Source organism: Aeromonas sp. Y311-2 (assembly GCF_027706025.1).
In the GTDB taxonomy this organism is placed as follows: Bacteria; Pseudomonadota; Gammaproteobacteria; order Enterobacterales; family Aeromonadaceae; genus Aeromonas; species Aeromonas veronii.
In genome coordinates this window covers 202,827-314,132 of record NZ_JAPDCL010000003.1, presented here as the reverse complement: position 1 = coordinate 314,132, position 111,306 = coordinate 202,827, and the positions used below count along the sequence as shown (strand labels likewise).

108 protein-coding genes (2 of these 108 running past the window's edge) are annotated in these 111,306 nt (G+C 60.5%); 50 read left to right on the top strand and 58 right to left on the bottom strand.

Features of this window, described 5'->3' with window-relative positions; translation table 11 throughout:
• From OKC42_RS05210 to OKC42_RS05200, 3 genes are all read right to left on the bottom strand, one after another.
• Positions 1–890: the 5' portion of a DUF342 domain-containing protein gene (locus tag OKC42_RS05210; protein ID WP_333563368.1), read on the bottom strand. It extends 778 nt beyond the left edge of the window; only the first 890 of its 1,668 coding nucleotides appear in the window; its start codon is at positions 888–890; its stop codon lies beyond the left edge, outside the window.
• 250 nt (positions 891–1,140) lie between these two features.
• Entirely contained in the window at positions 1,141–2,289 is a 1,149-nt protein-coding gene (locus OKC42_RS05205) for a competence/damage-inducible protein A (RefSeq protein ID WP_270819187.1), read from the bottom strand.
• 53 nt (positions 2,290–2,342) lie between these two features.
• Positions 2,343–3,581, bottom strand: coding sequence for an HD-GYP domain-containing protein (locus OKC42_RS05200; RefSeq protein ID WP_005336014.1), 1,239 nt, complete (start codon positions 3,579–3,581; stop codon positions 2,343–2,345).
• Between the two features lie 144 nt (positions 3,582–3,725).
• On the opposite strand from OKC42_RS05200, the gene metA reads away from it, so the two are divergent.
• Positions 3,726–4,673 (top strand): homoserine O-acetyltransferase MetA, encoded by a 948-nt coding sequence (metA, locus tag OKC42_RS05195; protein WP_042053667.1) that lies wholly within the window; start codon positions 3,726–3,728, stop codon positions 4,671–4,673.
• Here the strand turns inward: metA and OKC42_RS05190 are convergent, their stop codons facing one another.
• Positions 4,674–5,192 (bottom strand): cyclin-dependent kinase inhibitor 3 family protein, encoded by a 519-nt coding sequence (locus tag OKC42_RS05190; protein WP_101531578.1) that lies wholly within the window; start codon positions 5,190–5,192, stop codon positions 4,674–4,676.
• Between the two features lie 143 nt (positions 5,193–5,335).
• On the opposite strand from OKC42_RS05190, the gene OKC42_RS05185 reads away from it, so the two are divergent.
• Positions 5,336–5,806 (top strand): Lrp/AsnC family transcriptional regulator, encoded by a 471-nt coding sequence (locus tag OKC42_RS05185; protein WP_005336001.1) that lies wholly within the window; start codon positions 5,336–5,338, stop codon positions 5,804–5,806.
• A gap of 89 nt (positions 5,807–5,895) precedes the next feature.
• On the opposite strand, the gene OKC42_RS05180 is transcribed toward OKC42_RS05185, so the two are convergent.
• A complete protein-coding gene (locus tag OKC42_RS05180; RefSeq protein WP_270819186.1) occupies positions 5,896–7,860 on the bottom strand; it encodes an LTA synthase family protein in 1,965 nt (654 codons plus the stop codon).
• Positions 7,861–8,119: 259 nt separating this feature from the next.
• On the opposite strand from OKC42_RS05180, the gene OKC42_RS05175 reads away from it, so the two are divergent.
• Complete coding sequence (locus OKC42_RS05175) at positions 8,120–8,377, top strand: DUF2442 domain-containing protein (RefSeq protein ID WP_270819191.1); 258 nt, start codon at positions 8,120–8,122, stop codon at positions 8,375–8,377.
• Here the strand turns inward: OKC42_RS05175 and OKC42_RS05170 are convergent.
• Positions 8,374–8,634, bottom strand: a complete 261-nt coding sequence (locus tag OKC42_RS05170) for a hypothetical protein (protein WP_124928440.1) — start codon at positions 8,632–8,634, stop codon at positions 8,374–8,376. The genes OKC42_RS05175 and OKC42_RS05170 overlap by 4 nt on opposite strands.
• Here OKC42_RS05170 and OKC42_RS05165 point away from each other — a divergent pair.
• Both OKC42_RS05165 and OKC42_RS05160 read left to right on the top strand, forming a co-directional pair.
• Positions 8,623–10,590 carry a TonB-dependent copper receptor gene (locus tag OKC42_RS05165; protein WP_270819185.1) on the top strand — a complete coding sequence of 656 codons (1,968 nt, stop codon included), beginning with the start codon at positions 8,623–8,625 and terminating at the stop codon, positions 10,588–10,590. The two genes, OKC42_RS05170 and OKC42_RS05165, sit on opposite strands and share 12 nt — an antisense overlap.
• Before the next feature lie 109 nt (positions 10,591–10,699).
• Positions 10,700–12,328 (top strand): alpha-amylase family protein, encoded by a 1,629-nt coding sequence (locus OKC42_RS05160; RefSeq protein ID WP_270819184.1) that lies wholly within the window; start codon positions 10,700–10,702, stop codon positions 12,326–12,328.
• Positions 12,329–12,412: 84 nt separating this feature from the next.
• Here the strand turns inward: OKC42_RS05160 and OKC42_RS05155 are convergent, their stop codons facing one another.
• Complete coding sequence (locus tag OKC42_RS05155; protein ID WP_201904301.1) at positions 12,413–13,852, bottom strand: RimK family protein; 1,440 nt, start codon at positions 13,850–13,852, stop codon at positions 12,413–12,415.
• A gap of 186 nt (positions 13,853–14,038) precedes the next feature.
• On the opposite strand from OKC42_RS05155, the gene OKC42_RS05150 reads away from it, so the two are divergent.
• The 3 genes from OKC42_RS05150 to OKC42_RS05140 are packed head-to-tail and all read left to right on the top strand — an operon-like array spanning position 14,039 to position 15,640.
• Positions 14,039–14,560, top strand: coding sequence for a GNAT family N-acetyltransferase (locus tag OKC42_RS05150; RefSeq protein ID WP_159144415.1), 522 nt, complete (start codon positions 14,039–14,041; stop codon positions 14,558–14,560).
• Positions 14,561–14,591: 31 nt separating this feature from the next.
• Entirely contained in the window at positions 14,592–14,837 is a 246-nt protein-coding gene (locus OKC42_RS05145; protein ID WP_236358194.1) for a DUF3624 domain-containing protein, read from the top strand.
• Positions 14,838–14,893: 56 nt separating this feature from the next.
• Entirely contained in the window at positions 14,894–15,640 is a 747-nt protein-coding gene (locus OKC42_RS05140) for an SDR family NAD(P)-dependent oxidoreductase (RefSeq protein ID WP_236358192.1), read from the top strand.
• Positions 15,641–15,700: 60 nt separating this feature from the next.
• On the opposite strand, the gene OKC42_RS05135 is transcribed toward OKC42_RS05140, so the two are convergent.
• Positions 15,701–17,173 carry a C69 family dipeptidase gene (locus tag OKC42_RS05135; protein WP_270819183.1) on the bottom strand — a complete coding sequence of 491 codons (1,473 nt, stop codon included), beginning with the start codon at positions 17,171–17,173 and terminating at the stop codon, positions 15,701–15,703.
• 475 nt (positions 17,174–17,648) lie between these two features.
• On the opposite strand from OKC42_RS05135, the gene OKC42_RS05130 reads away from it, so the two are divergent.
• Together OKC42_RS05130 and OKC42_RS05125 are read left to right on the top strand one after the other, a co-directional pair.
• Positions 17,649–18,104, top strand: coding sequence for a hypothetical protein (locus tag OKC42_RS05130; protein WP_005341510.1), 456 nt, complete (start codon positions 17,649–17,651; stop codon positions 18,102–18,104).
• 143 nt (positions 18,105–18,247) lie between these two features.
• A complete protein-coding gene (locus OKC42_RS05125) occupies positions 18,248–19,399 on the top strand; it encodes an iron-containing alcohol dehydrogenase (protein ID WP_270819182.1) in 1,152 nt (383 codons plus the stop codon).
• Between the two features lie 89 nt (positions 19,400–19,488).
• On the opposite strand, the gene OKC42_RS05120 is transcribed toward OKC42_RS05125, so the two are convergent.
• From OKC42_RS05120 to OKC42_RS05110, 3 genes are all read right to left on the bottom strand, one after another.
• A complete protein-coding gene (locus OKC42_RS05120) occupies positions 19,489–19,947 on the bottom strand; it encodes a methylglyoxal synthase (protein ID WP_005363178.1) in 459 nt (152 codons plus the stop codon).
• A gap of 171 nt (positions 19,948–20,118) precedes the next feature.
• On the bottom strand, positions 20,119–20,595 hold the full coding sequence (gene bfr, locus OKC42_RS05115) for a bacterioferritin (protein ID WP_005354959.1): 477 nt from the start codon (positions 20,593–20,595) through the stop codon (positions 20,119–20,121).
• A gap of 144 nt (positions 20,596–20,739) precedes the next feature.
• Positions 20,740–20,946 carry a bacterioferritin-associated ferredoxin gene (locus tag OKC42_RS05110; protein ID WP_005335965.1) on the bottom strand — a complete coding sequence of 69 codons (207 nt, stop codon included), beginning with the start codon at positions 20,944–20,946 and terminating at the stop codon, positions 20,740–20,742.
• A 136-nt stretch (positions 20,947–21,082) separates the two neighbouring features.
• Between OKC42_RS05110 and OKC42_RS05105 the strand changes: the two genes are divergently transcribed.
• Together OKC42_RS05105 and OKC42_RS05100 are read left to right on the top strand one after the other, a co-directional pair.
• A complete protein-coding gene (locus OKC42_RS05105) occupies positions 21,083–21,394 on the top strand; it encodes an HlyU family transcriptional regulator (RefSeq protein WP_139462332.1) in 312 nt (103 codons plus the stop codon).
• Positions 21,391–23,457: a tRNA(Met) cytidine acetyltransferase TmcA gene (locus OKC42_RS05100; RefSeq protein WP_270819181.1), complete on the top strand. Its 2,067-nt coding sequence runs from the start codon at positions 21,391–21,393 to the stop codon at positions 23,455–23,457. Before OKC42_RS05105 ends, OKC42_RS05100 begins: the two co-directional genes overlap by 4 nt.
• Here the strand turns inward: OKC42_RS05100 and OKC42_RS05095 are convergent.
• Entirely contained in the window at positions 23,444–24,163 is a 720-nt protein-coding gene (locus tag OKC42_RS05095) for an SDR family NAD(P)-dependent oxidoreductase (protein ID WP_270819180.1), read from the bottom strand. The two genes, OKC42_RS05100 and OKC42_RS05095, sit on opposite strands and share 14 nt — an antisense overlap.
• Before the next feature lie 201 nt (positions 24,164–24,364).
• Between OKC42_RS05095 and OKC42_RS05090 the strand changes: the two genes are divergently transcribed.
• The 3 genes from OKC42_RS05090 to OKC42_RS05080 all read left to right on the top strand — a co-directional run bounded on the left by OKC42_RS05090 (position 24,365) and on the right by OKC42_RS05080 (position 26,668).
• The gene (locus tag OKC42_RS05090) at positions 24,365–25,381 is read left to right on the top strand and encodes a chemotaxis protein (protein ID WP_005335957.1); all 1,017 of its coding nucleotides are present in this window, start codon (positions 24,365–24,367) and stop codon (positions 25,379–25,381) included.
• Positions 25,382–25,556: 175 nt separating this feature from the next.
• Positions 25,557–26,036, top strand: coding sequence for a hypothetical protein (locus OKC42_RS05085; protein ID WP_005354955.1), 480 nt, complete (start codon positions 25,557–25,559; stop codon positions 26,034–26,036).
• 17 nt (positions 26,037–26,053) lie between these two features.
• Positions 26,054–26,668: a superoxide dismutase gene (locus OKC42_RS05080; protein ID WP_270819179.1), complete on the top strand. Its 615-nt coding sequence runs from the start codon at positions 26,054–26,056 to the stop codon at positions 26,666–26,668.
• An 84-nt stretch (positions 26,669–26,752) separates the two neighbouring features.
• On the opposite strand, the gene OKC42_RS05075 is transcribed toward OKC42_RS05080, so the two are convergent.
• The 8 genes from OKC42_RS05075 to OKC42_RS05040 form a co-directional block, all read right to left on the bottom strand.
• Positions 26,753–27,700, bottom strand: a complete 948-nt coding sequence (locus OKC42_RS05075) for a SanA/YdcF family protein (protein ID WP_257686719.1) — start codon at positions 27,698–27,700, stop codon at positions 26,753–26,755.
• A 187-nt stretch (positions 27,701–27,887) separates the two neighbouring features.
• Positions 27,888–30,647, bottom strand: coding sequence for a collagenase (locus OKC42_RS05070; RefSeq protein WP_270819178.1), 2,760 nt, complete (start codon positions 30,645–30,647; stop codon positions 27,888–27,890).
• Positions 30,648–30,866: 219 nt separating this feature from the next.
• Positions 30,867–32,294 carry an o-succinylbenzoate--CoA ligase gene (menE, locus tag OKC42_RS05065; protein ID WP_270819177.1) on the bottom strand — a complete coding sequence of 476 codons (1,428 nt, stop codon included), beginning with the start codon at positions 32,292–32,294 and terminating at the stop codon, positions 30,867–30,869.
• Positions 32,287–33,216 (bottom strand): o-succinylbenzoate synthase, encoded by a 930-nt coding sequence (gene menC, locus OKC42_RS05060; protein WP_075116016.1) that lies wholly within the window; start codon positions 33,214–33,216, stop codon positions 32,287–32,289. The genes menE and menC overlap by 8 nt, the downstream gene beginning before the upstream one ends.
• Positions 33,216–34,076 carry a 1,4-dihydroxy-2-naphthoyl-CoA synthase gene (gene menB / locus OKC42_RS05055; RefSeq protein ID WP_042081860.1) on the bottom strand — a complete coding sequence of 287 codons (861 nt, stop codon included), beginning with the start codon at positions 34,074–34,076 and terminating at the stop codon, positions 33,216–33,218. Before menB ends, menC begins: the two co-directional genes overlap by 1 nt.
• A complete protein-coding gene (gene menH, locus OKC42_RS05050; RefSeq protein WP_139462339.1) occupies positions 34,069–34,866 on the bottom strand; it encodes a 2-succinyl-6-hydroxy-2,4-cyclohexadiene-1-carboxylate synthase in 798 nt (265 codons plus the stop codon). Before menH ends, menB begins: the two co-directional genes overlap by 8 nt.
• Entirely contained in the window at positions 34,826–36,571 is a 1,746-nt protein-coding gene (gene menD / locus OKC42_RS05045) for a 2-succinyl-5-enolpyruvyl-6-hydroxy-3-cyclohexene-1-carboxylic-acid synthase (protein ID WP_139462340.1), read from the bottom strand. The genes menH and menD overlap by 41 nt, the downstream gene beginning before the upstream one ends.
• 32 nt (positions 36,572–36,603) lie before the next feature.
• Complete coding sequence (locus tag OKC42_RS05040; protein ID WP_139462341.1) at positions 36,604–37,926, bottom strand: isochorismate synthase; 1,323 nt, start codon at positions 37,924–37,926, stop codon at positions 36,604–36,606.
• A 208-nt stretch (positions 37,927–38,134) separates the two neighbouring features.
• On the opposite strand from OKC42_RS05040, the gene OKC42_RS05035 reads away from it, so the two are divergent.
• Entirely contained in the window at positions 38,135–39,040 is a 906-nt protein-coding gene (locus OKC42_RS05035; protein ID WP_180343346.1) for a 1,4-dihydroxy-2-naphthoate polyprenyltransferase, read from the top strand.
• 75 nt (positions 39,041–39,115) lie between these two features.
• Here the strand turns inward: OKC42_RS05035 and OKC42_RS05030 are convergent, their stop codons facing one another.
• Entirely contained in the window at positions 39,116–40,510 is a 1,395-nt protein-coding gene (locus OKC42_RS05030; protein ID WP_139462343.1) for a PepSY-associated TM helix domain-containing protein, read from the bottom strand.
• A 268-nt stretch (positions 40,511–40,778) separates the two neighbouring features.
• On the opposite strand from OKC42_RS05030, the gene OKC42_RS05025 reads away from it, so the two are divergent.
• Positions 40,779–41,186, top strand: a complete 408-nt coding sequence (locus OKC42_RS05025) for a hypothetical protein (protein ID WP_139462344.1) — start codon at positions 40,779–40,781, stop codon at positions 41,184–41,186.
• A 27-nt stretch (positions 41,187–41,213) separates the two neighbouring features.
• Here the strand turns inward: OKC42_RS05025 and OKC42_RS05020 are convergent, their stop codons facing one another.
• Together OKC42_RS05020 and dbpA are read right to left on the bottom strand one after the other, a co-directional pair.
• Positions 41,214–41,504: a YkgJ family cysteine cluster protein gene (locus OKC42_RS05020; RefSeq protein ID WP_005335921.1), complete on the bottom strand. Its 291-nt coding sequence runs from the start codon at positions 41,502–41,504 to the stop codon at positions 41,214–41,216.
• A gap of 89 nt (positions 41,505–41,593) precedes the next feature.
• Positions 41,594–42,973, bottom strand: coding sequence for an ATP-dependent RNA helicase DbpA (gene dbpA, locus OKC42_RS05015; RefSeq protein WP_005335919.1), 1,380 nt, complete (start codon positions 42,971–42,973; stop codon positions 41,594–41,596).
• A 542-nt stretch (positions 42,974–43,515) separates the two neighbouring features.
• On the opposite strand from dbpA, the gene OKC42_RS05010 reads away from it, so the two are divergent.
• Complete coding sequence (locus OKC42_RS05010) at positions 43,516–44,721, top strand: NupC/NupG family nucleoside CNT transporter (protein WP_005363118.1); 1,206 nt, start codon at positions 43,516–43,518, stop codon at positions 44,719–44,721.
• Between the two features lie 64 nt (positions 44,722–44,785).
• On the opposite strand, the gene OKC42_RS05005 is transcribed toward OKC42_RS05010, so the two are convergent.
• Together OKC42_RS05005 and OKC42_RS05000 are read right to left on the bottom strand one after the other, a co-directional pair.
• Positions 44,786–45,286: a metal-dependent hydrolase gene (locus tag OKC42_RS05005; protein WP_139440972.1), complete on the bottom strand. Its 501-nt coding sequence runs from the start codon at positions 45,284–45,286 to the stop codon at positions 44,786–44,788.
• A gap of 125 nt (positions 45,287–45,411) precedes the next feature.
• On the bottom strand, positions 45,412–45,861 hold the full coding sequence (locus OKC42_RS05000) for a YaiI/YqxD family protein (RefSeq protein ID WP_005335916.1): 450 nt from the start codon (positions 45,859–45,861) through the stop codon (positions 45,412–45,414).
• Between the two features lie 140 nt (positions 45,862–46,001).
• Here OKC42_RS05000 and zntB point away from each other — a divergent pair, with 140 nt between their 5' ends.
• Both zntB and OKC42_RS04990 read left to right on the top strand, forming a co-directional pair.
• A complete protein-coding gene (gene zntB, locus OKC42_RS04995; RefSeq protein WP_005341467.1) occupies positions 46,002–46,967 on the top strand; it encodes a zinc transporter ZntB in 966 nt (321 codons plus the stop codon).
• 13 nt (positions 46,968–46,980) lie between these two features.
• The gene (locus OKC42_RS04990) at positions 46,981–47,493 is read left to right on the top strand and encodes a mechanosensitive ion channel domain-containing protein (protein WP_005354921.1); all 513 of its coding nucleotides are present in this window, start codon (positions 46,981–46,983) and stop codon (positions 47,491–47,493) included.
• A 61-nt stretch (positions 47,494–47,554) separates the two neighbouring features.
• Here the strand turns inward: OKC42_RS04990 and OKC42_RS04985 are convergent, their stop codons facing one another.
• The 7 genes from OKC42_RS04985 to lpxL form a co-directional block, all read right to left on the bottom strand.
• Positions 47,555–47,803 (bottom strand): hypothetical protein, encoded by a 249-nt coding sequence (locus OKC42_RS04985; protein WP_005363113.1) that lies wholly within the window; start codon positions 47,801–47,803, stop codon positions 47,555–47,557.
• A gap of 62 nt (positions 47,804–47,865) precedes the next feature.
• A complete protein-coding gene (locus tag OKC42_RS04980; protein WP_270819176.1) occupies positions 47,866–48,438 on the bottom strand; it encodes a DNA-J related domain-containing protein in 573 nt (190 codons plus the stop codon).
• Positions 48,435–50,222, bottom strand: coding sequence for a cation:proton antiporter (locus OKC42_RS04975; protein ID WP_270819175.1), 1,788 nt, complete (start codon positions 50,220–50,222; stop codon positions 48,435–48,437). The genes OKC42_RS04980 and OKC42_RS04975 overlap by 4 nt, the downstream gene beginning before the upstream one ends.
• Positions 50,223–50,412: 190 nt before the next feature.
• Positions 50,413–50,934, bottom strand: coding sequence for an MltR family transcriptional regulator (locus OKC42_RS04970; protein ID WP_005335907.1), 522 nt, complete (start codon positions 50,932–50,934; stop codon positions 50,413–50,415).
• Positions 50,935–51,068: 134 nt separating this feature from the next.
• Positions 51,069–52,214, bottom strand: a complete 1,146-nt coding sequence (locus tag OKC42_RS04965; RefSeq protein WP_270819174.1) for a mannitol-1-phosphate 5-dehydrogenase — start codon at positions 52,212–52,214, stop codon at positions 51,069–51,071.
• A gap of 37 nt (positions 52,215–52,251) precedes the next feature.
• Positions 52,252–54,174, bottom strand: a complete 1,923-nt coding sequence (locus tag OKC42_RS04960; protein ID WP_270819173.1) for a PTS mannitol transporter subunit IICBA — start codon at positions 54,172–54,174, stop codon at positions 52,252–52,254.
• 626 nt (positions 54,175–54,800) lie between these two features.
• A complete protein-coding gene (gene lpxL / locus OKC42_RS04955) occupies positions 54,801–55,724 on the bottom strand; it encodes an LpxL/LpxP family Kdo(2)-lipid IV(A) lauroyl/palmitoleoyl acyltransferase (RefSeq protein ID WP_270819172.1) in 924 nt (307 codons plus the stop codon).
• A gap of 204 nt (positions 55,725–55,928) precedes the next feature.
• On the opposite strand from lpxL, the gene hldE reads away from it, so the two are divergent.
• The gene (gene hldE, locus OKC42_RS04950) at positions 55,929–57,356 is read left to right on the top strand and encodes a bifunctional D-glycero-beta-D-manno-heptose-7-phosphate kinase/D-glycero-beta-D-manno-heptose 1-phosphate adenylyltransferase HldE (protein WP_088868418.1); all 1,428 of its coding nucleotides are present in this window, start codon (positions 55,929–55,931) and stop codon (positions 57,354–57,356) included.
• Between the two features lie 116 nt (positions 57,357–57,472).
• Here hldE and tolC read toward each other — a convergent pair whose 3' ends face one another.
• Positions 57,473–58,792 carry an outer membrane channel protein TolC gene (tolC, locus tag OKC42_RS04945; protein ID WP_005335902.1) on the bottom strand — a complete coding sequence of 440 codons (1,320 nt, stop codon included), beginning with the start codon at positions 58,790–58,792 and terminating at the stop codon, positions 57,473–57,475.
• Between the two features lie 304 nt (positions 58,793–59,096).
• On the opposite strand from tolC, the gene nudF reads away from it, so the two are divergent.
• The 6 genes from nudF (at position 59,097) to parC (ending at position 66,051) form a co-directional block, all read left to right on the top strand.
• On the top strand, positions 59,097–59,738 hold the full coding sequence (gene nudF / locus OKC42_RS04940; protein WP_005335901.1) for an ADP-ribose diphosphatase: 642 nt from the start codon (positions 59,097–59,099) through the stop codon (positions 59,736–59,738).
• Positions 59,701–60,189 (top strand): DUF1249 domain-containing protein, encoded by a 489-nt coding sequence (locus tag OKC42_RS04935; protein WP_196783449.1) that lies wholly within the window; start codon positions 59,701–59,703, stop codon positions 60,187–60,189. The genes nudF and OKC42_RS04935 overlap by 38 nt, the downstream gene beginning before the upstream one ends.
• A gap of 22 nt (positions 60,190–60,211) precedes the next feature.
• Positions 60,212–61,030, top strand: coding sequence for a 3',5'-cyclic-AMP phosphodiesterase (gene cpdA, locus OKC42_RS04930; protein ID WP_041202814.1), 819 nt, complete (start codon positions 60,212–60,214; stop codon positions 61,028–61,030).
• A 12-nt stretch (positions 61,031–61,042) separates the two neighbouring features.
• Positions 61,043–61,630: a YqiA/YcfP family alpha/beta fold hydrolase gene (locus OKC42_RS04925; protein ID WP_270819171.1), complete on the top strand. Its 588-nt coding sequence runs from the start codon at positions 61,043–61,045 to the stop codon at positions 61,628–61,630.
• 132 nt (positions 61,631–61,762) lie between these two features.
• Positions 61,763–63,673, top strand: a complete 1,911-nt coding sequence (parE, locus tag OKC42_RS04920; RefSeq protein ID WP_270819170.1) for a DNA topoisomerase IV subunit B — start codon at positions 61,763–61,765, stop codon at positions 63,671–63,673.
• Between the two features lie 83 nt (positions 63,674–63,756).
• Positions 63,757–66,051 carry a DNA topoisomerase IV subunit A gene (gene parC / locus OKC42_RS04915; protein WP_270819169.1) on the top strand — a complete coding sequence of 765 codons (2,295 nt, stop codon included), beginning with the start codon at positions 63,757–63,759 and terminating at the stop codon, positions 66,049–66,051.
• 117 nt (positions 66,052–66,168) lie between these two features.
• Here the strand turns inward: parC and OKC42_RS04910 are convergent, their stop codons facing one another.
• The 8 genes from OKC42_RS04910 to OKC42_RS04875 form a co-directional block, all read right to left on the bottom strand.
• Positions 66,169–67,281: a hypothetical protein gene (locus OKC42_RS04910; protein ID WP_270819168.1), complete on the bottom strand. Its 1,113-nt coding sequence runs from the start codon at positions 67,279–67,281 to the stop codon at positions 66,169–66,171.
• Between the two features lie 602 nt (positions 67,282–67,883).
• Positions 67,884–69,371 carry a peptide MFS transporter gene (locus OKC42_RS04905; RefSeq protein WP_270819167.1) on the bottom strand — a complete coding sequence of 496 codons (1,488 nt, stop codon included), beginning with the start codon at positions 69,369–69,371 and terminating at the stop codon, positions 67,884–67,886.
• A gap of 525 nt (positions 69,372–69,896) precedes the next feature.
• Positions 69,897–70,799 (bottom strand): cold adaptation protein AtcC, encoded by a 903-nt coding sequence (atcC, locus tag OKC42_RS04900; protein WP_270819166.1) that lies wholly within the window; start codon positions 70,797–70,799, stop codon positions 69,897–69,899.
• A gap of 11 nt (positions 70,800–70,810) precedes the next feature.
• Positions 70,811–71,578 (bottom strand): cold adaptation protein AtcB, encoded by a 768-nt coding sequence (atcB, locus tag OKC42_RS04895; protein ID WP_005335887.1) that lies wholly within the window; start codon positions 71,576–71,578, stop codon positions 70,811–70,813.
• Positions 71,579–71,590: 12 nt separating this feature from the next.
• On the bottom strand, positions 71,591–72,133 hold the full coding sequence (atcA, locus tag OKC42_RS04890) for a cold adaptation protein AtcA (RefSeq protein ID WP_270819165.1): 543 nt from the start codon (positions 72,131–72,133) through the stop codon (positions 71,591–71,593).
• A gap of 23 nt (positions 72,134–72,156) precedes the next feature.
• On the bottom strand, positions 72,157–72,441 hold the full coding sequence (atcJ, locus tag OKC42_RS04885; RefSeq protein ID WP_005343121.1) for a cold adaptation protein ActJcold adaptation protein ActJ: 285 nt from the start codon (positions 72,439–72,441) through the stop codon (positions 72,157–72,159).
• Between the two features lie 280 nt (positions 72,442–72,721).
• Positions 72,722–73,474 carry an SDR family NAD(P)-dependent oxidoreductase gene (locus OKC42_RS04880; RefSeq protein WP_270819164.1) on the bottom strand — a complete coding sequence of 251 codons (753 nt, stop codon included), beginning with the start codon at positions 73,472–73,474 and terminating at the stop codon, positions 72,722–72,724.
• Positions 73,471–74,349 (bottom strand): NAD(P)-dependent oxidoreductase, encoded by an 879-nt coding sequence (locus tag OKC42_RS04875; RefSeq protein WP_270819163.1) that lies wholly within the window; start codon positions 74,347–74,349, stop codon positions 73,471–73,473. The genes OKC42_RS04880 and OKC42_RS04875 overlap by 4 nt, the downstream gene beginning before the upstream one ends.
• Positions 74,350–74,479: 130 nt before the next feature.
• On the opposite strand from OKC42_RS04875, the gene OKC42_RS04870 reads away from it, so the two are divergent.
• Positions 74,480–75,304: a LysR family transcriptional regulator gene (locus OKC42_RS04870; protein ID WP_270819162.1), complete on the top strand. Its 825-nt coding sequence runs from the start codon at positions 74,480–74,482 to the stop codon at positions 75,302–75,304.
• Between the two features lie 76 nt (positions 75,305–75,380).
• On the opposite strand, the gene OKC42_RS04865 is transcribed toward OKC42_RS04870, so the two are convergent.
• From OKC42_RS04865 to OKC42_RS04850, 4 genes are read right to left on the bottom strand one after another with little or no spacing between them, the layout of a single operon-like run.
• Entirely contained in the window at positions 75,381–75,896 is a 516-nt protein-coding gene (locus OKC42_RS04865; protein ID WP_270819161.1) for a protein disulfide oxidoreductase, read from the bottom strand.
• Positions 75,897–75,899: 3 nt separating this feature from the next.
• A complete protein-coding gene (locus OKC42_RS04860) occupies positions 75,900–76,643 on the bottom strand; it encodes a DsbA family protein (RefSeq protein WP_270819160.1) in 744 nt (247 codons plus the stop codon).
• A 9-nt stretch (positions 76,644–76,652) separates the two neighbouring features.
• Positions 76,653–78,695: a protein-disulfide reductase DsbD family protein gene (locus OKC42_RS04855; RefSeq protein ID WP_270819159.1), complete on the bottom strand. Its 2,043-nt coding sequence runs from the start codon at positions 78,693–78,695 to the stop codon at positions 76,653–76,655.
• A 53-nt stretch (positions 78,696–78,748) separates the two neighbouring features.
• Complete coding sequence (locus OKC42_RS04850; protein WP_263084802.1) at positions 78,749–79,126, bottom strand: hypothetical protein; 378 nt, start codon at positions 79,124–79,126, stop codon at positions 78,749–78,751.
• Positions 79,127–79,310: 184 nt separating this feature from the next.
• On the opposite strand from OKC42_RS04850, the gene OKC42_RS04845 reads away from it, so the two are divergent.
• From OKC42_RS04845 to pspG, 4 genes are all read left to right on the top strand, one after another.
• Positions 79,311–80,039: a 1-acylglycerol-3-phosphate O-acyltransferase gene (locus OKC42_RS04845; protein WP_270819158.1), complete on the top strand. Its 729-nt coding sequence runs from the start codon at positions 79,311–79,313 to the stop codon at positions 80,037–80,039.
• A gap of 210 nt (positions 80,040–80,249) precedes the next feature.
• Complete coding sequence (pspA, locus tag OKC42_RS04840) at positions 80,250–80,912, top strand: phage shock protein PspA (RefSeq protein WP_270819157.1); 663 nt, start codon at positions 80,250–80,252, stop codon at positions 80,910–80,912.
• Between the two features lie 2 nt (positions 80,913–80,914).
• Positions 80,915–81,121 (top strand): PspC domain-containing protein, encoded by a 207-nt coding sequence (locus tag OKC42_RS04835; RefSeq protein ID WP_005335873.1) that lies wholly within the window; start codon positions 80,915–80,917, stop codon positions 81,119–81,121.
• A gap of 48 nt (positions 81,122–81,169) precedes the next feature.
• Complete coding sequence (gene pspG / locus OKC42_RS04830) at positions 81,170–81,388, top strand: envelope stress response protein PspG (RefSeq protein WP_005335871.1); 219 nt, start codon at positions 81,170–81,172, stop codon at positions 81,386–81,388.
• Positions 81,389–81,478: 90 nt separating this feature from the next.
• Here pspG and OKC42_RS04825 read toward each other — a convergent pair whose 3' ends face one another.
• Positions 81,479–81,823 carry a GIY-YIG nuclease family protein gene (locus OKC42_RS04825; RefSeq protein WP_270819156.1) on the bottom strand — a complete coding sequence of 115 codons (345 nt, stop codon included), beginning with the start codon at positions 81,821–81,823 and terminating at the stop codon, positions 81,479–81,481.
• Between the two features lie 44 nt (positions 81,824–81,867).
• Between OKC42_RS04825 and OKC42_RS04820 the strand changes: the two genes are divergently transcribed.
• On the top strand, positions 81,868–82,602 hold the full coding sequence (locus OKC42_RS04820) for a substrate-binding periplasmic protein (protein ID WP_270819155.1): 735 nt from the start codon (positions 81,868–81,870) through the stop codon (positions 82,600–82,602).
• Here OKC42_RS04820 and rarD read toward each other — a convergent pair.
• Positions 82,584–83,474: an EamA family transporter RarD gene (gene rarD, locus OKC42_RS04815; protein WP_270819154.1), complete on the bottom strand. Its 891-nt coding sequence runs from the start codon at positions 83,472–83,474 to the stop codon at positions 82,584–82,586. The genes OKC42_RS04820 and rarD overlap by 19 nt on opposite strands.
• A gap of 99 nt (positions 83,475–83,573) precedes the next feature.
• Between rarD and OKC42_RS04810 the strand changes: the two genes are divergently transcribed.
• A complete protein-coding gene (locus OKC42_RS04810) occupies positions 83,574–84,161 on the top strand; it encodes a uracil-DNA glycosylase family protein (protein WP_270819153.1) in 588 nt (195 codons plus the stop codon).
• Between the two features lie 4 nt (positions 84,162–84,165).
• On the opposite strand, the gene OKC42_RS04805 is transcribed toward OKC42_RS04810, so the two are convergent.
• Entirely contained in the window at positions 84,166–85,023 is an 858-nt protein-coding gene (locus OKC42_RS04805) for a DMT family transporter (RefSeq protein WP_040067030.1), read from the bottom strand.
• A gap of 91 nt (positions 85,024–85,114) precedes the next feature.
• On the opposite strand from OKC42_RS04805, the gene OKC42_RS04800 reads away from it, so the two are divergent.
• The gene (locus OKC42_RS04800) at positions 85,115–86,005 is read left to right on the top strand and encodes a LysR substrate-binding domain-containing protein (protein ID WP_270819152.1); all 891 of its coding nucleotides are present in this window, start codon (positions 85,115–85,117) and stop codon (positions 86,003–86,005) included.
• Between the two features lie 12 nt (positions 86,006–86,017).
• Here the strand turns inward: OKC42_RS04800 and znuB are convergent, their stop codons facing one another.
• Together znuB and znuC are read right to left on the bottom strand one after the other, a co-directional pair.
• On the bottom strand, positions 86,018–86,797 hold the full coding sequence (znuB, locus tag OKC42_RS04795; protein WP_257699713.1) for a zinc ABC transporter permease subunit ZnuB: 780 nt from the start codon (positions 86,795–86,797) through the stop codon (positions 86,018–86,020).
• Between the two features lie 21 nt (positions 86,798–86,818).
• The gene (znuC, locus tag OKC42_RS04790; protein ID WP_005354861.1) at positions 86,819–87,595 is read right to left on the bottom strand and encodes a zinc ABC transporter ATP-binding protein ZnuC; all 777 of its coding nucleotides are present in this window, start codon (positions 87,593–87,595) and stop codon (positions 86,819–86,821) included.
• A gap of 93 nt (positions 87,596–87,688) precedes the next feature.
• Here znuC and znuA point away from each other — a divergent pair, with 93 nt between their 5' ends.
• The gene (znuA, locus tag OKC42_RS04785; protein WP_270819151.1) at positions 87,689–88,582 is read left to right on the top strand and encodes a zinc ABC transporter substrate-binding protein ZnuA; all 894 of its coding nucleotides are present in this window, start codon (positions 87,689–87,691) and stop codon (positions 88,580–88,582) included.
• Between the two features lie 67 nt (positions 88,583–88,649).
• Positions 88,650–89,324 carry a transglutaminase-like cysteine peptidase gene (locus tag OKC42_RS04780; RefSeq protein WP_005335848.1) on the top strand — a complete coding sequence of 225 codons (675 nt, stop codon included), beginning with the start codon at positions 88,650–88,652 and terminating at the stop codon, positions 89,322–89,324.
• On the opposite strand, the gene OKC42_RS04775 is transcribed toward OKC42_RS04780, so the two are convergent.
• Together OKC42_RS04775 and OKC42_RS04770 are read right to left on the bottom strand one after the other, a co-directional pair.
• Positions 89,319–90,260 (bottom strand): TAXI family TRAP transporter solute-binding subunit, encoded by a 942-nt coding sequence (locus OKC42_RS04775; protein ID WP_270819150.1) that lies wholly within the window; start codon positions 90,258–90,260, stop codon positions 89,319–89,321. The two genes, OKC42_RS04780 and OKC42_RS04775, sit on opposite strands and share 6 nt — an antisense overlap.
• Positions 90,257–91,555 (bottom strand): LapD/MoxY N-terminal periplasmic domain-containing protein, encoded by a 1,299-nt coding sequence (locus tag OKC42_RS04770; RefSeq protein WP_270819149.1) that lies wholly within the window; start codon positions 91,553–91,555, stop codon positions 90,257–90,259. Before OKC42_RS04770 ends, OKC42_RS04775 begins: the two co-directional genes overlap by 4 nt.
• A 260-nt stretch (positions 91,556–91,815) precedes the next feature.
• On the opposite strand from OKC42_RS04770, the gene mepM reads away from it, so the two are divergent.
• The gene (gene mepM, locus OKC42_RS04765; RefSeq protein ID WP_005354854.1) at positions 91,816–93,153 is read left to right on the top strand and encodes a murein DD-endopeptidase MepM; all 1,338 of its coding nucleotides are present in this window, start codon (positions 91,816–91,818) and stop codon (positions 93,151–93,153) included.
• 71 nt (positions 93,154–93,224) lie between these two features.
• Here the strand turns inward: mepM and OKC42_RS04760 are convergent, their stop codons facing one another.
• Positions 93,225–94,169 (bottom strand): D-2-hydroxyacid dehydrogenase, encoded by a 945-nt coding sequence (locus tag OKC42_RS04760; RefSeq protein ID WP_047434489.1) that lies wholly within the window; start codon positions 94,167–94,169, stop codon positions 93,225–93,227.
• 162 nt (positions 94,170–94,331) lie between these two features.
• Here OKC42_RS04760 and OKC42_RS04755 point away from each other — a divergent pair, with 162 nt between their 5' ends.
• A complete protein-coding gene (locus OKC42_RS04755) occupies positions 94,332–94,913 on the top strand; it encodes a YjaG family protein (protein WP_005335839.1) in 582 nt (193 codons plus the stop codon).
• Between the two features lie 71 nt (positions 94,914–94,984).
• On the opposite strand, the gene OKC42_RS04750 is transcribed toward OKC42_RS04755, so the two are convergent.
• Positions 94,985–95,464 (bottom strand): MarR family winged helix-turn-helix transcriptional regulator, encoded by a 480-nt coding sequence (locus OKC42_RS04750; RefSeq protein WP_139735550.1) that lies wholly within the window; start codon positions 95,462–95,464, stop codon positions 94,985–94,987.
• A 163-nt stretch (positions 95,465–95,627) separates the two neighbouring features.
• On the opposite strand from OKC42_RS04750, the gene OKC42_RS04745 reads away from it, so the two are divergent.
• Positions 95,628–96,155: a hypothetical protein gene (locus OKC42_RS04745; protein ID WP_064339378.1), complete on the top strand. Its 528-nt coding sequence runs from the start codon at positions 95,628–95,630 to the stop codon at positions 96,153–96,155.
• Between the two features lie 9 nt (positions 96,156–96,164).
• Positions 96,165–97,763: a BCCT family transporter gene (locus OKC42_RS04740; RefSeq protein WP_270819148.1), complete on the top strand. Its 1,599-nt coding sequence runs from the start codon at positions 96,165–96,167 to the stop codon at positions 97,761–97,763.
• A 119-nt stretch (positions 97,764–97,882) separates the two neighbouring features.
• Here the strand turns inward: OKC42_RS04740 and OKC42_RS04735 are convergent, their stop codons facing one another.
• Positions 97,883–99,121, bottom strand: a complete 1,239-nt coding sequence (locus OKC42_RS04735; RefSeq protein WP_270819147.1) for a multifunctional CCA addition/repair protein — start codon at positions 99,119–99,121, stop codon at positions 97,883–97,885.
• Between the two features lie 237 nt (positions 99,122–99,358).
• Here OKC42_RS04735 and mutY point away from each other — a divergent pair, with 237 nt between their 5' ends.
• The 3 genes from mutY (at position 99,359) to mltC (ending at position 101,913) form a co-directional block, all read left to right on the top strand.
• On the top strand, positions 99,359–100,411 hold the full coding sequence (gene mutY / locus OKC42_RS04730; RefSeq protein WP_201943014.1) for an A/G-specific adenine glycosylase: 1,053 nt from the start codon (positions 99,359–99,361) through the stop codon (positions 100,409–100,411).
• An 8-nt stretch (positions 100,412–100,419) separates the two neighbouring features.
• Positions 100,420–100,692, top strand: a complete 273-nt coding sequence (locus tag OKC42_RS04725) for an oxidative damage protection protein (RefSeq protein ID WP_005335828.1) — start codon at positions 100,420–100,422, stop codon at positions 100,690–100,692.
• Between the two features lie 117 nt (positions 100,693–100,809).
• Positions 100,810–101,913, top strand: coding sequence for a membrane-bound lytic murein transglycosylase MltC (gene mltC, locus OKC42_RS04720; protein ID WP_042052484.1), 1,104 nt, complete (start codon positions 100,810–100,812; stop codon positions 101,911–101,913).
• An 85-nt stretch (positions 101,914–101,998) separates the two neighbouring features.
• Here mltC and OKC42_RS04715 read toward each other — a convergent pair whose 3' ends face one another.
• Positions 101,999–102,385, bottom strand: coding sequence for a YgiW/YdeI family stress tolerance OB fold protein (locus OKC42_RS04715; RefSeq protein ID WP_005335826.1), 387 nt, complete (start codon positions 102,383–102,385; stop codon positions 101,999–102,001).
• A 254-nt stretch (positions 102,386–102,639) separates the two neighbouring features.
• On the opposite strand from OKC42_RS04715, the gene OKC42_RS04710 reads away from it, so the two are divergent.
• A complete protein-coding gene (locus tag OKC42_RS04710; RefSeq protein ID WP_139410097.1) occupies positions 102,640–103,677 on the top strand; it encodes an SGNH/GDSL hydrolase family protein in 1,038 nt (345 codons plus the stop codon).
• Between the two features lie 265 nt (positions 103,678–103,942).
• Positions 103,943–104,980 carry a porin OmpA gene (gene ompA / locus OKC42_RS04705; protein WP_005335824.1) on the top strand — a complete coding sequence of 346 codons (1,038 nt, stop codon included), beginning with the start codon at positions 103,943–103,945 and terminating at the stop codon, positions 104,978–104,980.
• A 131-nt stretch (positions 104,981–105,111) separates the two neighbouring features.
• Here the strand turns inward: ompA and OKC42_RS04700 are convergent, their stop codons facing one another.
• A complete protein-coding gene (locus OKC42_RS04700; RefSeq protein ID WP_201943008.1) occupies positions 105,112–106,134 on the bottom strand; it encodes a GGDEF domain-containing protein in 1,023 nt (340 codons plus the stop codon).
• A 134-nt stretch (positions 106,135–106,268) separates the two neighbouring features.
• Between OKC42_RS04700 and rnr the strand changes: the two genes are divergently transcribed.
• The 4 genes from rnr to OKC42_RS04680 are packed head-to-tail and all read left to right on the top strand — an operon-like array spanning position 106,269 to position 110,495.
• Complete coding sequence (gene rnr / locus OKC42_RS04695; protein WP_005354835.1) at positions 106,269–108,662, top strand: ribonuclease R; 2,394 nt, start codon at positions 106,269–106,271, stop codon at positions 108,660–108,662.
• Entirely contained in the window at positions 108,659–109,408 is a 750-nt protein-coding gene (gene rlmB / locus OKC42_RS04690; RefSeq protein WP_201943004.1) for a 23S rRNA (guanosine(2251)-2'-O)-methyltransferase RlmB, read from the top strand. Before rnr ends, rlmB begins: the two co-directional genes overlap by 4 nt.
• A gap of 2 nt (positions 109,409–109,410) precedes the next feature.
• The gene (locus OKC42_RS04685) at positions 109,411–109,983 is read left to right on the top strand and encodes a Crp/Fnr family transcriptional regulator (protein ID WP_103250883.1); all 573 of its coding nucleotides are present in this window, start codon (positions 109,411–109,413) and stop codon (positions 109,981–109,983) included.
• 56 nt (positions 109,984–110,039) lie between these two features.
• Complete coding sequence (locus tag OKC42_RS04680; RefSeq protein ID WP_064335423.1) at positions 110,040–110,495, top strand: GNAT family N-acetyltransferase; 456 nt, start codon at positions 110,040–110,042, stop codon at positions 110,493–110,495.
• Between the two features lie 72 nt (positions 110,496–110,567).
• On the opposite strand, the gene srmB is transcribed toward OKC42_RS04680, so the two are convergent.
• A protein-coding gene (srmB, locus tag OKC42_RS04675) for an ATP-dependent RNA helicase SrmB (RefSeq protein ID WP_005343175.1) crosses the window boundary here: on the bottom strand, positions 110,568–111,306 show its 3' portion. Its footprint extends 485 nt past the window's final position; the window shows 739 of its 1,224 coding nt (coding positions 486–1,224); its start codon lies beyond the right edge, outside the window; its stop codon occupies positions 110,568–110,570.

The following is a 111,306-nucleotide window of genomic DNA, read 5'->3' as shown; positions in this document are numbered from 1 at the left end:
TTGACGTCGCCGCTGACGATTAAGCCCCCTTCAAAATCAATATGGCCGTGGCGGGCATCCACCTGTTTGACGCTGAGCACCTCGTCCACCTTCATGCCTGCTTTCTCCTGACAGGGCAGGCCAGCCCGACCGGCAATCAGCAGGTCGGGATCGTCGGGGGAGATAAAGGTGCCCTCACCAGCACTCATTGGGCTGTCTTTGCCATCCTTGGCGGGCAGATCCTGACCGGTCACGGTAAAACCGGGTACCCCGACGGTGGCCGGATGACGGCGCATCAGCGGAGCGCCGGCCTTGACGGTGACGATGGAGCCGAGATCCCGCAGGTCGACCTTGCCATGCCCCAGCTCCTGCGGTTTGAGGATCCGTTCGGCCGGGGTCTCCACCAGCCGCTCATAGCGAGTGTCCTGACCATTGACGGCTGGCTGGCCGTTGGCAATCACCAGCTTGAGCTGACTGCCGGGGGCGGCCTCCTTGGCTGATTGGATGGCAGCGGTGAGCAGTTGCTCACTCACCCCCTGTTTGATTTCGCTGATGGAGATCGCCTCTTTCAGCTGTTCCAGCGTCACATACTTGCCCCCCCAGTCGGCAGTGATCTGGGCGATGGCGCTCATGCGATCCTTCTCCACTATTACGGCGAGTCGGGCATCCTGACGCTTGCCGACAGGGATGGGGTTGGCGGGGACGGGGGCGGCAGGGTTGGTGAGCAGGGTATTAAGCAGGCTGATGGCCTGTTTGACCCCCTCGGGCAGCGGCTGATAGCGGCGACAGTTGGAAGCGAGCAGCAGCGCCTGCACATCCTGTTCCGTGACAGGTTTGGTGAGACCGGCGGCAATCCGCAGGCAGACCAGTTCCATATCGCTTGATAGCAGCAACCACTCTTTGCTTAACACCGCATCTCCTTGCTGGATGAGAACGGAGCGATCGGCTCGCTCCTCTACTGTCATTTAATCTCTCAATGATTAATAAAGCGAGTCACCAACCCTGAGAGTGGGCAGTATCCAGAGATTTCCTCTGAATGGTCAATGAATTGAAGTCAAATCGGTGATGGCGGCCGGATAAATATGGGTGCTGTTTGGCAATGGCGTGAAAAGACAGATCGCAGCGCTAGCAACATAGGGTCGCTGGCAGGGGCGGTGGTTATCAGCTGCGCTGGGCTGTTCTGGCCAGGGTGAGGTAATCGCCGAGCACCGGCTTACCCAGCATATGGCGGCGCAGCATGTCGAGGGCGGCAAAGGCGAGGATCTTGCGGCGGCTCTCCGGGTCGGGGTGGCTGACCTTGACCGTCTGACCGACGTGTTTTCCATCGGCGCTGAGTAGCAGTGGTACACCCTCAGTGCCCTCTCGCCCTATGGTCAGTTGCAGGCCCGCATCGGCTGTAGGCAGTTGTGCCAGCTCATCGGCCAGTTGCGTACTAAAGTTGGCCTCCAGCCGGGGATGGCCGTGACAAAGCGCCAGCAGGGCGCCGCCACTCTCTCCCTCCAGCAGAGCCAGCGGTTTGCCTTGCAGCAGCGCCAGGATCTGCTGCGCCGGTTCCGTATCTCCGCTGCCAACCAGCCAAGGGTGGATCGTATCCAGCAGTCGGCGCTCTGCACTCTCCATGTCAGCGGCACTGGCGCCGTGGCCGATCAGTTTCAGCTCGATAAGGGGCATGGAGGAGCGGTAACCCAGCTCGATGCTGGCTGGCCAGGGTTCGGCATCCAGCATATCGCTGAGCGCCGACTCCGAGACACCGAAGGTGTAAAAGCGACGCAGCTCGGTATCGACTTGTGCCCCGGCCAGCTGTTTGAGGCGCGGCAGAATTTGCTCGCGCACCATCTGTTTGAACTCGAACGGCACGCCCGGGGTGAAGAAGAGCTGACTCTGGCCACTTCGCACCACAAAGCCGCAGGCGGTGCCGACCGGGTTGTCGAGGATCTCGCACCCCTGTGGCAGCCATGCCTGTTTGGCATTGCTTTGTGCCATGGGGCGGTCACGGCTGGCGTAGCGCGCTTCGATGGTAGCGAGCCAGTCGGGGAAGAGGGTGAGCGGTTGGTCAAAGGCCTCGGCGGCAGCCTGAGCGGTCAGGTCGTCGGCAGTGGGCCCGAGTCCGCCACACACCAGCACCACCTCGGCGCGGCTGGCACTCTCTTGCAGCACCGTTTTCAAGTCAGCGAGGTTGTCCCCCACCGTCAGGCGACGGCGCACCTGCCACCCCTGTTCCAGCAGCAGAGCACTGAGCCAGGCCGCGTTGGTATCCACCACCAGACCCGTCACTATTTCGTCTCCGGTACTGATGATCTCGATACGCATGGCAGGCTCCTTGGATTAAACGGGTGGCAACGGTTGGCCTCGGGCCAACACAATCAGGCTTTGTTGTGCTCGAAGTAGTAGCTGATCCGGGTACGCGGGTTGAGGTACTCGAACACCGCCGGCGGCAACCGCTTGGGATGGATCACCTTGGCGATGGAGAGTTCGGCCTGCTGCAGATCGATGATGGCCGCTTCCTGACGCGGTATGCGCGGATCGTAGACCAGCACCGAGGGGTAGAGCAGGCGGGAAGCGTTGACCGACATTACCAGCCCCACCTGACCGTTGGAGAGTTGCACCACGCTGCCGGGGGGATAAATTCCCATCAACCGGATCAGCATGCTGAGGTACTCCGGATTGAACTGCGCCTTGCGCTGCTTGTAGAGGCCGCTCAGGGCCGAGTAGGGCACCTTGGCCTGCATGTGGCAGAGGTTATCGTACTCGTTGATCAGCGACACCATCTGGGTCAGCGGATCGAGCTGGCCACCCTTGAGCCCTTCCGGCCCGCTGCCATCGAGATATTCGTGGTGATGGAGCACGATCCCCTTCGCCTCGGCCGGGAAATCCTTGGCCAGATTGAGCAGATCCAGCCCGTAGCGCGGGTGCTGGGCCATCAGATTCTGCTCCGGCTTGGTCAGCGGCTCGGTCTTGCGCAGGATCTGGCTCGGGATCTTCAATTTACCGATGTCGTGGAATAGGGCCCCCATGCCGACCTGACGGATCTCGTCGGCCGTCATGCAGCACTCCTTGGCCAGCAGCATGCTGAGCACGCTCACATTGAGGGAGTGGAAGTAGAGGTTGTTGCCATCCTCGCTGTCGGAGACTAGGTGCAGCACCATTTCGTCCACCGAGAGCAGTTGCTCGGTCATGGCATTGACCAGCTCCTGCGCCTCGCCGATGGCATTGAGGGGGCGGGACTGGATCTTGCTCATCACGCTGCGCACCTGCGCCAGCGACTGCTGGAACTGCTTCTCGCACTGCTGCAGGTTGCGGCGATAGAGTTGCAACTGCTCGATGCGGCGATCCTTCTCCTGCTGCATCTGGGCCTGACGCTGGGCGGCGTCTGCGCTTTCTTGTTGCTGAGGCTGTACCTGATTGAGAGGCTTGGGCGGAACGTCGCTCTTGTCGGGAATGATGGTGACCAGTTTCAGGCCGAGACGGCGGATCAGCTCGATCTCTTCTTCACTTTTGATCTTGAAGCTGGAAAACAGGAACGGGTGTTCGCGCCACCCCAGTGGCAGGGATACATAGTTGCCGACTTGCAGTCGATCTACGGAAATCTTGATACCGGTCATTATCTTGGAAGCAGGAGACACACTGAGCCGTATGCTAGTCAAAGGCGGGGGTGAATACAAAAGGTATCTGATGACAGGGCAGGAGCTTTATTATAGGCTTCTGGATGTCCAGACATATTTACTGATGCAGTACAGGGAGTAAGCATGCCGATCAAGATCCCGGATCAGTTACCCGCCGCCGAAGTGCTGGGGCAGGAGAACATCTTCGTGATGACGGAATCCCGGGCCGTCACCCAGAACATCCGCCCGCTGCGGGTGCTCATCCTCAACCTGATGCCAAAGAAGATTGAGACCGAGATCCAGCTGATGCGGATGCTCTCCAACTCGCCGCTACAGGTGGATGTGGATCTGCTGCGCATCGATGACAGGGAGTCAAAGAACACGCCGCAGGCCCATCTGGAGAACTTCTATCACGACTTCGAGCAGGTGCGTGGCAACAACTATGACGGCATGATCATCACAGGGGCGCCGCTCGGGCTGGTGGAGTTCGAGGAGGTGGTCTACTGGCCGCGCATCGTCGAGATCATCGAGTGGTCCCATCAGCATGTCACCTCCACCCTGTTCCTCTGCTGGGCGGTGCAGGCGGCGCTGAAAGCCTTGTATGGTATGGAGAAGCAGACCCACGGCGAGAAGCTCTCCGGGGTTTACCGCCACCATCGCCTCGATGAGCACGAGCCGCTGCTGCGCGGTTTCGATGACGAGTTTGTCGCCCCGCACTCCCGTTACGCGGCGTTTGATGGCGATCTGATCCGTGCCCAGACCGACTTGCAGATTTTTGCCGAGTCAGAAGAGGCGGGAGTCTATCTGGCGGCGACCAAGGATTGTCGTCAGGTGTTTGTCACCGGGCACCCGGAGTACGATGCCCTGACGCTGGACGGGGAGTATCAGCGGGATCTGGCGGCAGGGCTCGACCCGGCCATTCCTGTCAACTACTACCCGAATAATGATCCGAGCCGGACGCCGCGCGCCAGCTGGCGCAGCCATGGTCATCTGCTGTTTGCCAACTGGCTCAACTACTACGTCTATCAGCTCACCAGCTATCGGGTGGAAGATATCGGCAAGGTCTTCACCTACGACCAGGGAGGTAAATAGTCAGTCGCCCTGCGCCAGCCGCTCGGCCAGCTGGTCGAGCCATTGGCGGTGGCAGGCCAGGGTAAATGCCTTGGGTCTGTGGGCCTTGATGGCGGCCATCGCCTCTTGCTGTGGCTGGCCGAGGGTCATCAGCAGCGCGGCGGCGACCAGACCGGTACGACCGCTGCCCCCTTTGCAGTGGATGACCAGATGTTTGCCATCCCCCAGCAGCTCGCGCAGCTGTGGCAGCGCCTGTTGCCAGGCCGCCTCGAAGTCGTTGTCGGGGGCCAGATCATCCTCGATGGGCAGATGGAACCAGCGCATCCCTTCGTGCTCGACCTGTTGGCCGAGCTGCGCCAGTTCGAGTCGGATCAACTCGGCGCTTGTCATCAGGGTCACCACCCCGTGGGCACCGGCCAACCGCAGTTGATCGAGCGCCAGGGTCAGCGGCACCTGCTGGGTGCCGGGGCAGGGGGTCAGCAGCAGCTGACCGTCGACACGGGGAACCTCAAGGCTCCAGAAGGGGTGATACGGGTGCATGGCGGATCCTCGCGTGGTGGCCGCAGGGCTGCGGCCGGTGAATGGCGCCAAGGATAGGCGGGGCAGGGGGGATGTCAATGGCCGTTGTGTTTGCCCCGGTTTACGGGCAGAGTCTAAAAAATTGAGCGGTTCAAGGAGTTAAGATGAGAAACCTGGATCAACTGGATTTGGATATCCTGGCCCATCTGTTTCGGGATGCGGGCATGACCAACAAGGATCTGGCCGCGCTGGTGGGCGTTGCCCCCTCCACCTGTCTGGAGCGGGTGCGCAAGTTGCAGCAGGATGGCGTGCTCAAGGGAGCGCACTGCGAAGTGGATTATCAGGCCCTCGGTGGCCACATTCAGGCCATGGTCTCCCTGCAGCTGGCCCGTCACAGCCGCCAGATCATCGATGCTTTCCGCGATGCCATTCTGGCGTTGCCCGAAGTGATCAGTCTGTTCCACATGGGGGGCAAGGATGATTTTCTGGTGCACCTGTGTGTCTCCGACACCGAGCACCTGCGCAACTTCGTCTTCGATCACTTCACCTCCCGCGAGGAGGTGGTGCACCTCGAAACCTCGCTGGTATTCGAGCACAAGTTCAGCCGCTCCCTGCCTTGCTTTCCCCAACCATAACGGCCAGTGGGCCGACAATATGGGGAGATGAAAAACCGCCAGCTGGCGGTTTTTTCTATTCTGCTATGGGTTGAATCTGCACGGGGTGTTCAATTGGCGGCGGTGCGTTCATCCTTGGCCGTCTGATAGAGACTCTTCTGATAGGCCATGCTGCCCCAGAGGGCCAGACCAAGGGCATCCTCTTTCAAGGCGTCCGGCTGCGCCGCCAGGGTCAGCTTCTCGTTGGCATCATCGTAGACATAGCCCTCTGCCGCCCGTTCCGGTTGCAGGATCACCACATCCTTGCCGCGCATCAGGGCGAAGTTCTTGTCGTACTGCATGATGGCGCGCCCCGGCCAGTCGGCGGGCATGCGGGTCAGATCCTTGCCGAGCATGGGGTAGTCGGCACTGATCCCCATCAGGGAGAGCAGGGTCGGCGCCATGTCGATCTGGCTGACGATGCGCGGATCCTTTCTCGGTGCAATACCGTCGCCCACGATAACCCCCGGAATATGGAAGCGGGGGATGGGCACCAGACTGGCGCCACCGACCCGGCTGTCGTGATCGGCGATGACCAGGAACAGGGTGTCCTTCCAGTATTCGGACTGTTTCGCCCTCTTGAAGAACTCGCCGATGGCGTAATCCGCATACTTGGCCGCGTTGTTACGGGTCTGTTTGGGTTGCTCGAAGAGTTCGATGCGGTTGTCCGGGAATTCGAACGGATCGTGGTTGCTGGAGCTGAACACCAGACTGAAGAAGGGTTTGCCCTCTTTGTGCAGCGCCTTGAAGGTCTCGTCGGCCTTGGCCATCAGATCCTCATCGGAGGCGCCCCAGGAGCCCTTGAACACCGGATTGTCGAAATCCTTCTGCTCGACGATGGTGGTGAAGCCGTTGCCGAGGAAAAAGCTGCGCATGTTGTCGAAGTGACTCTCGCCGCCATAAATAAAGCTGGTGTCGTAACCCCGCTGTTTGAGCAGATCCGCGATGGTGAAGAAGTTGGTCTGGCTCTTGCCGAGTTTGACCACCGCCTGTGCCGGGGTCGGCGTGAAGCCGGTCAGTACCGCCTCGATACCGCGCACCGAGCGGGTGCCGGTGGCGTAGAGCTGCTCGAAGGCCCAACCCTGCTGCGACAGGGCATCGATGTTGGGGGTGAGCGGCAGGCCGCCGAGGGAGCCGACAAACTGGGCGCCCAGGCTCTCCTGCAGCAGGATCACCAGATTCTTCGGTTTACCCTGGAAGCTCGCCTGGTTGAAGGTCTGGCTGGGCAGCAGATCTGAGTTGAAATCACTGGCCGGACGGCCACTCTCCTTGCGCATGACCTCGAGCACCTTCTGAGGGGTCATCTCGCCGTAAAACTGGCCGGCATCCTCCTCGGCGCCCATCTGTTTGATGGCAAAGAAGAGGGAGTAGGCGGAGTTCACGGTGAGCGAGTTGACCAGCGGATCCTCGGCAAAGGCGACCATGGCCGGGTTCAGGGCGCGGTGGCCGAGACTGGAGCGGGCACCGAGAAAACCTATGGCCAGAATGAGCAGGGCGAAGGCCGGACGCAGATACCAGCGGGGGAAGCTGAGACCACGTACCAGACGGCCGCTCAGCCACCAACTGCCGGTCAGCACGGCGCCACTGAAGAGTAACGCCAGCAGCAGCTCGGCTTTGCGGCCTGCCCACAGCATGGCGAACACCTCTTTCGGATAGATGAGGTACTCCACATAGAGGCGGTTGGGGCGCACGCCATATTCGGTGACAAACGAAGGGGTGGAGATCTCGAGGAACAGCATCAGCCAGAGTCCGACGGTCAGCCAGACGCGCATCAGTTGCAGCCAGCCTCGGCCGATGGCATGGGGGCCTGCCAGTAGCAGAGTGAGCATGGCGGGGACACCCCAGACCCAGCAGAGGGTCGCAAAGTCGACCCGGATCCCTTGCAGCAGCATCTCCTGCCAGCCGGCCACGGCATCCACCCGTTCCAGTTGCCAGAGACCGAGGGCGATTCGGCTGAAAGAGAGAGAAAAAAGCGCGAGCGCGCAGAAGACGGCGAAGGGCCAGAACGGGCCGAGTCGCTGTTTTAGATCTGTCATGTTTGTTCCTGAATGAGACTCTAAACGTCTGTCCACAGACGTTTTTTTAGTTGTTGTGAGGTTATGACAGATCGAATTGGTTAAGGTTGCATTCAAGTTTGTTAAAAGTCGGCATTAACACATTTATCATCTAAAAATGTGATGTCGCGCCACTAATGAGCACAGCATAATCTGCTGGGTAAAATGTGAGCCACAGCGTGTATGGATGGAGCGCTGGTGTTTATAATTGCCGCGAATTATCTCAATCGGAGCCGAAGGGATGCCGGTCTTTATCGATGTCGAGTATGTGCGGGGATGGCGCCTGTTTCTGGTGTTATCGGATGGCACCACGGGTGTGCTGGATCTGACCCCCTGGCGAATCCAGCCGCTGTTTGCAAAGCTGGAGAGCGAGCGTCACTGCGCCCGGGTCTTCATCAACCGTCACCACCAGCTGGAGTGGCCTGTTGGCTGCACGCTATCCGCCCATGAGGTCTATCACCTCATCTCTCCCATCGATGAGCGGGAAGCCTTCAGCTAATCCCCATTTTTTGTGAGCCAACGCCAGATTCCTGTTACTGGAATGTTTGCCCGTTTGCCTTTCTGAGCCAACTTGGGTAAAACCTGCGCAACATTTTGCCAACTTGCCTTCGCTTCACCTGACAGAGGCTTGCCGCTTTCGCGCCGCAGGCCTTTTTTGCGGCCTGACGGCAAACCTTTCCCTTGCTGAAAGGTTTGATTGGTTGAATGAAAATAACAAAACAAACAAATACATAAGGAAAATGTATGGCTTGTCATATGCGCACACCCCTTGCCCTGCTGGTTGGTGGACTCGCCTGTCACGGTGCTGCCGGTCAGGAACCGGTGCAACAGCTGGATCCCATGGTGGTGGTGGCAACCCGCCCCGCCAGCACCCTGGAGGTGACACTGGATCCCAAGAAGCCCGGTTCCCCCATGCCCGCTGCCGACGGCGCCGGTTATCTGAAGAATGTCACCGGCATGAGCATGGTGCGCAAAGGGGGGCTCGGTGGCGACCCTGTACTGCGGGGGATGGGGATGTCCCGCCTCAACGTGCAGATGGATGGCGGCATGCTGGCCGGTGGGTGTGGCGGCCGGATGGACCCGCCCACCGCCTATGTGTTCCCCCAATCCTTTGACCGGATCCGGGTGCTGAAGGGGCCGCAATCCCTGGAGCAGGGTGCCACCCTGGCGGGAACCGTGCTGTTCGAGCGGGACAGACCCGAGTTCACCGCACCGGGCCTCAAGGCCGATGCCTCGGCCCTCTATGGCAGCTTTGGCCGTGATGATCAGATGGTTGATATGACGGCGGGTTCGACTGATGGCTATCTGCGCGGTCAGTTCACCCACTCCGACAGCGACGATTACCGCGATGGTCACGGTAACAAGGTGCGATCCTTCTATCGCCGCGAGAACGGCACCGCCCAGCTGGGCTGGACACCGGGGGAGCACACCTGGCTGGAGCTGACCGCCGAGCGCAGCAATGCCCGTGCCGCCTATGCGGATCGCACCATGGATGGCCCCATGTTTGATCGCGAATCCTTCGGGCTGAAGCTCAAGCAGGAGCAGATCACCACTCACTGGCAGCGCAGCGAGCTGACCCTGTGGGACAACTACATAGACCACATCATGGACAACTTCAGCCTGCGGCAAAACAACGGCATGAAGATGCTCTCCAACCCGGATCGCCGCAACACCGGCGGGCGCTGGGCCAACGATATCGCCCTGCCTGCCGACTGGCTGCTGACCGCCGGGCTAGACAGCAACCGGGATCAGCACCGCAGTCGGAGTGGGGTCGACTATGCCACCAAGGATCGCCAGCGCACCCTGCGTTTCGAGCAGCAGGGCGGCTTCGCCGAACTGGGTCGTCAGCAGGGGGCTCACAGCTACAAGGGCGGTTACCGTCAGGATAGGGTAGAGACCACCCGCTATGGCGCCGGTGAACAGACCCTCTACAGCGATACCCTGAGTCTTAACAGCGGGTTTGGCCGCTACGAATATCAGTGGTCGCCCCGCTGGTCCAGCTATCTGGCCTGGGGGCAGGCAGAGCGGGCGCCGGACTACTGGGAGCGCAGTAAGGACAGCACCCCGTTCACCCTCAACCCGGAGCGCAGCCGTCAGTGGGATGCGGGGCTGGCCCTGCGCAGTCGCGAGCTGGACCTGACCCTCTCCCTCTTTAGCGCCGATATCAAGGACTACCTGCTCTACAACAGCAAGTCGAACAAGGTGCGCAATATCGATGCCGAGACCCGGGGTGGCGAGTTGGAAGGGCGTTGGCAGTTTGCCGAGCAGTGGCGTCTCGATGGTGGTCTGGCGGTGGTCTACGGCGAAAATCAGAGCGACAACAAACCGCTGGCTCAGATGCCGCCGCTCGATGGCAAGCTGGCCCTTGGTTGGCAGCCAAATGAGGTGCTGAACTTCACCCTGCTGGGGCGCGCGGTGGCAGCGCAGGATAGGGTGGACGTCGGTTCCGGCACCGTTGCGGGTCAGGATCAGGGGGAGACTCCGGGCTTCTTCACCATGAACCTGAGCGGCGCCTGGCAGTTTGCCAAAGGGTGGCAGCTCTCGGCCGGGGTGGACAACCTGTTCGACACCTTCTACTACGAGCACCTCTCCAAGTCGGTGCACAGCAGTCAGGCCGGGCTGGGCTACGAGCAGAGCGGCCGCATCCCCGAGCCGGGTCGCTCGTACTGGCTCTCGCTCAACTACCGTTTTGCCTCGGCGGGTGTGCTCTAACCAGTTGAGCCAGATAACGTTTTCAGTCACAGACACCGCTGTGTGAGCATCGCTATCATGGTGAAAAACAGGCGTATCAGACGCCTGCTCTCACAGCGGGAACATAACAATGAAACAGGGAACGTTACGCTATGGCGGCCTGCTCGGGGCCGCCCTGTTACTTGCGGCTTGCGGCGGCAGCGGGAGTTCAGGCGGGGAGAGCGCTCCCCCCGTCGTCAATCCGCCGGTCACCCACCCTCCGGTCGCCACGGCCAGTCGTGCCTGCTATGGCGACGATCAACCCGCCTGCAACCTGCGCATCTATCAGGTGATGGTGGAGTCGTTTGCCGATGGTGACGGCAGCGCCAACTACGGCGTTGGCTATGGCCCCTCCCAGCACAACGGCGATCTGCAGGGGATCATCGACAGTCTCGACCACATCAAGAGTCTCAACGTCAACGCTATCTGGCTCACCCCGGTGTTCGACTCCTGCGCGGGGCAAGGCGGCGATAACAAGCTCGATGCCACCGGCTACTTCGCCTGCGACTTTTTCACCGTGGACCCCAACTTCGGCAGCAATGCCAAGCTCAAGCAGCTGGTGGATGGGGCGCACCAGCGCGGCCTCTACGTCTTCCTCGACGGGGTGTTTGGCCACGTCAACAAGGTGGGGGTGAGCAAGCCCTCGCCAGAGGGACGGCTGCCAGCCCTCACCAGCGGCGGTGCCGGTTATCCCGGCCAGCTGGTGGATTACAGCAAGCCGGAGAGCCTCGCCTACTTCAAGGAGGTGGCCCGCTACTGGGTCGAGCAGTACGGTATCGACGGCTGGCGCCTCGATCAGGCCTATCAGCTTGGGCTGGATGATTGGCGCGCCATTCGCAGCGAGGTGGAGCAGGCCAGCGCAGCGCGCAAGGCCGCCGGTCAGCAGTGGGGCACCCTTGGCTACATGGTGGGTGAGGTGTGGAAGGGGGCTGACGATATTCGCGCTCAGGCTTATGGCAGCAGCGACAATCCGGCGCTCTCCTCAGCCTTTGACTTCCCGTTGCGCTACGGCATCCTGCAGGCGCTGGCGGTGGAGGAGTCCGGCAAGGGCGGGCAGGGGGCCAGCGTGCTCGATGCCAGTTGGAACAAGGTGGAGAACTACCCGAATCACGCCATGCCGAACCTGATGCTGGGCAACCACGATCTGGTGCGTTTTGGTGATCTGCTGGAGCGTGGCAATTTCAAGTCGACCGAGTACTGGCAGCGCCACAAGGCGGCCTTCAGCTTTATGGCGGCCCGCTCCGGCCCCATCACCTTCTACTATGGCGAGGAGTTTGGCGACGAGGTGCCGGGCTTTGCTGCCAAAGTCGGCGGCGACTGTGCGGCGCAGGGCTTGTGCGACGATCATGTGGCCCGCAGCGATGGCAAGGTGCCCGCTGTCACCGGCTTTGTGCCGGGTAGCGAACAGGCCGAGCTGAAAGAGTGGCTGGCCCAGTTGCTGGCGATGCGTGCCGCCCACCCCGCCCTCTATCAGGGGGAGCGAGTCAAACTGGTGGCCGATGGCAGCCTCTATGGCGACATCAAACAGACGGCTGGCGAGCAGATAGTCTACCTGCTCAACCTCTCCACCACGGCGCTCAGCTACAACCTGCCAACGGGCAAACTGCGCAGCGGCAGCGCGCTGGTGGATCTGCAAAGTGGAGAGAGTCTGGCTATCGGCGGCAGCAGCGTAACGGTGGAGATACCGCCCTTGAGCGGGCGTTTCCTGCGTCTGCAATAAGTCAGCCGCAGCACTCTTTGATATGAGAGAGGGCCCCATCGCGGGGCCCTCTCTGTCATTGTGGGCGACAAAGTCATTGCGGGGTTATGCGGTGCTCTGGCCCCGGTTTTCCAGCCGCTGGCGGAAGGCGCGGGCCAGTCGCTCGTAGAGATCCTGCGCCTCCTTGTCTTCGATATCGCCGCGGATCCAGGGGTTGTCGACGATCTCCAGCAGCACGCAGTCGCGCCCCTGCTGGCGCAAATCGAGCCCGTAGAGGCCATTGCCGAGCTGATGCACGGCACGGCGAGCGGTCTGCAGTACCCGCTCCGGCACCTCGTTAAGCGGCAGCGCCTCGATGCGGCTCATGTCGAGGGGGTGCTTGCGGCGGCGAATGCGGTTGCCGGGTTCGGGCCGGTAGCGGCGACAGGCGAACAGCGGCGAGCCGTCGAGAAAGCCGATGCGCCAGTCAAACTCGGCGGGGATCCGGCTCTGCACCAGCAGCAGTGCGGAGCGGCCCAACCCCTCGTCCAGCAGGCGGGCCAGCTGTTGCTCGTCGCTGGCCAAGGCGAGATCGCGCCCCTGCGCGCCGTCGGGCACCTTCACCATCAGCGGCAGGCCGAGCCGCTGCACCAGCTCATCCACATGGTGGCGGCCGCGGCGGGTCACCACCATGGTGGGCGGCATGGGCACGCCGCTGCGCACCATCAGCTCGTAGAGATAGAGCTTGTTGCTGCAGGCGAGGATGGCGCGGGAGCTGTCGATCACCGGCATCTTCAGCTGCTCGGCACGGTGGGCAAATTCGAAGGTGTAGTGGCCGACCGCGGTTTCGGCACGCAGCCAGAGGGTGTCGAACTCCGGCAGCCGCTCGATGGCCGACGGTGGCAGGATCTCGGCCCGGATGCCTTGGGCAGCAGCAGCACGGATAAAGCGCTCCAGCGCCAACCCGTCACTGCTGGCACGGCCATCATCGGGATCCACCAGAATGGCGAGCTGGTAGAGCGGCGCCGCCTGCTCCTCGTCACCGGTCCCCACCAGTGCCTGGGCGTGGTGCAGCATCAACTCTTTCTCGCTTGGGCTCAGCTCCAGCGGTGACAGGCTCTGCTGCTGGCGCACCGACCAGCCGTGGCGGCCGCGCTTGAGGGTCAGCTCCTGCAGCGGCAACTGGCTCAGGCCATAGTAGTAGCGGGCCAGCCCCGCCAGCTCGCTCTGTTCACATTGGCCGAAGATGGCGCGCACTCTAATCCGATCCTCGCTCTGCTGGGCCAGCCATCCCTGCGCTTTGCGCCACAGCTTGGCCGGTGGCTGCTGGGGTTGCAGTCGGCTGATGGCCTGCAAACCCGGCAGGCAGTGGTGGCCGCGTGCCTGGGCCAGCAGCGAGCAGTAGTAGCCTGCGCTCAGGTGTTCCAGATTGCGGCAGAGGTTGATGATGCGGGGTCGGCCGCCGGTGGTCGGCACGCCATGTTGCAGATAGGTGCGGGCGGTCAGCAGATAATCGGCATGGCAAGGCCAGTCGCCCAGCTCTTCGACGATGACATAGGTACTCATATTTTCGGCTCCACAGATCAGACTGCCTGAATAGGCAGGATCCCCAGTGGGCTTCGATGCACCGACAAGCACGACAATGGCGCGAGGGGAAACAAGAGGTTACAGTGCCTAATATGACGCCTTGGTAACTTGTGATACAAGTCGCATTTTTGGTGCTGAGGATAAATAACCGAACAAGGACTCTCCGTGTTGACCGTACGTGCGGCCCGAACCGATGATCTGGGCGCCATCGTGAATCTGGAACGCTACTGTTTTCCGCCCGAAGTCGCCTTTGGCCGCAGCCGCTGGCACTATCTGCTGGCCCACGCCAAGGGGCGCACCCTGCTGCTGCTGGATGAGAAGCATCAGCTGATGGGCTATCTCTGCCTGCTGGAGCACAGAGGCTGGGATCGGCTGGTCATTCAGGCGCTGGCCATCCGCTGGACGGTGCGTCGTCTGGGCTGGGCCCGCCGTCTGCTGGAGCAGGTGATCTGCGAGGGCAAGGCCGCTGGCTGGGGGGCGATTCGCCTCGAAGTGGGGGATGCCAACGAAGAGGCGCTGGCGCTTTATCAGGGATTGGGATTTCGTCCCCAGCAGCGGCTGGCGGACTACTATGGCCGCGACCAGCACGCCCACCGGCTGGTGCTGCCGCTGGTGAGCGACGAGGAGCGTGAGCGGCGCAGAGTGGCTCGCACTCAGGCTCGCAAGCCCTCTTCACGGGCCAACTGATCATGTTGAACGAGCAGAATCGAGGAGCATGATGAGCTGCGACAACTGTCTTGCCACCGCCATCAGGGCCAAGCTGGGGCGCTGTCCGGTCTGCGCTGGCCAGACCTTCGTCATCGGCCTGATTGGCTGGCTGGTCTGGTGGTGGTGCGGCGCCGACACCTCGGTCAACGCCCTCACCGGCCTGCTGTTTGCGCTGAGTGGCTCGGGCCTGTTGCTGCTCCATCTGGTGGTATTTGTCTGGCGCAAGGCGACCGGACGTGAATTGAGCGATGAATGAATCTGAATAGATTCAAACAGATAAATAACAATATCGGTGTAGATATGGAGGTTCAGATGATTGCAATGGTAACGGGCGCCTCGTCCGGTTTTGGTGAAGCCATCAGCCGCCAGCTGGTGCAGGCGGGCTACAAGGTGATCGGTACCGGTCGCCGCGCCGCGCGGCTGGCTGCGCTGGCCGACGAGCTGGGTGAGCAGTTCCTGCCGCTGGCATTCGACGTGCAGGACAAGGCGGCCACCCACGCTGCCATCGCCGCTCTGCCAGCCGCCTGGAACGAGGTGGATCTGCTGGTCAACAACGCCGGTCTGGCGCTGGGGTTGGAGCCGGCCCACAAGGCGGATCTGGAAGATTGGGAGCAGATGATTGCCACCAACATCAGCGGTCTGACCCTGCTCACCCGATTGCTTCTGCCGGGCATGGTGGCGCGCAATCGCGGTCACGTCATCAATATCGGCTCCATCGCCGGTACCTACCCCTATCCGGGCGGCAACGTCTACGGCGCCACCAAGGCGTTCGTGAAGCAGTTCAGCCTCAACCTGCGCGCCGATCTGGCGGGCACCGCCATCCGCGTCACCAACGTGGAGCCGGGCCTGTGCGGCGGCACCGAGTTCTCCAACGTGCGCTTCCACGGTGACGATGCCAAGGCGGCCACCGTCTATCAGGGGGTGGAGGCGATCCAGCCGGACGATATCGCCAACACCGTGCTCTGGATCAGCCAGCAGCCCGCCCACGTCAACATCAACAGCATCGAGATCATGCCGGTGGCGCAGACCTTCGGCCCGCTAAATATCAGTCGTCGCTGATCGCTGCATTGGTTGAAACAAAGAGGCTCCCGTGGGAGCCTCTTTGCATTGGCGAGCCGATTAGAGGCTCATGATCTTCTTGAACTCCTCCGGCGAATACTTCTTCTCGCTGCGCTTGGTGAGATCCGTCATCAGCTTGTAGCGCAGATCTTTGGCCATCTGATAGGTCTGCTCCAACTGGCCATAGGAGTAGTCGGCGGCCAGCTCGATGGCGGTAGCCTTGTCGCTGGTATAGGTCTGCTTGAGGCTCTGGTCGAGCAGGGCCACCTCCTTGTAGAGCTTGTTGCTCTCCTTGCTCCAGACGCCGCGTAGCAGCGGCAGGTACTTGTCCGGATCGGCGCTGGCCAGCGCGGTCAGGCTGCGGAACTGCCAGTAGGCGGAATCATCGGAGTAGCTGTCGCTGCCGGTGCGATAGGGCAGGGGATAGTTTTCCAGGGTGTTGTAGAGCGGCACCATCACAGATTCGGCCAGCACACCATAGCTCTGCCAGATGAGCCCCTGCAGCTCTTTGGGCATCTCCTTGCGCAGCTGGATGACGTGGGATTCCAGCTGGCGATCGACGCGGATCGGCCGCTCCGCCTTGCCAGCGAGCGGTGTGCCCTCATAGGTGGCGCTCAGCAGCCTAGCCACGTCCGGCACGGCGATGGGGGTATCCGGCTTCATAAAGAGCGGATATTGTGCCTGCCGGGTCGGCTGCCGGTGGCTGGCGGTCAGCATTTTCTGGCCGAGCCACTCCCGATCCACGTTATACGGGTCAGCGATGACCCCGAACGCCTTGGCGAAGTTGAAATCTTTCGGGTCGGCGTTATCCAGCAGTTTGTGCTCGCGCACGAACTCCAGCAGCTTGGGCGAGTGCAGCACATCGGCGCTGTCGAGATTGACGCCGTGGATGCGCAGGCCGTTGGCCACCATGGCGTAGCTGTCGTCCGGTACCCGCACCGCGATCCAGTGGTGGCCGGAGCCAATCTCCATCAGCCAGGCCTCGTTCACATCCGCCAGATAGAGGCTATTGCCCTCACCGGCGCCATATTGCTCCACATAGCGGCCAAGCAGCTCGACCCCCTCTTTGGCCGTCCTGGCCTGCGGCAGGATCAGGGTAGGGATGATGGCTTCAATCACTCCTTTCTCGATCAGCGGATCGGCTTTCCGGGCCTTGTCGTTGACCTCGGCACTGGTGGTGGCCGAGATGGCGACGTTGAACTCGTTGATGCCGCGCTCTTCATAATATTTGCCTGCCGGATCGCTGGCTGTGGCATCCCAGTCGTGGATGGCGGAGTAGGCGAAAAATGCTTTGGGCATCGGCACTTCCAGCCCGTTGCCCAGTTTCCAGAGTTTGCCCTCGTTCTGCTGCGCGGGCCGGAAGGCGAGGTATTTGTTCCAGTTGTTGACGCCAAAATCCTCGTTTCTGGCGATCATCACGCTGCCATCGGCACTGGCCCCCTTGCCGACGATAAGGCCGGTACAGGCGTCGGCACTGGTGCCAAGCAGGGTGAGCAGGGTGGCGGAGAGAAGACTCAAGGTGTGTTTTTTCATAGTTATGCCCGAAAGGTTGCGGTGAGTGAGAGTCAGACGAGGGGGATGAGGTGTGGGGAGGCTGCAACTCCGAACTGGCAGCGGAGTGAGCACGGCAGATTGGTCTGCCTGTTATTGGTTTTTCGAACAGGTCATCCATGACACGGCTGGCTGGTTGTGATGTGCGCCAAAATTGTATTCCTGAGTGGTTGTTTATTTTGTGATCGAGCTGCGGTTCCTGACTTTTCTCTGGCGTCGTGGCGCGTGGACGGCGAAATGTGCCAAAACAGCGAGAGCCGGCAGCAGATGAGTCATGATTCTGACGCTAGCCTTGCGTGTGGGGCGTGGTGAGATCCGCCATAGCGCGGGATCTTGCACCATCTGACAAGTTGGCCTGTAACTTGCTGGTTTAATTGATAATGGTGGGGCCTGACGCCCCATGTGACCGGATCAGCCTGTGCCCATTGCCGCAGATGCGCACTGAATTGGAGCCCCCATGGATATCAAACCCTACAGCCAGCAGCTTGCCCAGAGCGCATCCAACAACCGTGCCCTCGCTACCCTCAACAGTGCCAGTAGCGGCGGTCAGGGCGGTGGCTGGGAGGAGATGGTCAGCCTCTCCACCCAGCGCATGACCGGCCAGGCCCAGCAGGTGCTGACCTACGAACATCTGGCCAAGAACAACAAGTTGCCACCGGCGCTCGATATGAGCTCCGACAAGGGGGGCGTGGTGCAGCAGCTGGTGGACAAGGCGCTCGGTTTCGATCGCAAGAAGTTCAACGAGATCGAAGAGAAGCTCAAGACCATCGCCGATAACAAGAAGCTGACGCCGGAAGAGCGGGCGGAGCAGAGCAAGCCGCTCAACGAACAGCGAGAGGCGATGCTCAAGGAGGCGATGGATCGCCTGACCGGCAAGAAGAGCTCATCCACAGATGAGGCCAAAACCGCCTGATCCTGCCGCTGTTCTGAGATCTACCCGGTCGGCACCGATGGGCCAGTGTCGACCGCCGATGGGCAAGCTTCTGCCACCTCTTTTGACCTCACCTCCCCACAGGCGCACAATGTCCGCGCATTGAGCCAGTCGAGGAGCCCGTCGTGTACAACTTCCAATATGCCAACCCGACCCGCATCTGTTTTGGTGAGGGGCAGATTGCCAGCCTGCCCGAACTGATCCCGCCCGGCAGCCGGCTGCTGGTGCTCTACGGCGGAGGCAGCATCAAGCAGAACGGGGTGTATGAGCAGTTGACCCGGGCGCTGGAGGGGGTGACGTGGCAGGAGTTTTCCGGCATCGGCGCCAACCCCAGATTCGAGCTGTTGATGGAGGCGGTGGTGCAGGTGAAGCGCGAGCGCATCGACTTTCTGCTGGCGGTCGGTGGTGGCTCGGTAGTCGATGGCACCAAGTTTGTTGCGGCGGCCGCCTGCTACGAGGGGGATGATCCTTGGGATATCTGTGGCAAGCAGGCGAGCGTGCACAAGGCGCTGCCGATGGGCTGTGTGCTGACCCTGCCAGCGACCGGCTCCGAGAGCAATCCCACCTCGGTGGTGAGCCGCGGGGATGTGAAGATCTCCTTCAGAAGCCCGCTGGTGCAGCCGCAATTTGCGGTGCTCGACCCGACCACCACCTACAGCCTGCCGCCGCGCCAGACCGGCAATGGCGTGGTGGACGCCTTCGTCCATATTGCCGAGCAGTACCTCACCTTTCCGGTGGGAGGCGAGGTACAGGATCGGCTGGCGGAAGGTTTGCTGCAGGTGCTGGTGGAGAACGGCCCCAAGGCGCTGGCGGAGCCGACCAACTATCAGGTGCGGGCCAATCTGATGTGGGCGGCCAGTCTGGCGCTCAACGGGCTTATCGGTTGCGGAGTGCCGCAGGATTGGGCCTCTCATGCCATCGGCCATCAACTGACGGCGCTCTACGGGCTGGATCATGGCCAGAGTCTGGCGGTGGTGCTCCCTTCGCTGCTCCGTGAGCGGGCGAGCCAGAAGCAGGACAAGCTGGCCCAGTTTGCCGAGCGGGTGTGGCATTCGACCCGCGAGGACAAGGCCCTGCGTATCGAAGAGGCGATCATCCGCACCGAGCAGTTCTTCCAGAAGATGGGACTGGGTACCCGGCTGGCCGACTATGGCCTCAGCGAAAGCTGCATTCCGGCGGTCTGCTCCAACCTCAAGCGGGTGGGGCGCACCGCGCTCGGTGAGCTGCAGGATATCGACCCGGATCGGGTGGCACGCATTCTCGCCCGCGCGCTATAAGCTGGCGCCGGTTTGTGTCCTTGGCTGATTCATTTTCCCAATTAAAGAGGGCCGCTTGTTGCGGCCCTCTTGCATGACGGGTTAGCCGATCACTCGGTGCGTGCCTTCAGATAACCGGCGTAATCCGGGATCTGTACGCTGAACGCCTGGCGCATATGGGGGCTGTCCATGATGAAATCGGCGGTCGCCTCGTTGGTGGCGACCGGGATGTTCCAGACTGCCGCGAGGCGCAGCAGCGCCTTCACATCCGGATCGTGCGGCACCGCATTGAGGGGATCCCAGAAGAAGATCAGCACGTCGATCTTCCCTTCGGCGATCAGGGCGCCGAGCTGCTGGTCACCCCCCATGGGGCCGGAGAAGAGGCAGGTGATGGGCAGTTGCGCCTTCTTGCCGAGCATGGTGCCGGTGGTGCCGGTGGCGTAAAGATGGTGGAGCTTGAGCTCCTCCTTGCGCCGCATCACCCAGTTCAGCAGAGGGGTCTTCATGTTGTCGTGAGCCACCAGTGCCACCCGTTTGTGGGGTGCCATCTCGCGTGCAATCTGTTCCATGGAAATCGTCCGTAGCATTGTTATTGGAAGAGAGTCGTATCCTAATCGAAAGCCATGACAGATGCTGTGTCGGGCGTATTAACTGTGATCCTGTCGAAAAGTTTTCGGGTCATGGCTGCTCAAATGAAGAGACCCGCGCTGGCGGGTCTCTTTGCTTGCTGGCCTGCGGGCTCAGGAGCCGTGGTGCAGTTGCGACTGCTGATAGTTCTCCAGCCCGATGCGATCGATAAGGTCTAGCTGGGTCTCCAGCCAGTCCACATGCTCCTCCTCATCCTCCAGGATCTCCTGGAACAGGTCGCGGCTGATGTAGTCCTGCACCGACTCGGCATAGGCGATGGCTACCTTGAGGTCGGGGATGGCATCCATCTCCAGCGAAAGGTCGCAGCGCAGCATCTCTTCGACGGTCTCGCCGATACGCAGCTTGCCCAGATCCTGCAAATTGGGCAGCCCTTCGAGAAACAGCACGCGTTTGACCAGCTCGTCGGCGTGTTTCATCTCATCGATGGACTCGTGATACTCCTTGTGCCCGAGCGCCTTGAGGCCCCAGTCATCGTAGATGCGGGCGTGCAGGAAGTATTGGTTGATGGCAATCAGCTCATTGGCCAGCACCTTGTTGAGGTGGGCAATGATCTTGGGATCTCCTTTCATCGACAGTGCTCCTTGGTTCGTGCCTGAGGCTCCGATCGTTAGAGCTTAGTCCAGAAAAGTGACAACAAGAGGTCTGGCGAGCCAGCTCGCCTGAGAAAAGGGGTGACCCTGTTGGCGGGTCGCATCAGAAAAGAGGTGTCCGGATCAGGCCACTTCGTAGTAGAGCACGGGTTGCTCCTGCTCCATCTTGTCGAGTTCGGCGGCAATGATCTCCATGGTCATGCGCACGCATTTGCCACATTGGGCGCCCACCTCGAGCGACTGCTTGAGCTGGCGGAATTCGCTTTTACCTGACTGCACCGCTTTGCGGATCTGGGTATCTGTGATGCCGCGGCACAAACAGACGTACATGATGGTCACCTCTTGTGGAATGAAATGAAATCTAAATGAGAATGGTTCGTAGTGCAAATAACCATTGGTAATAAGATCCCCTGCTTGCCACTGTGCAACCCCTTGGGGACAATGCTGGCAACCAGAGGAGATCACCATGCTCAAGAAACTGTTCAGCGCCCTGTTCGGGGGCGAGCCGACCAAGGCGCCGGAAGTCACCCCCACCGAATATGCCGGCTATCTCATCTATCCGGAACCCATGGCCGAAGGTGGCCAGTACCGACTGGCAGGGCGCATCACCAAGGAGCTGGACGGCGTGTTGCAAACTCACCGTTTCATCCGCTCCGATCTGTTTGTCAATCCGGCCGATGCCGAGCGTTTCATGGTGCAGAAGGCCCACACCTTTATCGATCAGATGGGAGATCGCATGTTCGAGCCCCGCAAATCAGCTGACAGCCAAGCTTCATGACACTGCAAGAGGTCACCCTGCTGCGCGAGGCGCTGGCCCGCGCCGGTGAGCGGCGCCTGATCTGGCTGGAGGGGGAGGAGGCCGAGTGCATTGCCCGCGCCCAATCCCTGCTCGGTGAGACCGTTTTTTGGCTGGGTGCCGGGCCCGAGTGTTATGCCCCGCAACCCGCTGCCAAGGCGCTGCAGCTGCTCGGTCAGGAGTGCGACACGCTGGTATTCAACGCCTTCAGCGGCTTTCACCCCGATGCCTTCGGGGCGCTGGCGGGCACTCTATGCGCCGGTGGCTTGCTGTTGCTGCTGACCCCGCCAAGAGTAGAGTGGCCTGCATGGCCGGATCCCGACAGGATCCGGCTGGTGGCCCAGCCGGAAGAGGCGAGCCGGGCCGGCCACGGCTTTATCGCCCGACTGGTTCGGTTGCTGGAAGGTGATCCAGCCCTCTCTCTGGAGCCGCCGGTTTGCTCGCAGCCGTGGCAACCGCTTGGGCCCGAACGCAGACTGAGCTGCGATCAGGAACAGGCACTACCTGCTATCCACAAGGTGTTGCACGGTCATCGCCGCCGGCCGCTGGTGCTGAGTGCCGACCGCGGTCGTGGCAAGAGTGCGCTGCTGGGGCTGGCCGCCGCCGAGCTGCTGCGCCAGCAACCCGGGCTGAACATAGTGGCGACGGCCCCCTCGCAGGCAACGGTAGCGACCCTGTTTGCCCACGCTGCTAGCGGGCTAGATACCACGCCTGAACAGCTGACCGGACTGAGCTACTGCTCGCCGGATCGGCTGGTGCACGAGGCGATGAATCCCGATCTGCTGCTGGTGGATGAAGCGGCTGCCATTCCGACCCCGCAGCTTGAGGCTATGCTGGCCCGCCACAGCCGCATAGTGTTTGCCACCACCGAGCACGGTTACGAGGGGACGGGGCGCGGTTTTCACCTGCGCTTCAAGCGGGTGCTTGATAGTCAGACGCCGGAGTGGCAGGAGATCCACCTCTCTGAGCCCATTCGCTGGAGTAAGCGTGATCCGCTGGAGCCGCTGATTTTCCGCCTGCTCGGCCTCAATGCCGAAGTGGCGGCGCCTATGTCGCCGACCAACCCGAGCTGGCGTCTGGTCAGTCAGGAGGCGCTGGAGAGCGATGAGACGTTGCTCAACCAGCTGTTCGGCTTGCTGGTGCTGGCTCACTACCAGACTACGCCGAGCGATCTCAGATCCCTGCTGGAGAGCCCGGATCTCGACATCCATCTGCTGGAGCAGGATGCGAGCCTGCTGGGAGTGGCCTTGGTGGCGCGGGAAGGGGAGATAGATCCTGAACTTGCCGAGGCGATCTGGGCCGGGCGTCGCCGTCCGCGCGGCCATCTGCTGCCCCAGTCGCTGCTGGCTCATGCCGGTTTCAAGACTGCGGGGGGGCGCAGCTACGCCCGGGTGATGCGTATCGCGATCCACCCCGAGCTGCACCGGCACGGTCTGGGTTCACTGCTGCTTGGCAAGCTTGAGGAGCACTATCGCCAGATTGGCACCGACTACCTCGGCTCGGCTTTTTCGGCCAGCGCCGACCTGCTCCCTTTCTGGCGCAAGGCAGGACTGACGGTGCTGCGCATCGGCCTGCAACGGGATGCCGCCAGCGGCTGCCACGCAGCCCTGCTGCTCAAAGCGCTGAAACCCGAACATGATATCGAGTTGAATCAATGGCAGCAGCGTTTCGTACGCCAGCTGCCGACCTTGCTGGCGGGTGAGTTGAAAGGATTGGCTCCCGAGCTGGTATGGCAATGCCTGCAAGGCAGTACCGTCACCGCAACTGAGCTTGGCGAGTTCGAGCGCGATGAGGTTGAGTGCTTTGCCCTGCATCACAAGCCGTTCGAACTGAGCCAGTCGAGCTTGCAGCTGTGGCTGGCGCGCAATCTGGCTGTGCTGGCTTCGCTGACCCCTGACGAACGTTCTCTGCTGATTGCCCCCATCTGGCAATACGCAGAGTGGGGGGCGCTGGCTGCGAGGTTGCAGCTGGCGGGTAAGCCAGCAGTTATCAAGGCGCTGCGGGCACTGCTGGCGCGTCTCCTGATCTCCCCTACCACTCGATAGGTTTGCCCTGCCAGTCGAGAAAGCTCAGCTCGCCATCCGGTTGCAGCCGGTTCATCAGGTTAATCAGATGGTCGGCTACCAGCTCGGGACTCTGCACATTTCCCGCCGGTACATTGGCGTGAAACGGGTGAGAGAGTTGGGTATCCACTGTGCCGGGGTGGAAAGCCAGCAATTTGACGCCGGGGGCCCGCCGGGCCAGCTCGATGGCGGCACACTTGAGCAGCATGTTGAGGGCGGCCTTGGATGCGCGATAGCCATACCAGCCGCCCGCTCGGTTGTCGCCAATGCTGCCGACCCGGGCACTGAGAACGGCCAAGGTGCAAGGCTCGCGGCCAAACAGCGGTAACAACTGGCTGATCCAGCGCAGCGGCAGCAAGGCATTGGTCTGGTAGAGGCGGGTCATGGCATCGAGATTGATTGCTTCTAGTCGCTTCTCCGGCTGAATTTCCCCCTGATGCAGGATGCCATTGCAGATCACCACCCTGTGCGGTCTCGGCACCACTTCCGCGATGCGCGCCACCACTTCTGTCATCTGCTCATCGCTGTAATCACAACATAGCCAGTGCAGACCCGGCGATGAGAGGCCAGCAGGTGCGGGCTGGCGGCTGATGGCAATCACTGGCCCGACACCCGCCGCCAACCAGTGTGTCACCAGAGCCGCCCCGATACCGCCAGAAGCGCCAATCACGACTATGCCTTCACTCATCTCAGGCTCCTTGTGAGTACATGATGGATTTCACCATCCGCCAATGTTGTCCTGATTGGCAGATACGATCCCGCCAGCCTACGGGATCAAGCGGTTAACGCTGCAATCTTGCCGAGATCCGAGCCGTTGGGTGAATTCCATTCCTATACTGAGGGAAAACCGCAGCGGTCTGCTGCCCGCGCAACCAGAATGAGAGTCACCATGATGTCCAAAGATGGGGAAGAGCGTAAATCTATCCTGACCGAAAGTGGCACCAACGAGCTTGAGATCATCGAGTTTCACCTCAAGAAGCAGCTACCGGACGGCCGTGAAAAAACCGCTTATTACGGGATCAACGTCGCCAAGGTGCGCGAGGTGATCCGGGTGCCGGAGACCACAGATTACCCCAATGCCCAGCGTCATATGGTGGGGGTCTTCTCCCTGCGGGATCGCCTCATCCCGCTGGTGGATCTGGCGGGCTGGCTCGGCATCAAGACCAACCCTGACCCCAGCCACAAGGTGGTGATCGTCACCGACTTCAACAAGATGGCCAACGGTTTTCTGATCGATAGCGTCAGCCGGATTCACCGGGTCTCCTGGGAGGATGTGGAGTCCCCCAGCCAGTTTCTGGAGGCGGGGGAGAACGACTGCGTGGTGGCCGTGGTCAGGCGCGATGGCAACCTTATCATGATCCTCGATTTCGAGAAGATCATCGCCGATATCAACCCCGAGCTCAGCATGGAGAAGTACGACGTCACCCAGGATCGCAAGGTGCTCATCGACGATCGCATGATGGCGCTGCGCCAGGGCAAAACCATTCTGGTGGTGGACGACTCGGCCTTTATCCGCAAGATGATCGAAACCACCCTGCGCACCGCTGGCTACAACGTGATCACGGCCAAGGACGGCGGCGAGGGGCTGGAGATGATGACGGATTTCGATCGCCTGGCCCAGGAGGAGAGAATGCCGGTGACCGGCTTCGTCAATGCGGTGATCACCGATGTGGAGATGCCGCGCATGGATGGCATGCACCTGCTCAAGCGGCTGCGGGATACCCCCTCCTACAAGGAGATGCCCATCGTGATGTTCTCCTCCCTGATGAGCGATGATAACCGCCAGAAAGCACTGCAACTGGGGGCCAACGATACCATCACCAAGCCCGAGATAGGGCGCATGGTGGGGATGATGGACCATATGCTGCTGGGGATTGCCCCGCCTTCGCCCGCCAACAACATCTGACCTGTCGTTAACTTCCAATTGGCCGGTCGAATTCACTGACCGGTTGCCTCAAGCGGCCACTCCTTGCCAGGGAGTGGCCGCGCTGTTTTGGCTGTTTGCTGCGATCCCGACGCCCCTTGTCTCCCGGATACGATTCGTGTAATGATAATTATTATCATTTGTTGGTGTGAAGCATATGACAGCAACCTGGGTGAAGGGGTGGGTCGAGTCGACCGAAGGTGGCAGCAGCATGAGTCACTGGAAACAGCAGACCCGAGAGGGTAATCGGCTGTTTGATTGCGGCGAGTATCATCAGGCGCTGGCTCATTATCAGCAGGCGCTGTGGCTGGCTCGTCAGCAATTGGTGCAGTGGCATGACGCCGATGAGGCGGTGGCTGCGCTGGTTGTGGCTCACCACAATCTGGCGGATCTGCTGGTGGCCATGACTCTGCCCGATCGCGCCGCCGATCTGCTCTGCTATGTGCACGACTGCCTGCTGGCGACCTGTCACTCCCCCGCTTGCTCCTCTCGCCTGCGAGAGGCTGCATTGCGCCATACCCGCACAACCCGTGCCGAGTTGCTGACGTTCGTACAGCGCCACGGCAGCCACGCCGGGATCATGCGTTCGCTCGGTCACTGCCTGTGTCAGAGCGAGCCCTCATCCCGGCTCCATTAATCCGAACAGAGGTCATCATGAGACATACCCTGCCAGCCCTGAACTATGCCTACGACGCACTGGAACCCCATATCGATGCACTGACCATGGAGATCCACCATAGCCGTCATCACCAGACCTATATCAACAACCTCAACGCCGCATTGGAAACGGCGCCCGAGCTGGCCGCACTGCCGGTAGAGGAGCTGCTGCGCCGCTTCGATACTTTGCCCGCCACCTTGCAGGGGGCAGTACGCAACCATGGCGGCGGTCATGCCAACCACTCCCTGTTCTGGCTGGTGATGAGCCCGCAGGGGGGCGGTGAGCCGGACGGTGAGCTGGCTCTTGCCATCGAGCGGGAATTGGGGGGACTCGATGCCTTCAAGCAGGCCTTCACTCAGGCGGCCCTGAGTCGCTTTGGCAGCGGCTGGGCCTGGCTGGTGGTGGACAAGGCTGGCAGATTGCAGGTGGAGAGCAGTGCCAATCAGGATAGTCCCCTGATGCATGGCCATACCCCGATCCTGGGGCTGGATGTGTGGGAGCACGCCTACTATCTCAAGTACCAGAACAAGCGTCCTGACTATATAGCTGCCTTCTATCAGGTGGTGGATTGGGCCGAAGTGGCCCGCCGCTATCAGGCGGCGAGAGGCTGACCTGGTCGCTGGGAATGGGTGTGCAGGCTCACCGCCATAACTCGAGTTGTAATAACAAGACCCGCCAGTTGGCGGGTCGTCTGTTTATGGTGCGTCAGTGCTGACGCTGGCGGCTGAAGGGGCCACCGGCAATGTGGGCAAGGCCGCGCTGGGCATCTCGGCGGCGGTTTCTGCCGTGGATTTGGCAGGAGTGACCGGCTCAGTCGTTGCCGCAGCGGATAAAGCTAGCGTGACTTGTTCCGTCACGGCCGAGGCTGATGGAGTAGCTGACTCGGTGGCAACAGCGGCAGAGACTGCCGCTGGCTTTGCCTCATCCACCGCCGGTTTGGGCTGTTTGAGGCAGGGTTGCAGGCTGCCGATGGTACTCAGTGACTGGCAAGGCACAGGCAGACCGATGGGGACCGGTGCCCCGAGGAACTTGGGCCCCTTGTCCAGTACATAGAGGTCGAGCAGCCCCATCAGGCGGGCAAAGACTTCCCGTACCCGGGTGCGGATCCCTTGATAAGCGCTGGGATCCTCGGCATTGAAGCCGACCGCATCGATACCGAAATGGCGGGCGATGAAAATGGCCCGTTCGTTATGAAAGCCCTGGGAGACCACGGTAAAGCGCTCCTGGCCGAACACCTCCTTGGCGCGAACCACTGAGTCGAGGGTGCGGAATCCGGCGAAATCCATATAGATGGCGGAGGCGGGGATGCCCGCCTTGATCAGGGCGCGGCGCATCTGGCGCGGCTCGTTGTACTGCACGGTGGCGTTGTCACCGGAGACGATGATGAAGTCCACCTTGGCATTGTTGTAGAGCTCGGCCGCCGCCTTGATTCGGTATTTGAAGTAGTGGTTGGGGCCGCCACCGGAGAGATATTTGGAGGTCCCCAGCACCACCGCAACCCGGTTGTAGGGCACCTTGTCCACCCGATCGTAGGTGTAGTGACGGGCATCCGAGACGATCCACTCGCTGTAGCCCAGCAGCATGGCAATCAGGGCCAGCAGCAAAACGAGGCAGGCGAGGAGGATCTTGGCAAACTTCTTCATGCGCGGTGCGGTCAGGGTCTGAAGTTGGGAGTGGCTATCGGCATTCTATTACAACTCGGCCGCCGGCGTCAGGCTTGATAACGGGCGGGCACCTCATTCGGGCAGAGGTTGTCGCAGCAGAGGCTGGGAGAGCGGGAGGATAAAGCGAGGGGCTGCGGCGGCAGCCCCTCTGTTGGGTGAAGGTCTATCAGTGGGCGGAGTCGTTACCCTTGCAGGCGTCTGACTCCTTGTTGGCTTGCCACCAGGGCAGCAGATCCCGGGCGAGCCACGCCTGATAGGCATCGCTGTCGTTGGCGATCAGCCGGTCCAGCTCCCCTTCGAAGTCGCTCATCGCCTGCTGCCGATCCGGATTGCGCAGCGCCTGTGCCAGCGCCAGCCAGCTGGCGCCGCGACCGGTATCGTTAAGGAAGCGGTGCACGGTATAGGACCAGGAGTAGACCATCTCGCCACCCTGGTCGTAGTCAAGGTGGAGGATAGCCGCCAGTGTCGGACGCTGGTTGGCAGGGCGGTTTGCCACGTTATCCAGACCCCGGGCAAAGCACTGGCCGTGGGCGATGTACTCTGCAATCCCCTCGGCCCACCAGGTAGTGCGGTTGAGCGGATAGTGGCCGAAGCTGCCGTACTGGTTGAAGCGGCCGTCGAGATAGTGAACGTACTCGTGGCGCAGGTTCCACACCTGGAAGGCGGGGCGTTTCCACTCCGCCTCATAGGCGAAGAAGCGGGCCTGATTGCCGGGGCGAGCCGGATCCCCCTCGATATAGATGCCGCCATTGTCGGTGGAGACGCCAAACAGCGCGCTGCCGTAGCGGCCCCAGTCGGCGGAGGAGTTGAAGATCACCAGCTCCAGCGCCTCGTTGTGATCATCGGCCACCGGTTGCCAGCCTGTCTCCATCTGCTGGTGGAAGCGCTGCTCTTCCTCACCCAGCTCGCGGCAGATCCCTTCGGCCTGAGCCTGGGTCAAATCCTGGGCACGCAGACGCAGGGTGGGCGAGCAGGTGTGCTCGAACGGCAGAATATCTTCCATGCGGATCGGTGTGCAGAGCCCGGCGAACTCGCCGCTGATACAAGCCTCGCTGGTGCGATCCGTGTAGGTGAGGTAGTAGCTGGAGAGCGTCAGGGAGACCTCTTCCAGCATGGCAGCCGGATGCTGGCCGCTCGGGATCAGCCCCTGCTGGCGCATGATGGTGATGACATCGCGATCCAGCTGCTGGCGATAGGCGATCGCCTTATCCGGGCTGGTGTGATGGAGGTAGCGCATCATCTGGTAGAGACGGCTATGGGCATCGAGGATGTTGTTGAAGATAAACAGATCCCGTGAGCCATCGCGCTGTTTCCAGAGGGCCAGCTCGCTCAGGCCCAATTGCAGCAGGCTCTGGCGCAATGCCGCCTCTTGTTGCAGCACAGCTGCGCTGAAGTCTGCCTGCTGACCGTAAGAGGCGCTCTGATCGACCAGATTGAGCAGCTCGAACAGGCCATCGGCCCAGGGTTTGTGGCCATTGATCTGCGCCGCATGTTGCACCGCATAGCCGAGCGCCTGGTTGAGCTGGGCCAGCATGGGGGCGGCACTCTGGCGGAAGGCGGCTTGCCCAAGTTGTCCCTGCACCGCTACGCTCCAGGCTTCCAGCACTGTGCCAGCCTGATCCTGCGGTTCAGCTCCCAGCAGCAATGGGTGGTTGAGCAGATCAATCATCACCCCGGCCAGAGCCCGGGCGGCCTGATCACTCTCTTTGCCAACGCCGCCGTGGTAGTTGTGGGCGCGCACATAGTAGAGCAGCTTGTCCATTGCCGGATGGGTCGGCTGGTTGGCCGCCAGCAGGGCACGCATGCCGCGCACCACCGCCATCAGCTTGGCGTCATCGTGGCCGTAATCCGCCTGCCAGGCAGGACTGTTCTGGCCGCTCACGTCGGCTACCAGTTTGGCGGCATCGCTGTCGAGCAGATCCACATCGGGCTGCTCGGGTTCGGAGCAGAGACGACCGTTGGCGCGACGGCACTCCAGTTGCTCCTCCTTGCTGGCCAGCACGATGGGGCGATTGAGCACCCGGCTCTCCTGCCACTCTTTGCTCTCTGGCAGGGGTTGCCACTCGCCGCCAGCGACCGGGTATTGGTAGCCGCTATCTTGCAGCGTTACCTGAACCTCGCTGCCAGCGGGGATCTCCTGACGACAGATGCGATAGCGGATGGTGTTGCTCCCCTCCTTGCGCTCCTGCGGCTCATCACACTCCTGCTGAGGCGTGAGCTGATCCAGCTGCCACTGATAGCGGCGCCAGACGTGGATCTCGCTGACCTGAGCGGCAGCCTGAGTGCCTGCCACCGGTTGCAGACGGAAGAAGATCTGCTCCAACCGGCCATCCCGCTCGCTCGGGGTCTCTTCAAGTACCTGCAACTGCTGCCAATCCTGCGGCTGATAGTGCCACTCCGACCCTGCGCAGCGGCCTTGTGCGTTGAGTTCGCAGCGATCCAGCTCCCTTTCGCTCTGACCCAGGATGATGGCTTGCGGCAGCGGCAGACGATCCTGCCGCTGGGCGGTCGGCGTGCCCGCCAGCTGCTCCCAGCGACCCTGCTTGAGGCCATAACCAAAGTCATAACTGCTGGCGGGAATGAGCTTGCCCGCCGGAATCCGATCTTCACAGCGCATGAAGCGGATCTGCCAGCCCGCATCTACCTTGAGCTGCGGCTCGCCACACTGTTGCTCGGCCAGTGCGGCGAGATCGCTACTCTGCCAGTCGAAGCGACGGTAGACCCTAAGCTGCTGGTAAGGAGCATTGCTGCTGCGCGCCTTGAGCTCGTAGGTGATCTCGGTGATGCGAGCGGCCAGTTGCCGGCTCGATTCGCCAGTCAGCTGATACTGTCGCCAGTCATTGGGGGAGTAGTTGGCTTGCGCCGAGGAAGTCGCCAAAAGCAGGGGGCCTGCCAGCAGCAGCCACCCGGTACCTGAACGGTTCATTTTTATCCCTTTGTTCTTGTTTGTGTATTGTCTTGCGAGTAATCGCAAGGCAATTTAAACAGTTCCAAAAGGATATCAATCGCCAATTAAAAATCAGATAAATCAATAAGATGGTGGCTTTTTGAGTCTGATCGAATTATCGTGGGTTGGCGCCGCAGTGAGGACTCACATGTTTCTTTTTTTGTTTTCAAAGAAGATCGGTAAAATGTGAGTCTGATCTCATTCAGCTTGTCGTGCCCGAGTGGTTTGTTGTCGGGCTACCTTGCCCAGCAGTTGGCGAGAGGGCTTGAGATTGCCGCCAAGATCGGGCCAAGGGAGCCAGTGGTCGGGCACCATAAAGCCGGGCAGGGTGCTGCGGATCCAGGCTGCCAGCTCGGAGTCGGGAACCGGCTCGCCGTGCCAGTCGATAAAGGCGGCGGGGCGTTGGCCCCACTCGTCGCTCGGTACCGGCACCACCAGCGCCTGGGCGACAGCGGGATGATCTACCAGTCGCTGCTCGATGGTTTCGGGCTGGATGTTTTCGCCACCCGAGATAAAGAGGTTATCGAGCCGTCCCTCTACCAGCAGCTCCCCTGCCGCAGTGAACCTCCCCTTGTCGCGAGTATGAAACCAGCCTTCGCCATCGAGGGGCAGTTCCAGCTCGCCATCTTGGTAGTAACCGGCAAACAGGGTGGCGCCGCGCACGCAGATCTCCTGCTCCCTGATACACACTTCCCGTCCCGGTAGCGGTTTGCCAACTACGCCTGCATCGCCGGGGATAGCGGTGCAGACCTGACTGCCCATCTCGGAGAGACCATAACTCACCTTGGGTTCGAGCCCCATAGCGCAGAGGCGGCTCACCAGCGGCTGCGGGATGGCGGCACCGCCGAGCAGCAACTCGCGCAGGCGGATACGGGCGGGATCAAAACCCTCTGCCAGCAGGCGCCAGAGCTGGGTCGGCACCAACGAGAGGTGAGTAATGGGCTGGCACTCCAGCCGCTCCTTGAGGGAGCGTTCACGTTGATCCAGTACCAGCGTGGCGCCCGCCAGAAAGACCCGAAACAGGATGGCGTAGCCGCCCACATGGAACAGCGGCAGGGAGAGTAGCCAGCCGCAGGCCTCATCGAGGGGAATAAGGGTGGCAGAGCCGCGTGCTGAGGCAAGGTGGTTGCAGAGCCGGTGCACCACCGCTTTCGGCGTGCCGCTGGAGCCGGAGGTGAGGATCATGTTGTTGAGTTGGGTCGATTCCAGCGGCCACGCTTCCTCGCTTGCCGGCAGTTCGCGCGTGAAGTCGAGCGGCAAGGGCTGCCAGTTGCCTGCCGGGATCTCCCCTGCCGACCAGAAGGCATCGGCATCGAGTTGCACCGCCAGCTCGCTCTGCTTTTCGAGAGGAAAGGCGGGGTTGAGCGGGCAGAACACCACGCCGCTGCGTACGCAGGCCCACGCCAGCAGCACATCTTCCAGCGCACCGCGCACCACCGCAGCCAGATGTTCGCCACGGCGCACTCCGGCTTGTTTCAGCTGTTGGCACAGGCTGTTGAGGCGGGCATCGAGCTGGCGGTAACTGAGGGGCGAGGCGGCGTGGATGGCAATGCGGTTCGGGGCTGTGATTGCCCGGTGGCGTACCGGGCAAGGTGTCTGTTCGGGTGAACGTGTGGGTTCAATCACGGTAATACAGTTGCTCCAGTCGGCTCAGGTCCGGTTTGCCATCTTCCCCCAGCAGGTTGCCCGCCATCCAGCGGCGGGTATCCAGACCCGGCGCCTGTTCGGGAGCCCATTCGCTCGCCAGATGAAAGAGCTGGTTCAGGCCCAGATCCGATTCGAAGCAGGAGGAGATGATCACCTTGAGCCGCAGTTCGCGGGCGCGGGCGATCAGGGCTTCGCAGTTGGCGAGTGAACCGAGCAGGGTAGGCTTGAGCACCAGCGCGCGCAGTTGCGGGATCGGTTCCCACGGCTTGCCTTGTGCCAGCAGTTCGTCCAGCGCCACCGGCATGCCGGTGCGGTTGGCGACAAAGGCGATGTCGGCAAAGTCGGCGCAAGGGTCTTCCAGATACTCGATACGATTCGGGTCGAGGTGGCCGCAGAAGGTCCAGGCCTCCTCGCGAGTCCAGCCCTGGTTGGCGTCCAGCACCAGCTTGAGGGAGGGGAGACGGTCGCACAGCAGACGGATCAGCGCCAGTTCGTCACGCATCGGGTAGCGTGCCACCTTCAGCTTGGCCTTGCCGGGCGTGCGGTGCAGCCACTCTTTCCAGTTGCGCAGCAGCTCCTGGGGGGAGCCTTGAATGAGGGGATAGGGTTCCGGCAGCGGGTTGCGCTGCTCGGGCCATGTCCGGCGCGCGCAGTCGAGGCCAAATTGCACCGACGGCAGCACGGGGTTCGGGGTATCGCCGGCGGCCAGGGCCGCCAGCGTGGCAAGGGCTTCTGCCTCTGCCTGTTGCAGGCTCTCTTTCGAGAAGCCGGGCAGGGGGGCGATTTCCCCCCAGCCGTCGTTGATGCGCACCAACAGCCCCTCTCGCGCCACCTCCACCTTGCCGTGAAAGGTCAGTGGCTGGGTAAAAGGCAGTTGATAGCGATACAGGGCTAGTGTCATCAGGGGTTCCGCTTGTATTTGGAGAAGTCGGGGCGACGCTTTTCGTTGAAGGCGTTGCGGCCTTCCTGACCCTCTTCGGTCATGTAGAACAGCATGGTGGCATTGCCCGCCAGCTCCTGCAAGCCTGCCTGACCATCACAGTCAGCGTTGAGTGCCGCTTTCAGGCAACGCAGCGCCATCGGGCTGTTTTGCAGCATTTCACGGCACCAGCGCACGGTTTCGCGCTCCAGATCCGCCAGCGGCACGACGGTGTTGACCAGACCCATGTCGAGGGCTTGCTGGGCATCGTACATGCGGCAGAGGAACCAGATTTCGCGGGCTTTCTTCTGGCCGACGATACGAGCCATGTAAGAGGCGCCCCAACCGCCGTCGAAGGAGCCCACTTTCGGGCCGGTCTGGCCAAACTGGGCGTTGTCGGCGGCGATGGTCAGGTCACACATCATGTGCAGCACGTGGCCGCCACCGACCGCGTAACCGGCCACCATGGCAACCACAGGTTTCGGGCAGGTGCGGATGTCGCGCTGGAAGTCGAGCACGTTGAGGTGGTGAGTCCCCTCGTCATCCCGGTATCCACCGTAGTCGCCACGGATCTTCTGGTCGCCGCCGGCGCAGAAGGCTTTCTCGCCAAAACCGGTCAGGATGATGGTGCCGATCTGATCGTCATAACGGGCATCGGCCAGCGCCTGCAGCATCTCTTTGACGGTGCGGGGGCGGAAGGCGTTGCGCACCTGGGGACGGTTGATGGTGATCTTGGCAATGCCATCGTTGGACTTGTGATAGAGGATGTCCTCGTAACCGGCGGAGCAATCTTGCCATTCAACAGGTGCATACAGTTCAGCTTCCGTCATTGCTTCAATCATGACTCGTCTCTTCTTGTTGGTTGACCCACTCCGCGAGGAGTCGGGCAAAGTTATCAGGCTGATGGGCGTGCAGATTATGGCCGCCATCCAGCACCAAGTGGTTGATTCTGCGATTTTGGTTCGCCAGCTGGCAAGCCAGCTGATGGAATTTGTGATCCCGCTTGCCACTCACATAAGTAACCGGCAGCTGGCTCGCTATGAGCCAGGGGGCGAGATCCGGCTGCTTGCCGAGCGAAGTGGCGCGCAGCATGGTGGCGATGCCCAGGCCGTCGTTGCCAAGGCGGTGGGCGATCTGGCGGGCCCGGGCCGCATCGTCAAGATCGGCAAACACCCCTTGCAGGTACCAGTCAGCCAGCACGTCAGCCAGGGGCTCCTGCTCGAAGCGCCGCGCCCACTGTTCATCGTGCTGGATGCGGGCGGCCCGTTCATTGTCTGGTAGCCCCGGGTGGCAGTTCTCCAGTAGCAGCCCCCGCAGCCCGGCTGGCTCGCGGCTGGCGTGATAGAGGGCCAGTCGCCCACCCAGCGAGTAGCCCGCCAGCAGATAGCGTTCAATGTGGCGGCTGGCCAGCTCGGCGACCAGCCACTGGTGGCTCTGCTCAAAGTCGCTGACGTTGAGAGCGCGATGCTGGCCATGACCAGGCAGATCGAGGGCGATGCAGCGGATGGCGGGCAGCCGGTCGATCACCGGTTGCCAGTCGCCGCTATCCCCCAGCAGGCCGTGCAGCAGCACCAGCGGCACATTGGCATCTTTATTTGCCACGGATGGCGGCCCCCAGCGCCTTGAGATCATCGGCCACCTGCTCGCTCGGTACCCGGATCTCGATCAAGGTAACGCCATGTTTGAGGGCGGCGCGGTAATCGCGTTCGAACTCGAGCAGGGTGGTCGGCGCCCGATAGGCGAGACCAAACATGGCGGCGGCATGTTCAAAGCTGAGACCGTGGGGCAGTCGATAGTAGCTCTCCAGCAGCTCCCCTTCGGTGGGCACCGGCAACATACGAAAGATGCTGCCGCCATCGTTGTTGAGCAGGATCACCACCAGCGGTCGGCTCGCCTTGCCAAGCAGCGCGAGACTGTTGAGATCGTGCAGGGCGCTGAGATCGCCGAGCAGCAGGGTTGTTGGCTGGTCGCTCGACTGGGCAAACCCGTAGGCGGTGGCGATCAGGCCATCGATGCCGGAGGCACCGCGGTTGGTCATCACCCGGCTCGGCCCCTTGCCCGTGTCACCGAGCATATCCATCAGTCGGGCAGGCATGCTGTTGCCGACAAACAGTTGTCCTTCGATCAGGCGGTTGAGGTGATGGCAGACTCCGAGCTCCGAGAAACCCTCGCAGGCCGCGGCGATCTGCTGGCTGGCGTTGTGTTGCAGCTCGGCCAGCCGGTGCCAGGGGGCCCGAGGGGTGACCGGATGAGCCACTGCAAAGGCGCTGGCACTGCAGAGCAGCCGGTTGCGCAGCCGGTAATCGGGATCGAGCCGCGCCGGTTGTGGATCCACCAGCCAGTAATCCTGCCATGAATGGTGCTTGATGAACTGACCGAGCCGCTTGGAGACAAGCCGTGCGCCAAATTGCAGCAGTACCTCGGCGCGGCCCAGCTCGGCGACGAATTCAGGGTCGTTGAGCGCCATATCCATATGGATGAGGTTGCGGCTATCGAAGCGGATCTGGCTCTGCAGATCCGCCAGCAGCGGCCAGCCGAGTTGCTCCGCCAGCGCGGCGGCGGCCTGTGCCTGATTCGGGTCGGTAATGCGGCCAGCTACAACGATGCCGCGCTGTTGCCGAAAGGTTTCCCACTCCGCCTGAGGTGGGCAGGTCGGCTCGTTTTGCTGCCACGGGCTCCAGGGCTTGCGCGAGCCGAGCCAGTCGCCGAGGGGGGCCAGATAGTTGGAGAAATCCTGATAGTGCTCGCCCGGGTAAAGGGGCTCGGGGTACATGCAGTTGAAGTGCACCACCCCGGGGGTGAGCGCCTGTTTGGCCAGCGCCTGATCCACCGAACTCAGCACAAACGCCGCCGGAATGGTCGGGGTGGGGCTCGGCAGGTTCTGCTGATAGACGGGGTAGCGGCCGAAGATCCCCTGCTGGTCGATCGCCTGATTGGCGCCGTTGTCGATAAGCTCGTGAGGGCGATCGGCGGAGAGAATAATCAGCGGTACGCCGGTGAGCTGGGCCTCTGCCACGGCGGGCCAGAGGTTGGCTACCGCGGTGCCCGACGTCATGATCACCGCCACGGGCCGGTTGCTCCCCTTGGCAAGACCCAGCGCCATAAAGCCGAGACCGCGCTCGTCAAAGTGCAGGTGACGACGAAAGCCCTGATGGGCGGCGGCTGCCATTGTCAGCGGCGCAGAGCGGGAACCGGGGGCCAGCGCGATGTCGCGCACCCCGAGGCGAAAGAGCTCCTCCAGCAAGAGGGAGGACCAGACGTGGTTGAAGGTGGCGTGCTGGCTCGAAAACGGGGGGCAGGCAAACTCTTCGCTGGCAGGCTCTTTACGGGTGGGCATAGGGGCTCTCGTAGCGTGAAAAGGGTGAATGACTATCCCAGCAGGGAGAGCACATTGGCGATCTTGTTGTCGAGTTCGGCCCACTCGGCGGCAGGCTCGGAACCGGCGACAATGCCGGCACCGGCAAACAGGGTGACGCTGCCCGACTGAATGCGGGCGCTGCGAATGGCGACCGAGAACTCGGAGGTCTCCCGGCTCAGCATGCCGCAGGCTCCGGCGTACCAGCCCCGATCGTAGGGTTCGAACTCGCGGATAAAGGCGAGCGCTGCCTCGCGCGGAGCGCCGCCCACCGCCGGCGTCGGGTGGAGGGCGTCGAGCAGCTGCCAGTCGCAGACCCCGGGCTTGAGCTCGGCTTCGATATCGCACTTGAGGTGTTGCAGCAGCCGCAGTTTGAGAATGCGCGGCTCGGTCAGGGTGGCATCGTGGGTCAGTGGCGCCAGACGGCTGAGGATGTCGGCATGTACCAGCCGGTTCTCCAGCCGGTTCTTGCTGTCGGTCAGCAGCTCGGCGGCCAGTTGGGCATCCACCTCTTCATCGCCGGAGCGGCGGATGGTGCCTGCCAGCGCCTCGGTAAAGAGGTGGCGATCTTCCCGGCGGTAGAGCCGCTCGGGAGAACAGGCGATAAATGCCTGCTCGGGGGAGAATTGAAAACCGAAGTGGAAGCAGTCCTGGGCGTGGCGGGCCCACTGGTCGAGCATGGCCCAGGGATTGATATCCGCATCATGGTTCGGACTGGTCAGCACGCTCTCCCGCGACAGCACCACCTTGGGAGTGTGCGCCTGAAAATCGGAGGCGGTGACGCGCTCTACCAGCGTTTGCCACTGGGCGGGACCGGGACAATCCTGTCGCTGCCAGGGCTGCTTTTGCAGGGTGGGCAGCGGGGCTTCTGGGCGCAGGGCATCGAGGGCGGCTTCGGCCGCCCGCAGTTCGGCCTCGAGGTTGTTTTCATCCAGCCAGAGGTTGAGGCAGAGGCTGACGCACTCGCCACGGCGCACCAGCTCGATACGGGGCAGCACGAAACGGCAGGGGCCAAACCCTTGCCAGCCGGACTGGGCCGGATCGAACGCCAGTCCACCATAGTAGCGAGGGCTGTCGTCATGATGCTGGTTGGCTGTGTTCGTGCACACCTGCTTGATGGCGTGCGGCTCGGTCAGTTCATGGATGGCGCCCAGCGCGACATACTCGGGACGAGCCTCTCCACGGGCCTGCCAGTAGATGCGGGGATAGAGGGTTTGCGCCGCGAGCCAGCCCAGAAAGGAGCGGATTTCGATCGCCACTCGCAACCGTACGAAGCCGCTGACGTTGCTGTGACGCAGGGCGTCCAGTTGTTGCTTGATATGGGTCTGAGCCAACATGGATTCTTTTCTGAGCCGGGTAGTAACGAGCGATCCGGTAGCTGGATGCCGTAGGTTTATGCCAAAGGGCGATGATTTCCTATATATTATCTGCCCATTCGTCCATGTAAATCGCCCGCGGGAGCTTCACTCTCCGGGGCCAAGTATACCCAAATCCGGTTCGATAACCCTTAACACGATCAATATCCGATTGTTTGGCCATCACAAAATGACAAATACCTTCTCTGTTTGGTTGCTGGCGGCGCGTTTGCGAACATTGCCGCTCGCCTGCTCTTCCATCCTGCTGGGCTCGGGGCTGGCTGCCAGTCGTGGCGCCTTCGATGGCACCATCATGGCGCTCTCTCTGCTGACCGCCATCCTGCTGCAGATCCTCTCCAATCTGGCCAACGATTACGGCGATGCGGTTTCCGGCGCCGACAACGGCGAGCGGATCGGCCCGCAGCGGGCGGTGGTCTCCGGCCTTATCACCAAAAAGCAGATGTGCGTGGCGATGGGGCTGACTGCGCTGGCGGCGGTGGCCAGTGGCCTGCTGCTGCTGGGCTGTGCCTTCGGCGGCCAGTGGCTGCAGATTTTGGCATTTGTGGTACTGGGTGGCGCGGCCATTGTCGCGGCGGTGACCTACACCGTCGGCAAGACTCCCTACGGCTATCGCGGGTTTGGCGATATCTCGGTGTTCCTCTTCTTCGGCCTGCTCGGGGTGCTCGGCTCCTACTACCTCTTCACCAAGACGCTGGAGTTGGATCTGCTGCTCCCTGCGACAGCCTGTGGTCTGCTGGCCACCGCCGTGCTCAATATCAACAATGTGCGTGATATCGAGACCGACGCCGCCAGCGGCAAGATCACCCTGGCAGTGCGCCTTGGCCGCAACCGCGCCATCGCTTATCACTGGGTACTGTTGGGGGCGGCGTTGCTGGCAACCATCGCCTTTATCCTGATCCAGCCCGCCAGTTTCTGGCCGTGGATCTTCCTGCCCGCCATGAAGCCTCTTAGCGATGCGGCCAAGACCCTTCGCGAAAGCTACGATGGCGAGGTGCTGACCGGTTCCCTCAAGAAGACCGCCATCAGCGCCTTTCTGTTCAGCCTGCTGCTCTCCATCGGGTTGGCGCTCTCCTGACCGCTGGTCGCAGCTCGCCAAGGCGAACAATGAAAAGGGCTCCCAAGATGGGAGCCCTTTTTGGTTTTGGCGGGTTTAGCTGGCGCGCGCCACCCTGAGAGGGCGGCGGGAGAAAATCAGGGTATCCAGCAGCCAGATGGTGACCATGGAGGCGCCCACCAGCGGGAAGGCAATCCCCAGCAGGATCAGCAGGGCGATGGCACCGCGCATCGGCGGGAGTTTGGCAGGCAGCGGCGGCGCGGCGAGACGGCCCTGCGGACGGCGACACCACCAGATCCACAGACCACTCACGGCGCTGGCCAGCACCATCAGGCAGATAAGCAGCATGGCGAGCTGGTGGGGCCAGCCGTAGAGCTTGCCCATGTGCAGCATGACGCCACTCTCCACCGTTTTGGCGACCGGGCCGTAATCCTGCCAGCGCACATCGGCCAGCACCTTGCCACTGTATTGATCGATATGCAGGGTGGCATCGTTGCGCGGATCATCGGCAAAGATCGCGATGGTATAGACACCGGTGGCGCCGACCGGCGGGGTAATGCTGTAACCCGGTTGGACTCCCCGCTCATGGGCGATCTCGACCACCCGTTGCAGCGCAATGCGCTGGCTCGCCATCACCACTCCCTCGTGCTCGCCGTGGTTCATGGCACCATGATCGTGCGCTTCATCGATCGGCTGCGAACTGGGCATGGGGGTATTCTCCACCGCCCAGGGGACGGTCTGCTCGTGAGCCTGATTGAGGGTGCGGGCCAGTGGCGCCGATTTGGGCACCTCGTTCCACATGGCGGCGGGGAAGCGGTTCCAGACTGCGGCAAACTGATCGCCCCAGAAACCGGTCCAGGTCATGCCGCTCAGCAGTAACAGCAGCAGGAAACCTGCGCCCCAGAAGCCGACCACGGCGTGCAGATCCCGCCACCAGAGGCGTCCACGCTGGCTCACTCTGGGCCAGAGGATGCCGCCCACCCCGGGCCCCTTGCGTGGCCACCAGAGGTAGAGGCCGCTCAGCAGCAGGACCAGCCCCCAGCCTGCGGCCAGTTCGATCAGCCGATCCCCCGTGGTGCCGAGCAGCAGGTCGGCGTGCAGGGAGCGAGCCACCGCTTGCAGATTCCACTTGTTATCCATGGTGCCGAGCAGGGCGCCGCTGGCGGGATCCATAAACAGAGTCAGCTCGCGATCCCCCTGATTGACGATGAACTGGGCGCTCTGATCGGGTGCGACAGGCGGCAGGTATTTACGCAGGCTGGCATCGGGCATGGTCATCATCGCCTTGGCCAGCAGCTGGTCGGCACTCAGGGTCTGGCTGGCGGGGGCGACCTTCATCAACTCGGGGTACATCAGGTTGTCGAGCTGGGGTTTGAACAGATAGACGATCCCGGTCAGCGACAGCAGGATCAGGAAAGGGGCGACAAAGAGACCGGCGTAGAAGTGCCAGCGCCAGATCCGTTGGTAATGACTCGAGTCCCTGTTTTTCATTGCACATCCTTGTTGGGGTGCCAAACCTTTCGGCTAGTGGAATGTTTGTGGCGGCGCGGATAATAGCAGTAACGTTTCGTTAACTGCAATCACACATCTTGAGACCGATTCAGTGCGGGATGTGGGTAACATGAGGTGCCGACGGTTTGCTGGATAGGATGAGCACGCTTTGGGAAAAGCCTGTTTGCTGCTGGACTTTTCCTTATAAATTATTACCTTGTGGTAACAATTTGCAGGCGATGGTGGTGGTAACGGAATGGGAGCAGTCATGCAGCCACATGGGCAATTCGACATGGAGCGCAGGGGCCAGATGCTGATCTGCCGCCCGAGTGGCCCCTTTAATCTGGCAGGTGCCATGGCCTATGAGGCGCGTTTTCGTCACGAACTGGTCGGATTGATGGATGGCCCCTGGGGGATTGTCGAGGTCGCGACCGAGTTTGAAGCGGCCGGGCCCGAGGTGCTGGCCCGTTTTCGTCGCCAGTTTGGCTGGTGTGCCGAGAGTGGCTGTCAGTTTCTGGCGGTGGTCTTCGTGGGGGGCTTCAAGCGCTATCTGGCGGATAACATTTTCAAGGGATTGCCCTTTCGGGCGGTACGTTACTTCGAGCAGGAGGCAGCGGCCATCCAGTGGCTGGGGGATCAGCTCAACACAGCTCCCTGTGAACCTGCGAGCGCTTGACCACCCCGCTCCCCGCGTGGACGGGCTTCACTCCAGCTTGATAAACCACTTATCCCGCTCGTCAACGCAGTCTGGTTCACCCATTTCGAATTCACGGCAGATCAGCGGTCGTACCTCGTAGATACGGCACATCATGGTGTTGCGGTCGAGGGCGGCGCACCAGCCATCGTCTAGCCGGCGCATGACCGGTATCTCGCCATCCCGTTCCAGTACATAACGGTCCGGCACGCCGGTATCGGTAAAGAGCATCACTTCGAGGCGGCAGCAGCAGGCTTCGCAGTTCTGGCAGCTCACATCGGTTTGGATTGCTTGGGTCATTGTGCCTGTCTTGCCGCATGGCGGCATCGGAGATATGAAACAGGCGCCTGTCAGGCGCCTGTGGTCTGGCTAACGGCTTGCAAAAAACCTTAGCCCAGTTTGCGGGCGCGGTAGCTGCGACCCTTGATCTTGCCTTCCTGCAACCGCTTGAGGGCGGCGCTCGCCACGCTGCGCTTCACCGCGACGTAGGAGTACTGTTCGGAGATCTGGATCTTGCCCACGTCGGCGCCGGCAATGCCGCCTTCACCGGTCAGGGCGCCCAGAATGTCACCGGCCCGCACCTTGGTCTTGCGGCCTGCATCGATGGAGAGGGTCACCATCTGCGGGGCGATCGGCTTGATGTCGCGGCCGATGCTGTCGAGATCTCCCAGCGGCATCGGAGCCTGCTGGTACTCTTCGATAAAGTTGACGCGCTGGGCTTCGTTCGGCTGATAAAGGCTCAGGGCCAGACCCTGCTGGCCAGCACGACCGGTACGACCGATGCGGTGCACGTGCACTTCCGGATCATAGGTCAGCTCGTAGTTGATGACGGCGCCCAGCTCCTTGATGTCGAGACCGCGGGCCGCTACATCGGTGGCCACCAGAATGGTGGCGCTGCCGTTGGCAAAGCGCACCAGCACCTGATCCCGCTCGCGCTGTTCCAGATCGCCGTTCAGCGCCAGCGCCGAGAAGCCCTTGGCGGCTAGATGGTCTGCCACGTCGTTACAGGCGCGCTTGGTGTTGCAGAACACCACGCAGGAGCTGGGCTGGTAGTGGCTCAGCAACCAGGTGAGGGCGTCGAGGCGCTGACCGGCAGGCACTTCGTAAAGCTTCTGTTCGATGGCGCTCCCCTCGTGCAGGGACTCCACGCTCACCTCGACCGGATTGCGCTGCACGCCGCGGCTCATCTGGGCGATCCCTTCCGGATAGGTCGCGGAGAAGAGCAGGGTTTGGCGCTGTTGGGGGGCATAGCTGATGACCCGGTTGATATCTTCGCCAAAGCCCATGTCCAGCATGCGATCCGCTTCATCCAGCACCAGCGTCTTGAGGCCGGATAGCTCCAGCGTGCCTTGCTCCAGATGCTTGAGAATACGACCCGGGGTGCCGACGGCAATGTGGGCACCAAAGCTCAGGGTGGCGGACTGCGGTGCGGTCGGGGTGCCGCCGCACAGGGTCACCAGCTTGACGTTGGGCAGGGCGCGCGCCAGACGACGGATCTCCTGAGCCACCTGATCCGCCAGTTCGCGGGTCGGGCAGAGCACCAGCGCCTGCACTTCGAGGCGGTTGACGTTGAGCTTGGCCAGCAGGCCGAGGCCGAAGGCGGCGGTCTTGCCGCTGCCGGTTTTTGCCTTGGCGATCAGGTCTTTGCCATCGAGCACCAGGGGCAGGCTCTGGGCCTGGATCGGGGTCATCTGCAGGTAACCCAGGCTGGTGAGGTTCTCTTGCAGGGCGGGGGAGAGATTGAGGCTGCTAAATTCGCTGTTGTTCACAAAAGGACTCTATTTCGGAGAAAACGGGGATGCGCGAGCGCTAAGGCCGCGCATCATACCAGAATGTGGCACCGGATGTGGCGGATTTTTGAACGGCTGGCCACGAGGGGCCATTAAAGGTTCATTTGTTGCCAAACCGACCGCGGACGATCACCGACAATACGATAAGGACTATTTTTCAAACACTCATCTAATTATTTATCGCGGATAAACGTTTTCTATTTTCAGTGTTTTAATATAATGATTGGGAAATATTTCACGAACGGTTACTGTGCCACATGGAATGTTACGAAAATGCTGATTAAATATTTTCAAAGAATATGAAAACGGCACCAATCTTACCCAGTGCGATGTTTTTAAAGGAATTTATATTTCCATGTTGCGCGATTAATATCAGTTCATTGCACAATTAATTTAAAAACGTTTGTATTATCCTGCCTCCATAATATTGCGCGGGATTGTGATGGCTATCTGATTTTTAAATGTGCAAATGTCTATGATGGCGCCGGTCAAAAATTACAATTTACTCAGGTGCTACAGGTATGGAATACGTTCACTTTGTGCTCGGACTGGTGATGGTCCTCGCTCTCTCTCTGCTGGCTAACCGCCACAACTGGAAACAGATCAAACTGCGTTATATCGGCCAACTGTTGGTGGTCGAACTGGCGCTGGCCTGGTTCATGCTGAACTCCGAAGTGGGTCTGGCGGTGGTGGGGGGCTTCGCGGCCGGCTTCACCAAGTTGATGGAGTTTGCCAAACAGGGTACCGACTTCGTGTTCGGTGGTCTGGTCAACGAAGGGGCCTTCTCCTTCTTCCTGATGGTGCTGATGCCCATCGTCTTTATCTCCGTGCTGATCGGTATTCTGCAGTACATCCGTCTGCTGCCGCTGGTGATCCGCGGTATCGGTACCGTGCTGGCCAAGATCAACGGCATGGGCAAGCTGGAGTCTTTTAACGCCATCAGCTCGATGATCGTCGGCCAGTCCGAGAACTTCATCGCCCTCAAGAACATCCTGCCGCACCTGAACGAGAAGCAGATGTACACCCTGGCGGCGACTGCCATGTCTACCGTCTCCATGTCCATCGTCGGTGCTTACATGCAGCTGATCGAGCCGCGCTACGTGGTTGCCGCGCTGGTGCTCAACATGTTCAGTACCTTCGTGGTGCTCTCTCTGATCAACCCCTACGAGCCGGATAACTCCGTGACCGACATCAAGGCCATTGCCGAAGGTGACGAGCACCACACCCCGAAGAAAGAGAACTTCTTCGAGATGCTGGGTGAGTACATCATGGCCGGTTTCACTGTTGCCGTTATCGTGGGTGCCATGCTGGTGGGTTTCATCGCCCTGATCGCCCTCATCAACTACCTGTTCGAGATGGCATTTGGCGTGAACTTCCAGTTCGTCATGGGCTACCTCTTCTACCCGATCGCCTGGATCCTGGGTATCCCGAGTGGTGAAGCGCTGCAAGCCGGCTCCATCATGGCGACCAAGCTGGTGACCAACGAGTTCGTGGCGATGATGGATCTGGGCAAGGTGGCTGCCGAGCTATCTCCGCGCACCGTCGGCATCCTCTCCATCTTTATGGTCTCTTTCGCCAACTTCAGCTCCATCGGTATCATCGCCGGTGCGGTAAAAGCGCTGAACGAAGAGAAGGGCAACATGGTTTCCCGCTTCGGTCTGAAGCTGGTCTACGGTTCTACCCTGGTCAGCCTGCTCTCTGCCGTTATCGCAGGCATCATGATCTGATCCTCTAGTGGTTCGCACCACTGCTTGGGCCCCTGACCTCGTCAGGGGCTTTTTTGTTTCTGGCTTACAGCTGCCAGCCGCACCACCAGCCGGCAACCAGCAGGGTGAGGGTGCAAAAGCCGGTTTCGATGGCGCCGCCACTGCGCAGCGGCCAGCCCGGCAGGCGGTAACGGCGTTTGATGGGCCAGAAGAGCGGAATGCCCGCCGGGGTGAGCCAGTCCCCCAGCAGATGGCTGAGGTAGCCGACGATAAGTGCATCCTTGACCCCCATGGGCAGGGTGTCCGGCGGCAGGCTCTGGTTCAGCCCCCAGACAGCGGCGGCGACTGCCAGCAGACTGTGGGTGAAGCCGCGATGGCCGAACAGTCGCGACAGAGGTTTCGAGATCCACGGCAGGCGCTGCCCCAGCACCGATTTGGGGTGGTCGAGGTCGGGCAACAGGGCGCTGGCCAGCGCGGCAGGGATGGTCTGCCACAGGCTGGCATCGGCCAGTGCCGGAGTGAGCTGCAGTTTATGGGCGATCAGGGTGCAGGTAACGGAGAAGAGCAGGTGCCCTTGGGCGGTCATGATGATTACGGCGTGGACAAGATGGCGGCGCATCTTACCAGCCTGACGGTTGTGGTCAGCTCTTATTTTAAAAATCAGGATGTTACGGCGAAAAAGCGCCCATATTGGGCGCCTTTAGGGTCTCTTTACAGCTTGCCTTTGACCAGCCACTTGTCGAGGGCGTTGGCGAATCGCTGTTTGTCGGCAGCATTGAAGGGGGCCGGGCCGCCGGTCTGCACGCCGGCTGAACGCAGCTCTTCCATAAAGTTGCGCATGCCGAGCCGCGCCTTGATGGTCTCGCGGGTGTAGATCTCGCCACGGGGATTGAGCGCCTCGCCACCGGCATCGATCACCCAGGAGGCGAGAGGAATATCGCCGGTGATCACCAGATCGCCGGGCTGAACCTGCTGGGCGATGACATGATCTGCCACATCGAATCCCTTCTCCACCTGCTGGGTTTTGATGAAGGGCGAGGGGGGCACCCGCAATCCCTGATTGGCCACCAGGGTGGTGACGACCTGGGCGCGGTGGGCGGCGCGGTAGAGGATCTCCTTGACCGGAATGGGGCAGGCATCGGCATCAACCCAGATGGGCATGGCATGGTTTCCTGTAGTGAAAGCGGATTGAAAACGAGAGCTGGCATGTTAACACAGGCCTCCCCTTCCCGGCGCGGGGCTGAGTCGGCCCTGCCTTTGGTGTAAGCTGGGGCCAGCACATGAAACGAGAAGGAGACGAGATGGATCGGGTGCCCGGTGAAGTGATTTATGCCCTGACCCTGGATGGCAAGGGTGGCATGGCGCCGCTGACGGCGGGAAGCGAAGTCCCGGCGGCACATCCCGGCTGGCTGCATCTGGATTACGGCAATCCCGATTCGGCACGCTGGCTGTTGCAGACCCCCTTGCTCAGCGAGGCGGCCAGGGAGTCGCTGCTCGGCCAGAGCAATCGTCCCAAGCTGGTACGGATGGGGGAGACGGTGCTGCTGATCCTGCGTGGCATCAACCACAACAAGGATCACAGGCCCGAAGAGATGGTGGCGCTGCGTATTTTCATCACCCCGGATCTCATCATCAGCAGCCGTCGTCGTCCGCTGCTCTCCGAACAGGATGTCTTCAACCAGCTCAAGCTGGGGGGGGGCGCCGATACCCCGGCCGACTGGCTGGTGGAGATCTGCGATGCCCTGACCGATCGGGCGGGGGAGTTTGTCGAGGAGCTGCACGACAAGATCCTCGATCTGGAGGAGATGGTGCTGATGCGCGATATGCCCGCCAATGGCCGCTTGGCGCTGATCCGCAAGCAGCTCATCATGATCCGCCGCTACCTCTCCCCCCAGCGGGATCTGGTGGCGCGGCTGGCCAACGAGAAGATCAGCTGGCTGGATGAGGATGACCGCCGTCGTCTGCTCGATATCGCCGATCGGCTGCGGCGCTGGCTCGACGACCTCGATGCCGGAGTAGCGCGCACCGCTGTGCTGGCAGACGAGATCAACAATCTGATGGCGGAGGCGACTAACCGCCGCGCCTACCAGATGTCGGTGATGGCACTGCTCTTTTTACCTGCCAGCTTCCTGACCGGTCTGTTTGGCATCAACCTCGGCGGTATCCCCGGGGCCGAGAATCCGACCGCCTTCTGGGTCTTCTGCGGTTCGCTGGTGGCGCTGGCAAGCGGGCTGGCTATCTGGCTCAAACATCGGCGCTGGTGGTAAGGAGGCATAACCCATGTGGCAATCAATTGGTCTGACCCTGCTGCTGTTGCTGGGGCATACCCTGATCCGGCGGCTTATTCACAAGAGTCTGCTGGCGCTCGGTCAGAGCAGGCAGGTGAGCGAGAACCGGGTGCTCTACGTGGCCCATGTGTTCCACTTCCTGCTCGGCTGCGCCACCCTGCTGGTGCTGGCCGGGGTGTGGGGGCTCGACTTCTCCCGACTGGTGGTGCTCGCCTCCTCCTTCTTTGCAGTATTGGGGGTCGCCATGGTGGCCCAGTGGTCGATCCTCTCCAACATCACCGCCAGCATCACCATCTTCTTCGCCTTCCCCTACAAGATTGGCGACCGGATCCGCATCCTCGACAAGGATGATTCGGTCACCGGCGTCATCACCGAGATTGGCCTCTTCTATGTGCGGGTGCGTGATGACAACGGCGATCTGGTCACCTATCCGGCCAACCTGATCCTGCAAAAGCCGGTAAGAAAGCTGGAGGGCAAGGTGGCGGAACCGCTGCAACCGGAATAGAAAGCAACCGGAATAACAAAAAGGCTCCCTCGGGAGCCTTTTTAGTGTGTGGTGGGTGGGGCTAGCGTTCGAAGAAGCGGTAGAGGTGCTCCACCTGAACCGGGCAGTCGGCCACCTGATGCAGATGTTCGCGGGCCTGCTCGACGGTGCCGAAACTGACCGGGCAGCCGAGGGTGTCGGTCAGCTCGTAGAGGGCGCCATCCTTGCCTCTGAATTCGATGAGCCAGCCGGGAATGGCCACGTCGTGGAGTATTTCGGCCTCTTGCAGGATCTGTTGCTGATAGAGCTTACGAAGTTCACTGACTGTCATGATGCTCTCCTGTGGGGAATATCATGACAGTCTATGCCTGCCCTTTATGTGCGGCAACGGGATCATCCCCGCAGGACCTCCCATGCCCAGCGGATGCGGATAAAGGTCTCGGCATTGCCGCCCCGATCCGGATGGTGTTGCAATGCCAGCTCCCGCCAGCGGCGGCGGATCGCCTCCTGACTCGCCCCTTCATTCAACTCGAACAGGGCCAACGCCTCGGCTTTGTGTCCCTCCCCGTCATAAGCGCGCCAGAAGAGGTTGAGCAGGGCCTCAACTTCGGCACGATCGGTCTGCCAGAACACCTGCCAGTCGAGATAGTAGCTACGCAGATTTTCGCCAACAGCAAAGCCGTGGTTGGCCTCCGAGTTCCCGGCCAGCGGTTCGAGCCGGATATCCAGGGTGCTGATCACCAGCCACCAACCCTCTTCATAAAGCTCGGCCTGCAACTGGTAGAGGGCGTTCATGATCAGGAAGTTGACCCGAAACAGCTGCAGCTGCTCGTCATCGGCCAGCCGGGGGATCGCTCCCTGCTGGCGCAGAGCAGCCATCAGTTCATGCACCTTGTAGCTGCCCGCCGCCTGTTGCAATAGCACCAGCAGCGGGGCAATCAGCGGATTGTGGTTGGCTTCGCTCATTCGGCGCTCTGTTCTTTGGGCGGCTGCAGGGCGATCAGCAGCTCACCCGCCTGCGGGGTGACGGGGCCGGTAACGATCAGGGGCTTACCCTTGCCATCCATGATGAAGAGCGGGATGGCGCCGGGATTGGCGGCCTGATACTGGGCCCAGTCGAACGCCTCGCTCAGGCGGGTCGCCTTGATCTGGCCACCCCGGCTCAGCAGGCCGCTCAGCCGGGCATAGTTGATGTCGGGGCCGAACAGGTTCTGGCGAGCGCGAAAGGTGGCGCTCTCCCGGTTGGCCTTGCCGTGCTGCTCGCTGGATCGCAGGGAGTAGACCTGCTCCTCGCCGTAGAGGTGGGCAAAATGCAGCACCCCGAGGGCGTTGTTGTGGCGGTTGGGGGAGAGCGCCAGCACGGTACTGATGCTGGTGAGCGGCAGGTGCAGCTCGGCATGTTCTGACTGGGGGTTGCCGAAGTAGCAGGGGAGGTTGCTCATCCGCGCCTGTTTGCAGAACTCCCAGGCGGGATCGCAGAGTTGCACCGGCACCCCCTGATCCGCCAGCGCCTTGCCTATGGCCCGCGCCACCGAGTTGGCCCCTATGATGAGCCAGGTGTTGGGGGCGCTCTGGCGCATCTTGAGTAGGCTGGCCAGCGGTGCCGAGGTGAGGCTCTGCAACACCACGGTGGAGATGATCACTGCAAATACCAGCGGCACCAGCTTGTCGGCATCGGGGATCTCGGCCTGATGCAGGCTGATGGCGAACGAGGCGCTGACCGCCGCCGCAACGATACCGCGCGGGGCGATCCAGCTTAGCAGGGCGCGAGCTCGCCAGGAGAGATCCGAGCCCCAGGTCGAGACCAGAATACAGAGCGGGCGCGCCACGAACTGCACCACGCAGAGCAGCGCCAGCACCATGGGGCCGAGTTGCCAGAGCTGGGCCAGATCGAGGCGCGCCGCCAGCAGGATAAACAGGCTGGAGATAAGGATGACCGCGAGATCCTCCTTGAACGCCAGCACCTCCTCCAGATCCAGCCCCTCCTGATTGGCGAGCCAGATGCCGAACACGGTCACCGCCAGCAGGCCGGACTCGTGGCTGAGCCAGTTGGAGAGGCTGAAGGTGACCAGCACCAGCGCCAGCACGCCGAACTTGTGCAGGCTGACCGGTAGCCAGTCCTTGCGAATGAGCAGGGTGGTGAGCCAGCCTGCCACCACCCCGATCAGGGAACCGACCAGCACTGTCTTGCCCAGCGCCAGCAGGGTATGGCTGATGAGATCCCCCTGACTGCCGAGGCGCACCGCCTCGAACACCAGCACCGCAAAAAGGGCGCCGATAGGGTCGATGACGATCCCCTCCCAGCGTAGGATGCGGTCCACCTCCCGGGTGGGGCGGATCACGTTGAGCATGGGGGCGATCACCGTCGGGCCCGTTACCACCAGCACAGCGCCGAGCATGGTGGCGACCCGCCAGTCCAGCCCCAGCAGGAAGTAACCGGCGCTGCCGATGACGGCGAAACTGACCAGCATGCCGGTGGAGCAGAGGTTGCGCACCACCTTGCCGATCCCCTTGAGCTCGGCCAGATGAAGGGTCAACGCCCCCTCGAACAGGATGATGGCTACCGACAGGGAGACCAGCGGAAACAGCAGATCCCCGAGTAGGGCATCGGGGTCGAGCAGGCCGCTGACCGGGCCCAGAGTCAGGCCGGTGAGCAGCAGAAACAGGATGGCGGGTACCCGCAGCGACCAGGCAAGCCATTGGGCCAGCACGGAGACCAGGGCGATCCCGGCCAGAGAGAGGGCAATCATGCAGACCTCGATTCAGGCAGTGAGTATGGAGCTAGTGTAGTGGCTAAGTTGGTCAGATTGACACCCGAAGGTGCGGGCGTCATGGCCGGGATGGGGAGATGTGCGACAGTCGGCGTCATGGTGGCTGGCGGTGGTGTGAAGGGCGCCAGCCAGACGCCAACCGTGGTGATGGGGTGGCCTCGGGGCCGGATTAGATGGGGCTCTCCTTGTGGAGCTCGCCGACACAGTCGGCCAGCGCCAGTACCAGTGCGGAGCGCACCATCTGATCGAGCCGGTTGAGCTGCATCTGGTAGAAGGCCCAATCCTCTTCGCTGGCGGGGGGCTCCAGCTTCATCATACCGCCCTGATTGACCCCGTGCAGGCGGTCGAGCAGATCGCGGATCGGCTTGTCGCTGAAGCGGTAATCCTTGGGGTCACGCACCAGAAAGTCGCGGATCTTGATATAGGCTTCGATATCCTGATAGCGCTCGAGTGAGATGAGGCCGAGGGCGAAGATGAGCTTGAGGCGCACCTCCAGCTGGCCGAGGGGGCCGCTCTGGTTGAGCAGGGGTTCGATGGCGTATTTGACGGCATACTCCTCCTGACGGAACGCGCGTCGCATCAGGGAGTCGACCGCCTCTTCCAGGATGGTCACGGCTTCGAGAAAGAAGCCGCGGGGGCCATCCTGCTCGTTCAGTCGTTCCAGTACTTCATCTTCCTGGTGTGTGGTCATAGGTGCATTGGGTCCAGCTGACAGGGAGAGAGTGGGCCTCTCTCCCGGTTTTTATCATATGGGGGCACATTCCCTTGCCATTCAAGCGCTTGGCGCGCTATCAGTGGTGGCTGAATGCGCCGCAAGCAGGGTTATTACAGGGTTTCGTAACGGGCGACGATGGCGCGAACCACTTCGCTCTCTTCATCCAGTCCGGTGACGCGGGCCAGCGTTTTTGCCGGGCCAAGCTCCGCGAGCAGGGCTTGCAGCTCCACCGCCTGCGGATCATCGGCATTGCGATAGTGGAGCGCCGCGGCGATCCCCTCCTGCAACTGATCGCTCGGCAGGCCGTACTCCAGAGTGCCCAGCAGCGGCTTCACCAGTCGATCTCCCGCCGCCAGCTTGCGCAGCGGCTGACGACCGACCCGGTCAATCTCGTCCACCAGATAGGGGTTGGCGAAGCGGGCCAGGATCTTCTCGATGTAGGCGGCGTGCAGACGCGGGTCGAAGCCGTAGCGTTTTACCAGCACGGCACCGCTCTCCTCCATGGCGCGGCGCACCTTGCTGCGGATCACCGGATCTTCGATCGCCTCGCGCACTGTGCGGTAGCCCCGCAGTTTGCCGAGATAGGCGGTGACGATGTGGCCGGTGTTGAGGGTGAACAGCTTGCGCTCGACGAAGGCCATCAGGTTGTCGGTGGGCTCCATGCCCGCCACCTGTGGCAGCTCCCCCTTGAACTGGGTCTGGTCGACGATCCACTCGCTGAAGCTCTCTACCGTTACTTCCAGCGGGTCATCGTTGGCAGCCGCGGCGGGCGGCACGATGCGATCCACCGCCGAGTCGACGAAGCCGATACAGGATTCGAGCGTGGCATGATACGCGACCGGCAGGTACTTGAGTACCTCCCGCTTGAGGTGGCTGGTGCCGCGCACCATGTTTTCACAGGCGATGACGTTGAGCGGAGTCAAGTTGCCGGCATCGAAGCGGGCCTGCAGCCCCTTGGCCAGAGTGCTGGCAATCTTGTCCAGAATGTTGGGGCCCACTGCCGTGGTGACCAGATCGGCGGTGATTATGCGGGCGATCACCTCGTGACCGGCGGAGCTCACCGCCGCCACGTTGCGCACCACGTCCAGCTTCTGATCCGCCCCTACTACATGGACCTTGTACTCCTGACGGTGGTTGAGCTGGTCGATCAGGGTGTCGTTGACGTCGGCGAAGGTGACCTGATGGCTGGCATCCGCCAGCACTTTACCGATAAAGCCGCGACCGATATTACCAGCACCAAAATGCAATGTTTTCATGATATTAACCTCTTGAACCAAAGACGATGAAAGATGATTACGCAGCCTGTTCGGCACCCAGCAGATCCAGGAAGGCCTGGGGATCCGTGGTGCTGGCCAGCCGGTCGATGAGACCGGGTTCATCCAGTGCATTGGTCAGGCGGGTTATCACCTGCATGTGTTCGTCGTTGCGGGCGGCGATGCCGATCACCAGCCGCGCTACCTCATCGGCAGCCTCGCCAAAGGCGACCCCGGCCGGGTACTGGCAGATGACGATGCCGGTACGCTTCACAAACTCCTTGGCGGCTATGGTGCCGTGAGGCACGGCGATGGATTCGCCGAGGTAGGTGGAGACCAGCTGTTCACGCTCCAGCATGGCGTTGACGTAGTCGGGCGCCACGTAGCCGCGCTCTGCCAGCAGTCGGCCTGCGGTCAGGATGGCGGCCTCCTTGTTGTCCGCTTTCAGTCCCAGATGCACGTCATGACGGCTCAGGGTAAAGACTTCGGCGGCCTGCGGCTCGTAGCTGTCGTCGTTGGCCGCTACCAGCAGTTGCGGGTTGGCGACGTCATCGTTGGCGGCGCGGCTCAGGCTCTGTACCAGCTCCTGATAGAGGCCGTTGTCGAGGAAGTTGGTCAGGGAAATATGGTGAGCGTTCGGCGCATGGCGACGGGCCCGCTCGGTCAAATCCTTGTGGGTGATGACCCAGTCCACCTGATCGTCGAGCTGATCGATGGCGCGGTTGGTGACGCTGATATCGAGCCCTGCGGCTTGCACCCGCTTGCGCAGCATGCCGGCGCCCATGGCGCTGGAGCCCATGCCCGCATCGCAGGCGACCACGATATTGCGCACCGCCATCAGTTCGCCGCCCGGCTTCTTGGCCGCTGCGGTTTCGGGCTTGCCGCCCTTCATGGCTTTCATCTTGCGAGTGGCTTCACCGAGGGCATCGGCCTCGTCGGCTTCCGGCTGCTGGGCGCGAACGAATACGGCGGCGACCAGGAAGGAGACCAGAGTGGCGCTGATGATGGAGAGGGTGACCCCGATCAGGGACGCTTTCGGCGTCATCAACAACACGGCGAAGATGGAGCCCGGCGACGCGGGGGAGACCAGACCTGCATTGAACAGGGTCAGGGTAAAGACCCCGGTCATGCCACCGGCGATCACCGCCAGAATGAGGCGCGGGTTCATCAGCACATACGGGAAGTAGATCTCGTGGATGCCGCCGAAGAAGTGAATGATGGAGGCGCCAGCCGCGGACTGCTTGGCCGCACCACGACCGAACACCATGTAGGCCAGCAGCACACCCATGCCCGGGCCCGGGTTCGCTTCAATCAGGAAGAAGATGGAGCTGCCGTGCTCGGTGGCTTGCTGGATCCCCAGCGGTGAGAAGATGCCGTGGTTGATGGCGTTGTTGAGGAACAGGATCTTGGCCGGTTCGACGAAGATGGAGGTGAGCGGCAGCATGTGGTTTTCCACCAGGAAGCCGACGCCACCGGCCAGCAGACCGGAGAGCACCTTGACGAAGGGGCCAATCACGAAGAAGGCGAGGATGGCCAGCAGCATGCCGATAAGGCCGGCGGAGAAGTTGTTGACCAGCATCTCGAAACCGCTCTTGACGCGGCCATCCATCGCCTTATCGAAGCGCTTGATGGCCCAGCCACCGAGCGGGCCGACCATCATGGCGCCCATGAACATGGGGATATCGGTCCCCACGATGACACCCATGGTGGTGATTGCACCGACCACGCCGCCACGCTCGCCGCCCATCAGTTTGCCGCCGGTGTAGCCAATCAGCAGCGGCAGCAGGTAGGTGATCATGGGGCCGACCAGCTTGGCCAAGGTTTCATTGGGCAGCCAGCCGGTGGGGATGAAGAGGGCGGTAATAAAGCCCCAGGCGATAAAGGCGCCTATGTTGGGCATGACCATATTGGACAGGAAGCGTCCAAAATTCTGTATCTTGACTTTGGTATCCGGTGATAACATGTCGGGACCCCGTTTTAAGCCTGTTTGATTAAAAGTGGTAGTCGGGATGGCCGGTTTTGCCGAACCTCCATCCCGGTCGTCTAAGCAACTTCAATCTACCAGCTTGCGATCAAATTAGGCTGAAAACGGGGTGTCTTGTGATCCAGTTCTCAGATACCCAGCAATCCCCCCTCCAAAACCAGTGATCCTGATCACGTTCGAGAGCTGTAATTCGGCTACATTTCGATATTTTCTGTTTTGAATGACCATTTTTTGTGATTTAGATCACCAGTTCGGCTTTACCGCTCTTTCGCGCAAAGGTGATTTGAATCACAAATTCAATTTTTGTATTCGAATGGGACAAATCACTCAGTCACTCATCAGTGGGTAGTGGCGATGGATCTATCGAAATACTCCATTGCTTACCAATGAATCAATAAATTTGTAACCCGCTTTCAGTTTTTACGGTTGGTGATGAGGTCTCTTTTGCTGCTGGCCGATGGGAATGGGCGCCAACATGTAGGATGTTATCGAGCGGCAGATGTTCGGGGCGCTTGCTTGCCGCGCAGGGCTGATAGCAGATAAAAACAAACCGCCAGCAGGCGGTTTGTCGGTTTTTGCGATCTGAGCCCTGTCGGGGCTGCGGCTTAGTAGAAGCCGGTATCCTCGGAGGAGGGGCGGGTCTTGAAGCGGCGATGGAGCCACATGTACTGCTCCGGCGCCTTGCGCACGGCGGCTTCAATCTCGCGGTTGGCGCGGGCGGCATCGACCATGTCATCTCCGCTCGGGTAGTCGGCGAGCGGCGCCCCGATATGCAGGGTGTAGCCCTCGCTGGTGCGGATGTTGTAGCAGGGCAGAGTGACGGTGTTCTTCACCCGCGCCAGGGTGGCTGTGCCGGTGATGGTGGCGGCCTGCTCCACCGCGAAGTAGGGTACGAACACGCTGGCGTGGGAGCCGTAGTCGTGATCCGGCGCGTACCAGAGGGCGTCGCCGTTGCGCAGCGCCTTGATCATCCCCTTCACGTCCATCCGGTCCACCAGATATTTGTTGGAGGCGCAGCGACCGTGGTACTGGGCATACTCCAGCACCGGATTGGTGTTGGGGCGATAGACCCCGACCCCAGGGCGAACCAGCCCGAAACAGCGGGCGTTGAGTTCCAGCGTCAGGAAGTGGCAGGAGAGCAGCAGCATGCCCTGACCTTTTTCCATGGCGGCGATGACGTGCTCTTCCCCTTCCACCTTCATCAGGTTGCGCATCCGCCAGTCTGGCCAGAACCAGGCGATCCCCACCTCGAATACGGCGCAGCCCACGCTCTCAAAGTTTGCCTTAAGCAGTTTCTCCCGCTCATCCCGGGGCAGCTCGGGCATCGCCAGCTCCAGATTGCGACGGGCAATCTTGACCCGGGACTTCAATATCCTGGCGGCGAGACGACCGAGCTGACGGCCCAGCCACATCTGGCTACGCCACGGCAGCAGGGTCATCAGCCAGAGCAGGCCGAGGCCGAACCAGCTGGCCCAGTAACGGGGATGAAACAGGCGGGGCTCCAGGCGGGGAGCGTTGTCGTGGGCCATGGCTAATCTCTTGTTCGCAAACACAATCGGGGGATTCTAGCCGAAAAGGGGGGGCGGGGGCGAATGGCTGTGTGCTGGTCAGAGGGGTAGCCTGCGTCCGGTTAGCGTGACAGCGGCGGCAACTGCGGTCGGCTTTTTCTACACCGGATAAAAGAGTGTGATAAAATCGCCCGCTGATTTTTCAGGTTTTGAGAGTCGATACAGATGAAGATCACCCTGCCCGATTTTGAAAAAGCCCGCGTTCTGGTCGTTGGCGATGTCATGTTGGACCGTTACTGGCATGGCCCCACCGGCCGGATCTCGCCCGAGGCACCGGTGCCCGTGGTCAAGGTTGAACACATTGAGGAGCGTCCGGGCGGTGCCGCCAACGTTGCCCTCAACTCCGCCGCCCTTGGCGCTCATGCCGTGCTGCTTGGCCTGACCGGTCAGGATGAAGCGGCCGATGCGCTGGCTGGCCAGATGGCTGGCGTCAAGGTGGCCTGTGACTTCGTTCGTCTGGCCGACTTCCCGACCATCACCAAGCTGCGCGTGCTGTCCCGCAACCAGCAGCTGCTGCGTCTGGACTTTGAAGAGCCCTTCCACTCCGTCGATGCCACCCTGCTGATGAGCAAGGTCGAGCAGGCACTGCCAAACAGTGACGTGATGATCCTCTCCGACTACGGCAAGGGTGCCCTCAACGATGTGCCCGGCATGATCCAGCGTGCCCGAGCCGCCGGTATTCCGGTGCTGGTCGACCCTAAGGGGACCGACTTCGAGAAGTATCGCGGTGCCACCCTGCTGACCCCCAACATGTCCGAGTTCGAGGCTGTGGTAGGCAAGGTGAAGAGCGAAGAGGAGCTGGTCGCCAAGGGGTTGGAGCTGGTCAAACGCTTCGAGCTGGATGCCCTGCTGGTCACCCGTTCCGAGAACGGCATGACCCTGATCCGCGAAGGTCAGCCGGAGCTGCATCTGCCGGCTCAGGCCCACGAGGTTTACGATGTGACCGGTGCCGGTGATACCGTGATCTCTACCCTGGCTACCTCGCTGGCGGCAGGCAAGAGCCTGGACGAAGCCTGCGCGCTGGCCAATACCGCAGCTGGTATCGTGGTCGGCAAGCTGGGTACCTCTACCGTTAGCCCGGTCGAGCTGGCCAACGCCCTCTATACCGAGCAGGAGACCGGCTTCGGCGTCATGTCCGAAGCCCAGCTGAAAGTGGCGGTTCGTGCCGCCCGTCTGCGTGGCGAGAAGGTGGTGATGACCAACGGTTGCTTCGACATCCTGCACGCCGGCCACGTCTCCTATCTGGCCAACGCCGGCAAGCTGGGGGATCGTCTGATCGTGGCGGTCAACACAGACGAGTCGGTTCGCCGTCTGAAAGGGCCGGGTCGTCCGGTCAACCCGACCGAGCGCCGCATGGCCGTACTGGCTGCGCTGGGCGCGGTGGACTGGGTTGTGCCCTTCTCCGAGGATACCCCGCAGCGTCTGATCGCCGAGATCCTGCCGGATCTGCTGGTCAAGGGCGGCGACTACAAGCCGGAAGATATCGCCGGTTACGCCGAGGTGACTGCCAATGGCGGCGAGGTGCGCGTTCTCAACTTCGAGGATGGCTGCTCCACCACCGACATTATCAAGACGATCCGCGAGCGCGGCTAACGCGCCGCTGGCCCCGCAATCTGGCGGGGCTCATTATCGGCCGTAGCAAGCTGGCAGAAATACGGATAACAAAAAGGCGACCTTGCGGTCGCCTTTTTCATGTCCGATAGCGGCTATCAGCCTTTGGCTTTTGCCGTGGCGGGCATCAGGCCCTGGTTCACTTCCACCAGATCCTGCGCTTCCAGAATACCGGCAGCCTGTTTCAGGCTCAGGATATTGAGGATGTAGTTGTATCGGGCTTCGGAGAGCTTCTGCTTGGCCTCGTACAGCTTGCGAGTGGAGTCCAGCACGTCGACGATGGTACGGGTACCCACTTCGTAACCGGCTTCGGTCGCCTTCAGGGCGCTGTCGGCGGAGACCACAGACTGGCTGTAGGCGCGAACCGAGCCGATGCTGGCGTTCACGTTGTTGTAGGAGGAGCGCACTGTACTCTGCACCGAGCGGAAGTTCTTCTCAAGCAGTTCGCTGGCCGCTACGTAGTTGTATTGAGCCTGCTTCACCTTGGAGCTGGTAGCACCACCGCTGTAGATGGGCAGCTTGAAGGTCAGACCGATATTGGCCTGATTGTCATTGCCGCCCGGAATGCTATCCAGCTTGTAATCGGTATTGCTGGTTTGCAGTCCGGCACCCAGATCCAGCGTCGGCTCATGGCCGGTTTTGGCCAGATCAATCTGCTCCTTGGCAATGTCCTTGCTGATGCGGGCACTGTGCAGTTGCAGGTTCTTGTCCAGCGCCAGCTCCAGCCACTTGTCGGAACCGAAGGCGGTCTTCTGCGGGCTGAAACGATCGGTGTTCAGCACGTCCAGATTGCGGTGATCGATACCGGTCAGCTCGCGCAGGGTCTCGTAGCTGTTGTCCAGAGAGTTTTCGGCATTGATCTCGTCAGCCAGCGCCTGGTCGCGAGAGGCTTCGGCTTCATGGACGTCGGTGATGGCGGTCAGGCCCACTTCGAAACGCTGCTGGGTTTGCTCCAGCTGACGCTCTACCGCAACCTTGTTGGCACGGACGAACTCCAGAGTATCCATCGCCTTGAGCACATCAAAGTAGGCTTTGGCGGTGCGCACCATCAGGTTCTGGATCTCGAGGTTGTAGGCAACATCTGACTGGGTGGCCTGCTTCTCGCTGATATCCAGATTGACCCAGTTACTGCGACGATAGAGGGATTGCGACAGCGTCACTTCACCCTTGGCGTTGGTATTGCTCTGGGTATCGTTCTTGTTTTGCAGATAATTGAGCCCGGCACCCAGATCGATCTGGGGCAGCAGAGGGGCACGGGATTCGTTGATCTTCTCGAAGGCCTGGTCGCGAACGGCTTTGGACTGCAGCAACTGCGGGTCTTTGATCTGGGCTTGCTGGTAGATGTCGAGCAGGTTTTCGGCATGGGCACCGGCACTGACGCCCAGCAACACCATGACTGACAAAAGTGTTCTTTTCATAGATCGTTTTAACCTTATGTAGTAACCCAAACTGGTTGCTGGAGAGGCAAATATTGTCACCGACCAAGCTTGATTGCAGCTTAATCACTCTACTATAAGCAAAATTTAATGCTAAGAGTCTCAGGTCCGGTGACGGGAACGTCAAGAACCGGACGCAGTTTTCTCCCCGCGTGCCTAGCCAAATGGTCTGTGGCTGCTAAAATCCACCCCTCATTACCATGGTACGCCGAGTGAATGAACGTTCATTCATGTTCCTCGGATTTTATGGTCAAACTGATACAAGTCAAGCTGACGGGAGCCCCGGATGTCGCAGCAACCCTTGCCGCAAGATCGGCATTACGCCGCCGATGATGTGAAAATCATTGAAAAATCAGCTGGATATAACGGCTTCTTCAAGGTGAATGTCTATCGTCTGCAGCATCGGTTATTTGCGGGCGGCTGGAACCAGCCCATCGTGCGCGAGCTGTTCGAGCGGGGCCATGCTGCCGCACTGCTGCCCTATGATCCGGTGCGCGACCAGATAGTGCTGGTGGAGCAGTTCCGTATCGGCGCCATGGAGACCAGTCCGACCCCCTGGCTGCTGGAGCTGGTGGCCGGCATTATCGACGAAGGGGAGACCGCCGAGGCGGTGGTGCGCCGCGAAGCGGTGGAAGAGGCCGGGATCGAGGTGGCCCGCTGCGAGCATGCCATCAGCTATCTGGTGAGCCCGGGCGGCAGTACTGAACGGATCGAGGTCTTTGTGGGCGAGGTGGATGCCAGCAAGGCCGAGGGGCTGCACGGTCTGGCGGATGAGGGCGAGGATATCAGGGTGCACGTGGTGAGCCGCGAACAGGCCTATGCCTGGCTGAAAGAGGGGCGCATCGACAATGCGGCCTCGGTCATTGCCCTGCAGTGGCTGGCCCTCAACCATGGCGAGCTGCGCGCCCGCTGGCTGGCGGATCGCTGAGGTGGCGCTGACCCTGCAACAGAGCAGGCGCTATGTGCCTGATCTGATGTCCTTGCAGCGTACCTGCGAGGTCAATTACATGGCGTTGATGAAACTGCTGCCGCCAGATGGGGAGGTCGGGGCCGAGCGCCGCTATCGGGTCGGCAACGATCTGCAGTTCCAGCTCACCATCATTGGCGAGAGTCGCTTCACCAATCAGGTGATCCTGAGCCAGCACAACCCCGAATTGCCCGAATATTTACAAGCTCAGATAGAGATTCGTTTGTATCATGATGTGCGGATGGCGGAAGTGTGTGCAGCGCAACAGATTTCCCGTTTGCAACCACGTTATGATTATCCCAATAAAAAGATGCACCAGCGGGACGAAAAGGAGCAGGTAAATCTGTTTCTGGCCGAATGGCTAAAATTTTGTCTCAGACATGGTACCAGCCCGATCAATATCTCCAGTTGAACAAATAAAAAGAAGCGTGATTTTGGAAACAGAGCTCCCCCAGGCGCAGGACGGCAGTGTGCGCCTGTTGCAAATTACCGACACCCACCTCTTCGCGAGTGCCGAAGGGCGGCTGTTGGCTGTGCGCACCGCAGAGAGTCTGGCCGCCGTGCTGGAACAGGTGCAGGCCAATGAACACCCCTACGAGGTGATTCTGGCGACCGGCGATCTGTCGCAGGATCACAGTCCGGAATCCTATCAGCGTTTCGCCTCCATGATGGCGCCCCTTGGCCGCCCCATCTACTGGCTGCCGGGCAATCACGATGACAGCCCGCTGATGACCGAATATCTCCATGCCGCCGGGATCAGCGAATCCAAACAGCTGGTGGGCGACCACTGGCAGGTGATCCTGCTCGACACCCAGGTGCGCGGTAAACCCCACGGCATGATTGGCGATCACCAGCTGGCCGCCCTCGACCGTGCCCTGCGTCAATATCCGGATCGCCACGCCCTTATCACCCTGCACCATCAGGCGGTACCGGTGGGCTGCGCCTGGCTGGATCAGCACAATCTCAAGAATGCCGATGACCTGTTCGCCGTGCTGGCCCGTCATCCGCAGCAGAAGACCATCCTGTTCGGCCACGTTCATCAGGAGTTTGACGAGGTGCACCGCGGGGTGCGGCTGATTGCCAGCCCATCGACTTGCATCCAGTTCAAACCGCTCTCTGATGGCTTCGCGCTGGATGAATCCGGCCCGGGCTGGCGCTATCTCACCCTCTATCCGGATGGGCGGGTGGCCAGCGAGGTGTGGCGCCTGCCGGTGGGACAGTTTGTGCCCGACCCCAACGCCACCGGTTATTGAGGAGAGCATTCCATGAAGTCGGTTCTCCTTTATCTGCACGGTTTCAACTCCTCACCGGGCTCCGCCAAGGCGCAGCAGATGGCTGCCTGGGTAGCCGCCAATCGGCCCGACATCGAGGTGATCATTCCAGCCCAGCCCAATATGCCAGCGGCGGCCTGGGCGGCTATCGAGCAGACCATTGCCGATCTGCAGCGTCGTTATGGTAGTGAATTCAAGCTCGGCGCCGTGGGTAGTTCCCTCGGCGGCTTTATGGCGACCCGGGTGAGCGAGCGGTACGGCTGCCGCGCTGCGCTGATCAATCCGGCGGTGCGCCCCCACGAGCTGCTCTGTGACTACCTCGGCCCCCAGACCAATCCCTATACGGGTGAGCAGTATGTACTGCTGCCTGAACATATGGATGAGCTGCGGGCACTGGCGGTTCCGGTGGCGGCGCCGGAGCGACTCTGGATCCTGCAACAGCAGGGGGATGAGGTGCTCGACTATCGCAAGGCGCTGGACGAATACCGCTTTGCCCGCCTCTCGCTGGAGTGCGGCGGCAACCACGCCTTTGTCGCGTTCGAGCGCTACCCCGCCCAGATCATCCGTTTCCTCGGGTTATAGTCAGGTTTGAGTCAATAAGGGCGGTCTCGCCCTGCTTGTTCTTCTCCAGATCAAGCTTTCGGTGCGGGGAGTTTGTTCTACCCCCGCCTAGCAGTTAAGATTCCCTCCAAACGTCAATTCGCAAGGCCCTCCATGTCTACTCAATACAATGCGGATGCCATTGAGGTCCTCAATGGCCTTGAGCCGGTGCGTCGCCGCCCCGGCATGTATACCGACACCACCCGGCCCAACCACCTCGGCCAGGAGGTCATCGACAACAGCGTCGATGAAGCGCTGGCAGGTCACGCCCGCAGTCTGGAGGTGATCCTGCATGAAGACCAGTCCCTCGAAGTGATCGACGACGGCCGCGGCATGCCGGTCGATATCCACCCGGAAGAGGGGGTCAGCGGGGTGGAGCTTATCCTCTGCAAGCTGCACGCGGGCGGCAAATTCTCCAACAAGAACTACCAGTTCTCCGGCGGTCTGCACGGGGTGGGTATTTCGGTGGTGAACGCCCTCTCCGATCGGGTCGAGGTGACGGTACGTCGCGACGGTCAGGTCTACGACATCGCCTTCGAGCGTGGCGAGAAGGTGCAGGAGCTGACCATCACCGGCACCTGCGGTCGTCGCAACACCGGCACCCGGGTGCGCTTCTGGCCGCAGGCGAGCTACTTCGATTCGCCCAAATTCTCGGTCACCAAGCTGGAGCACCTGCTGAAAGCCAAGGCCGTGCTCTGCCCCGGCCTCACCATCAAGTTCCTCGACAAGAACACCGGCATCAAGCTGGAGTGGTGCTACGAAGATGGCCTCAAGGATTATCTGGTCGATGCGGTCAAGCAGTTCACCTGCCTGCCGGAGCAGCCTTTTATCGGCTCGTTCAGCTCCGAACAATCGGCGGTAGACTGGGCGCTCTGCTGGTTGCCGGAAGGGGGCGAATGCCTTGCCGAATCCTATGTGAACCTCATTCCCACCGCGCAGGGCGGTACTCACGTCAACGGTCTGCGTCAGGGGCTGCTCGACGCCATGCGCGAGTTCTGCGAGTTCCGCAACCTGCTGCCGCGCGGGGTCAAGCTGACCCCAGAAGATATCTGGGATCGCTGCGCCTACATCCTCTCCATCAAGATGCAGGATCCACAGTTCGCCGGTCAGACCAAGGAGCGGCTCTCCTCGCGCCAGAGCTCGGCGTTCGTCTCCGGCGTGGTGAAGGATGCCTTCAGCCTCTATCTGAACAGCAATACCGAGCTGGCGGAGCAGATCGCCGAGATCTGTATCAGCAGCGCCCAGCGCCGGATGCGTGCTGCCAAGACGGTGGTGCGCAAGAAGATTACCCAGGGCCCGGCGCTGCCCGGCAAGCTGACCGACTGTAACTGCGCCGACCCCATGCAGGGGGAGCTGTTCTTGGTGGAGGGTGACTCTGCGGGCGGCAGTGCCAAGCAGGCGCGGGATCGCGAGTTTCAAGCCATCATGCCGCTGCGCGGCAAGATCCTGAACACCTGGGAGGTGGAGGCCGGTCAGGTGCTCGCCTCGCAGGAGGTGCACGACATCTCGGTGGCCATCGGTCTCGACCCCGACTCCAACGACCTCAGTGGCCTGCGCTACGGCAAGGTGTGCATCCTCGCGGATGCGGACTCGGACGGTCTGCACATCGCCACCCTGCTCTGCGCCCTGTTCGTGAAGCACTTCCGCGCGCTGGTGGAGAAGGGGCACGTCTATGTCGCCATGCCGCCGCTTTACCGGATCGATATCGGTAAAGAGGTCTACTACGCCCTCGATGAGGACGAGAAGAACGGGGTGCTGCAGCGGGTCGAAGCCGAGAAGAAGAAGGGCAAGGTGATGGTGACCCGATTCAAGGGCTTGGGTGAGATGAACCCGAAACAGCTGCGGGAAACCACCATGGATCCCAACACCCGCCGTCTGGTGCAGCTCACCATGGATCCGGCAGGGGAGAGCGAAGGGGATGCGGCTGACGAGACCCTGCAGCTGATGGATATGCTGCTGGCCAAGAAGCGGGCGGGTGATCGCCGTGAATGGCTGGAAGAGAAGGGTAACCTCGCCATCATTTAAGCCGTCGGCTGGCCCGCACAGGGCCAGCAAGCATTTAGCCGGAGTCGCCCTGTGGCGGCTCCCGAACCGAAAGAGAAAATCACATGAGTGATGCTATCGAGCTCAGTCTGGACGGGGTAGAGCGCCAGCCAATGCGCACCTTTACCGAACAGGCTTACTTGAACTACTCCATGTACGTCATCATGGATCGGGCCTTGCCGCATATCGGCGACGGCCTCAAACCGGTGCAGCGGCGCATTATCTACGCCATGAGCGAGCTGGGGTTGTCGGCGCTCTCCAAGCACAAGAAATCCGCCCGTACCGTGGGTGATGTGCTGGGTAAGTACCACCCCCACGGCGACATCGCCTGTTATGAAGCTATGGTGCTGATGGCCCAGCCCTTCTCCTACCGCTACCCGCTGGTGGATGGTCAGGGCAACTGGGGTGCGCCGGATGATCCCAAATCCTTCGCCGCCATGCGTTATACCGAAGCGCGTCTGTCGCGCTTCTCCGAGCTGCTGCTCTCCGAGTTGGGGCAAGGCACGGTGGAGTGGACGCCGAACTTCGACGGCACCATGAAAGAGCCGGTGGTGCTGCCTGCCCGTCTGCCGCACATCCTGCTCAACGGGGTGACCGGTATTGCGGTGGGCATGGCGACTGACATCCCGCCCCACAACGCGCGGGAAGTGGCCTACGCCTGTGCCGAGCTGCTCGACAACCCCAATGCGGGGCTGGATGTGTTGATGCAGCACATTCAGGGGCCGGACTACCCGACCAACGCCGAGATCATCACTCCGCGCGACGATATCCGCAAAATCTACGAGACCGGCAAGGGCTCCATCAAGCAGCGGGCGGTCTGGAGCGAGGAGGATGGCGACATCGTCATCACTGCGCTGCCCCATCAGGCCTCCGGCGCCAAGATCATGGAGCAGATCGCCGCCCAGATGGTGGCGAAAAAGCTGCCGATGGTCACCGACCTGCGCGATGAATCGGACCACGAGAACCCGACCCGTCTGGTGATCGTGCCGCGCTCCAACCGGGTGGATGTGGAGGGGCTGATGGCCCACCTGTTCGCCACCACGGATCTGGAGAAGAACTACCGGGTCAACCTCAACATCCTCGGCCTCGACAACCGGCCGCAGGTGAAGTGCCTCAAGACCATCCTCAGCGAGTGGATCCAGTTCCGTCGCGAGACTGTGCGTCGCCGTCTGCAGTTCCGCCTCGACAAGGTGCTGGCTCGCCTGCACATCCTCGAAGGCTTGCTGATCGCCTACCTCAACATCGACGAGGTGATCGAGATCATCCGCACCGAGGATGAGCCGGGCAAGGTGATGGTGGAGCGCTTCAACATTACCGAGACCCAGGCCGAAGCGATCCTCGAGCTGAAACTGCGCCATCTGGCCAAGCTCGAAGAGTTCAAGCTGCGCGCCGAACAGAACGAACTGGCCGAAGAGCGCGACAAGCTGGAGCTGATCCTGGGCTCCGAGCGTCGCCTCAACACCCTGCTCAAGAAAGAGCTGCTGGCCGATGCCGAGAAGTACGGCGACGATCGCCGCACCCCGCTGGTGGAACGTGCCACCGCGGTGGCGCTGACCGAGAAAGAGCTTATTCCCAGCGAGCCGGTCACCGTCATCCTCTCCGACAAGGGGTGGGTGCGCGCTGCCAAGGGACACGATGTGGATGTGGCGGGGCTCTCCTACAAGGCGGGGGACAGCTATCTGGCCCACGCCTGTGGCCGCAGCAACCAGCAGGCGGTGTTCCTCTCCACGTTGGGCCGAACCTACGCCCTCGAATCTCACACCTTGCCATCCGCGCGCAGTCAGGGTGAGCCGCTCACCGGCCGCTTTGCGCTGGGGGCAGGGGAAGAGGTGCGCCATCTGGTGATGGGCAACGAGGGTGAGCCATATCTGATCGCCAGTGATGCCGGTTACGGCTTTGTCTGCACCTATGACGACCTGATCGGCAAGAACAAGAACGGCAAGGCGCTGCTCACCGTGCCGGAAGGGGGTCAGGTGATGGCACCCCAGAAGATCGGCTCGCCAGAAACCGATCTCTGCATGGCCATCTCCAACGAGGGGCGCATGCTGCTGTTCCCGCTCAACACCCTGCCGGTACTCGGCAAGGGCAAGGGCAACAAGCTGATCAGCATTCCGTCGGCTCGGGTGAAAGCACGGGAGGAGTTTGTGGTGATGGCTGCCGTGATCCCGCAGGGCCAGTCCGTCACCCTGTTTGCCGGCAAGCGCAAGCTCACTCTTAAGCCATCTGACCTTGACTACTACCGCGGCGAGCGCGGCCGTCGCGGCGCCAAGCTGCCCCGCGGTTTGCAGCGCGTCGATCGTATCGAGATTGAACCCGCCGCCGGTGTCGAACAGGTAGCTGGGGAAAATCAGGAAGGGTAATTAATATAGAAGGGCGCGAAAGCGCCCTTTAAATAAAAGATATGTTTACATTTCATTTGATAGTTTATTTTAAATGAGTATAAAAATTAAGTCTTGATATCTTTGTCTAAAGATAACTTAAAAGTTGCCTAACCGTTTTTTATATATAACGTTGTTGTTTGATAATTTATACTTGGGGGTGCCATCGTGTAATCGCATGCCAAAATAGACATTTCCAGCAAATCTAATATCCCACCCAGTGGGTGATTCGCTCTGGCCAAGTATATATAAAATGCCGACATTAGCATGGTTTGCTAAGTGCAACATTCCGTTCCACACTGATTGATCATTTTCAAAATAACTATTGGTTATTTTAACAAGGTCAAACTCTTTCGTGAATGAAAAATTTGAAAAAAGGAGGCAGTATTTTATTTTAGAATAACCATTGCCTAACTTAAATTCGCAAAAATTATAACTAATAGTTTGCCAAAACGCACGACTTGTTTTATGTGTAAAACCATCTTCTGGGTTAAAAAATTTTACTTCTACTCCGAATGGTGATGGATCGAATCCAGCATTAATGAGGTGCTCCCTTGGCTTGAATACAAAATCAATTCTTACTGCTACCCCTTCAATAAGATGTTTTCCTATAACTTCCCGCCCAATATGAAAGTGTTTTTCAAAGTTTGTAACTAACCATTTTTTGAGTTCATCTTCATTTTTAAAGCGAACTATTCTATCTCGTACATTTGAATGTTGAATTTGATCTATTTTTTCGATCTCTTTATTTAAGGCAGCTTTGACATCCTGAACACCACAGGTGTTTATATAGTTAGATGTTAATTTTGATAGCTCACTATTAATTTCACTTATTTTGTGGCTTTTCAAAAAGGTGTTTTCCAGCTGTGGATGTAAATCATTTAGCATTGTTAAAATTTCATTTTCTATGCTGTTTAATTTTTTTATTTTTTCTTGCATATCTAAGTAATATTTTTCTTTAGTAAAGTCATCAAAGTTGATACATGTATCTCCATTTAGCTCCTGTAGTGCTTCTTTCTTTGAAATAGCAGTGCCTTTCTGTTGTCCACAAGATGGGCATTGATAAACGTAATGAATGGCCCCGCCATCTACAGTTCTCATTCTGATGTTATATTTCTTGTCACAAAAACATTTACATTTAGTATATAGAGCATCTCTCTCCTTCTTTATTTCGTTTAATTTTCTCAACATGGCTTCATATTCTAAATTCATAAAGACCTCTTAATAATAAATATATGCAGTGTCTTGTAAAGTGATTCGGTAGATATTAACTTGATATTACGAAAATCTATCAGGTTCGATGGAACTCATGTTGTGAGCAAGATCTATTTTTCTAATGACAAGGATCGTAGGCCTGAATCATGTACAGGGCTGTAGGTTGGATTAACGAAGCGTAATCAGACGTTCGCACAAACTCATTACCTCAATGTGGTCGGTAATTTTATTTTACGGCCCCCTCATCCCCAGCCCTTCTCCCCCTGTTTTATGGCAAAGAGTGGGAGAAGGGAGCAGAGATCGCAGCCATTGATAGTGACCGTGGTATGGCGTGATAGCTAAGCGTGACAGCTTCGGCTACAGAGTGGCAGGTGCTGATCCCCTCTCCCCTTGGGAGAGGGTTAGGGTGAGGGAAAGCTGACGATAGGGGCAAACGCCGCAACAGGTGCCAGGTTGCCAACCTGAAAAAGATCCACCTATCCCGCCAAAAGAGAGGGCCCCGCCATCCATGATGGCGGGGCCCTTTGCATTATCAGCCGCATTGCTGATTCAACCGTTCGCGCTGGCAGGTGCCACTGAAATGGTTGGCCCGAATCCAATTAGACAGGAATGGCTGTCGCCGCCGGAGGCGGGGTGATTTTCGAGGCGATCAGTTGGCGCAGACGGGGCACCAGCAGCAGCAACACCACGCCGCCCGCCAGCGAGCCCCAGCCGAGCATATTGAATACCGAGCTGTAACCCGGGTTGGTGGCGACCGGGGTGCTGCCGATATTCTGCGGCATGGCGCTGGAAACATAGCCCGCCAGCACCGAGGCGACGCCGGTCACCATCATCCAGCAGCCCATCATTAAGCCTTGCAGGCTGGCGGGGGCCAGCTTGCCAATCATGGCGTAACCGATGGGGGAGATTAGCAGCTCGCCAAAGCTCTGCAGCACATAGCTGATGGCGATCCACTTGAAGGCGACCAGCCCGTCGGCCCCCGCCAGATGTATACCGATCGGCAGCACCAGCATGCCGAGCCCCATGCAGAACAGGGAGGCGGCAAACTGGGAGGGGATGTCGATATTCCACCCCTGTTCGCGCAGCCGCTTGAACAGCAGCGCCATCAGCGGGCCACCGATGACGATGACAATGGTGTTGATGTTCTGGATCCACTGGGGGGCGACCTGCAGCCCGAACACGTTGAGGTTGATGTTGTGCTCGGAGAAGAGCATCAGCCCCATGGGCGCCAGCTGGTAGAGCGACCAGAAGATGAGGGAGCCAAGGGCGAGGATCAGATAGGCCACCATGCGGCTGCGCTCGGCGGCGTCCGGGTGGCGGGCGGTCATCACACAGAGCAGTAGCAGCACCACGGCGCCCAGGATCAGCACGAAGCTGCCGCTAAAGCTGGCGTGGGTCAGCAGCAGCCGCAGCGCCGGCACCAGCATGGCCAGAATGGCGATCCCGGCCAGCATGCGGCGGTAGAAGCCGCTCCCTTTGATATGGCGCAGCGGGGTGCTGATATCCGCCAGAATCGGCCAGCAGGCGAAGGTAGCTATGATGGCGATGATGTTGCCCAGCGTCGCAAACAGGAACAGGGTGCGGTAATCCTCGGTGAGCTGGAAGTAGCCCGCCACCGTGAAGCCGATAAAGAAGCCCAGATTCATCCCGGCGTAGTTCCACAGGAAGGCGCTCTCGCGGCGGTGATCATCCGGGGCGAAGCGCTGGGTCAGCATCATGTTGAGGCAGGTGACGTTGAGGCCGCTGCCGGTGAGGAACATGGCGAGCCCCCAGTAGAGGCCGGTGATCCCCATCTCGGCGATGAAGTAGCAGCCGATCACCTGCAGCACCATCCCCATCACGAACAGGTTGCGGTTGCTGAGGTAGCGCCCGCCGAGATAGCCGCCAAACAGGTGCAGGCCATAGTTGAAGGCCCCGAAGACCCCCATCATGGCGTTGGCCTGGGATTCGCTAAAGCCGAGCCGCTTGGTGGCGTAGAGCACCAGCGTGGAGTAGAGCACGGCAAACCCCAGGGTCGAGAAGGTCTGGATAAAGAACAGCGCCCCGGAGCCGGGGGGAATGGTGGGGTGTTGATTCGAAGCGCTCACGGTCTGTCTCCTGTGAGAGAAGAAAGTCATAACTCGTCCTGAGAGCGTACCGGTCTGCTGCCGGCTAGCCTTGTGCGCTTCCATGCTGGTCTGAAGGCCGGTCTGTCATTTAGCGGCCAAGCGGTGCAAATAGCCATACCTGAAATTTAATCTGGCGCGATTAATTGCTTTTTATTGATCTATTCCGCCTTTTTATGCGTGATTGAGCCGTGGTTGTAGCTCGGCTTACCACGCGGTTGCAGCACGGTTGATGTGATCCAGTCGGCTATTTGGTGCCGATTATGGCGCTGTGGTGGGATCTGCGTCCCGCTTTGTTGTCCCGAAACGCAGCTGGCGCCAAGTTGTTGTATTGCAGGTTGTTTATTCATCTCCGGGCATTGAGTGAATAAATATTGGGAAGAGAAGGGGCAGCCCCGGGGTGACTTGCGTGTGTTCTCTCTTTGCTGTCGAGAGGGGGAGGGGAGGATAGAACAACGCCCGGCGGGCTGGGCGTTGTGGTGCGACTGATGGGCGGCGAAAGCGGCCTTAGAAGTCGTGGTAGAGCGGCCAGCCGAGCAGCGGGTGCTTGAGACCAGCGCGCATCTCGACGTTGTCGAGCTTCTCCGGCGAGGCGTTCTCTTTTTGCAGCAGCTGGTACTGGCGCACAAAGCCGAGGGTGTGCAGCAGGTTGGGCACAAAGCCGGGGCTCAGCTCCTGACGCAGGGCGGCGGCCATGTCGGCAGGCAGCGCGCTTAGCATCAGGGCGAGCTGGGCGGCGAGGTAGTCGGTGTCATACCAGCCCTCGTCGAGCTCAATCTCCCGCGCCAGCTTGCGCTTGAGATCCTGCTTCACCTTGAGCGGGGCGGCGCCACTGCCCTTGCCGCAGAGGATGCGGTAGAGCAGCGCTTCGGCCAGCTTGTCCTCCATGGTGGGGTGGTCGCTCTCGCAGGCGAAGAAGTGCTGGTCGATGAGCTCCATCAGGCGGCTCTTGTTGTGCTCGGTCAGCGCCTTCTCGTACTCCTGCCACCCTTGCCACTCCTCCACATCGGGCGGGCTCGAGATCTTGTCCAGCAGACGGGCATCCACATCACCGTAGAGGCTGTTGCCGCCTTGCTTGGGGCTGACGGTAATGAGCATCGACCAGCCCTTCTGGAACGGCTTGATGGGGCCTTCCGGCGCCTGCAGCAGCGCCAGTGCCTTGGCCGGATCCCGCGCCGAGAGCTCCTGCAGGCCGAGGCTCACCACGCCGATGACGTCGTGGGCCGCCTGCTCCAGCAGGTGCATCTTGTACTTGTTGTAGTACTTGTCGGCGAATTTGAGGCTCATCAGCACCGCCTTGCCCTTGATGGCGGCCAGCTGCTGCTGACTCAAGAGTTCGTTGTCGCGGCCAAAGCGCAGCACCTGAGTCAGAAAGGGGCCCTGGTTGGCATCGCGAATGACTAACTGCATGAATGGGCTCCTTAATCCAGAAAGCTGAACATGTCGTCGACGTCGCCGTACTCGTCTTCCTCGACCTTGTTCTTCTCTTTGGCCTGCATCACCAGTTCGGCGGCAAACTTGTTGATGATGCCGTCCCAGGTGGAGTGCTCGTTGCGCAGCAGCGCCTTGATGGCTTTCTCCACCTCGGGGGCCAGCTCGCGAATGAGCATCAAGAGGCTGCGCGGGTCATCCAGCGCGTAGTCGTGGACATCCTCGCTCTGCTGGCGCTCGCTGTAGCGCAGGGACTCTTCGAGATCTTCCTCTTCGGCGTGCAGCACGTCGCGATAGCCTTCGTCCTCTTCATAGCGATCGCCGCGATAGAACTCGATAAAGGGGATGGCGAGGTAGAAGAGACCGGCCGGATCTTCGGCCACGCACTCGAGGATCTCGCGCTGCTTGGCTTCGCTATCCTGGGTGCGGATCAGGTAGTTGAGGAAGTCGAAGGTGTGCTGTTGCAGCTCGTCGGCGTTGTTCTTGATCGCCTCTTCCCAGTAGAGCGGCTGCTGGCAGACGATGTCGCGGATCCGCTCCGGGGTCATCAGCTCGGAGATGATGGAGGGGAAGGAGATATCGTGCTGGCCGTTAATCTGAGTCAGGGTAACGATATCAATGTTTTCAATCACTTCTGCCAGCTGGTCGTCAGACATGGTCTTGGCGATCAGCTCGAACTTCTCGCTGGCCTGCTTCGGCTCGATAACGGCCAGCTCTTTGATCTCGATGGCGGTAATTTCTATCAGACTGTTGCTCATGCCTTGCCCCAATTAGAAACGGACTTCGTCGTACATATCCTGATCGCCGTCGTCATCACCATAGCGGTCACTGCCGCCGTGGTAGTCGGCGTCGGCATCTTCCCCGTCTTCATCTTCTTCGTCGCGCAGATCAACGTCGTTATCGCCGCGGTGGCTACCGCGCGGCAGCGGGTTGTCGAGCAGGAACAGCACGGCGCAGGCTTCCATCAGCTGATCTTCGCTCTGGGCCCGCACCGCCTTGACCAGCGGCAGGGCGGCGTTGTTGAAGCCGACGCTCACCTTGAACTCGTCCCAGCTCGGCTGCTCGCCGCTGGTGAGCCACTTGTTCCACTGCGACTTGGCCTTGGCCGGGAACTGCACCCGGCCATAGAGGGCCAGCGGCAGATACTCGGGCATAAACTCCAGCATGCTCATGTCGGCCAGCAGCAGGCTCTTCATCTGATCGGTGAACTGTTCCAGCCCCTTGGGGTCGTCCTGATCCCGGTAGGATTCGATGTTTTCGCTGGCATCGCTTTGCAGCGACTTGAGCCGCGCCTGGTCCCATCTCTTTTGCATAGTTGCTCTTTCTGCCTGCTGTTTCAGGGGTAGAACTGATCCCACATCTCCTGCATGGCGGAGGCGGGATCGGTCACGATGACGTTGTTGAAATCCTTGATAAAGGCGGCCCGCTGTTTCGGATCGGACAGCACTTCATAGGCCTGCTTTACCTGGTGCAGCTTGATGGCTGCCTGCTCTTTCTCTTCTTCACTGGCCCCGTGCAGCTTGTCGGGGTGGTACTGGTTTGACAGCCGACGATAGGCTTTCTTGATGTCGTTTTCGCTGGCGTTGGACTTGACGCCCAGCACCCGAAAGTAGTTGTTCATGGCAGATCCTGCATCACTGGCATCATAGGATTCACGCTGCGAGTGCCTGATGGTGGGGATTGGCAAACCAGGCACGGCAAAAACCCGTCATTTTAACGGAAACAGCCCGCCAACGCGATGAGTTGGGCGATCAATTAACGGGCGAGATGAAGAGGGGTCAGTTGAGCGTCTATTGTTGCCAGTCGGTCTGGCCAGTGCAAGGGCGGCGGGGCAAAAGCGATGAAAAAACGGGCAGGAAAGGCATGGGCGGCAGGCCGGGGTAAGGCTGCCGCCGCAGGGGTTACTCCTCCCAGAAGGAGGCGGAGGTGTGGTAGATCATCTTCTTGCTCATCCCGCCATCGACCACCAGATTGGCGCCGTTGATAAAGTCGTTCTGGGGATCCGCCAGAAAGAGGCAGGCGCGGGTGATGTCGTCGGGGCGCCCGACCCGGCCACTCGGGTGCTGGCGATGATCCGCCTCGGTCAGGGTGTGGTAATCCTCCGCCTGGATCCAGCCCGGACTGATGGCATTGACCGTGATGGGGTAGTCGGCCAGCGAGTTGGCGAGGGACAGGGTGAGGGCGACCAGCGCCCCCTTGGAGGCGCCGTAGGCATCCCAACCCGGTTCGTTCTGCTGCCAGCGGGTGGAGGCAATATTGATGATGCGGCCATAGGGCAACCCGCGGTTGGCCTGAACAAAGGCGCGGGCGCAGAGCATGGCGCCGCGCACATTGACCGTCATCACCTGATCGAACTGGGCTGCGCTCAGCTCCTCGAAGCGGGTGTGGAACTTGCTGATGGCGCCGTTGTTGATCAGCAGGTGGATGCCGCCATGTTGTGCGCGCACCTCGGCAAAGAGCCGCACGATGGCCTGCTCGTCCCGCAGATCGAGTGGATGAAAGTGGATCTCGGGATGGTCAAAAGCGTGAGGGGCCAGATCGGTGGCAATCACCCGATAACCAGCCTCGGCCAGCCCGATGCTGAGCTGGCGGCCAATCCCGCCAGCGGCGCCGGTGATCAGTGCAATTTGGGGTTGGTTGGTCTGCTCGTTCATTGTGCTGCTCCATTGCGCGCCCGCAGCACCTTGATGAGAGCCGACACCTCTTGCTGACCAAACCCTTGCGCCACCCCTTCCTCAAACAGATCGGCGGCAAAGCGCGGGAAGCGGCTGTTGATCCCGGCGTCGGTGGCATGACCGGCGAGGCGGCTGATGGCGGCGCTCCAGGTTTTCAGGCTGGCGTAGGGGTGATCGAAATCGCCGCTCGCCAGCGTCTTGCCCAGATGGACCACATCGCCACCGAGAATGGGCGAGAGCTCGCTGAACTGGGCGCACACCTTGGCTACCGGCAACCCTTCCGCCTCGCAGATCAGCGCGCCGTGCAGAGCACCGAGCAGACCACCGGCAAAGTAGGCGGCGACGGCACAATCTTGCGCCGCGGCGGCGCCCACCGCATCGGCCACATGGTCGAGGGTGGGGGCGAGCAGGCGCAGCACCGGCTCGGCGTCGCTAAAGGCGGTGCTGGCCCCCGAGCAGATGATGCTGGCATCAGTGGTGCCGATCTGTTCCGGGAAGCAGAGGATGGCGCCATCGAGATAACAGGCGCCGCGGGTGTGGCACCAGCTCTCCAGCGCTCTGGCCCCCTGCGGGCTGCCGGTGGAGAGCTGCACCAGCAGCTTGCCCGCCACCGCATTGCTCGCCTCGTCCAGCAACTGCTGGCTGACGGCGTAGTTATCGACGCAGACAAGGGTGATATCACTTGCGGCAATAGCTGCGCCAACCGAGGGGGCGAGAGTCGCGCCCAGCGCTTGCAGCGGGGCCGCCTTGGCGGCGCTGCGATTCCAGACGGTGACCGGATGGCCCGCCTTGAGCAAGGTGGTGGCGAGGGCGGAGCCCATGGCCCCGAGGCCGATGACAGAGAGATGGCGCATGATGGCTCCTGACGGTGTTGATAGACGCTGATATAGAGAATTGGGATGCCTTGTGGCAGGTAAGCCACTATATTTGCCCAGTGTCGCCGTGAAAAATGGCTTTTATGACTGTCTGGTATAGGTTAACTCTATGGATGTGCGAACCTTGCGTGCGTTTGTGGCTGTCTTCGAGGAGCGCAACATCACGGCGGCGGCCACCCGCCTCTTCATTACTCAGCCCACCCTCTCCACCACCATCAAGACGCTGGAGGATGAGCTGGGGGTGACCCTGTTTGTGCGGCAGGCGCGCGGTGTGGAGGGGACTGAAGCTGCCCACCGGCTCTATCCCCGCGCCAAGCGGCTGATCGCCGACACCGATTCCCTCGCCCGCGAGTTTCGTGAAACCTCCCCCTGCCTCGAGCTGACGGTGGGGATTGAGGCAGACCTTGGCGATGGCGTGGTGGGGACGCTGGTCAACGGGGTACTCGCCCACGAGGAGATCCTGCTGACTCTGGAGGAGGGCTGCTGTGGCGATGTGCGGCTGGGGTGTGAATCCCTGCGCTGTGGTGACGAGCTCTTTATCCCCCTGCTGGAGGAGGAGTTCGTGCTGGTGCTACCGCCGGATCACCCGCTGACAGGCAAGGGGGCGCTCACCCCGGCAGCGTTGGCGGATGACCCCTGGGTCACCTGCCCGCGCCACGACTCCCATCTGCGGCTGATCGCCATTCTCGGCAATCAGGCGCCCCTCTACCCACGGCGGGCAGGGTCGCTGCGACTGGCGGCTATCATGGTGGCCGCCGGGGCGGGGATTGCCTGGTTGCCCCGTTCGCTTTGTTTGCCCGGTTGTTCGGTCGCCGAGCTGGCGGCCTCTTCCTTCAAGCGGCGGGTGGGGCTCTGCTACGCCCCCGATGCGCTGCGCTCGGCAGCGGTGACTGCCCTGTTGGAGCAGGTGCGCGGGATGCAGCTCCCCGTCTGATGTCGGGATAAATATGTCGGCATAAAAAAGGGCCATCCGGTGGGATGGCCCTGTTAAAGGCAACGAAGTTGCGTGGCTAGAGCGATGCCCACCAGAGCCGCAACTGCAAGCCCCACTTCGAGCTCCAGCCGGTGGTGCTGCTCACAAGCGTCCCATCCCTGATGACGAGGAAAGTCGGGGTGACCCCTACCTGCCACTGGGCGGCCAGCGCTCCCGACTCGTCGTTGTGGGTCGGGAAGGTGAGCCCCTTCTTGCTCATCCCCATGCCAAGCTGCTCTGCGTTGCCGGAGCGCAGCGCCACCGTCAGCACGTTTTCCCCCTCCTGCCAGAGCTGCTGCACGGCCGGGGTGGTGAAACGGCACACTCCGCACCAGCTGGCCCAGTAGTAGACCAGCAGCGGCTTGCCTTGACTTAAGGTAGCGAGATCCGTGCTGCTGCCATCCTGCAGAGTGACGGGGGCGTTCATCGCCCCCTCTGGCAGGGTCGGGCTGCGCCACAGATCGAGCAGGGTCGAGATGACCAGCGCCATCAGCAGCAGCCAGAGCGCCTCCTTGCCCCAGCGGCGCCAGCGGGGTTGAGGATAGGTGGTCATCCCTTACCCCTGCTTGGCCAGTTCGGCCTGCACCAGTTGATCCAGCTCCTCATAGGGGATGGCGCCCGGTACCAGCTGGTTGCCAATCAGGGTCGCTGGTGTGCCCTGTACTCCGAGGATGGTGCCGATGCGCAGGCTGTTGCGCAGCTCCTCGGTCGCCTTGGCGGCCGGTTTGAGCGCGGTGTTGCCGGTGGCGGCCAGCGCCTTGTTGATGTCCGCCTCGGTCAGCATCCCCTGCTTGCTCATCAGCTTGTCGTGCAGGGTGAGGAAGCGGGCGGGATCTTGCTGCCACAGGGTCAGGCTGTATTGGGCCGCCTTGGCGGAGGTCTGCCCCTTGAACGGCAGCAGCTTGATCACCAGCCCCAGATCGTCCGGATAGGCCTTGAGCAGCTTGGTCAGCTGGGGATCGAACTGCTTGCAGTAGGGGCAGTTGTAGTCGGTGAACAGCACCAGCGTCAGCTTGGGGTTCTTGGCGCCGAGGCGCGGGCTGGTGGCGCTGTTGAACAGCACATCCTTGTTGCCCTTGATGAAGTTGCCAAGCTGCGCCTCCTGGGCTGCCGCGTTCTGTTTCTCCCAGGATTCGGCGGCCTCGTCGAGGATCTTGGGGTTGGCGATCAGGGTCTCGCGGATCAGCTCCTTGATGCGCGCCTCCTGCTCCGGGGTGAAGGGGGCGGCGTGCAGGGCCGGAGCCAGCAGGGCTGCGGAAAGGGAGGCCAGCAGGGTCAGGGCGCTCAGAGTCGGTTTCATGATTACTCCTTAAAATCGGGTGGTGCCAGCCTGAAGCAGGCCAGCCTTGTGCAATGTGGTCAGCAGATCGTCCTTGTCGAGCAGGGGTGACAGCGTGACCCCCTGCGGCAACTCCGGGCCGTAAATCTGGTTGAAGGGGACGGCCGCCGCGCCCCGCTTACGGAGGAAGGCGGCGATGGTGTCGCTTGGTTTGCTCCAGTCGCCGCGCAGGGCCACCACATCGGGGGCCGAGAGGGCCAGTTGCACCTCATCGCGTAGCAACACGTTGTATTTGTTGGCCTTGCAGGTGACGCACCAGTCTGCGGTGACATCGATAAAGACCCGCTTGTTTTGGGCCAGCGCATCTGTGATGGCGCGTTCGGAGAGCGGCTGCCAGACCACCTTGTCAACGCTGGCCGAGCCCTGCGCGCTAAAGGCGCCGCTCAGCAGCAGGGGGCTGCCAATCAGGGCGGCGAGGGCGATCGCCAGCGTGAAGCCGCGCATGCCGTAACGCCAGATGATGCCAGTCAGCAGTGCCAGCAGCATGGCAACCATCAGCCAGCCGGTGGCATAGCTGCCGAGATGGTTGTCGAGCAGGCTGGTGAGCCAGAGGCTGGAGCCCAGCATCATCAGGCCGAGCAGGATGCGCAGATGGTTCATCCAGCGCCCCGGTTTCGGCAACCAGAGGGCGAGCCGTGGCAGGGCCGCCACCAGTAGCCAGGGCAGGCTCATGCCAATCCCCAATGCCGTGAAGATCAGCCAGAGCTGACCAAGGGGGGCGGCCAGCGCAAAGGCCACCGCGGTGCCGAGGAAGGGGGCCGAGCAGGGGGTCGCCAGCAGAGTGGCGAAGCTCCCCTGCAGGAAGTGACCGCCGAGGCCGTTACCGCCGCTGGTGGCGAGGCGGGTGCTGAGGGCGCTGGGCAGGCGGATCTCGAACAGCCCCAGCAGGTTGGCGCAAAACAGCAGGGTGACCAGCACCATCAAGCCGATAAAACCGGCGCTCTGGAACTGAATGCCCCAGCCGACGGCCCCTTGCGTGGCGCGTAGCAGGCTGCTCATGGCCGCCAGCACCCAGAAGGAGGCGATGATCCCGGCGCTGGCGGCGAGGAACTGCTTGCGCACCGCTCCCTGTTCACGCTCCTGATGTTGCAACACAGTGCCCAGCTTGAGCGCCAGCACCGGCAGCACGCAGGGCATCAGGTTGAGGATGAAGCCGCCGAGCAGCGCTGCTCCCAGCAACCAGAACAGCGAATGGCTCTGGTTGGGCAGTGCGAGTGGCGCGCCGATCGTCCCCTTGCCCTGCCACGCCTGTTCGCCGCTGGTGAGCAGCAGGCCGAGGGATTGGCCGCGCAGATCCGGCGCATCCCCCTGCCAGCCATCGCTCACCGGCACCCGGGCGATCAGGGTGTTGCCCTCGACCTCAAGCGCCGGTTTGCCAAACTCGGCCCCCTCCAGAGCGTCGATAAAGAGCGCTGGTGATTGCCAGCCCTCTGCCCGCTCGGCGCGCAGTTGCAGCTGGTTGTGCTGATAACCGAGCTCGATCCGGGTCTCGGCAGGCAGCGGCTGGGGCTGGGTGCTCATCGCCTTCGCCCAGGCAAAATCGAAGTCGGCTGGGCCCTGCCCATCCACCGTGAGGGTGAAGGGAAAGTCGGTCAGGATGCAGACATTGCTGCAGGTGGAGAGGCGCAGAGTCCCCTTGAGCGGTTGCCCAGTTGGGTAGTTGAGGCTGAGGGGGAAGGTCACGTCCCCCTGATAACCCTGGGTGCTGAGCCCGGCTACCTCGAAGTGGCGTGGCACCGGCCAGCGCCACTGAAAGTCTCGGACCGGCTCATCCCACAGGATCTGGGGGGCAATGCCCCCTTCTCCCGGACTGTGCCAGTAGGTTTTCCAGCCTGACTCCAGCTCGACATCGAGCAGGATGCGGGTCTGATCTGCCGTGCTGCGGTCGGCCTGCAGCCGTACCCGGGCGTGATCATTCTGTGGACTGGTGAGCCAGCCCGTGTCGCTGGCCAATCCCATGGATTGCCACAGCAGACCGCCCAGTAGCAGGGCTGCCTTGAAGAGATTCGACATCTTTTTGGTCTCGCAAAAATTGAGTGACAGCTAACGAAAGAACGCAGCCGAACTCATTCCCGCCAGACGCACAGGGTGAGGTGCAGACGCCGCTCGGGTGGCGAGATGGCTCTGGGAGGGGGCAGTGGCGGTGTGTAGCGCCAAAGGGGGGCCAGCAGGGCGATCAGCACGGCCACGGCAAAGAAGAGCTGTTCGACACAGAGCAGGGTGGCGGCGCTTAGCCACTTGCCGTTGAGCTGGCAGCTGGTGGGTTGCGGGCTGGCCGGTTTGGCATCCTCTTGATCCGTTGCCGAGCCTGGAACGGGCAGTGCCTGACAGCTGAGGGCGTGATCGAGCAGGGCAAGCCGGGCCAGCGGCTGGGCCGCACAATTGAGCACCAGCAGGCAGACCAGCAGCAGGAGATGTTTCGCTACCCGTTGTTGCAACATCATGTTCGCCCCGTCCGTCAAGATGGGGCCATCCTAACGACCAATGGCGGGTGGGGCAAGTCGGCGGCGTCGTATTGATGTGCAGGACTGTGGGTGGCGCGACGGGGTGGTCGGTTCTGTTTGGCGAACGCTTGTTCGCTAAAAGGGGGATCAGTATACTGCGCCGAGTTAAAACTCGAGGTGTTCGATGCTCAAAATTGCCCGTGTGCTGCTGCTTGGTCTGCTGCTCATTTTCTGGTTCCTGTTCGGCCTGCTGCTCTGTCTGGTTCGTCCGCGCCATCCCAACAACGTCTATGTCTTCGCCCGCATGTATCACGCGGTCTGCCCGCTGATCGGGCTGCGAGTCAAGGTGACGGTGGCCGACGAGGTCAAATCGGTCGGCCCGGCGGTCTACGTCTGCAACCACCAGAGCAACTTCGACATCTTCACCGTGACCGGTGCAGTGCAGCCCGGTGTGGTGGCGGTGGGCAAGAAGAGCCTGCTCTGGCTGCCGCTGTTCGGCCTCATCTTCTGGCTCTCCGGCAACGTGTTGATCGACCGCTCCAACCGCTCCCGTGCCATCGGCACCATAGGTCAGGTGGTGGATCGCATCAAGAACCGCGGCACCTCCATCTGGATGTTCCCGGAAGGGACCCGCTCCCAGGGGCGTGGCCTGCTGCCGTTCAAGGCAGGTGCTTTCCACACTGCGGTACAGGCTGAAGTCCCAGTGGTACCCATCGTCTGCTCCAGCTACTTTGGTCAGGTCGACCTCAATCGCTGGGACAACGGCGAAGTGCTGGTGGAAGTGATGGCCCCGGTCTGCAGCAAGGAGCACGGTGCCAGCGGCATTCGCGATCTCTCCGACACCTGCCGCGCCCGGATGGAGGCCAAGCTGACCGAACTGGACAGCAAGCTGGGCCACAGCAATGCCGCCTGACGGATATCGCAGACGCATCGACAAGGGAGCCACAGGCTCCCTTTTTTGTTGGTGAAAATTACCAACTGGTTGGCTATTCTCACCAACAATCTCTTCTTGAATTTCCTCAGCAAACTCCCATCTATATGTAAAACAACAATAATTTTTCTTGGCACGGCTCTTGTAATGCAATGGGAAGAGATAGCCATCCCATCAACAAGGAGCCAGACCATGAGCGTATTCAGCCGCCTGACCGACGTGATTAATGCCAACCTGCACAGCCTGCTCGACAAGAGTGAAGAGCCGGAGAAGATGCTGCGCCTGATGATCGAAGAGATGGAGCAGGTGCAGGTCGAGATGCGTACCCAGGCCGCCCGCGTGATTGCCGAACAGAAACAGCTGGAGCGTCACCAGCAGGCGTTGCAGGCGCAGATCCTGGAGTGGTCGGCCAAGGCCGAGCTCGCCATCCAGAAGGGACGTGAGGATCTGGCACGCGCCGCCCTCACCGAGAAGCTGGCGGAGGTCAAAAAATGTGAACAGCTGGAGCAGGACAAGGCCCGGGTGGCCGAGGTGCTGGCCCAGCTCACCGCCGACAGCGAGCGGTTGGCAGCCAAGCTGACCGAGGCGCGCGAGAAGCAAAAACTGCTGACCCTGCGCGAGCAGACGGCCCACAGCCGCATTCGTGCTCGCGCCCAGGTGGACAACCAGCGGATGCATGAGCTGATGGCGCGCTTTGATGGTTTTCAGGGCCGGGTCGATCAGCTGGAAGCCCAGCTGGAGGCGGCCACTCTGGGGCAGAATCCCTCGCTGGAGGCCCAGTTCCGCGAGCTGGAGCTCAATGACGAGATCGAGTGCGAGCTGGCTCGCCTCAAAGGCCAGAAGGCGGAGGTGTAATCATGAGCCCCTGGCCCAAGGATCTGGTGCATCGCAAGCTGACCGGGGTCTGCGCCGGTATTGCCAGGCGGTTGGGGGTCTCCAGAGTCACGGTGCGGGTGGTGGCACTGCTCGCCCTGATCCTGATGCCGCCGCTGGCACTGGCCGCCTATCTGCTGGCGGTGCTGGTGATGCCGCCCCGTTATGAATTGAAGCGCTGGCTGGATTGACCGAAGGGTTGACCAGCTGGCAGACAAGGTACTGATAAGGAGCAAGTTATGCTGGAATTTTTCATATTGCTGGTGGTGCTGCTGGTCATGGCACTGACCGGTTTTACCCTGGTAGCCATGTTGCTGGTGAGCGGTCTGTTCGTGCTGCTTGGGGCGCTGGGCGGCATGCTTGCTCTGATCATCAAGCTGGCTCCCTGGTTGCTGCTGGTACTGGCAGTTTGCTGGCTGATCAGCAACCGCAGCAAGCGTTCCAATACCTACCTCTAACCCGCCTGAGGTTGTGCAAGACGTTGTGTGATGCTCCCTGATTTCCCCTTTCCGGCCACTCATCGAGTGGCCTTTTTTTGCCTGTCGTCCTCAAGGCTGGGTGGCTGCGGGTAACCACTGGGGGCTCCAGCTCTGCCAGAGTGCCGGGCTGTGGATCAGCTGCTCCTTGAAGGATTTCGGCTGCTGCTTGAGGCGATATTCGATGCGCAGTGCCGCCCCCTTCTCGCCGACTTCCTGTTGCCACGCCAGCGTCAGTGGCCCCTTGCCGCGCAGGGCGCGAGCGCCCTTGCCACTCTGGTGCTGGCGTAGACGGCGCTGCGGATCCGTGCTGATCCCGGTATAGAGCAGGCCGGTGGCAGTACGCACCATATAGACAGACCAGCGGGAAGGGGCGGATGGTTGCTGTGCCGGTGTGGTGGTCGCGGGTTCTCTCATTCAAATTCTCTGTGCCAAACTCAGAGGCAGCTCAAGGAGGTGCGATGAGAGTCTGGTTTTGGTTGTGGTTACTGTTGTCGGTCCCGGCTCTGGGGGAGACGATCCGTCTCTACGATTACCATCAGCATCCGCCCTTCAACACCGGAGTGGATGCAGGGCTGAGCCGCGAGCTGGTCAAGTATCTCAATGAAAAGCTGGGGGGTGAACCCAGAATCGAGCTTTGGCTGGTCAATCGCGCCCGACTGGCGCTGGAGATGGCGGATCCCGACTTTGACGGTCTGGTGGTCTGGGTCAATCCCGCCTGGGTGGGGGACCCCCATCGCGAACGCTATCTCTGGACCTTTCCGGTGATGCGCGACACCAACGAGCTGGTCTCGAACATTGACAACCCGGTCACCTATCGCGGGCCAGACTCCCTAAAGGGGCTGGTGTTTGGCGGGGTGGAGGGCTACCGCTATCAGGGGATCGATGATGCAGCCAGCCGCGGGGAGCTGGTACGTCAGGATGCCAAGAAGGTGAAGACCAATCTTGAGCTGCTGGTGCGCGGCCGCATCGATGTGACGTTGGTCAGTGGTTCATCGCTGGGCTTTTTCATCGACGCACAGCACTATCAGGGCAAGCTGTTTATCTCGCCCTTCCCCCAATCCAGCTATACCCGCCATATCTTGCTGCCCAAGTCTCGCCCCGAGCTGCATGCCACCCTCAACGACATCGCCGAGCAGATGGACAGAGATCCCCGTTGGCACAAGGTGCTGGAGTCCTATCGCGATACGCCCTGAGGGCGGCGCTTGAGCCGGTGCAGCGGTAACAGGCTCACCAGCAGACCAGCCCAGACAAAGGCGAAACCGACAGCCTTGATGGGGTCCGGCGCCTCACCAAACCAGTAGATGGCGAGCAGGAAGGCGAGGCTGGGCTCGATATATTGCAGCAGTCCCACCGTGCTCATCCGGGTTATCGCCACCGCATAGCAGAACAGCCCCACCGGCAGCAGAGTAGCGGGCGCACTGCCCATCAGCAGCAGCTTGTCGGCCAGATCCCCGTTCACGAATGCCCCTTCCCCGTGCCATGCCAGCGTGCCGATGATGATCAGCGCGACGGGCAGTTGCACCATGGCTTCCAGATAGAGGCTGGTGCCGGTGTCGTAGTGGATTTTCTTCTTGATAAGGCCATAGCAGGCGAAGTTGGCCCCCATGATGAGGGAGAACCAGGGGAGCTGGCCGTAGCAGAAGAGCATGTAGGCGAGACCCGCCAGTGCCAGAGCGACTGCCAGATGCTTTTGCGGGGTGAGCCGCTCTTTGAGGAAGATGACGGCGAATACGATATTGAACAGTGGGGTCATAAAGAAGGCGAGGCTGGTGGTCAGCACCTGCCCGGTAGTGAGGCACCAGGTGAACATGCACCAGCTGATGGACATCACGGGGCCCGCCAGCAGAATGAGGCCGAGCTGGCGCGGCTCGCTGCGCAGTTGTGCCCAGGGCACCTGGTGGCCAAGCAGCAAAAACAGGGCGCCCAGCAGCACCACAGACCAGAGCACCCGGTGGGAGATCAGCTCCCACATGTTGACCTCGGGCATGAATTGATAATAGAGCGGTAGCATCCCCCACAGGATGAAGGAGAGGGTCGCGGTGCCGGTACCTAGCCAGTTTTTCATTATTGCCCGTTTATTAAATTAAACACCCATGACGATAGTAGGGGGCGCGCCCTGTTTCCACAAGAGGGAAAACAGGGAAATGCTGGTACTATCAACGTCATGCATCGAATCGATAAGTTGTTTGAGCAAATCAGGGCCTGCCGTCTGTGCGAGGCTCATCTGCCGCTGGGGCCTCGTCCGGTGATCCGCGGGGCCGAGAGTGCCCGCCTGCTGATCATCGGTCAGGCGCCCGGCACTCGGGTGCATGCCAGCGGTATCCCGTGGGATGACCCCTCCGGTGACCGGCTGCGCCAGTGGCTCGGGGTCGATAAGGCCACCTTTTACGACGAATCCCGCATCGCCATCATGCCGATGGGGCTCTGCTATCCCGGCAGGGGAAAATCCGGCGATCTGCCACCGCGCCCCGAATGTGCGCCTACCTGGCACGACAAGGTATTGATGCTGTTGCCCAATATCGAACTGACCCTGCTGATCGGCCAGTATGCACAAGCCCATTACCTGCGGGGGGCGGCCAAGGGATCGCTCACCGACACGGTGCGCAGCTGGGCCGACTATGGTCCCGGCTGGCTGCCGTTGCCGCATCCCTCCCCGCGCAATACTCTCTGGCTGAGGAAGAATCCCTGGTTCGAACAGGAGATCGTCCCCCATCTGCAGCAAAGGGTCGCCCCTTTGCTGGCACGACCCTGAGTGCTTAAACCGCCGGTTCGGCCAGCGGTTTGGGTTTGCTGCGGGCCATGGCGATAAGCGGCAGGACGATGCAGATACAGCCCAGCAGCAGCGGCAGGCCCGGCTGCTCGTCAAACAACCATACCCCGATGGCCACCGCCATCAGCAGACCGGTGTACTCCGCCGAGGCGATCTTGCTCGCCTCCGCCTTGCGATAGGCCACCACGCACAATCCTGCATAGACCATGATCAGCGCCGAAGAACCGAAGGCGGGCCACCACATCTGCCACTGCCAGTCGCCCCCTTCCCACAATGCCAGCGCCAGAATAAAGGGCATGCTTAGCACGTTGGTGAAAAACAGGGTCTGGGCGATGGGCTGCTTGAGCGGGATCCGCTTGATCAGCAGGTTGTTGAGCGCCATCGACAGCGCCACCCCGAGCGCCGCCAGCGCGGCCCAGTTCACTTCGGTCGGGCGCAGCACGATCAGTACCCCGATAAACCCGATAACCGCGGTCAGCACCTTCTGGCGCGAGATCGCTTCTCCTGCCATCCACACCGCCAGCGGCACCATCATCAGGGGGGCGGCATAGAAGAGGGCATTGGCAGTGGCGAGCGGCAAGCGGGTGAGGGCCACCACCATCAGGCAGACGCCGACCGCCCAAATATGGGCCCGCAGCAGGTGCCACTTGATGGCCACCGGCGGGTTGCGGCGCCATGACCAGAGCAGCCAGGGCATCAGCAGAATGGCGGCCGAGAGCTGGCGGAAAAAGACAAACTGGAAGATGGGCTGATCCGGCTCCAGCACCTTGACCAGCGCATCGGAAAAAACTGCCACCATATTGCCCAGCACCAGATAAAGGATGCCGATCCCTACTGCATTCATACCACCTCCCACTTCAGATGAGCGGAGGGTAGCGTGCCGGTTGATATCCAGTAAAATGATAAAAAATGACCACTCATGAGATATTTAGATAATGAAGCTTCCTCCCCTGCGTGCGGTGCAATATTTCGAGGTAGTGGCCCGGCTGCTCAGCTTCTCCCGTGCCGCCCTTGAACTGAACGTCAGCCAGAGTGCGGTCAGCCACCAAATTCGTCTGCTGGAGGATTTTCTGGGTGAGCGCTTGCTGCTGCGTCAGGGTCGGCTGCTCTCGCTGACAACCCAGGGGGAGAGCTACTTCGAAGGGATTGCCGCCGGGCTCAGCCAGATTGCCCAGAGCAGCGAACAGTTGCGTGGTGGCGGTGAGATGCGAGTCCGGCTCGCGGTCTACAGCTCGTTTGCGGTGAAATGGCTGATCCCCCGCCTGGCCGGATTGCGCCAGCTCTATCCCGAGCTGGATCTGAGTCTGGAGATGGTGGCGGAGGATCCCGAGCTATCTGATCGGGTGGCAGACTGCTTTATCACAGTCTCACCCAACGGGCGGGGCTACTGTCACGATCTTATCTATCAGGAGCGGCTCTTTCCGGTCTGCAGTCGCCGTCTGTTGCTGCAGGTCAGCGGTGAGTGGCCTGAGGCCATCTGGCAGCTGCCGCTGCTCTCGGTGCAGTCCATTTACAAGGCGCGGGGGGGGGATTGGCAGCGCTGGGCCAAGGCAGGTGGTTTGGTGATCCCTGACGAGGCGCGGATGCACCATTTCAGCCATGTGCTGCTGGCGATGGAGGCGGCAGCCTGGGATCAGGGGGTGGCATTTGTGAATGACTACATGCTGCGGCCCGATGATCCCCAGCTGGTGGCCTTGCCGGTACACCAGCTGGAGACGGGGGATGCCTTCTACTTCACCTGCAAGCGCTCGCGGGCCCATGAGCCCGCCATCAGCCGGTTGCGCCAGTGGCTGATGATGGAGACACGCCAGAGCATGCCGTTGTAATTGCTCGGGTTATCAGGCTTTCTTAAACTGGCTCAGCACAAACAGGCTGGTGGCACAGACGACGACCGAAGGGCCAGCCGGGGTGTCCTGATACCAGGAGAGGGTCAATCCACCCAGCACGGCGAGGCAGCCAATCAGCGCGGCAAAGCCCGCCATCTGCTCCGGCGTCTGGCTGAAACGGCGGGCGGTGGCGGCGGGGATGATCAGCAGGGAGGTGATGATCAGTGCCCCGACAAACTTCATCGCCACGGCAATCACCAGCCCGATGAGCAGCATCAATACGCAGCGCAGCACATCGACCCGGATCCCCTCTACCCGTGCCAGCTCTTCCGAGATGGTCATGGAGAGCAGGGGATCCCACAGTCGCCACAGGGTGAGCAGTACTAGCGCGCCACCGCCGTAGATCCAGAGCAGATCCATCGGTTGTACCGAGAGCAGGTCGCCGAACAGATAGGCCATCAGATCCACCCGCACGTTATCCATAAAACTCAAGGTAACCAGACCGAGGGACAGGGCACTGTGGGCCAGAATGCCGAGCAGGGTATCGGTCGCGACCTGCTGGTTGCGGCTCATGATCACCAGCAGCATCGCCATGGCGAGGCAGCAGACCACCACCGCCAGGGTGAGATCGACCTGCAGCAGGATGCCCAGCGCGATGCCAAACAGACAGGCATGGGAGAGGGTGTCGCCAAAATAGGCCATCTTGCGCCATACCACGAAGCTGCCGAGGGGGCCGGCCAGCAGGGCGATGCCGAGACCGGCCGAGAGGGCGTATAACAGAAAGCTGTCCACTTTAATGTCCTGTTGCTTGCGCTATTTGCTGTGAGCGTTGTTGCGAGAGGGCAGGCGGATGACGGGAGCCTGCGGTTCATGATGATGGTGTTCGCCGTCGCAGTGGTGATGGTGGGTATAGACCGCCAGCACCTCCTGCTCCGGTCGCCCGAACAGACGGGCAAATTCGGGGTGGCGGGCCACGCTTTCCGGCTCGCCATGACAGCAGACGTGGCGATTGAGGCAGATCACCTCGTGGGTGCTGGCCATCACTAGATGCAGGTCGTGGGAGACCATCAGCACGGCGCAATTGAACTCGGCGGCGAGCTGGCCGATCAGGGCGTAGAGCTCGATCTGGCCGGTGATATCGACCCCTTGCACCGGCTCATCCAGCACCAGCAGCTCGGGCTTGACCAGCAGGGCGCGAGCCAGCAGCACGCGCTGCATCTCACCGCCAGAGAGCTTCTGCATCCGGTTTTCCAACAGTCCCTCAGCGCCCACCCGGGCCAGAGCTTCCTCGATGGAGAGACGGCTGTTTTTGCCCAGCTGCAGGAAGCGGCGCACCGTCAGCGGCAGGGTGGGATCCAGATAGAGGCGTTGTGGCACATAGCCGACTCTCAGATCGCGGCTGCGGGTGATCTTGCCTGAATCCGGCGTGAGCAGGCCCAGCACCAGCTTGCTCAGGGTGCTCTTGCCAGCCCCGTTGGGGCCGACGAGCGTGGTGATTTTGCCTTTATTGAGGGTAAAGGAGACCTTGTCGAGCACAGAGCGTCCATCAAACGAGAGAGAGACCTCTTTCAGCTCTACCAGTTGGCTCATGACAACTCCGGGGTTTACAGCCAGTGAGAGTTATAATATAACAAAAAGCGGCTGTTATATTATCACATACTCACCCCCTGACGAGATTCACCAATGAGAATTATTGCGCTTTTCACTGCCCTGCTGGCGGTGAGTTTGCCTGTTCGTGCCATTGAGGTACTGACCACCATCAAGCCCCTTGGCTTCATCGCCGCGGCGATCACTGACGGGGTGAGCGAGCCCAAGGTATTGCTGCCGACCGGTGCCTCTCCCCACGATTTCTCCCTGCGTCCGTCCGATATTCGCAGCATCAACAGTGCCGATCTGGTGGTGTGGGTTGGCCCCGAGCTGGAAGGGTTTATGGCCAAGCCGCTGGCCAATCATCCCCATGCTTTGGCCCTGACTCAGGTTGAGGGAATGCCGCTGTTCAACTACGCGACTCAGGATAGTCATGACTCCCATGACCATGATGAAGGGCATGAGGGACATCATCACGAAGGGGTCGATCCCCATATCTGGCTTGGACCGATGCAGGCCAAAGTGATTGCCAAGGCGATCGCAAGTGAATTGGGCAAGCTGGATCCGGCCAATCAGGCTCGTTATGACGCCAACCTCGCGGCATTTGATGCCAAAGTGGATGCCAAAGACAAGGTGATTGCTGGCCAGATGAAGGCGGTGAATGAGAAGGGGTACTTTGTATTCCACGAGGCGTATGGCTACTGGGAGCGCCATTACGGCATGAGTTCAAAAGGTCACTTCACCGTGAGTCCGGAGCGTCGCCCAGGCGCCAAGACGCTGGTGGATATTCGCAAGGCTTTGGAAGAGAAGCAGGCGAGCTGCATCTATGCCGAGCCGCAATTCTCCCCCGCAGTGATTGAGTCGGTTGCTCGTAATACCGGTGCCAAGGTGCTGCTGCTGGACGAGGTGGGTGAGCAGGTACCGCTCGGCCCGGATGGTTATCCCCAATTCATGCAACAACTGGCAGACGCATTTGCACAGTGTCGCTGATCGCCTGCTGAGGCTCTCATCCTGAGGGGCTATACTGACCTCCAGCATCTGACATGGAGTGTCCGGTATGAAATGGTTGTTGATCCCGGCCTGCACGTTGGCGCTATGTTGCGCCAACGTGCAGGCTTCGCGTCTTTCCGAATATATTGCCAGTCCGGATCTGCGGGCCAAGCTGCAGGAAGTGTATGGTGGCCGGGCCATCCAGCGGGCCGAGGCATTCTCTCGCCTGCTCACCCCCAGAGCGGGTACAACCGACCAGCAGAAGATCGAGCTGGTGAACAACTACTTCAACAATCTCACCTACAGTGAAGACCCCAAGCTGTGGGGTGATGAGGATTACTGGGCCAATCCGCTGGAGTTCATCGGTGCCCGGGGTGGGGATTGCGAGGATTACAGCATCTCCAAGTACTACACCCTGATGGAGCTGGGGGTGGATGAGAAGAAGCTGCGGCTGGCCTACGTCAAGGCGGTGCGTTACAACCAGTTCCACATGGTGACGCTCTACTTCCCGACGCCCAAGGCTGATCCACTGGTGCTCGACAACATCAACAGCCGGATCCTGCCGGGCAGTAAGCGAACCGATCTCATCCCCGTCTACAGCTTCGATGCCAAAAGCATCTGGATCATGAAGTCACGGCGAGAAGGGACGTTGGCGGGGAGTGCCGATCGGCTGGCGCAGTGGACATCGATGAAGACCCGTTTCTCCAGCGAGCAACTGCGCTCTCCCCGTCGTCAGCTATAGCTTGCCCGCCGCCTTCAACTCATCGAAATATTTCGCTGCGCCCGGATGCTGCTCAATACTCAGCACCGGGCCGGTTTTATTGCGTGCCCGGTGAAACATATTGGCGTAGCCATAAGTCTGCTCATTGAACTTGGTCTGCTGGGTCAGCATGGCCTTGGTCAGGCGATAGACAGACTCTTCCGGCATGCTGGCATTGGTAACCAGAGTGGCGGCAATGGCAAAGGTGGGGGTCGCCTTCAGATTGCCGGGGTAGATGCGGGCGGGCACCTGACTGCGCTGGTAATATTTGACCCCTTTGAGTAGCTGATCCCGAGTGACCCCATCGATGGGGAGGAAACTGACCGCGCAACGTTTGGCTGTGTCGAGCACAATCCGGTTAGGGTGTCCCATCACCAGTGCAAATGCATCGATCTGCTTGCTACAGAGCGCATCCGGCAGGTTGGCCATGCTCTTCAGATCGAGATCCTGTTCTTTCGCTCCCAAGATGTTGAACAGGGTCAGCGCCGTCTGGCGGGTTCCCGAGCTCTTCAACCCCATGTCGATGGGGGCGAGCTTGAGCTGTTCCAGTGAAGTGATATCGCCATCGGCACGGATCACTATGGTGAAGGGCTCGGCATGGGTGGCAAACAGGGCGCGCAGCTCAGGTTGCGGCTGCGTGGCAAAGGGGCCCAAGCCCTGGCTTGCCTGATATAGCCAGTCTGACTGCACCATGGCGTAGGATGACTCGCCACTCTTCAGTCGCTTCAGGTTTTCTATTGAACCCGATGAGCTCTGCAGTGTGCACGCAAGTTGCTCGTCGACCTCATGAGCTAGACGGCAAAACTCTTTGGTTATCTGGTGATAAATCCCCTGCTCACCCCCGGTGGTGATAGTGACGGTTTCGGCCATCAGGCCGGGTTGCCACAGCAGGGGCAACAGCATGGCGAGCTTCTTCATGATTGCGCCTCCTTGACATAACCATCGATACCCCAGGTCCGCAGTTTGTCGATGTCGCGACACTCTCCCGATTCTGCCAGTAGGGTATAGCCAGCAGCATGCATGGTTTGGGAGAGCAGATTCCAGTAGAGCGGCTCATTGGTCAGCTGACAGCTGATAAAGATGGGATTGAGCGGGTCAAGTTGATTGAAGGTATCCGCATTGAGGGGAATGGCGCTGAAGGCGAGCTCACACCCCCGTTCCTGCAACGCGGCCAATGTGGCTTGGCCGTGGGCGGGGAATGTGGCTACATCCCAGCGCCAATCCAGTGTTTTTCCTCGACCCTGGCTTAGCAGAGGGGCGATCTCGGACCATTGCGGGTGATTGAGCAGGGAGAGGGGCAGCAAGACCCCTTCTATATGAGAGTGCTGCCACTGTTGCAGGGCGCTCTGGATGGTTGCGAGATCGCTGTCGGCACCGAGGGGCTGACTGGGCAAGAAACGCTGATAGAGCGCGATCTCCCCTTGTGTGGAGACAAATTTTTGCAGTTGCCCGCCTTCCGGCAGTGGGCTCACTCCTTGCAGCGGCTGTGGGGTCGTCAGTGGCAGCTGTTTTCCCAGCTGGGTGATTTTGAGTCGTTGTTGCAGCAGATCCCGTTTGCGTTCGGAAACCAATTGGTTGATGGAAAGTGCCACTTCTTTGAGGTCTTGCAACCAGGGAGTGGGCAGGGTGCTGTTGAACTGGTGTTTGCGGATGCGGATCAGCTGCAGGTTGATCTGCTCCAGGGGCTGCAGCAGGCGTTTGCAGACCAGAGAGATGATCAGGGTAAATACGACGAGGCCCGCCAGCAGCGCCAGACCGGTGCGACTGATGGCATTCCACAGATGCTGATAGGCGTAGCCGCTATGACCCTCAAGGGTCAGAGTGCCCAGCATGCGCCAGCCATCGGTCAACTCTTGCTCAATCTTGACGGGGGGCATGCCGATAACCGAGGGAAGCCAGCCGGGGACATTTTGCTGGGTAGAGTGGAAGACCTTCTGAAACAGCAACTGGCCATCAGGATCGATCAGGGTGACCGAGCTGACGAAGCCGCCATCAAACATGGCATTAACGATGGTCTCGGCCAGCACATTGTCGTCATTAAGCAGGGTTCCTTGCAGCACCAGCCCGAGAGCGGTGATGGCGGTTTCCAGGTTGGCTGACATCTGGTCGAGGATGGATTGGCGGACCGTCGTGACTTCCAGTGCAAACAGCAGCGCTGCACCGATCAGGAACAGGACGACAATTATTCTGATTAACAGTTTTGCTAACGACATATCCACTCCATGGAAAAGTTATCGCAACATTTTGGGTTTCTATTCAGTATCGAATCCGACCCGGTTCTTAAAAATAGGAAAAAATGGTTAAAAAAGACGATCATTTCTGCCCATCCGGGCGGGTTATGCATAAAATGTGAGGTTCATGCAGATTGTGATGAACTATTTGTAACTATTTGTGTCCAACAAACAGTTTTATACGGTTTTGTCACAACTGACATCGCAACTCACACTCTTTAGATCTAAATACAGGATAGCGGATGAAACGTCTCCGTCCCTTGGTAGTACAGGCTGCCAATTGGGAACCACCGGTTCCCCGCAAACACTTTTACGCCATGCTGATGCTGACGGCCATGACCCTGTCAGCAGTGGCATTATTGCCAGCTCCGGGTGACATCCTCGAGCGGCCGCTGCGTCTTGAGTTGCCCATTGATACCGCCGGTACGGCAACCAACGAAAACAACACCGACTTTAACGAAATTCCCGATCACGAACTGGTTGATCAGAGTGCGCCGGATGACGACATCCCGGTCGACACCACCCCCCAGTGGCAGGATTACCGGGTCCGCAACGGCGAAAACCTGACCGCCATTTTTAACAATCTCGGTCTATCCACCACCACCCTCTACAAGGTGCTGGACGCGGACAACAAGAACTATCTGGCGCGCCTCAAGCCGGGCCAGAATATCGAGCTGCTGATCGATCAGGACAACATCCTGCAGCAACTCAAAATCCGCCTGAACATCAAGCAGACGCTGGTGATGGCGCGCAGCGACGATGCCTATACTGCCTCTATGATCAATGAGAAGGTTGAGTGGCAACCGCAGCGTTACAACGGCGTGATCAACGGCAGCTTCTATGTCAGTGCCCGCAATGCGGGTATTCCGGCCAACCATATCCAGAAAATTGCCAACCTGTTCCAGTGGCGAATGAATTTCGCCAAGGATCTGCAGAAGGGCGACAAGTTCAAAGTGCTGGTACGCCAGGAGACGGTGGAAGGCAAGAGCACTGGCAACAGCCAGCTGCTGGGTGTGGAAGTGACCAGCCAGGGCAAGACGGTGTCGGCCTGGCTCTCCGATGACGGCAACTATTACGACGGTCAGGGCAACAGTCTGGAGCGCGGATTCCGCCGCTACCCGACCCACAGCCGCTATCGGATCAGCTCCAATTTCAACCCGGCGCGCAAACATCCGGTAACCGGTATGGTGCGTCCTCACGAGGGCACCGACTTTGCGGTGCCGGTGGGCACGCCAGTGCTGGCGACCGGTGATGGTATCGTCCAGAAGGCAACCAGCCACCCGCTGGCGGGCACTTATATCGTCATCAAGCATGGCCGTACTCTCTCTACCCGTTATCTGCACCTGAGCAAGCTGCTGGTCAAAACCGGTCAGCGAGTGAAGATGGGCGACAAGATCGGCCTCTCCGGTAACACAGGTCGCTCGACCGGTGCTCACCTGCACTACGAGCTGCGGATCAACAACCGCCCGGTCAATGCCATGACCGCCAAGCTGCCTATGGCTGAACCGCTCAGCGGCAAGGAGCGTCGTCAGTTCCTTGCCAAGGTGAAGAGCTACCGCAAGGAGCTGGCAGCGGGTTGATTCCTGTCGTCACAGCCTGAAATGAAAGGCCCCGCCAGATTGGCAGGGCCTTTTTACATGCGCAGTGAGGGTTAGTAACCCTTGTCGAAGTCGATTTTGCCATCCAGTGGCTGGCCATCGATAAAGCGGATGTAGTTGCGCACAAAGATCTGGGCTACATCATCCGGGAAACTGTAGGCGCTGTTGTGGGGGGTGACGATGAGGTTGGGTTGGCCCCACAGTGGACTGTCGGCGGGAAGCGGCTCCTGCTCGAACACATCCAGCACCGCCATCGCCAGCTTGCCGGTACGCAGTGCAGTGAGCAGATCGCCCGAGTGCACGGCGCTGCCGCGGCCAACGTTGAACAGGATGGCGCCCGGTTTGCAGTGTTCGAAGCGGGCGGCATTGAACAGATGACGGGTATCGCGGGTGGCTGGCAGCACGCTGACGATGACATCGGCCTGCGCCAGCATCTTGTTGAGCGCAGGTAGTTGATAAACCTGATCAAACCCGGCCCGCTCCCGACCGCTGCGGCTGATGCCCAGCACCTTCATGCCAAAATGTTTGCCGGTGTGGGCGATATGCTGGCCAATGCTGCCGGTCCCCAGGATCAGCATGGTGCGCCCCTTGAGGCCCTGATAGGGGTGGCTTTGCCACAGTCGCTGTTTCTGCTGCTCCCGATAAAGGGGGATTTGGCGCATCAGGCTGAGCAGATGACCAAAGACATACTCGCTCATCAGCGGGCCGAAGATGCCGCGTACATTGGTGAGTTGATAATCACGGCGACTGTCAGGATCGAGCAGCACATCGACTCCCGCATAGGTGGACTGGAACCAGCTCAGCTTGTTGGCTTTGGGCAGCAGCGGTTTGGCACGGGCCGGTTCGGCCATCAGAATATGGGCTTCGCCGATCAGCTTCTCGGCATCGCCCGGATTATCGGCCCGCAGAATGCGCAGATGGGGGAGATTGGCGGCCTTGAGCAGCCGTTCGTAGTGAGCATTATCCTGGCTGAGCAAAAGAAGGGTACGTTGGCTCATACTCTTGTTCCTTATCAGAATTTGCGGCGCAACAAGATGCCGCTCTCGACCCATCTTACCTGACTTCATATCGCAACATAGCCGACCAGGGCGCTTTTTCGTTTTCGCCGCGCCCCTCGTGGGCTACAATCTGCCCCACATTTTGCAAAGGATCCGACTCCAGTGTTTGGTGACAAGTTTTATAAGCGACTGGCCGAGCTACAGCCTTGGCAACAGACCGTCTACACCCTGGCGCTGGCAGAGCGCATGTACCCCAACTATGCCCTGTTCTGTCAGGCCTCCGGCTTTGGCAATGCAGGCGCTTTCCGGCATGCGCTGGATCAGATGTGGGTCTACCTCACCGTCAAGGGATCCCGGGTCAATCTGGGTGCCATTCTCGAAGAATTCGAGTCTCACATTCCGGATCCCCGCAAGTTTGAATCCTACGGTGCCTATCCGGCGCTGGATGCCTGTGTTGCGCTGGGCTGCGCCTATAACTCGGTGATCTGCCGGGTTGGCGAAGAGGCCAACGATGCCAGCCATGCGTCGGTCGGTACTGTGGCCGGTTTTATCGAGCTGCTGGAAGAGCGGGATCTGACCGAAGAAGAGCTCTACGAGCACGAGTACATGGAAGCTGAGCTGGAGTTCCAGGTCGAGCTGCTCAAGCGGGTTGCCCATGAGCGCGACAGCGATCGTATCCTGGCCATCAGAGTATTCGCCTCTCAGGATGGCGTCTCCAATATCGGGATCAGCCTGGAAGAGTAATTCTCTGCGGCCCCTGATCGAAAAAAGCTCCCGTTCGGGAGCTTTTTTTATGCCTGAAATTGTTCAGCAGCTTATGCCTGCTCTTCGGTGAGGGGTCTGACGCTCAGCACCGGGGCTGCGTCGATTTCGTCTGCATTCATCATGGAGGAGATGCGTTGCAGGGAGGAGAGCAGCAGGGTCTGTTCCCACGCTTCCAGCGCCTGAAAACGCTGGATGAAGCGCTCTTGCAGCGGGGTCGGGGCCTGAGCCAGCAGGGCGTAGCCTGCGTCAGTCAGTGTCGCGTGAACCTTGCGCTTGTCGGTATTGCTGCGAACGCGCTGCACCAGTTGGCGGCTCTCCAATCGGTCCATGATGGTGGTGGCGGTAGCCTGGCTCATGTTGGTGTGATCGGCCAGCTGGCGCATGGAGGTCTGTCCCAGCTCGTCGATCCCTTTGAGCAGCAAGAGTTGCGGGGAGGTGAGCCCGGCTTCTTTGATCAAGCGCCTGGAGTGCATGTCGATGGCACGAATAATCTGGCGCAGGGCGACCAGCACTTCATCATGTTTTTCCATGGGGTGTGCGTCATTGAAGGGCAATGGAGAGGCGCAAAATTTTCCGCCTAATTCGTCACAAGGTCAATATTGTTTTTGCTGTAATAATTTCTGCTCTAATTAATTTTGTGTTAGGTTGACGGGCATTTCACGGAATTCACCCTGACATTTGAGGAGCGAAATGATGAATGACGAGCTGGATATCAAGTCTCTGGTGGCCGAGTTACGTGTGGTCAGAGTGCGCTATGAACTGCCGGATACCTCGGCTTTTGTGCGCTATCAGCCTGCCTATGATGAAGACCCGAACAACCTCAAGGTACACCACTATGATGGTGAGTTACCCCTCTCTTGCAGTGAGACAGGTACTTTCAACCTAAAGGAGTTGGTGAACGAATTGCGCTACGCCTATGTGCTGGTGCACCTCTTTCCTGACGAAAGTGCCATGAACTTCTATCTGACCGGCCTCGATACCGGCCTGGCCCAGCTGGAATTCATCGGTGGCTCCTACGACTTCAACCGCCTCTGGATCACCAGCGGTATCTCCAATCTGGGCGTCCCCATGGCGATCTTCCTTGGCAAGCGTCACGCCGTGAATGGCCAGCCCTCGGTTTCGCTGGTGGATCACCGCGAACAGGTGGCTGGCAAACTGGTCTATCGCGCCATCGGCGGTGCCGGTGATCATGTGGGCGAAGACTTTTTCAACAACGACTAAGGAGGCTGGATGCGAGCAAGCAAAGGGCTATTGAAAGGCCTCAACCCCACCATGGCCATGACGGCCCTCACCGTGATCACCCTGTTTTTGCTGTTTGGCGTATTTGTTCCCGATGCCGCGGCCGCCTGGTTTGTCGGTGCCAAGGATCAGATTATTGCCGGGTTCAAGTGGTACTACATTCTGGTGGTCGCCCTGTTCCTGTTCTTCGCTGTCTACCTGATGTTCAGCCGTTTTGGCAGCATCCGGCTGGGTGACGACGACCAGGTACCGGAGTTCGGCTACTTCGCCTGGTTCTCCATGCTCTTTAGCGCGGGCATGGGGATCGGTCTGGTGTTCTGGAGCATCGCCGAGCCGATGAACCATCTGCAGGGCAATCCGTTCATTACCGAAGGGATGACCCCGGAAGCGGCCCAGATCGCCATGCGCCTCACCTTTTTCCATTGGGGCCTGCACCCCTGGGCCATCTATGTGATCGTCGGCCTGTCACTGGCCTTTTTCAGCTACCGGCGCAAGTTGCCGCTGGCGATCCGCTCTGTGCTTTACCCCATCCTTGGCGAGCGGATTTACGGTTTTTGGGGCCATGCGGCCGATGTGTTGGCCGTGTTCGGTACCGTGTTCGGGGTGGCGACCTCCCTTGGCCTAGGGGTCTCCCAGATGAATACCGGCCTCAACCAGATGTTTGGTATGGCGGTGTCGCAGTCCAACCAGCTCTGGCTGATTGGCGGTATCAGTCTGATCGCCACCCTGTCGGCGGTCTCCGGGGTCGGGCGCGGGGTGAAGATCCTCTCCGAGCTCAATATCTGGCTGAGCGTCTTCGTTCTCGCACTCTTTCTGGTGTTGGGGCCGACCACCTATATCCTCAACGCCTATGTGCAGAACATCGGTGATTACCTGCAGAACATCGTCAAACTGAGCTTCTGGACCAACACCGAGGCCAACGGCACTTCGGCCTGGCAGTCGAGCTGGACGGCGTTTTACTGGGGCTGGTGGATTGCCTGGGCGCCGTTTGTCGGCATGTTTATCGCCCGCATTTCCAAGGGGCGTACTATCCGCGAGTTTGTGCTTGGTGTGTTGCTGGTACCCTCGCTGCTCGGCATGTTCTGGCTCACCGTGTTTGGCGGTACGGCGATGAATCTGGAGCTGTTTGGCGGTGGCGGCGTGGTCGCTGCGGTCAATCAGGATGTGACGCTGGCGCTCTATAAGACGGTCGAACTGCTGCACTGGGATACCTTCGGCTGGATCGCCAAGGCCGTGCTGACCCTGCTCATCTGCACCTACTTCATCACCTCCAGTGACTCGGGCACGCTGGTCATCACCACTCTGCTCTCCATCGGTGATCAGGAGCCGCCGGTACTGCACCGCGCCGTATGGGGTCTGGGGCAGGGGCTGGTTGCCGCTATCCTGCTGGTTTCCGGCGGCCTGGCGGCCTTGCAGGCGGCCAGCATCATAGCGGCACTGCCCTTCTCGGTGATCATGTTGGCGATGTGCTATTCGCTGATGCTGGGGCTCAAGCAGGAGAGCCAGCGCCAGTTCGAGTATCGCCAGAACCTCAAGCGCCACGATGGCTCATCCCATATGAGCCTGATGGAGCGAATTGGTCCCGCATAACGGCACCAGCAGGGGTTAGCGCCCCCCTCACATATTAATCTGGATGCAAAACGGCCGCCCTGGCGATGCTCTCCTTGCGGAGCTCATCATCAGGGCGGCCGTCTGTTATGGGGCCGAGGTTACTCTTCGATAAAGGTCCACTCATCCTTGATGCGGCTGATGGCATCAGTGCGCTTTTTGGCCAGCTGCTCCTTGATCTCTTCTCCTTTGAAACCGGCCGCCACTATCTCTTTCACCGGCACTGCCTGGGCGGCAGCCAGCGCTTCTGCCACATAGTCCGGCTCGGCGTAGACCCGCTCCTCGAAACCTGTGCGGCCGTGGAAGTCGGCGCGGCAGGCGTCCAGCAACTGGGCAAAGCGCGCGGGCCGGCGCCAGGCATCTGCCTTGTCGAACACCTTGAGCAGGGTGGCGGGCTTGAGCTCAAAGGCGATGTGGATGTGGGTGTGCAGATCGCTCACCAGCAGTGCCAGATCCCTGCACTCGTTGGGAACCCGGAACCGCTCGCACAGGGATCGTATCAGCGGCAGCCCCTTCTGGCCGTGACCGTGATGGCTTGGCCAGAACTCCTTGGGGGTTACTCCCTTGCCAAGGTCGTGGCAGAGGGCGGCAAAGCGGACGGTCAATTCCGGGGAGATCCGGCACGCCTGCTCCAGCACCATCAGGGTGTGGATGCCGGTGTCGATCTCCGGGTGCCACTTGGCCGGGGCGGGGACGCCAAACAGCGCGTCGATTTCGGGGAACAGTGCCTTCAGGGCGCCGCACTGGCGCAGCACCTCGATAAAGATCTGCGGGGTCGGCCCCAGCAGCACCTTCTCCAGCTCCTTCCAGACTCGCTCCGGCGTGAGGTGGGCCAGCTCGCCAGCGGCCGTCATCTCGCTCATCAGGGCGAGGGTCTCCGGCGCTATGGTAAAGCCCTGAGCGTGGAAGCGGGCGGCGAAGCGGGCGACCCGCAGGATGCGCAACGGATCTTCGGCAAAGGCGGGTGATACGTGTCGCAGCAGCCGCTTTTCCAAATCCTCGATGCCGCCGTAGGGATCGTGGAGCTGGCCCTGATCATCCTCGGCGATGGCGTTGATGGTGAGATCCCGGCGCAGCAGATCCTGCTCCAGGGTCACATCGGGGGCGGCGTGGCAGACAAAGCCGGTGTAGCCCTGACCCTGTTTGCGTTCGGTACGGGCGAGGGCATACTCCTGCTGGGTTTTGGGGTGAAGAAATACCGGAAAGTCGCGACCGACCTGGGTAAAACCCAACGCCAGCATCTGCTCCACGGTGGCGCCGACCACCAGATGATCCCTGTCGCCCTGCGGCAATCCGAGCAGGCGATCCCGCACTGCGCCCCCAACCAGATAAGTCTGCAAATCGTCTCTCCCGTCATCAATCGTGGGGCCGAGTATATCGTCTTTGTTACCGCTTTGCTGCCTGACCACCACCTGCCCGCAGCGCCAGTCAGCGCGGCTTTGACTTGGCCGTGACGAGGCCTTACGCTGCCGCACCAGATAGCTGGCGCTGTGTTGCGGGATGACTTTATGCCCGCTCAGGCCAGATGAGCCGAAGGAACCGCAGAGTTCCCCTTATATCAACGACATGAGAACAACGTGAATCAATCAACCTTCGCAAGCCGGGTTCTGGAGTGGTACGAGCTTCATGGCCGCAAAACCCTGCCCTGGCAGCAGGAGAAGACCCCTTACCGGGTCTGGGTCTCGGAGATCATGCTGCAGCAGACCCAGGTAGCCACAGTCATCCCCTATTACCAGCGTTTTATGGCGCGCTTCCCCGATGTGGTGGCGCTGGCCGATGCCCCTGTCGACGAGGTGCTGCACCACTGGACCGGGCTTGGCTACTACGCCCGGGCCCGCAACCTGCACAAGGCGGCCCAGCAGATCCGCGATCATCACCACGGCCTCTTTCCCGAGCGCTTTGACGAGGTGATGGCGCTGCCGGGCATTGGTCGTTCTACCGCCGGGGCCGTGTTGTCGCTCTCTCTGGGTCAGCCCCATGCCATCCTTGATGGCAACGTGAAGCGGGTACTCACCCGCTGGCTGGCGCTGCCGGGCTGGCCCGGTCAAAAACAGGTGGAGAACGAGCTGTGGGAGATCGCCATCCGGCTGACTCCCAAACTGGGGGTGGCGCAATACAATCAGGCAATGATGGATATCGGGGCGACGATCTGCACCCGCAGCAAGCCTGCCTGTGATCGCTGTCCGGTGCGGGCCGATTGCCAGGGGCTGTCGCAAGGCAAGCCTACCGCTTATCCCAACAGCAAGCCCAAGAAGAGCATTCCGGCTCGCGATGGCATCATGCTGCTGATCCGTCACGGCGATGAGCTGCTGCTGGAGAAGCGGCCGCCACAGGGGATCTGGGGCGGGCTCTACTGCTTCCCGCAGGTGGCCTCGCTGGCGGAGGTGGAGGGTCTGCTGGCATCCCTCGGCCTGAGCCATCACGGTTATCGTGAACTGGCCGGTTTTCGCCATACCTTCAGCCACTTCCATCTCGATATTCAGCCGCTGCTGATTGACATTGATGAGGCGCAGCCGCTGCGGCTCATGGAAGCAGATAACCGACTCTGGTATAACTTACGCCATCCTGCCGAGGTGGGGCTGGCGGCCGCCACGGCCCGTCTGCTCGCCTATCCAGAGTTACAACCATAGAGGTCAACATGAGCCGTACTGTATTTTGCCAACGCCTGAAAAAAGAGGGCCCGGGTCTGGATTTCCAACTCTATCCCGGTGAGCTCGGCAAGCGGATTTTTGACAACATCAGCAAGGAAGCCTGGGCCGAGTGGCAGAAGAAGCAGGTGATGCTGATCAACGAGAAAAAGCTCAACATGATGAATCTTGAGCATCGCCAACTGCTGGAAAAAGAGATGGTCAGCTACCTGTTTGATGCAGGTGAAGTGCAGATCGAAGGTTACACCCCGCCTGCCCAGTAAGCTCTCCGGCTGTTGTACGTGTGAACAGGTGCGGGAATGGCGCCACACTGGCGTGACCGCTCCTGAAGTCGCAGCAAATGAATGATGGGCAGCTCTGCTGCCCGGTTTGAGGATCCTATGGGCCGAATTTTTTGGCTGCTGTGCACCCTGCTGTTTCTCTCTGCCTGCTCATCTTCCCCCAAGCCCAGCGGGAGTGAGGATGACGATCTGGTCAACGGCAAGGACATCCGCGGTTTTGAACACATGATCAGCGCGCTCTCCCATAACGTGAACGAGATATGGGGGCGGGAGGCGCTGTTTGCGGGCAAGTTTGACTACGTCAAATACACGGATCAGTACAAGAGCCGGGCCCACATCGACTTCTCCAGCGGCCACATCATGGTGGAGACGGTCTCGGGCATCGATCCCCGCGCTCACCTGCGTCGCGCTATCATCGAGACCCTGCTGACGCCGGACGATCCGGCGGAAGTGGATCTTTACTCCGATCGGGAAATTCTGACCGGCGGCGAGCCTTTCCTCTATGGTCAGGTGCTGGACAACCAGCGCCAGCCAATCCGAGCCTCCTGGCGCGCCGAGCGTTATGCCGATTACCTGCTCAACACGGCGATGAAGAAGCGCACTCTGGGTATTCGCACCATCTTCTTCGTCGATATACCCATGGTGGCCAACCATGAAGATCGACGGGGCTACAAGTATGCGGGGATCATCCGGGAAGCGTCGCGCAAATACGGCGTGCCGGAGAGCCTGATCTATGCGGTGATCAAGACCGAGAGCAGCTTCAACCCCTATGCGGTGAGCCATGCCAACGCTTATGGCCTGATGCAGGTGATCCCGGCTACCGCCGGTCGTGACGTCTATGTTCGGGTCAAGGGCAAGAACGGCCAGCCAACCCGGGAGGAGCTGTTCAACCCGGCCTACAACATCGATGTTGGTACCGCCTATCTGCACCTGTTGCAGACCGTCTATCTGGCGGATATCGAGGATCCGCGCTCCCGTCGCTATGCGGTGATCTCCGCCTATAACGGTGGCGCTGGCGGGGTGCTCAATACCTTCTCCAGCGATCGCAAGGCGGCGCCGGGCCGGATCAACCGGCTCTCCCCCGAGGCGGTCTATCAGGTGTTGACCGAGCAGCATCCCAAAGAGGAGGCGCGCCGTTACCTCTACAAGGTCAATCAGGCCGAGAAGGGCTTCAAGAGAGCCTTTGCCAGTCGGGCCGGTTAAGCGGTGACGCTGGGTTAACCATGCAAAAGGGCGCTTGATATCAAGTGCCCTTTTAACGTCTGGCCAGTTCGTCGTTGAAGTGGCCTTATTTGGCGATAAAGCCGCCCTTGGTCTGCGGGGCCGCGCCCACTTTCTCCAGGGTTTTCACTTCCACTTCGGTTTTGTTCCAGCTGTGGTCCACTTCACCACGGATGCGGATCTGATCATCCGGGCCCACTTCGGTGCCACGCCACACATCCTGATCCACTTCGACCTCCACCTCACCGCTGGCATCGCGGAACAGATAGTTCTCGCCGCCCAGGTGCTTGACCAGTTTCCCTTCCAGGGTGGCCCAGCTGTCATCGGCCAGATCTTTCAGTTGAGCAACGGAAACCTTGTTCTGCTCCTGCGGGCCGGTATAGGCCGCCATGGCAAAAGAGGAGACAGACATCAGGGTCAACAGTCCGATTACGCTTGCGCTTGCCTTGTTCATTTCATACTCCTGTCGTTGGTATGGGGGCATTGTGCCGGGGGGGGCGTGAAACAAGCGTGAAAGAAATAGGCTGGTGTGATTGTCTGTTTTGTGAGCGCAAGCGATTTCATCGGTGGTGGAACATGTGTGATTTCATCTGGAACTGTAATCTGTCGCCTTCACCAGAAGTCAGTGGCTGCAGACTCTTCCCATGCCTGTCGCCACTCGAGGAGAAGTCCGCAGGTCTCACCTGCTTAATCGAAGAGCATAACAATATGAAAAAATGGCTTGTTTGTTTATTGGGGTTAATGGCATTGACCGCGCAAGCGGCAGAGGGACGCCAACCTTTTTCCCGGGTCGTGATGTTTGGGGACAGCCTCTCCGACACCGGCAAGATGTACAAAAAGATGCGGGGCTATCTCCCCTCCAGCCCACCTTACTTCAACGGGCGCTTCAGCAACGGCCCGGTGTGGCTGGAGCAGTTGGGTGACGAGCGTTTCCCCGGTCTGGTCGTGGCCAACGAGGCGGAAGGCGGTGCAACCGCGGTGGCCTATAACCATCTGGGGGCCCTGAATGGCTGGCTCGGTTTCTGGTCCTGGGATCCCAAATATCAGGTGATCAACAACCTCGATTACGAGATCGATCAGTTCCTGAAAAAGGACAAGTTCCGCCCCGATGATCTGGTGGTGATCTGGGTCGGTGCCAACGACTATCTGGCTTATGGCTGGAACACCGAGCGGGATGCGGATCGGGTGATCGATACCATCCGGCTGGCATCCAACCGGTTGGTGCTCAACGGTGCGCAGCAGATCCTGCTGTTCAACATCCCGGATCTGGGGCAGACCCCGTCAGCCCGCAGCATGAAGGTGGTGGAGAAGGTGCGCCATGTGGCCAGCTACCACAACCAGAAGTTGCAGAACCTCACTCGAGAGCTGGCTCCCCTTGGCATCGTGAAGCTGTTCGAAGTGGACAAGCAGTTTGACGAGATGATGCGCGATCCTCAGCTGTTCGGGCTGAGTGACACAGAACACGCCTGCTACGGTGGCGGCTATACGTGGAAGCCATTCTCCGGTAGCGCCGCCGAGGTGGCTGCGACCCCGGCTTTAAGTTTCTCCGAAAGAGTGGCTATTGCCGGTAACCCGATCCTGGCGCAGGCGGTGGTGAGCGGGCAGGCAAAAGGGCGAGCAGCGACTCTCAACTGCGATGAGCATATGTTCTGGGATCAGGTGCATCCGACCAGGACGGTGCACAAGGTACTGAGCCAGCGTGTTGCTGACTTTATCGATCAGCACTACGAGTTTGTTCGTCACTGATATCGCTTCGGGCCAGCATGTTGCTGGCCTTTTTTCCCTTTCAGCCCTCTTCTGTGCGTCTTTTTGCGTCACATCTAGTTCAAATAACAAACGTTTGTTGCTGTTTTTGTAACGTGGTTGCGTTAGAGTGTTTTTTGTTAATTGATATCAGTGACTTGAAAATAGGCTAACGTTGATATGCTGCGATCGCTTTTGGGTGGTTGCACCTATAAGACGAGGTGATATCAATCAACCTCCTCCTACATAAAGTTGCAGAGGCTCAAACATGAAAAAATCATTGATTACCTTGCTGGTTACCGGCTTGCTGGCGGCCAATGCCCAGGCTGCCGGTCAGGACAACACCTGGTATGGCGGTGCCAAACTGGGTTGGTCCAACTTCTACGGCATTGATGAAAGCAATGCCCTGACCCTTGGCAATGAGACCAACGATGCCTTGGGAGCAGGCGTGTTTGGCGGTTATCAGATCAACAAGAATCTGGGACTGGAGCTGGGTTACGATTATCTGGGCAATTACAAATACGATGCCACTACGGCGGCAGGCGCTTTCAGTGATGAAGTAAAAGCACAGCTGGCTCAACTGACCCTGAAACTGGGCTTCCCGGTTACCGATAATCTGGATCTGTATGGTCGTGTCGGTGGCGGTTATGGCTGGGCTGACACCAAGAGCGATGTCTACAAAGATGACAGCCGCTTTGTCATGGTCGGAGCACTGGGTGCCGAGTATGCATTCAACCTCGACTGGGCTGCTCGCCTGGAGTATCAGTACACCACCCCGTATGGCAGCCGCGATGATACCGGTCTGAGAATGGATAATGGCCTGCTCTCGCTGGCAGCGGTTTATCGCTTTGGTCAGGTTGCCCCTGTGGCGCCCGCCCCGGCTCCGGAACCTGCTCCTGCACCTGTGATGGTTGAGAAGCAGTTTACCCTGAGCTCCGATGTGCTGTTTGACTTCAACAAGGCAACCCTCAAGCCAGAGGCCAGTCAGGCACTGGATAGCCTCTATAGCCAGATTGAAGAGGCGCGACCCAAAGATGGCGTAGCAACCGTAATTGGCCACACCGACCGTATCGGTTCCGATGCCTACAACCAGAAGCTCTCCGAACAGCGTGCCCAGACCGTTGCCAACTATCTGGTTGGTAAAGGGATCCCGGCCGCCAAGATCAATGTGGAAGGGCGTGGTAAATCCTCACCGGTTACCGGCGACAGCTGCGTCAGCAAGTCCAAGCGTGAGCTGATCGTCTGCCTGGCTCCGGATCGCCGTGTTGATGTGAAAGTCGAAGGTGTCAGCGAGGTGCAGGAGTAATCCTTCACACTGAGCAGATCTCCACTGGGGCTGGAAGGAACAGCCCCTGTCGGAGCAAGAGAGACCAAAAAGCCAGTCAGTTGATCTGACTGGCTTTTTACATTGGCATTGCGGTCGGACAAGGGACTACATCAGGAAGGGAGTGGCATTACCCGGTTGCGCCCCAGCTCCTTGGCCTTGTAGAGCAGCTTGTCGGTACGTTCGACCAGACTGTCTGCGCTCTCCTGACCGTTGAACTCACCCACGCCAAACGAGGCTGTGATGTGGTCGATGCGGCGGCCCGATTTGCGATCCAGAATCGACATCCGCTCGATGGCGCGGCGCATGCTTTCCGCCATCTGTCTGGTCAGCGCCAGCGAGCGATGGGGGACCAGCATGGCGAACTCCTCCCCACCCAGCCGATAGGCGGTGACCCCCTCCTTGCAGGCATCGCGCAGCCGTTTGCTGAAGGCGCGCAGCACCTGATCGCCGAGCAGGTGGCCATATTCGTCGTTGAAGTTCTTGAAGCGATCGATATCGGCGAGGATCAGCGAGAAGGGGTGCTGGCTGCGGATCAACCCCTCCAGCTCCAGATCGAAGGCGCGGCGGTTGAGCAGGTTGGTGAGGGCATCCTCGTTGGCCAGTTTGCGTGTCTCGTTGAGCGCCGCCCGCAGCTCCTTGATCTCTTTCTCCGCATTGCTGAGCTGGTTGCGAAAGTGCATGGTGGACATGCGCACATCCCTCGATTCGCGCACCAGCTCCCGCAGGATCCCCATGGTGTCTTCCAGGCTGAAGCCCTCGTCATCAATGCGGCTGAGCTTGTCAAAACTCTTGTCGAGCATCTCCTGAAACATGCCGGTATCGGAGATGGCGTCCTGCATGGAGTGGCCGAGCTCATTGGCCATGGCGGCGAGGCTCAGTTTCATCGCCTCCATCTGCTTCTCGTCCTGAGCGGCCAGATACTGGTGATAGAGTCGCTCGCAGGTGGTGAGCGAGCAGGTTCCTTGCATTTTTACTGCCTGATCAATCGCCTGGTTGAGCTCGGGCATGCTGGCCGAGACATAGTTGTACCACAGGTGGTAATTGTCCGGCGTCGTGGGGATCTGGTACTTGATCATCAAGGGCACCGCCTGTTTGAGATAGGCGGCGGATTGGGCAAATGTGTCCTTACTCATGAGTTCTGTGTCTCATCATGCCAGCGAACTGAAGATAGTATGACAGAGAGATTGGCCAAAAGGCAGCCGATGGATGCCATTCGCCCCCCCCTCCGATATAATGGCACCGTTACCACCTACCCTAAGGCCTGCTTATGTCTCAAAAAGATCCTTTCCTCGAACGCGAGGCCGAAAAATACGATAACCCCATCGCCAGTCGCGAGTTGATCCTGGAACTCATCAAGGGCCATGAAAAGCCCATGTCCCGTGAAGAGTTGGCCAAGGTCCTCAAGCTGAAAGATGAAGAGCCGTTGGAAGCCTTGCGTCGTCGTCTGCGCGCCATGGAGCGTGATGGACAACTGGTATTCACTCGCAACCAATGTTATGCCCTGCCGGATCGCCTGAATCTGGTCAAAGGTTATGTAATCGGCCACAAGGATGGCTTCGGTTTTCTGCGTCCGGAAGGTGGTGGTCCGGATCTGTATCTGAACAACCGAGAGATGCAACGCCTGATGCATGGCGATTACGTGCTGGTGCAGCCGACCGAGATCGACCGCAAGGGTCGTCAGGAAGCGCGTCTGGTGCGCCTGCTCAAGTCCCGTGAGGCAGACATTGTCGGCCGTTACTTCGTCGAGAATGGCGTTGGTTTCGTGGTGCCGGATGACAGCCGTATCGGCCAGGACATCATCATCCCGGAAGGGGAGAACAAAGGGGCTCGCCAGAGCCAGGTCGTGGTTGTGCGCATCAACCAGCGTGCCACCTCCCGCATCAATGCCGTCGGCACCGTACTGGAAGTGCTGGGCGAGAACATGGCGCCGGGCATGGAGATCGAAATTGCCCTGCGTACCCACGGCATTCCGCACACCTGGCCGGAAGAGGTGACCAAAGAGGTTGCCGGTCTCGGCGAGCAGGTGCCGGAGAAAGCCAAAGAGGGCCGCATCGACCTGCGCGCTCTGCCGCTGGTGACCATCGACGGGGAAGATGCCCGTGACTTCGATGACGCCGTCTTCTGTGAAGCCAAACGCGGTGGCGGCTGGCGTCTGTGGGTTGCCATTGCCGACGTTTCCGCTTACGTGAAGCCCGGCACGGCGCTGGATGCCGAAGCGTATCAGCGCGGCAACTCCGTCTACTTCCCCGAGTTCGTGGTGCCCATGCTGCCGGAGGTGCTCTCCAACGGCTTGTGTTCCCTGAACCCGCAAGTAGACCGCCTCTGCATGGTGTGCGAGATGACCATCTCCGCCGCTGGTCGCATGTCCGGCTACAAGTTCTACGAAGCGGTAATGAACTCTCACGCCCGTCTGACCTACACCAAGGTGGCGGCGATCCTCGACGGGGATCCCAAGCTGCGTCAGCAGTATGATCCGCTGGTGGGCCACATCGAAGAGCTGAACAACCTCTACAAGGCGCTCAAGCATGCCCGTCACCAGCGCGGCGCGGTGGAGTTCGAGAGCGAGGAGACCCGCTTCATCTTCAACGCCCAGCGCAAGATCGACCGCATCGTGCCACTGGTGCGCAACGATGCCCACAAGATCATCGAAGAGTGCATGATCCAGGCGAACGTCGCCGCGGCCCGTTATATCGAGAAGAACGAAGCCTTTGCCCTGTTCCGGGTCCACGACCGTCCGGGCGAAGAGCGTCTGACCGGTTTCCGCGATTTCCTGGCCGAACTGGGTCTGGAGCTCAAAGGCGGCCTCGAGCCCGAGCCGAAAGACTTTGCCGAGCTGGCTGCCAAGTTTGAAGGGCGCCCGGATGCGGAGCTGCTCTCCACCATGCTGCTGCGCTCCATGCGTCAGGCCATCTATCAGGCTGACAACATCGGTCACTTCGGTCTGGCGTTGAAGTCCTACGCGCACTTCACCTCGCCAATCCGTCGCTACCCAGACCTGATCCTGCACCGGGCGATCAAGTACCAGACTGCCAAGGAGCAGCAGGGCAACCTGCGCCACAAGTGGACCCCGAGCGGTGGTTATCACTACCAGCTGGAAGAAGTGGACCCGATGGGCGAGCACTGCTCCATGACCGAGCGCCGTGCCGACGATGCGACCCGCGATGTGGCCGACTGGCTCAAGTGCGAGTACATGCTGGATCACGTGGGTGACGAGTTCGACGGCGTCATCGCCAGCGTCACCGGCTTTGGCTTCTTCGTGCGTCTGGCCGAGATCCACATCGATGGTCTGGTGCACGTCAGCACCCTCACCAACGACTACTACCAGTTTGATCCCCTGCACATGCAGCTGATCGGCGAGAACTTCCGCCGTCGCTACCGTCTGGGTGACAAGGTGCGGGTCAAGGTGATGGGCGTGAACCTGGACGATCGCAAAATCGACTTCGTGATGGTCGAAGAGCCGCTCAAGGCCACCGGCAAGAACGCCAAAGAGATGGCGCGCAAGCAGGCCGAGATCAAGAAAGAGAAGGCCAAGAGCGCCCAGCGCCACGAAAAACGTAAAGAGGGCAAGGATCACGGCAAATCCGACAAGGGTGGCCGTGCCAAACCGAGCAACAGACGACCGAGCAAAAAGGCTCGCGATAAGGCCAAGAGCACTAAATGAGTACTGAACTGATCTACGGCATTCACGCTGTATCCGCGCTGCTGGAGCGCACCCCGGAGCGTTTCATCGAGGTATGGGCGCTGAAGGGGCGGGATGATGACCGGCTGCAACCCCTGCTGACCGAGCTGGAATCCCTCGGCCTCAAGGTGCAGAGCGTGAACCGCAAGACCCTTGATGACAAAGCGGAAGGCAACAATCACCAGGGCATCATGGCCCGGGTGAAAGAGGCGCCGAAGCTCGCCGAGCACGATCTGGCCAGCTTGCTGGACGAGTTAGCGGCACAACAGAGCCAGCCCTTCCTGCTGGTGCTGGATGGCGTGACCGACCCGCACAACCTCGGCGCCTGCCTGCGCAGCGCCGATGCTGCCGGGGCTCATGCGGTGATCGTGCCGCGGGACAAGGCCACCGGCCTGACCCCGATCGTGCGCAAGGTTGCCTGTGGCGCGGCCGAAGTGGTGCCGCTCATTCAGGTCACCAACCTGGCCCGTACCCTGCGCGAATTGCAGGAGCGCGGCGTCTGGATTGTCGGCACCGCTGGCGAGGCCGATCACGACCTCTATCAGGCCAAACTGACCGGCCCGATGGTGCTGGTGATGGGGGCTGAAGGCAAGGGGATGCGCCGTCTGACCCGCGAGCACTGCGATGAGCTGGTGAGTATCCCGATGGCGGGGGCGGTATCCAGCCTCAACGTCTCGGTGGCAACCGGTGTCTGCCTGTTTGAAGCTGTGCGTCAGCGCCGCGCTTGATCATGCTGACTGACAGACCCCCCTTCGATTGGGCGCAGGTCGCAGATAAAGAGGAGGCCGCGCGCCTCCTCTCTTTTGCCCGCCCGCTGACCCTCAGCCCGAAAAGCTGCCTCTGGCACGCCGGTGACAGCCCGGATCTGCTGGTCAGGGTGGAGCAGGGGCTGCTGCGGGCCAAGCTGGTGCTGGAGGATGGCCGCGAGTACATCAAGGAGTTCTACTGGGAGGGGGACGAGTTTCTCGACTTCCACCACCTGCTTAGTGGCGAGCCAGCCCGCTACAGTGTGGAGGCGCTGGAGCCCTGCCATCTGCAGCTGTTCAGTCTGGTCGACTTGCGCCAGCTGCCCGGCTGGCTGCGCTGGTACCAGCACCTGTTGGAGGTGCAGCTGCGCATCAAGGAGGAGAAGGAGCAGTTACTGTTGACCGGCAGCCCGCAGGCGCGCTATCAGCACTTTCTCGACAGTTTTCCTGCACTCGATGCCAGAGTGCCCGACCACCAGATCGCCGCCTATCTCGGTATCACGCCCATCAGTCTGAGCCGCATTCGCAAACGGCTGAAAGAACTTAACAAAGGTTAATGCAGGGCGCTGGTGCCGCGATTATGCTGGCAGGCCGAACTGATAAGGAGTTGCCGATGAACTGGATCCTGAAACCCTGGTCTGAACTGACCACTGACGAGTTGTATGAGTTGCTGGCGCTGCGGGCCGAGGTGTTCGTGGTGGAGCAGACCTGCCCCTTTCAGGATCTGGACGGGCTCGATCGCCGCGAAGGGGTCTGGCACCTGCTCGGTTATCAGGGCGAGCTGCTGGCCGCCTATGCGCGGATCATGGCGCCCGGCATCGGCGACGAGAGCGGCGCCGCCATAGGCCGGGTGGTGACCTCACCCAAGGCGCGTGGCGGTGGTCTTGGTCATAAGCTGATCGGCGAGGCGGTCAAGGCGTGCGAGGCGCGCTGGCCGACCCACAGCATTTGGTTGGGGGCGCAGGCCCATCTGCAAGGCTTCTATGGCCAACACGGTTTTGTGGCGGAAGGGGAAGGCTATCTCGAAGATGATATCCCCCATATGGGGATGCGCAGAGTGGTGGCATAACCACTCGTCAGAGTGATTCAGAATGCAGAAGGGCCATCCCGCGGGATGGCCCTTCTCTTTATCGCCAGGCGATCACTTCTTCTTTTTCTTCTTGGCGGACTTCTTCTTGTCGACCGGCTTTTTCTTCTTCACCGGTACCCGCGCTTCTTTGTGTTTCGGGCGCAGCTCGTCGATCACCCGGCGCTTGAGGCGCTCCTCGGTGTAGCGTTCGATCTTGGCGACCATCGCCATGTCGTGGGCTTCTACCAGGCTGATGGCACAGCCACGGTTGCCGGCGCGGCCGGTACGGCCAATCCGGTGGACGTAAACGTCGGCGCCGTAGGGCATGTCGTAGTTGATGACATGGCTGACGTTCGGCAGGTCGATGCCGCGGGCGGCGACGTCGGTGGCGATGAGGAAGGGTACTTCCCCTTCGTGGAACTTGCGGATCGACTCGATACGCTTGCTCTGCTCCATCTCGCCACGGATCCAGGCACAGGAGATACCCGCAGCCTGCAGCTGGCCGGAGAGCTCCGCCAGACGCTCGCGAGTCTTGACGAAGATGATCGCCTTCTGGGTTTCCGGATCTTTCAGGATATGGGTCAGCAGCGCCAGCTTGTGGGCGGCGTCATCGGCCAGATGGATCCACTGGGTAATGGGGCGACGTTCGCTGCGCGGCGGCTCGGCGTGCAGCTCCACCGGATCCTTGAGGATCTCGTTGGCGAACTTCTCAAGGCCGGCCCCTTCCAGGGTGGCGGAGAAGAGCATGGTGTGCTTGCGGTAGCGCGCTTCGGCCACGATGCGGTTCACATCCTTGATAAAGCCCATGTCC

What these genes read in the sequence shown, in the direction of transcription:
- OKC42_RS05205 (WP_270819187.1), bottom strand. Translation starts at nt 2,289, where the DNA reads ATGCGTATCGAGATCATCAGTACCGGAGACGAAATAGTGACGGGTCTG.
- OKC42_RS05200 (WP_005336014.1), bottom strand. Translation starts at nt 3,581, where the DNA reads ATGACCGGTATCAAGATTTCCGTAGATCGACTGCAAGTCGGCAACTAT.
- metA (WP_042053667.1), top strand. Translation starts at nt 3,726, where the DNA reads ATGCCGATCAAGATCCCGGATCAGTTACCCGCCGCCGAAGTGCTGGGG.
- OKC42_RS05190 (WP_101531578.1), bottom strand. Translation starts at nt 5,192, where the DNA reads ATGCACCCGTATCACCCCTTCTGGAGCCTTGAGGTTCCCCGTGTCGAC.
- OKC42_RS05185 (WP_005336001.1), top strand. Translation starts at nt 5,336, where the DNA reads ATGAGAAACCTGGATCAACTGGATTTGGATATCCTGGCCCATCTGTTT.
- OKC42_RS05180 (WP_270819186.1), bottom strand. Translation starts at nt 7,860, where the DNA reads ATGACAGATCTAAAACAGCGACTCGGCCCGTTCTGGCCCTTCGCCGTC.
- OKC42_RS05175 (WP_270819191.1), top strand. Translation starts at nt 8,120, where the DNA reads ATGCCGGTCTTTATCGATGTCGAGTATGTGCGGGGATGGCGCCTGTTT.
- OKC42_RS05165 (WP_270819185.1), top strand. Translation starts at nt 8,623, where the DNA reads ATGGCTTGTCATATGCGCACACCCCTTGCCCTGCTGGTTGGTGGACTC.
- OKC42_RS05170 (WP_124928440.1), bottom strand. Translation starts at nt 8,634, where the DNA reads ATGACAAGCCATACATTTTCCTTATGTATTTGTTTGTTTTGTTATTTT.
- OKC42_RS05160 (WP_270819184.1), top strand. Translation starts at nt 10,700, where the DNA reads ATGAAACAGGGAACGTTACGCTATGGCGGCCTGCTCGGGGCCGCCCTG.
- OKC42_RS05155 (WP_201904301.1), bottom strand. Translation starts at nt 13,852, where the DNA reads ATGAGTACCTATGTCATCGTCGAAGAGCTGGGCGACTGGCCTTGCCAT.
- OKC42_RS05145 (WP_236358194.1), top strand. Translation starts at nt 14,592, where the DNA reads ATGAGCTGCGACAACTGTCTTGCCACCGCCATCAGGGCCAAGCTGGGG.
- OKC42_RS05140 (WP_236358192.1), top strand. Translation starts at nt 14,894, where the DNA reads ATGATTGCAATGGTAACGGGCGCCTCGTCCGGTTTTGGTGAAGCCATC.
- OKC42_RS05135 (WP_270819183.1), bottom strand. Translation starts at nt 17,173, where the DNA reads ATGAAAAAACACACCTTGAGTCTTCTCTCCGCCACCCTGCTCACCCTG.
- OKC42_RS05130 (WP_005341510.1), top strand. Translation starts at nt 17,649, where the DNA reads ATGGATATCAAACCCTACAGCCAGCAGCTTGCCCAGAGCGCATCCAAC.
- OKC42_RS05120 (WP_005363178.1), bottom strand. Translation starts at nt 19,947, where the DNA reads ATGGAACAGATTGCACGCGAGATGGCACCCCACAAACGGGTGGCACTG.
- bfr (WP_005354959.1), bottom strand. Translation starts at nt 20,595, where the DNA reads ATGAAAGGAGATCCCAAGATCATTGCCCACCTCAACAAGGTGCTGGCC.
- OKC42_RS05110 (WP_005335965.1), bottom strand. Translation starts at nt 20,946, where the DNA reads ATGTACGTCTGTTTGTGCCGCGGCATCACAGATACCCAGATCCGCAAA.
- OKC42_RS05105 (WP_139462332.1), top strand. Translation starts at nt 21,083, where the DNA reads ATGCTCAAGAAACTGTTCAGCGCCCTGTTCGGGGGCGAGCCGACCAAG.
- OKC42_RS05100 (WP_270819181.1), top strand. Translation starts at nt 21,391, where the DNA reads ATGACACTGCAAGAGGTCACCCTGCTGCGCGAGGCGCTGGCCCGCGCC.
- OKC42_RS05095 (WP_270819180.1), bottom strand. Translation starts at nt 24,163, where the DNA reads ATGAGTGAAGGCATAGTCGTGATTGGCGCTTCTGGCGGTATCGGGGCG.
- OKC42_RS05090 (WP_005335957.1), top strand. Translation starts at nt 24,365, where the DNA reads ATGATGTCCAAAGATGGGGAAGAGCGTAAATCTATCCTGACCGAAAGT.
- OKC42_RS05085 (WP_005354955.1), top strand. Translation starts at nt 25,557, where the DNA reads ATGACAGCAACCTGGGTGAAGGGGTGGGTCGAGTCGACCGAAGGTGGC.
- OKC42_RS05080 (WP_270819179.1), top strand. Translation starts at nt 26,054, where the DNA reads ATGAGACATACCCTGCCAGCCCTGAACTATGCCTACGACGCACTGGAA.
- OKC42_RS05075 (WP_257686719.1), bottom strand. Translation starts at nt 27,700, where the DNA reads ATGAAGAAGTTTGCCAAGATCCTCCTCGCCTGCCTCGTTTTGCTGCTG.
- OKC42_RS05070 (WP_270819178.1), bottom strand. Translation starts at nt 30,647, where the DNA reads ATGAACCGTTCAGGTACCGGGTGGCTGCTGCTGGCAGGCCCCCTGCTT.
- menC (WP_075116016.1), bottom strand. Translation starts at nt 33,216, where the DNA reads ATGACACTAGCCCTGTATCGCTATCAACTGCCTTTTACCCAGCCACTG.
- menB (WP_042081860.1), bottom strand. Translation starts at nt 34,076, where the DNA reads ATGATTGAAGCAATGACGGAAGCTGAACTGTATGCACCTGTTGAATGG.
- menH (WP_139462339.1), bottom strand. Translation starts at nt 34,866, where the DNA reads ATGATCTCAAGGCGCTGGGGGCCGCCATCCGTGGCAAATAAAGATGCC.
- menD (WP_139462340.1), bottom strand. Translation starts at nt 36,571, where the DNA reads ATGCCCACCCGTAAAGAGCCTGCCAGCGAAGAGTTTGCCTGCCCCCCG.
- OKC42_RS05040 (WP_139462341.1), bottom strand. Translation starts at nt 37,926, where the DNA reads ATGTTGGCTCAGACCCATATCAAGCAACAACTGGACGCCCTGCGTCAC.
- OKC42_RS05035 (WP_180343346.1), top strand. Translation starts at nt 38,135, where the DNA reads ATGACAAATACCTTCTCTGTTTGGTTGCTGGCGGCGCGTTTGCGAACA.
- OKC42_RS05030 (WP_139462343.1), bottom strand. Translation starts at nt 40,510, where the DNA reads ATGAAAAACAGGGACTCGAGTCATTACCAACGGATCTGGCGCTGGCAC.
- OKC42_RS05025 (WP_139462344.1), top strand. Translation starts at nt 40,779, where the DNA reads ATGCAGCCACATGGGCAATTCGACATGGAGCGCAGGGGCCAGATGCTG.
- OKC42_RS05020 (WP_005335921.1), bottom strand. Translation starts at nt 41,504, where the DNA reads ATGACCCAAGCAATCCAAACCGATGTGAGCTGCCAGAACTGCGAAGCC.
- OKC42_RS05010 (WP_005363118.1), top strand. Translation starts at nt 43,516, where the DNA reads ATGGAATACGTTCACTTTGTGCTCGGACTGGTGATGGTCCTCGCTCTC.
- OKC42_RS05005 (WP_139440972.1), bottom strand. Translation starts at nt 45,286, where the DNA reads ATGACCGCCCAAGGGCACCTGCTCTTCTCCGTTACCTGCACCCTGATC.
- OKC42_RS05000 (WP_005335916.1), bottom strand. Translation starts at nt 45,861, where the DNA reads ATGCCCATCTGGGTTGATGCCGATGCCTGCCCCATTCCGGTCAAGGAG.
- zntB (WP_005341467.1), top strand. Translation starts at nt 46,002, where the DNA reads ATGGATCGGGTGCCCGGTGAAGTGATTTATGCCCTGACCCTGGATGGC.
- OKC42_RS04990 (WP_005354921.1), top strand. Translation starts at nt 46,981, where the DNA reads ATGTGGCAATCAATTGGTCTGACCCTGCTGCTGTTGCTGGGGCATACC.
- OKC42_RS04985 (WP_005363113.1), bottom strand. Translation starts at nt 47,803, where the DNA reads ATGACAGTCAGTGAACTTCGTAAGCTCTATCAGCAACAGATCCTGCAA.
- OKC42_RS04980 (WP_270819176.1), bottom strand. Translation starts at nt 48,438, where the DNA reads ATGAGCGAAGCCAACCACAATCCGCTGATTGCCCCGCTGCTGGTGCTA.
- OKC42_RS04975 (WP_270819175.1), bottom strand. Translation starts at nt 50,222, where the DNA reads ATGATTGCCCTCTCTCTGGCCGGGATCGCCCTGGTCTCCGTGCTGGCC.
- OKC42_RS04970 (WP_005335907.1), bottom strand. Translation starts at nt 50,934, where the DNA reads ATGACCACACACCAGGAAGATGAAGTACTGGAACGACTGAACGAGCAG.
- OKC42_RS04965 (WP_270819174.1), bottom strand. Translation starts at nt 52,214, where the DNA reads ATGAAAACATTGCATTTTGGTGCTGGTAATATCGGTCGCGGCTTTATC.
- OKC42_RS04960 (WP_270819173.1), bottom strand. Translation starts at nt 54,174, where the DNA reads ATGTTATCACCGGATACCAAAGTCAAGATACAGAATTTTGGACGCTTC.
- lpxL (WP_270819172.1), bottom strand. Translation starts at nt 55,724, where the DNA reads ATGGCCCACGACAACGCTCCCCGCCTGGAGCCCCGCCTGTTTCATCCC.
- hldE (WP_088868418.1), top strand. Translation starts at nt 55,929, where the DNA reads ATGAAGATCACCCTGCCCGATTTTGAAAAAGCCCGCGTTCTGGTCGTT.
- tolC (WP_005335902.1), bottom strand. Translation starts at nt 58,792, where the DNA reads ATGAAAAGAACACTTTTGTCAGTCATGGTGTTGCTGGGCGTCAGTGCC.
- nudF (WP_005335901.1), top strand. Translation starts at nt 59,097, where the DNA reads ATGTCGCAGCAACCCTTGCCGCAAGATCGGCATTACGCCGCCGATGAT.
- OKC42_RS04935 (WP_196783449.1), top strand. Translation starts at nt 59,701, where the DNA reads ATGGCGAGCTGCGCGCCCGCTGGCTGGCGGATCGCTGAGGTGGCGCTG.
- OKC42_RS04925 (WP_270819171.1), top strand. Translation starts at nt 61,043, where the DNA reads ATGAAGTCGGTTCTCCTTTATCTGCACGGTTTCAACTCCTCACCGGGC.
- parE (WP_270819170.1), top strand. Translation starts at nt 61,763, where the DNA reads ATGTCTACTCAATACAATGCGGATGCCATTGAGGTCCTCAATGGCCTT.
- parC (WP_270819169.1), top strand. Translation starts at nt 63,757, where the DNA reads ATGAGTGATGCTATCGAGCTCAGTCTGGACGGGGTAGAGCGCCAGCCA.
- OKC42_RS04910 (WP_270819168.1), bottom strand. Translation starts at nt 67,281, where the DNA reads ATGAATTTAGAATATGAAGCCATGTTGAGAAAATTAAACGAAATAAAG.
- atcC (WP_270819166.1), bottom strand. Translation starts at nt 70,799, where the DNA reads ATGCAGTTAGTCATTCGCGATGCCAACCAGGGCCCCTTTCTGACTCAG.
- atcB (WP_005335887.1), bottom strand. Translation starts at nt 71,578, where the DNA reads ATGAGCAACAGTCTGATAGAAATTACCGCCATCGAGATCAAAGAGCTG.
- atcA (WP_270819165.1), bottom strand. Translation starts at nt 72,133, where the DNA reads ATGCAAAAGAGATGGGACCAGGCGCGGCTCAAGTCGCTGCAAAGCGAT.
- atcJ (WP_005343121.1), bottom strand. Translation starts at nt 72,441, where the DNA reads ATGAACAACTACTTTCGGGTGCTGGGCGTCAAGTCCAACGCCAGCGAA.
- OKC42_RS04880 (WP_270819164.1), bottom strand. Translation starts at nt 73,474, where the DNA reads ATGAACGAGCAGACCAACCAACCCCAAATTGCACTGATCACCGGCGCC.
- OKC42_RS04875 (WP_270819163.1), bottom strand. Translation starts at nt 74,349, where the DNA reads ATGCGCCATCTCTCTGTCATCGGCCTCGGGGCCATGGGCTCCGCCCTC.
- OKC42_RS04870 (WP_270819162.1), top strand. Translation starts at nt 74,480, where the DNA reads ATGGATGTGCGAACCTTGCGTGCGTTTGTGGCTGTCTTCGAGGAGCGC.
- OKC42_RS04865 (WP_270819161.1), bottom strand. Translation starts at nt 75,896, where the DNA reads ATGACCACCTATCCTCAACCCCGCTGGCGCCGCTGGGGCAAGGAGGCG.
- OKC42_RS04860 (WP_270819160.1), bottom strand. Translation starts at nt 76,643, where the DNA reads ATGAAACCGACTCTGAGCGCCCTGACCCTGCTGGCCTCCCTTTCCGCA.
- OKC42_RS04855 (WP_270819159.1), bottom strand. Translation starts at nt 78,695, where the DNA reads ATGTCGAATCTCTTCAAGGCAGCCCTGCTACTGGGCGGTCTGCTGTGG.
- OKC42_RS04850 (WP_263084802.1), bottom strand. Translation starts at nt 79,126, where the DNA reads ATGATGTTGCAACAACGGGTAGCGAAACATCTCCTGCTGCTGGTCTGC.
- OKC42_RS04845 (WP_270819158.1), top strand. Translation starts at nt 79,311, where the DNA reads ATGCTCAAAATTGCCCGTGTGCTGCTGCTTGGTCTGCTGCTCATTTTC.
- pspA (WP_270819157.1), top strand. Translation starts at nt 80,250, where the DNA reads ATGAGCGTATTCAGCCGCCTGACCGACGTGATTAATGCCAACCTGCAC.
- OKC42_RS04835 (WP_005335873.1), top strand. Translation starts at nt 80,915, where the DNA reads ATGAGCCCCTGGCCCAAGGATCTGGTGCATCGCAAGCTGACCGGGGTC.
- pspG (WP_005335871.1), top strand. Translation starts at nt 81,170, where the DNA reads ATGCTGGAATTTTTCATATTGCTGGTGGTGCTGCTGGTCATGGCACTG.
- OKC42_RS04825 (WP_270819156.1), bottom strand. Translation starts at nt 81,823, where the DNA reads ATGAGAGAACCCGCGACCACCACACCGGCACAGCAACCATCCGCCCCT.
- OKC42_RS04820 (WP_270819155.1), top strand. Translation starts at nt 81,868, where the DNA reads ATGAGAGTCTGGTTTTGGTTGTGGTTACTGTTGTCGGTCCCGGCTCTG.
- rarD (WP_270819154.1), bottom strand. Translation starts at nt 83,474, where the DNA reads ATGAAAAACTGGCTAGGTACCGGCACCGCGACCCTCTCCTTCATCCTG.
- OKC42_RS04810 (WP_270819153.1), top strand. Translation starts at nt 83,574, where the DNA reads ATGCATCGAATCGATAAGTTGTTTGAGCAAATCAGGGCCTGCCGTCTG.
- OKC42_RS04805 (WP_040067030.1), bottom strand. Translation starts at nt 85,023, where the DNA reads ATGAATGCAGTAGGGATCGGCATCCTTTATCTGGTGCTGGGCAATATG.
- OKC42_RS04800 (WP_270819152.1), top strand. Translation starts at nt 85,115, where the DNA reads ATGAAGCTTCCTCCCCTGCGTGCGGTGCAATATTTCGAGGTAGTGGCC.
- znuC (WP_005354861.1), bottom strand. Translation starts at nt 87,595, where the DNA reads ATGAGCCAACTGGTAGAGCTGAAAGAGGTCTCTCTCTCGTTTGATGGA.
- znuA (WP_270819151.1), top strand. Translation starts at nt 87,689, where the DNA reads ATGAGAATTATTGCGCTTTTCACTGCCCTGCTGGCGGTGAGTTTGCCT.
- OKC42_RS04780 (WP_005335848.1), top strand. Translation starts at nt 88,650, where the DNA reads ATGAAATGGTTGTTGATCCCGGCCTGCACGTTGGCGCTATGTTGCGCC.
- OKC42_RS04775 (WP_270819150.1), bottom strand. Translation starts at nt 90,260, where the DNA reads ATGAAGAAGCTCGCCATGCTGTTGCCCCTGCTGTGGCAACCCGGCCTG.
- OKC42_RS04770 (WP_270819149.1), bottom strand. Translation starts at nt 91,555, where the DNA reads ATGTCGTTAGCAAAACTGTTAATCAGAATAATTGTCGTCCTGTTCCTG.
- mepM (WP_005354854.1), top strand. Translation starts at nt 91,816, where the DNA reads ATGAAACGTCTCCGTCCCTTGGTAGTACAGGCTGCCAATTGGGAACCA.
- OKC42_RS04760 (WP_047434489.1), bottom strand. Translation starts at nt 94,169, where the DNA reads ATGAGCCAACGTACCCTTCTTTTGCTCAGCCAGGATAATGCTCACTAC.
- OKC42_RS04750 (WP_139735550.1), bottom strand. Translation starts at nt 95,464, where the DNA reads ATGGAAAAACATGATGAAGTGCTGGTCGCCCTGCGCCAGATTATTCGT.
- OKC42_RS04745 (WP_064339378.1), top strand. Translation starts at nt 95,628, where the DNA reads ATGAATGACGAGCTGGATATCAAGTCTCTGGTGGCCGAGTTACGTGTG.
- OKC42_RS04740 (WP_270819148.1), top strand. Translation starts at nt 96,165, where the DNA reads ATGCGAGCAAGCAAAGGGCTATTGAAAGGCCTCAACCCCACCATGGCC.
- OKC42_RS04725 (WP_005335828.1), top strand. Translation starts at nt 100,420, where the DNA reads ATGAGCCGTACTGTATTTTGCCAACGCCTGAAAAAAGAGGGCCCGGGT.
- mltC (WP_042052484.1), top strand. Translation starts at nt 100,810, where the DNA reads ATGGGCCGAATTTTTTGGCTGCTGTGCACCCTGCTGTTTCTCTCTGCC.
- OKC42_RS04715 (WP_005335826.1), bottom strand. Translation starts at nt 102,385, where the DNA reads ATGAACAAGGCAAGCGCAAGCGTAATCGGACTGTTGACCCTGATGTCT.
- OKC42_RS04710 (WP_139410097.1), top strand. Translation starts at nt 102,640, where the DNA reads ATGAAAAAATGGCTTGTTTGTTTATTGGGGTTAATGGCATTGACCGCG.
- ompA (WP_005335824.1), top strand. Translation starts at nt 103,943, where the DNA reads ATGAAAAAATCATTGATTACCTTGCTGGTTACCGGCTTGCTGGCGGCC.
- OKC42_RS04700 (WP_201943008.1), bottom strand. Translation starts at nt 106,134, where the DNA reads ATGAGTAAGGACACATTTGCCCAATCCGCCGCCTATCTCAAACAGGCG.
- rnr (WP_005354835.1), top strand. Translation starts at nt 106,269, where the DNA reads ATGTCTCAAAAAGATCCTTTCCTCGAACGCGAGGCCGAAAAATACGAT.
- rlmB (WP_201943004.1), top strand. Translation starts at nt 108,659, where the DNA reads ATGAGTACTGAACTGATCTACGGCATTCACGCTGTATCCGCGCTGCTG.
- OKC42_RS04685 (WP_103250883.1), top strand. Translation starts at nt 109,411, where the DNA reads ATGCTGACTGACAGACCCCCCTTCGATTGGGCGCAGGTCGCAGATAAA.
- OKC42_RS04680 (WP_064335423.1), top strand. Translation starts at nt 110,040, where the DNA reads ATGAACTGGATCCTGAAACCCTGGTCTGAACTGACCACTGACGAGTTG.